This window comes from Geovibrio ferrireducens (assembly GCF_026226615.1).
Lineage (GTDB): Bacteria > Chrysiogenota > Deferribacteres > Deferribacterales > Geovibrionaceae > Geovibrio > Geovibrio ferrireducens.
This window is the reverse complement of record NZ_JAJAPB010000001.1, coordinates 229,905-345,247: the sequence shown is the minus strand read 5'-3', so window position 1 is coordinate 345,247 and position 115,343 is coordinate 229,905. Positions and strand designations below refer to the sequence as shown.

Below are 115,343 nucleotides of genomic sequence, written 5' to 3'. Positions count from 1 at the left end.
GGCAAAAGCCCTCTCAGGCAGCAGGCTGATTAAGGCCTACGAAGCGGAAGCCGAGAGCGCACAGTACCGCAGGCAGCAGGCCGCGGGCGGCTATCTGCCGCAGGTGACGCTGAGCGAAACATGGATGAATACTGACGAACCCTCAAGCGCTGCTTTTGCAAAAATGGCTCAGGGACGGTTTGACATGCAGTATTTCATGAACGAACTCGCAGACCCCTCAGACAGAGTAACAAACTACAGAACAAAGCTTGAGATAGTTCAGCCGATCCTCGCCGGAGGACAGATACACTACGGTGTGAAACAGGCGGACGCAGTGCACAGGGCATCGCTGGAAACTGCCGAGAGGGTGCGCCAGAACACAATATACAACTTTAACAAGGCCTTCTTCGGCCTCGCTCTGGCGGATAAGGCGCTCTCCACTGTGAAGGTCTCATACGGCAGAACCGAAAAATACTACGCCATGACAAAGGATTTCTATGATAACGGGCTGATAGTGATGAGCGACCTTCTGGTTGCCGAGACCTATCTTCTGATGAACGATCAGTCAGTGAAAGAGGCGGAAAAAAACCTTGCAGTCGCATCCAGCCAGCTCCAGAGGCTTCTTGATACTGACAGCGAAATAGCTGTTATATGGGAAGATCCGGGATTTGGCTTTGAGGAGAATGCGGATAAGTACATAGCACTGGCAGGAACCGAAAGACAGGATCTGAAAGCCATGGAGCAGTACGCAAAAACCGCGGACTATGAGCTTGAAAAATCAAAATCCGCATTCCTGCCGCAGGCGGCACTCTTTGCTGACTACCAGCGGAATGACGATGAGCTTTTCGGCAATAACGGAGAAGGGTACACCTTCGGTGCGCAGATAAGCCTCAACCTTTTCAGGGGCGGCTCGGACTACAATAAAATGAGGGCTGAAAAAGCGAACCAGCTTGCCATGCTCCACCGCATAGCCGACAAAAAGCTTGAGATAAAATCCGAGGTGAAGGAAGCCTACCACTCAGTGCTCGCAGCGGAAAAGCAGCTTGAAGCGGCTAAAAAACGTGTGCAGAGCGCATATTCCGCCCTTGAGATAACTGAAAACAGGTTCAAGGAAGGCCTCTCAAAGATTACTGAACTCCTTGACAGGGAAGTGGAACTGAGACAGGCAGAGCTTTCCCTCTACTTTTCGGAGTACAATCTGATTGTTGCCAAAGCCGGACTTCATTTCGCGGCAGGCATTCTGAAATAAAAACGGTGTAAAATTAAAAATGAGAGCATCACTTCTGTTTTCAGGTGCGCTCTTAATATCGTAAAATTTATATAAACTGAAATATAAAGATAAGGAGAATATAAAATGAAGAGAGCAGTCTTTCTTCTCGCGCTGCTGATAATGGCTGTTTCCTGCTCAGACAGGAAAACGGAGGAGGCGGCAAAACCCGAAGTCCGCAGTGTGAAAGCTCCGGTCGCGGAAGCACAGAAGGCAGAAGTACCATCGTCCAGAACATTTTCCGCCACTGTTTCAAGCGGGAAAACCGCCTTTGTGATCCCGAAGATTGTGGGCTATATAGAATCTGTAAACTTCTCTCCCGGCGATACTTTCAGGCAGGGGGAAGTCCTCGTGAGCATAAAAAGCGGCGAGCTTGAGGAGAAAAAGCGCTTTGCTGAAAGCTCCGTAGCGGAAGCTGAAACAGGGCTCAGGCAGGCAGAGGTTAATCTCACCCTTGCGGAGAAGACATTTCAGCGTTACTCCAACCTTGTAAAAAACAACAGCATAAGCAGACAGGAGTACGACCAGATAGAGGCGCAGCACAACCTCGCTAAGGAGCAGGTGCGTCAGGCTGCAACAAAAAAGCGTCAGGCCGAGGCGATGTATGCCGAAGTGAACACCTATCTTTCATACACTCAGATACGCGCACCCTTTGACGGCATAGTCCTGGAAAAGCTTGTGGATGCAGGCAACCTCGCCGCTCCCGGCAGCCCCATACTCCGAATAGGCTCTAAGGACACAGTGGTTTACGCATTCATAAACGAAAGCCTTTTCAACTCCCTCAAAACCGGGATGAAGGCAACCGTTGAGGCGGAATCGATCAATTTCACCTGTGAAAGTGAAATAACGGAAATCAGCCCTGATATAGACTCCGCAACCAGAAACTTCCGCATAAAGCTCAAAGGGAACAACAGCTTTGTAACCGGAATGTACGTAAAAGTGATACTCCCCACCGGAACGGGTGAGAAGATAGTTGTGCCCGCATCGGCAGTTGTTCAGCGCGGCCAGCTTTCAGTGATATTCGTTGTCAGGGACGGACACGCAGACATGCGCATAGTTAAAACAGGGCAGACATTCGCCGAGGGTGTGGAGATAATCAGCGGCCTCAATGAGGGGGAAACCTACGTTTCTGACAATGCCTCATCCCTCAGAACAGGCGACAGAATAGAGGCGCAGTGATGAAACCCCATGACATAACGGAAGAGAAACAGAATTTTGCCTCAAAGATGGCCTCCGCCTTCATCACAAGCAAGATTACGCCTCTTCTCATCATAGCCACACTCTTCATAGGTATCGCAGCGGTCGTTATGACCCCGAAGGAGGAGGAGCCTCAGATCACCGTTCCGATGATAGACATCATAGTCCCTTATCCCGGCGCTGATGCTAAAAACGTTGAGAAAACCATAACCGAGCCTCTGGAAGAGATAATCTGGGAGATTCCGGGTGTGGAATACGTTTACAGCACAGCTTCAAACGATATGGGCGTTGTGATTGTCCGTTTCAAAGTCGGAATGAATGAGGAAGAGAGCATCACCAACCTTAAAATGAAAATAGACAGCAATATGGACAGAATGCCTTACGGTGTTCTTCCCCCGCTGATAAAAAAGGAATCCATAGACGATGTCCCGCAGGTGGCGGTAACACTCTGGTCCGAAACTCTGGATGCGTTTGAGCTGCGCCGTGTGGCGGCTGAGGCGCAGAAATATCTCAAGGAGGTTCCGGACGTTTCCAGAACATCCATCCTCGGCGGGTATAAGCGCGTTCTGCGGATCGAGCCTGAGATGGACAGGCTCAAAGCTTACAGCCTTGATCTTTTCAGCCTGTTCAAAGCCCTTGAATCATCCAACAAGTCCCTGAACACAGGGGAAGTTGTGCAGAACAATGAAGTTCTCTACATAACAGCGGGCGGCTTCTTCAAAGACCCGGACGAAGTGCGCAGCGCCGTTGTGGGAGTGCATAACGGAAAGGCGGTTCTGCTCAAGGATGTGGCAAAAATCACAGACGGAGCGGAAATCCCCTCATCCTACACGCTCATGGGTTTTAATGAAAATACCTCATCCGACAGGTATCAGGCTGTTACAGTCTCCCTCTCCAAACGAAAAGGGAGCGACTCCGTGGTGGTTGCGGAAAATGTCCTGAACAAGCTTGAAGGGCTCAAGGGCTACATAATCCCCGAAGGGGTGAACATAACAGTAACCAGAAACTACGGCGAAACGGCATATGAAAAGGTTATGACCCTCCTTGAGCATCTTCTGGGTGCTATACTGGCTGTTATAATCGTTATGACCATAACAATGGGCTGGCGTGCCGGAACAGTGGTTTTTGTTGCGCTGCCCGTTACCTTCGCCCTGACTCTGTTTGTGTACTTCATGCTGGACTACACACTGAACAGGGTGACTCTTTTCGCCCTGATCTTCGTCACGGGGCTTGTGGTGGATGATGCGATCATTGTTGTGGAGAATATGGAGCGGCACTTCAAAATGTCCCGCAAAAACCTCCTGAAAAGGGCGGTCTACGCTGTGGGAGAGGTAGGCAACCCCACAATCCTCGCCACTGTCACCGTTATAGTAGCCCTTTACCCCATGGCGTTTGTCAGGGGACTTATGGGCCCGTACATGAAGCCCATGCCCATCGGCGCCTCACTCGCGATGATCTTCTCCCTCTTTGTGGCGCTGATAATTACCCCGTGGCTGGCGTACAAGCTTCTGGGAAGCGCAAAGCACAAGGAGGACGAAGAGGAACACAACGAAGAGGACTATATAAAAAGCACAAGGCTTTATAAGTTCTACAACCATATGCTGACACCCTTTATGAACAGCCTCGGCAAAAGGCTTATACTGGGCGCAGTTGTGCTTGCCCTGTTTGCGGGGGCGTTCATGTTTGTTCCCGCCAAGCTGGTTGTTATGAAGATGCTCCCGTTCGACAACAAGAACGAGATGCAGATAATAATAGACATGCCCGAAGGCACACCCCTTGAGCAGACCACACTTGTGGCAACGGAAATAGGCGCTTATCTCTCCACCGTGCAGGAGGTTGAGAACTACCAGATATATTCCGGCACTCACGCCCCCATAAACTTTAACGGGCTTGTGCGCCACTATTTCCACAGAAACGCCCCGAACATGGCGGATATTCAGGTGAACTTCGCAGATAAAAGCATGCGCAGTCTTCAAAGCCATGATCTGGCCAAGAAACTGCGCGGGCCTGTGCAGGAGATAGCCAACCGGTTCGGCGCAAATGTCAAAATGACAGAGGTTCCGCCCGGACCGCCTGTTCTCTCAACGCTTGTGGCGGAAGTTTACGGCCCTGACACACAGACGCGGGCAGAAATCGCCGATCAGGTGCTCAAGGTATTTCACGACACCGAAGGCGTGGTGGACATTGACACATACGAAGAGGCGGACATGCGCCAGCTCAGCTTCACTGTTGATAAGGAGAAGGCGGCTCTTGTGGGTGTTTCCTCAGAGATGGTTTCCCAGACTCTGTACATGGCGCTCAAAGGGATGCAGGCGGGAATCCTACACACAGGCACGGACAGGGAGGATGTGGGCATCATGGTTCAGCTTCCTCAGGCGGAAAAGAATGCCCTGAACAGCCTTCAGGACATACATCTTATCTCCATGAAAGGCGCTCCTGTTTCATTAAGTGAGCTTGTGAGCATGCATGAGACAACGAAGGAAAAAGCTATTTACCATAAAAACATGCAGCCAGTCACATACATAACCGCTGATGTGGCCGGGGTTGAGGAAAGTCCTGTCTACGCTATTCTGAAAATGAAGAAGCGGGTGGCGGAGATAACCCACAACGGCTCACCTGTGCGGCAGTACTGGACAAACTCACCTGAGTTCACGGACGTACCCTCCGTTAAGTGGGATGGCGAATGGCAGATAACCTACGAAGTCTTCCGGGATCTGGGTCTTGCCTTCGCGGCTGTGCTTGTGATCATGTACTTTGTGCTTGTGGGCTGGTTCAAATCGTTCATAACCCCTGTGATAATGATGATCCCCATACCACTGAGCCTTCTGGGGATAATCCCCGGCCACTGGCTGTTCGGCGAGTTTTTCACCGCAACAAGCATGATAGGCTTTATGGCGCTGGCGGGGATAATGGTGCGCAACGCCGTGCTTCTTATCGACTTCATAGACCACGGCACAGCAAACGGCAAATCACTGGAGGATGCGGTAATAGAATCCGGTGCAATAAGAACACGCCCTGTCGTCCTCACCACAGTGACGGTTATGGTTGGTGCGCTGTTCATGCTGCCTGACCCTATATTCTCAGGCCTCGGCGTTTCGCTTATTACGGGCGCATTCGTCTCCACAGTTCTTACGCTTCTGGTCATCCCGCTGGCGTATTACAGATACCACAGGCTCAGGGAGAGATTTCTGAGATAAAAACGCAGGTTTTGATGGGATTACGTCACTGCGAGGAGCAAAGCGACGCGGCAGTCCCAGATTCTTGGCTTTAGTCAAAAAACTACCGTTTCTTGGGCAGATGCCTGAGTAAACCAATTAATATAAAGGAGTATGAATATGTCAGTTAAGTATATTTTAAGACTTGTACCGGGAATAATGATACTTGCGAGCCTTGCCCTCGGCGTATGGGTAAATCAGTGGTGGCTTCTTCTTGCCGCCTTTGTGGGGCTGAACCTGCTCCAGTCGGCGTTCACTAAGTGGTGCCTCCTTGAGGACATCCTGATCAAAATGGGTATACCGAAGGAATAATTCGCATTTTTTAAAATGGTTCAACCTGAAAAAACCTTTCTTTAATGAAAAAGAAAGGTTTTCTCAGACTCTTTCCAAAGAAACCAAATCTCCGCTAGCGGTTTCTCTGTCTGCGCTGAGCAGGGCGGGGGCTTTTTCCTTCTTGCGCAAGAATCGGGTGGATGCGGTTCGTTTTTCGGTTTATTTTATTGTTATCATAAAAATGGAAGGCGGCGCATGAACCATGCTGACTATTACCGGATAGAAAAAGCCATACGCTTCATAGAGCAGAACGCGGGTGAACAGCCCTCGCTGGATGACATAGCCGCTCACCTCGGACTGAGCCCCTTCCACTTTCAGCGGATGTTCACCGACTGGGCAGGGATAAGCCCCAAGCGTTTTTTGCAGTGTCTCACCATCGAAGCGACGAAAAGGCTTCTGGATGAGTCCCGTTCGGTGCTTGAAGCCTCAATAGAGGCAGGGCTCAGCGGACCTTCCCGTCTGCATGATCTCTTTGTCAGTGTCGATGCCGTCACCCCCGGCGAATACAAGAGCATGGGGAGCGGTCTTGTGATAAGATACGGCTTTCAGCCCACCCCTTTCGGTATGTGCATGGCGGCTCTCACGGAGCGGGGGCTCTGCGCTCTGTCATTTCACGATGAAAGCAGTGCCGAAGCGGAAACGGAAGATCTGAAAATCCGCTGGCAGAATGCAAGGCTGATACGTAACGACGGCGCAGTTGAGGAAACAGTGCGAAGGATTTTCAAACCTGAGAAAGGGGAAGAGATAAGGGTTTTCATGAAGGGGACAAACTTCCAGATCAAGGTCTGGACGGCAGTTCTCCGTCTGCCTTACGGGGTTTTCACAAGCTATGGCGATCTGGCAGGGACGATAGGCTCGCCTGCCGCATCAAGGGCTGTTGGAACCGCGCTGGGGCAGAACCGCATAGGCTATATTATCCCCTGCCACAGGGTACTGAGGGAGACAGGCGCTGTCACCGGCTACCGCTGGGGCTCAGCACGCAAAAAAGCCATGATAGCCATGGAAGCCTGCGTGAAAGACAGATAAGCCGCGGATTCCTGTTTACACAGCCCTGAACCTGCCGTAATATCCGCTTATGAATATCATGAAATTCGATTTCACAATAAAAAACATAGCCATAGTAGTGGCGCTGGCGGTTGTAATCCTCCTTGTGATCAAGCTCCAGACCCTAGTGACCATATTTGCCATATCCTTTTTTCTGGCTTATCTTTTCGATCCGCTCATAAACTGGTTCGAAGGGAAAAGGGTTCCCCGCTGGCTGTCAATAATCCTGCTGTACACTGTTATAGCATTCATAAGCGTGCTGTTTTTCGGCTCCATAGTTCCGGTTATATATCAGGAGAGCGTTCATCTCGCAGATGCTCTGCCCGCCTACTCCGACAAGCTTTTCAGCCTTGTGGACAACCTCACCGACCGCTTCGGGATTGACATATCCTTTGAAGATATTAAGAAGCAGCTTCTCCCTAAGCTGGCAGGAATAGGCGGCTCAATACTGTCCTCAGCGGAAGGGGTCATGAAATCAGTGAATACTGTAGTGAGCCTGCTCCTGAACGTAGCTCTGATCCCTATCCTGACATTCTACTTCCTGAAGGATTTCAGCAGCATAAAAGACAAAATGTTCGACAAGTTCTCCGGAACATCAAGCATAGACTACCCTAAGCACTTCATGCACTTTAACTCGCTGCTGAGCAGGTATTTCAGAGGGCAGGTGCTTGTGGCTGTATTCTTAGGCATCTCCTACACCATAGTCCTCCTCATTGCCGGAGTTAAGCCCGCAATACTTCTGGGGCTTATCTCAGGCGTGCTGAGCATCGTGCCTTATCTCGGCTTTATGATAGGCTTTTCCGCCTCGCTGATGCTCTCCGTGGTGCAGTACGGAGACCTCCTCCATCCTGCCATGGTGGTGATCGGCTTCTCCATAGTTCAGGCTCTGGAGAGCAATTATGTCACCCCTAAAATAGTCGGTGAGTCTCTGGGGCTCCACCCCACTGCGGTAATATTTGCACTGATGGCTGGCGGTTCACTGATGGGAATAGGGGGGATGATCATTGCCCTGCCCGTTGCCTCTTTCGTCAAGGTAGTTGGGGATGAATATCTCAGCCGGATAAAAACAGAGAAAGCGGACAAACACCGCAAGGCATAAAAAAAGGTCTGCACCATAAGGCAGCAGACCGGAGATTTTTTCAGACTTATTCTTTGGAAATGCATATATGAGATTGCTTCACTTCGTTCGCAATGACAGTAGCTTACGTCACTAGCGTAAGTGATGCGGCAGTCTCAGATTCTTTATTACCGGTCTGCCCCCACTAAGGAAGCAGACCCTGAACTTTTTTCATTATTGAGAAAGCTGTTACGAAACAGGAGCCTACTGCTTGATCTGTTTCATTACCTCTTCCACAAAGTTTTCCTGCTTTTTTTCGATGCCTTCGCCCATCTGGAAACGGGTAAAGGAAACGATTTTTGCGCCTTTTCCGGCTACAAGCTGCTCGATGGAAACATCGGGGTTCTTAACGAAGGGCTGGTGAACAAGGCACACTTCTTTAAGGAGTTTTGCAACCTGACCCTTAACTATGTTGGGGATCATGTTTGCGGGTTTGCCCTGCTCAGCAAGCTTAGCGGAGAAGATCTCCTCTTCTTTTGCGATATAAGCGGGATCAACTGAGCTGGAGTCAAGGAATTTGGGGTTAGCAGCCGCAACGTGGAGGCAGATGTCTTTCGCAAGCTCAGCGTCTCCGCCTTCAAGCTCAACAACAACACCGATTTTTCCGCCCATGTGGATGTACGTGCCGATGCTGCCGCCTTCACATCTTTTGAAACGGCGTATGCTTATTTTCTCGCCGATTGTGGCTATTTTCTCGTTAAGGATTTCGGCAACAGTTTTGCCTTCGGCCTGAACCTGAAGAAGAGCGTCAACGTCAGCGGGGTTTTTATCTGTGATGACTTCGGCTATCTGTTTTGTGAAAGAGAGGAAATCAGCGTTTTTAGCAACAAAGTCAGTCTCGGAGTTTATTTCAACTATAACGCCGACATTGCCTTTAAGGCAGTCTGCAACAACGCCTTCGGCTGCGATTCTGCCCTCTTTTTTGGCTGCTGCGGAAAGGCCTTTCTTCCTGAGGAAGTCAATTGCCGCTTCCATGTCACCGTTGGTTTCTGAAAGAGCTTTTTTGCAGTCCATCATGCCTGCGCCGGTTTTTTCACGGAGTTCTTTTACAAGTGCTGCTGATATTTCTGCCATGATTATTAGTCCTCATCCTTTATTTCGGGTTTCACGGAAGCGAGCTCCTTTGCGAGTTCAGCTTCGTCAACGATTTCCTCAACGGGTACATCATCAGAGCCTGCGCTTCTGATTTCTTCGATGAGGTTGTCTTCTCTGAGCTGTCTGCCTTCAAGAACAGCATCGGCTATTCTGACAGCGATAAGCTGGCAGGCGCGGATGGCATCGTCGTTACCGGGGATGGGGAAGTCAACGAGGTCGGGGTCGCAGTTGGTGTCAACTATGGCAACAACGGGTATGCCGAGTTTGTGAGCTTCGCTGATTGCGTTCTGCTCAAGTTTGATGTCTATTACGAACATAACATCGGGGATATCAGTCATTTCTTTGATACCGCTGAGGTTTTTAGTAAGTTTTTCGAACTCTCTGCGAAGAACGGCCTGCTCCTTTTTGGTGAATCTGTTGATGTAGCCGCTCTCAAACATATCCTCAAGCTCTTTAAGCCTTGCGATACGTCCTTTGATTGTTTCGAAGTTGGTGAGCATGCCGCCCAGCCATCTCTGGTTAACATAGTAAGCGCCGCATTTTTCAGCCGCTTCCTTGATAGCTTCCTGAGCCTGTTTTTTAGTGCCCACGAAAAGGAACTTACTGCCCGTTTTGGAAGCGTCTCTTGTGAATTCGTATGCCTGGTTGAAGCACTGTACTGTTTTCTGGAGATCAAGTATGTAGATACCGTTTCTAGCGCCGAAAACATATTTGGACATTTTGGGGTTCCAGCGTTTTGTCTGGTGACCGAAGTGAACGCCTGCTTCAAGCAGGTTTTTCATTGAAATGTAGGACATTATAAGTCCCTCCTTTTTGTTTTTCCTCCGCCTGTTTTCCGGAAAGCACCTTGTTTAACAGGCACATGCCGCCGAAAAAGCTGATCAGGCGTGTGAAATGGACTTGATTCTTAACATTTGCAAAGGAAAAGATCAAGGATTAATGGGCTTTTCAGCGGTATTTATGTACAAATTTTTTTTAACTTGCCCCTTAACGCTTTACTAAGAAGTTAAAAAAACTTAAAACAGGCTTAAAAGCAAGTGACGGTTCTCAGAAACTGCGCACAAGGAGACCTGCAGAATGTTCCCTTATCTTTTCAAAATCGGCTTTTTCGAGCTCAGAATATACAGCCTGATGTACATCATCGGTCTGCTGCTCACCATATATTTCTCCCGCAGAAAGGCTGCCAAACTAGGCATAAAATCGGAGGAGATGGAGAACTTCATCCTCTTCACTTTCCTGTTCTCTCTGATAGGCGCAAGGATATATTATGTTCTTTTCCGCTGGGACTATTACGGCGGCAGCTTTTTTGAGATGATCGCAATCTGGCACGGCGGGCTTGCCATACACGGCGGACTGATAGCGGGCTTCATAGCCGCCATAGGCTTCTGTCTGTATAAAAAAATCAGCCCTTTCAAAATGGGCGACATCATTTTCCCCTGGCTTCTTCTCAGTCAGGGGCTGGGCAGGTTCGGCAACTTCGCCAACGGCGAGGCGCACGGCGTACCCACTCTTACGCCCCCTTCAATCATCTTCCGCGGGGAGAACGTTTTCCCTGAGTTCTGGGCACAGGTGCTGAAAACGGCAGGGCTGAACAACAACCCGGAAAGTGTCTCCCGCCTGAAGGAGATCGCCGCGCAGTCGCCGGACGGACTTGCCGTTGCCTTCATGGACAAAGTGTATTACATCAAAGAGTATTTCCCTTGGGGCATAAGCTTCACCAATAAATTCGGCGCGGCAGCATGGCGTGATTTCGGCACTCTGCCCGTTCATCCCACTTTCTTTTATGAAATGTTCCTCAACTTCATCGGCTTTGTTGTTCTGTTTATTATGTGGAGAAAGGACTCCAACATAGGCACAGGCAGAATCGTGGGCGGATACCTCATCGCATACGGAATAATACGTGCTGCTGTCACATTCTTCCGTGCGGATGACCTGATGCTCGGCATGCTCCGCGCTCCGCACCTTGTGAGTATTCTCATGGTGCTTGCGGGGATAGGCTTCATCATCAACGGGCATTTCAGGGCTAAAAAGCTCTGATTGCCTTTACAAAAGTGAAGGGGAGCATTAAACTTAATTAGTTTTTTCACAAAGCTTTTAAGAAATTTAATTCCCCCGGAGGAACATTTCATGAGTATCAGGACAACCGTTTTTGCGGCGGCAATATTTCTTTGCGCTTCTGCCGCGTCAGCTTATGATTATCCCATATCCGGCGGCAATCCGGAAAACTACGCTCCAGTGTTTAAAAAAATTGCAGCCGGGCAGTGTGACAATATGACGGCAGAGCTCTCCCTTCTGGCCGAAAAAGAAGGCATATCACAGGATTTCTACCTCGCCCTCTGCTTTTTTGACAGCGGACAGCTTGCCAAAGGATACGCAGCAGCAGGCAGGCTTACCGCAGCGGAGGATTTTGAGGAAGTTATCTACCTGATGAGCAGGGAAGAGAAAAAAGACCTCCACTGGCCGGATGTGTATTTAAACAAAGGCATAGCCTATTACGGAACAGGCGAGCTTGAATCAGCACTCAAATATTTCCTTAAATACAAAACAACAAAAGATCCTGACCCTAATGTAGACTACCGCATTGCAGACATATACATAAACACCGGTAACCTCGAAAAAGCTGAGGCTGCCCTTGAGGATGCGCGCGTTAAGGATGACCGCTACACATACCGCAGGGGTGTGCTTGAGCTGAAAAAAGGGAACACGCAGACAGCTTTCAAGAATTTCAGAAGTGTAACCAGCGGGCCCGGAACCGAGACATACAACAACACCAATTACATGATAGCCGAAATGTGCGCTGCTCAGAAACGCTTCGGATGCGCCGAAAAGGCATACGAAGCTATGGCAGCCACCTCACCGAACTTTGCCGGACAGAAGAAGCAGGAGCTTGAGAAACAGAAAAAGCTCTTCGGCGCTGTAATCGCAGTCGGTGAGCAGTATGACACCAACGTAACCTCGGTTGATGAGGACAAGGTGGACAGCTTCTCCGAGGAAGACAGTTTCAGAACATATATATTCGCAGACTTTAAGCTGAACTTCTATAATATTCTCTATGACAGAATAGAGACCGGGCTTCTCAACTACAAATCATGGAACCACAGCGTTTCCGAATACAACGCTCAGGCTCACAAGCTGTACGCCGGATTCATCAAAAGATACGACGACTTCGAGCTTACACTCCCTTATGTCAGCTACGCCCTCACTTACATGGACGGCGAAAAATACTCAGACACCTTAACCATGGAAGCCAGAGGCACATACTTCATGAACGACTGGCGGTTTTATGTGCCTGTTTCCGTTACTTTCAGGGACTATGACATAACAACCCCCGAAGACTACAACAGGGACGGAACTGAGTACAAAGGCGGTCTGGGAGTTTCCAGAATTTTCAGCAAAGTCCACATGGCAAGCGCAGAAGGCCACCTCAGCACTGAAAACACTGACGGAAAATACAGGGAAGTTACCGCCGGAGAACTTAAATTCACATACACAGGGCAGGTTATGAAGGACACCACCCTCCAGCTTGACTACGGCACTATATATTACGACTACAAAAACGGCGGGCGGGAAGACAGATACCACAGCGCATCTGCCACTGTCTTTTACAAATTTCTTGAGAGGCACTACCTCAACTTAGGCTACAGGTTCAGCCTTAACGATTCCAACGATAATATGAACGACTATAAAAAACACGTCTTTGACATGGGCGTGAGCTATTTCTATTAAGGAGCACAGGATGAAATCAACAGTCATATTACTTACGGTCTTTCTCCTTGCGCTGCCTGTTTATGCCGCGGAAAAAGCGGGAGAGATAAAACTCGTCAACGGAAAAGTGGAAGTGCTGAAAGAGCAGCAGGTGGTGGGCAAGGCAGCCAAAGCAGGTGCGGAGTTCCTCACCGATGACCTTATCCGCACCAAAAGAAAAAGCTACGCAGAGGTTTCCTTCGTAGACGGCTCCAGCATTAAGATTTACGAAAGAAGCAGACTGAAAATCAACGGCATTGAGCGCAATAAGGAATACAACGCAAATATACAGAAAGGGCGCGTACTCTTCGACATAGCAAAGGCCGAGGATGCCAGCGGTGATTTTAAGGTTAAGACCACAACATCGATCATAGGGGTGAAAGGAACCGGATTCCGCATCGATGTTCTGCCAGAACTCACCAGAGTTACGGTTAATGAGGGCGTGGTGGAAGTCAGCAGGCTTGATGTTCCCGGACAGGCGGTACGGCTTAACCCCGGTCAGTCAGTCCTTATCAGGCAGGACAGCGAGGAGATGAACGTAACCCGCGACCAGCCGGAGACCGACATAGACTATGAGGATGAAACCGATGGATTCACTGACAGGACAGCCCTTTCTGAAACGAGAACACCTCTGGTTCAGCAGCCTAACCTTTTGCTCAGCAATTTCCAGAACGGTACAAAAGACATTGACCAGATTTACGAAAAACCGCAGGACAGGGAAAACCTTGTGAATGCTCTCACAGGAAAAATAAAAATCCACATAGATTTTGAAAACTAGCATACGCAGTTCGAGGGGGGCATTCCGCCCCCTTTTTTAATTCAGGGTAAAATTCACTGGAACTTTCCCAAATAAAGACTAATATTAAAAACATTAATACCGATATATGCATTATTGCTTATTCGGAAGGATATTTATGTTTTATGATTACGGCGGAACCTTGGCGCTGATTGCGCTCAGGACTTTATTTCTCATAGCCGGGCTGTACGGAATGCTGGCGATGTTTTCCGAGATAATCTCGCGCAGGATTATCCGGCTGAAAATATCCTCGTATGTATTCTGCGGCTTCTCCGGCTTTGCCCTGATAAGCGGACTCATGCCTTTTGAGCCTGATTTCAATTCCCTTGCGTTTGTCCTCTCCGTCAGCCTTGCCTGTCTGGCATATACCCATTATTTCGGAGTGCGCATTCCGCACCTCATCGAAACCGCCGCAGACAGTGAACTGGCTCTTATTACCACATACATCAATGATTACGCCTCGCCGTTCATCCCCAAAAAGAAGCACCTTGAGCTTAATATACCATACTGCCGTGTGGAATATGACCGTGCGGAAAGGGTGATAGCAGTGACAGGCAGCGACAGATACGATGCCAGAGAGCTTTACCGCTTTGTGGAGGATGCTGTGAGAGGTGAGTACCGTATAATCAGCCGCAGACCGCCAATGGGGAACGCCAACAGTTTCAGCCTTATACTTGAACCGAAATCAGAATTACTCCGGAAATAAATAAGCCCTCCCGCATTGATTTCAGGAGGGCTCAGTGCTTAGTTCCTTACGCTTTGCCGGCTGAGCCGAGAACGTTTAGGTTTTTATGCTTGTAAAGCTCTATGAGCTCTGTTCTTGCGGGTTTAAGATATTTTCTGGGGTCAAACTCAGTGGGGTGCTTCGCGAGAGTCTCCCTTATCATTGCTGTAAACGCCAGTCTTCCGTCACTGTCTATGTTGATTTTGCATACTGCACTTTCGGCGGCTTTTCTGAGCTGTTCCTCAGGGATTCCCACCGCACCGTCCAGCTTGCCGCCGTAGTTATTTATTATCTCCACATATTTAGGCACAACAGAGGAAGCGCCGTGAAGAACTATGGGAAAGCCGGGAAGGCGTTTTTCGCACTCCTCAAGTATATCAAAACGGAGAGGGGGCACGGATTCGCCGGGTTTGACCTTGAATTTATAGGCTCCGTGTGATGTTCCTATGGATATGGCAAGGGAGTCAACGCCTGTTCTCTTAACAAACTCCTCCACCTCGTCAGGGTTGGTGTAGTGCGATTTTTCAGAGGAGACATCATCCTCGATACCTGCCAGAACGCCGAGCTCGCCTTCAACGGTTACATCAAACTGGTGCGCATATTCCACAACCTTTTTAGTAACGGCTATGTTCTCCTCAAAGGAGTGGTGGCTGCCGTCTATCATTACTGATGAAAAACCGAAGTCCACGCAGTCCTTGCATGTTTCAAAGGTGTCGCCGTGGTCAAGGTGAAGGGCGATGGGTATTTCGCAGCCCATCTCCTTGGCGAGGGCGGTTGCACCCATGGCCATATAGCGGAGCATGGTGGCGTTCGCATATTCCCTTGCTCCTTTGGAAACCTGAAGTATCAGGGGTGATTTGGTCTGCACGCAGGCGGTGACAATCGCCTGAAGCTGCTCAAGGTTGTTGAAGTTGTAGGCGGGCACGGCGTATTTGCCGTCCATAGCTTTTTTGAACATTTCCCTTGTGTTCACAAGGCCTAATTCTCTGTAAGAAACAGCCATTTATAAAACCTCCGTTACATTATATCTGTTAAGAAAACCGCCAATCAACTATCCCCTTCAGGCGGACTTCCTCGTGGCCGGTGTGTTAAAGGAACATGCTGAGGCTCATGCGGATTTCATCCATTTTGAGCCTTATGCCGTCCCTTGAGTCTGCGGCGCAGTTAGGTACTACCATGCCGTAAAACCTGAGCCCGTAATGGGAGAACACCTTCTTTGCCCATTCCACGGCGGGCTCGCCGTGACCGCGGTTCCCCGCGCCCTGAACAAATATGAAAAACAGTTTCTGCTCCGGGCGGAACTGCGGAACTCCCGCCCTTTTCTTGAGGCAAACCCATCTGTCTATGAAGGTTTTGCAGATGCCTGAGACAGCCGCATAATAATTAGGGGAGGAGAGAATGATAAGATCAGCCTCAAGGAGCTTAGGCAGAACGGCTTTGAGGTCATCCTCGGTTTCGCAGATTCCTTCGCCTGTGCGGCAGTTTTCGCAGCCGCCGCAGTTGGAAAATTTCAGTTCCCTCAGGGCAATTACTTCGCAGTCCTCGCCACTGTATTTTTCAGCAAGCTGTTCTGAAAGCCACGCACAGTTCCCGCCTGAGCGGGGGCTTCCGTTTATTATCAAAACTTTCATTATGTTCTCCAAGTTCATATTATCCGTTTTAGGCTGAACTCTGCAACATCTTTTAACAGCAAATAATCACCTTGACGAAGAGGCGCTGTAAAAGGATAATTCGTTTATGAAAGATATGCTTAAAAAAGTAGAAGAACTCGGCATAAAAGTGATAAATCCATCGGAAAAGGGTGATTTCACCTTTGACGGCAAAAAATACGATATGCCCGCCGAAACCGTCACCGTTTGGCTTGAAACAGTGTTTGCGGATAACGCAGGCCTTGTGGGGCTCACCTGCGGTGATTTCAGAGCCGTACTGCTTAAGGGTGTTTATAAGGACTTTGTAAGGCTCATAGAAGGCGAGCCGAACATAGAGCCCGCCCGGATGGTTAAGCTGGCTGAAACTGCTGTTAATGTTGAAAAGGGGCTTGAGATCCCCGTTCGCCTCGGTGTTTTTTATTCAGGTGACGATCAGCGCTTTGTTTTCAGCGCTGAGGAGATAAAACCGGCGGATAAGCACCTGTACGACAGGCGGATTCCGCAGGTTCCCGCTGCTTTGTCCTCTGTGGAGTACACACTTTCCCAGCATGAAGGCGTATCCGAAAAAACCCTTTACGGACGCGGCATGACGGGCGGATATTTTCCCGAAACACTTTCCCCCTTTGCCCTTTCACTGGCGAAGACTGTTCCTGATCTCTTTAACCCGCTGATGATAAGCGTTAATGTTAAATCCGCAAGTCCGTCCCTCGCATGTATATGCGGCAAACCGTTTATCAACACTTCAAACATCGAAAATATCTGCACCACAGCCGGCACAACGCAGGATTATTATCTGCTTAATTATGCCCCGTGGATTTATGTTAAGAACACCAGATCTTCCTTTAAGCAGCCTAACCTGAAAATTTTTGCCATTAATGATGAAGAGATAAAAGAGGGCATTGAGGATATAAAGTCAAAAGAGATCAACAGGGAGCTCCTTTTCTCTGACGATTTTACTGAATTTTTAGCTCTCTGCGCCATGACAATGCAGCTCGTCCAGATGAAAACATGGGAGAGCCTCACCGAAGGCTTCTCCATGCTCAAGGACTTTGAAACTCTGCTGCGGTTTGCCTACCTCACGCGGGATAAATCGCTCATCGGCTCCCCGCTTGAGATGCCTCCGTTTCTTGATCCGCTTTATCCGCCCATGAAAGCGGAGATAAGCCGGAGCTTCAAATCAGCGGATTTCGACTCCCTGTTTGCCGCTCTGCCCGCTGCAAAGCGTTTTCTGCTGAGCAAGGACAAGCTCCGCAAAACCGTGCGGACTCTGCATGCATGCCTTGATCTCAGGGACAGCCTGACAGAGGCGCTTTTCAGTGTTTCAGCCAGCCTGCACAGCCTTGTTCTTTCCTTCGGCAGTGAAATGACGGAGGGGAGGCTGATCAAAAACCCCATGGATGCGTTCGCCTTTGATCTCACAGATCTGAAAAATTTCTACAACGATGAATATTACGGAAACATACCAGTCACCCTCTGGTTCAAGAAGTGGCAGGGTGAACGCAGTGCTGCACAGTTTGTACCTTACGATATTTACGAGAAAGACATAGCGGACACTGCCTCCATAGTGAAAAAGATGCTTGCCAGAAAGCAGACTGAGATTGCGTGCCTGTCATTCTGCCATAAGGACTTCGAGGGCATTGGTTATGCCCCGGTGCGCCTTGATGACAGACTGACGGATATTGCCCTTGTGCGCAATCTTCCCCCCGCTCTGCTCCCCATGCTGGACGGATGCCGCGCAGTGGTCACAGACACCGCACCGCTCTTCTCATACCTCACCGAGTACTGCATACGCACTGAAACACCGCTCTACGCCGGAGTCCGCTTTGCCGGGCTTTACAGCGGCAGAAGGATAAAACTGCACGGAGATAAAATAGAAATAAAGGATTAGGCCTGCCTATGGAAGAAAACTTCGAAAACGTTTCGGACTGTCTGCACTCACCTAAGACCCTGCATGCGCTCAGGGAAACCGAAGATGACTTCAAAGACCGCATCAAAGGGATGATAGCGGGCAATATCATAGGCGACATGCTCGGACTCACCCAGATGTCAGGTCCCGGAATGCTTCTGCCTGTGCGCCCTGTTCAGCTTAAGGGAAAGTACCAGAAGGAGATAACAGGCGGCGGCTTATACGGACTGCCCGCAGGAAGCTGGACGGATGACACCTCCATGCTGACTGCCCTCGCGGAAAGCCTCCTTGAGAAAGGGTGCGTCAGCTCGGAAAACGAACGCAGACACTACATGAAATGGTTCACAGAAGGCGAGTACACTCCCGCCGGTGAAGCATTTGACATAGGCCGCACCACACGGGAAGCCCTCACCACCGGCATCCCCCCCGCTGACCGGGAATCAAACGGAAACGGTGCGCTGATGCGCTCCTCAGTCATAACCGCTTGGTATATCAACTCCACTGACAAAAACCTCATTGATGCCTCCGGGCTCTCCTGCTCAGTTACACACGCCCACCCCATCGCCAAATTCACAAACGTTATCTATAACCTGCTTCTCAAGAAACTTATCACAGGCTTTGAACCGGAACAGGCAGTGATGATGCTGCGGGATGAGTTTGAAGGCCTTATGGACGACCTGAAAGATATTTTTCTGGAGCCTGAAGTCTACCAGACAACCCCTTACTGCGTCACCACACTTGAGACTGCCGTCTGGCTGAATATGGAGTCGGCCTCGTTTGAGGAGGCGCTTCTGAAAGCTGTGAACATAGGAGGCGATGCGGACACCATAGGCGCTGTAACAGGCGCTCTGGCAGGTGCAATTTACGGAAGCGGGGCAATACCCGGAAGATGGATGCGCCATGCTGAAAATGTCATGGGCAGGTATGAAGGGCTGAAAGCCTTTTTATAGACCGCCAGCCTTACTCTGCGTTGCTTTTCCCTGAGAGTGAAACCAGGTTGAGCTTCACGGTGAGAACGGTTCTGGTCATGTTCTCGGTAAACTCTGCATCGGGCATGCCGTAGTGGCTCATTATTATGCGGAGTGCCTTGCGCTTTTCCGCATGGCTTTCCAGAATAACCGCCTCTGCCTCACCGCACACTGACGTAAACTTCGTTGTCCATCTGCATGCGGTTTCAGCTTTGACCAGCTCATTTTTCAGAATAAGCTGAAAGAAAACCTTTGGGTTTTTCCTGAGTAAATCTATTTTGCGCCCCTCTGACGCGCAGTGGAAATAAAGCGCGTCATCCTCATAACCGTAATTCACGGTTACAAGGTAAGGGTAGGGGGCATCAGCCAGAGCAAGGTGAATCACTTCACCCTGCTTCAGCAGATTTTCCAATAATTTATAATCTTTTATCTCTCTTTCAGACCTGCGCATCCGTCAGTTCTGTCTCCTCTTCTACGCATCCTGTGATTATGCCGCATGAGCGCTTTCTGCGTTCCATGCGTTTTTCAGGCATGTTTTCCTTGCATTTCACGCATGCCCTGTCAGGATCGAATTCAATGTTTCCGCCGTCAATAACAAGCTGGTTTCCGTTCACAAGAAATCCCGCCACCTTCACTCTGGCTTTTTCAACAAGCCTGCTGAAAGTGGGGCGTGAAACGTTCATAAGCACGGCGGCTTCCTCGTGGGAGAGTCCTTCATAATCCGCGAGCCTGATTGCTTCAAACTCGTCAAGTGTGATCCCTACAGTTTTCAGCTTCTTGGCCGGAACTCCCCTCGGTTTGAAATGACAAATTTCCGGCACAACACCTATGGTGCGGGGTTTTAATGGTCTGGGCATAGTACACGTCCTCCAATGAAAAAACTAACGATGATTGCACAAATTAAAAAACGTAATAGCTGTTATTACTACCGTTTCGGTATGTAAAATCATCATTTAGCGCATTTGTCAACAATTAAATAATTAGCTTCGTAACGAGGAGCCGCTTTTATATTTAATTACGAACAACATACAGCCCAAAATATTTTTAAAAATGGCTCAGATGTCTGACCATTTACATTTACTTATGCTTTACACTGGTGCGATTCATTCCACTATCAGTTTAAAACAAGCTGAACGCCGGTTTTATATCAGGCATCAAACCTGTCAACAAAGTTACTCAAACCTTGCAAACCTCTCTGGAGAGAACCTCATCTTCCTGTCCGGCAGCGATGCTCCGTCCTTAAACCTTCCCACAGCTATGAGCATGGGAACCACTTTTCCGGTGTTTATGCCGAAGGCTTCCTTTATCTTCGCCTCATCAAACCCGTCCATAGGATGAGTGACATAGCCGTTTCCTTCTGCTGCCAGCATAAAGTTCATGGCAAAAAGCCCGGCATTCTTCGCGGCAAAAATCTTCCTCCGCTCACTCTCAGGCAGGCCGTAGAAGCCACCTGCGGTTTTCTTGACCCCTTCGGCTGCTTTCTCATCTGCGTAGCCCTTTTCCACAAGGTCACGCACCACATCATCCAGGTTCTCCTCCACTGAGTCTGTATTGCCGATAACTATCAGCACTGCGGAGGCTTCCTCGACTTTGGGCTGGTTAAAAGCGCACTCCCGCAGAACCTTTTTGCGTTCCGGCGAACGAACAACCACAACCTCCCAAGGCTGTATGTTGTAAGAAGACGGAGCGAGAGCGGCAAGCTCAAGGAGCTCCGCAATCTCTTTATCCTGCATTCTGAAGGAGGGATCGAAAAAATTAACTGATCTGCGGGTAATAATGGTCTGAATGGCTTCCATGTTTCACCTCGTCATGGAGTATTATACCATTCTGATCCGATTCAGGCACGTAAAGTTCGCTCTATTCTTTTTCTCCGGTGTAGCCCTTGCAAACAACATATATCTCAAATGAGTTTTTTCTGGTTGCCTCCGGCCTTATCACCTTCACCATGCTGAAGAATTTGCGGACATCCTTCAAAAGCTCCTGAGTGTCCTCACCCTCAAAAAGCTTGAAGCAGAAGTTGCCGTTTTTCCTCAGCACTTTCTTTGTAAATGCAAAAATTATCTTCACAAGCTCGCAGCTGTTCACATGGTCAAGAAGCTTCGCTCCGGAAGTATTAGGAGCAGCGTCAGAAAGCACTGTGTCAAACTCAGGGCATATGGAAAGCACCCTGAGCAGAACCTCATTATCCGTCAGATCGCCTAAAACAAAGTGGAAGTTCGGATGCCCCATCCCCTCAACCTGAATGAGATCCACGCCTACCACAGGCTGTTTCTTCACTGTCTCCAGCACAACCTGACTCCAGCCGCCGGGAGCACAGCCAGCGTCCAGAATGCGGCTGTTGGGATTGTAGAGCGCGTACTTCTTATTAAGCTCCATAAGTTTGTACGCCGCGCGGGATTTGTAGCCTTCCTTCTTTGCTTTCCTGTAGAAAGCGTCTTTTCTGTCATACATTTATAAATTCTCCTGCTCTCAGGCAGTTTATTCCTTGCTCACGGGAACCACATCATAATGCTCTATGTGGAAATCCTCGCTGGGGTTTACCTCTATGGTCACACTCATCATAAGTTCTATTTCGTCCAGGCTTTCCTTTTCATCGTTGAGTATCAGATCAACCACATCGGGGTGCGCCTCAACCAGTATCTTTTTGTTCTTGAAATAGGGCGCTATACGGCGGATCTCCCGCAGTATGTCGTAGCACACGGTAAGCTTTGACTTCACTATTCCGCGCCCTTCGCAATAAGGGCAGGGTTCGCTGAGCGTCCTTGTGAGGCTTTCCTGCACACGCTTTCTGGTGACTTCCACAAGTCCGAGGGGCGATATATTCACCACGGAGCATTTAGCCCTGTCCCCCTTGAGTTCTGCCTCCAGAGAGACAAGAACCTTCTCCTTGTTCTCATCCCTGCTCATGTCTATAAAATCCACTATGATTATGCCGCCGATATTGCGCAGACGAAGCTGCCACGCTATCTCTTTCGCGGCTTCGAGGTTGGTTTTGAGTATAGTCTCCTCAAAGTTGCGCTTACCCACAAAACGCCCGGTGTTCACATCGATCACTGTGAGTGCTTCCGCCTGATCGATTACGATATATCCGCCGGATTTCAGCCAGACCTTTTTGTCCAGTATGCGGTTGATTTCTATCTCTATGTTGTAGTGATCAAAAACCGGAAGCTCGTGCTCGTACAGGGCAACCTCCACATGGAGATCGGGCATATATTCCCGCAGGAAGGTCTTCATTTTCAGGTAGTCCGCCTTGTTGTCTATGATGATGCGGCTGACCTTTTCATTAACCACGTCACGGAGGATGCGGAATATAAGGTCATGATCCTCATAAACGAGTGTAGGCGCAACACTGCGGCTCATGCGCTCCTGAATCTTCGTCCAGAGGCGCAGCAGGTACTCAAGGTCGCTCTTTATCTCCTCATAGCTGCGTTCCGCGGAAACAGTGCGGGCTATGAGCCCCATACCCTTGGGTTTTATCTCTTTCAGTATCTGGCGGAGGCGTTCACGCTCCTCGTCCTGCTCTATCTTGCGGGAAACACCCACATGCTCATAGCCGGGCATAAGCACAATGTAGCGGCCGGGAACGGTGATATGCGTGGTCAGGCGGGCGCCTTTCTGCCCTATGGCTTCCTTGGCAACCTGAACTATTATCTCCTGCCCTTCGCGCAGAAGATCCTGAATGGGGGGAAATTCCTGAACGCGGCGCTCCGTTTCGAGATCGTCAAACTCGATGGAACCGTCCACGCTTTTTTCGAAGAACGCCACCTTGTCCCCGTTTTCCACATAAATATCCGCAACGGGAAGGAAGGCGGCCTTGCTTAAGCCTATATCGACAAAGGCGGACTGAATGCCCGGAAGCACCTTTACCACCCTGCCTTTGTATATGTTGCCCGCAACATTTTTGCTGTGGGCACGTTCTATGAATATCTCCGCCGTGCTTCCGTTTTCCAGCACAGCCACACGGCATTCGTTTACCGTGGAATTTATTATTATCTCTCTGGACATAAATCAGCTCACCTTAAAGCCTGATTCTGCCCTCCAGAGCCTTCAGCAGTGTTACCTCGTCCGTATGCTCAAGATTAGAGCCGATGGGGACTCCGCTTGCTATTTTCGTCACGCTAACTTCGGGAAAACGCTTCAGGAGACGGGCAATGTAAATAGCCGTGGTTTCCCCTTCCACATCAGGGTTCGTGGCCATGATGACTTCCGTCACCTCGCCGCTCTCAAGCCTTTCCATAAGGGAGGCTATGCGCAGCTCATCCGGCCCTATTCCGTCCAGCGGTGAAATCTTCCCGCCCAGAACGTGGTAAAGCCCTCTGTAGCTCCCTGTGTTTTCTATGATGAAAATATCCTTCGGTTCCTCCACAACGCATATCTGAGAGCGCACACGGTAGCGATCCTCACAGACCGAGCAGACCGGAGCCTCGGATATACCGCCGCAGACTGAGCAAAAGACGGTTTTTTCCTTAAGGTATACAATGCTTTCCGCAAGACGCTTCACGTCCTCCTGCTTCATTTTAAGCACATGGAGGGCAAGGCGTCCCGCTGTTTTCCGCCCGATTCCGGGCAGACGGGAAAGCTCATTAAGGCAGTTTTCAAATACTCTGTTCTTTATCATGCCGCAATACGGGCAACAAACGCCTTAGAACATTCCGGGTAGATTAATACCCAGATTTCCCGTTATCTTGGAAAGTTTTTCCTGCATTTTTTCCTGTGCCTTGTTCATGCCTTCATTAACGGCAGCAACAATAAGATCCTGAAGCATTTCAATGTCTTCGGGGTCCACAACCTCTTTTTCGATCTTGATGCCCAGAACCTGATTCTTTCCGTTCACCTGAACGCTTACCATGCCGCCGCCCGCTGAGGCCTCCACAACCTCCTGCGCCGCCTCGGCCTGAGCTTCCTCGATCTTTTTCTGCATCTTCTGCGCCTGCTTCATCATCATCTGAATGTTCATGCGAAATTCTCCTTATGATTCTTAAATATATATTAGATTCTGTTACTTACGTTTTTATTGCGGGTTTCTCCGCTCCGCACGGCGCAGCCCCTTCCTTGGAGTTGTTAATTACTGCGTCATCCTGAGCAAAAGAGATTCTTCGGCGGAAGCCTCAGAATGACGGAGGCGGGGATCAACCCGCGCCCTGAACTGCATATTATAAGACTAAAACAGATTTTTTCAAAGATAATAATAAAAATGTTTCACGGGAAACAATTGGAGAGGATTTCCTACCCTTTTCCCTCAAGAACGACTGCAAAGGGAGCCTTGAGCCCTTCGGGGAGCATATTGAGGATGTCGGTGGCGGTTCCTCTGTAGTTTTTTTCATCCGGCGCGGAGAGGCTGACGGAGAGGGAGAGCTTTTTGCCTATGCCCTTGAGCTCCTCCAGCGTGCGGACGAGGGCGTAGGGGCGCTCGAAAATAACCGCTGTCTGCTTGGTGTTTTTCATGTGGTTGAAAAACTTGGCGCGCTCCTGCTTATCCTTCGGCGGAAAGCCTGCAAAAAGGAAGCTCTCTGCGTAAAACCCGCTGACGGAAAGGGCGGCGGTTATGGCTGAAACCGCATTCAGCGAACGCACCTCGACACCTGCGTTTATGCACATATCCACAAAGTCATAACCGGGATCAGCTATGCAGGGTGTGCCGGCATCGGAGAAGAGAACAACTGTCCCTGCGGAGGTTACGGTTTCTATAAGCTCCTTCTTCTCCGCATCTGTGGAATGTTCGTTCAGAAGCCTGTGTTCGTACCCCCGGCAGCCGACAGCGGCAAGGAAACGCAGAGTAGTTTTGCGCTCCTCGCCTATTATGAGATCCGCATTCTTAATTTCATCAAGCACATAGGCCGGAAGCTGTGAGTAATCGCCGCTGATAGGCGAAGCAAGTATTTTCAGAACCGCCATCAGCCTATTATCTCCGCTCCGCCGAGGTATGGGCGGAGAACATCTGGCACACGCACCCGTCCGTCCGGAAGCTGATAGTTCTCCAGCACGGCGAGGAATGTTCTGCCCACTGCAAGGCCTGAGCCGTTGAGCGTGTAGACGAAATCAAGCCTTTTGTCCCCCTGCTTGCGGAAGCGTATGTTTGCCCTGCGTGCCTGAAAATCAGTGAAGCAGCTGCATGAGGATATTTCACGGTAGCAGTTCTGACCGGGCAGCCAAACCTCAATGTCATAAGTTTTCGCAGATGCAAAGCCAATATCGCCCGTGGAAAGGGTCATTACTCTGTAGTGGATTCCCAGAAGCTGGAGAATATTCTCCGCATCGCGGAGCAGAAGCTCAAGCTCATGCCATCCGTCCTCCGGCCTGACAAGCTTCACAAGCTCTACCTTGTTGAACTGGTGCTGGCGGATAAGTCCGCGCACGTCTTTTCCGTGTGAACCTGCCTCCCGGCGGAAGCAGGGTGAATATGCGCAGTGTTTTATGGGCAGGGCTGATTCATCGAGAATTTCGCCCGCATAAAGGTTTGTCACGGGTACTTCCGCAGTGGGGATAAGGTACAGACCGTCACGCTCGCACTTGAACGCGTCCTCCTCAAACTTCGGAAGCTGACCTGTTCCGGTCATGGATGCGGCATTCACAAGGAAAGGTGTCATAACCTCCGTGTAGCCCCTTGAGGACTGGGTGTCCAGCATGAAGTTGATGAGCGCTCTCTCAAGCTTCGCTCCCATGCCTGTATAAGCGGAGAAACGGGCTCCGGCAACCTTCGTGCCGCGCTCGAAATCCACAAGCTTAAGGCTTTCCGCTATGTCCCAGTGCGCCTTTGCTTCAAAATCAAGGGAAGGCTTCGCCCCCCACTCACGGTAGAGAACATTGTCCTCCTCACTTTTGCCGACAGGGAGTGAATCATCCACAAGGTTCGGCAGCGTAAGCAGCATAGCCTTCTGCTTTTCCTGAATGGCATCAAGCTCTTTGTCCATTTCGGATATGCGCTCTGATACCTGCTTCATTTCCTTCTGTGCAGCTTCAACATCGCCGCCCTGTTTCTTTATAAGCGGGAATGACTTGGAAAAGTCGTTCTTTTTCTTTTTAAGCTCTTCGACCTCAAAAATAAGCTTCTTTCTTTCATCATCCAGCCTGATCAGGGTATCAAAGTCGAACTCTGCGCCCCTTTTGGCTGTTTTTTCCCTGACCAGTTCAGGATTGGCAGTTATATATTTAATATCAATCATCTAATTATTCTCCATAGTCCCAAGATTATCGGTTATTTTCGCCAGCAGTTTTGAAAGCTTCGAAGTTATGCCCGATGAATACTTGGTGTTCGGAAACTCCCTTATGAGCGCTCTGTAATATTTTATGGCTTCCGCCTCGTAACCGTCTTTATTTCCGTAATAATCACCGAGCATTGTCAGGCTCTCAGGGTAAACATCCGTATCGGGGTAGTTTTCCACAATATACTGGAGCCTTTTAACTGCGGGGCGTTCCTTGTCGGTACGGAGATAAAACTTCGCAATGAGAAGCTCACGCCTGCCCATAAGCCCTCTGAGCTCACGTATTTTGTCCGCAAGTTCATACTCCTTCGCGTAGCCGGGGTTCTCGTTCCTCAGCTCACTGAAAATACGCAGAGCCTCCTCGGCATTTTTTATATCCCTGTCCGGTGCGCCTATCTGCCTGTAATAGCAAAGCCCAAGCCTCAGCTTAGCCCTCGGAGCATCGGACGAATAAGGATATATGCGCAGGTAAGTCTCATAACTGGGGATGGCAAGTTCATAATCCTTGGAAAGGAAATGGCTATCAGCAAGGAAAATCTGTGCATTACCCGCCAGATCCGGGTCAGCGGCGTTTCTTATGGCAGCTTCAAACTGCTCAGCCGCGTCTTTATACTTTTTGCGCTCAAAATACTGCATGCCTTTTTTCATGCTTACTTCGGCGGGAATCTCTTTCGGGGGCTGTTTGGCACAGGAAACCGCAATAATCGTTGCCGTCAGTGCTATAATAAGTTTACGCATCAGCTTTACCTCTGCTGTTTTTGTGGGAAATTTATTTTAATTATTATTATTTCTGTTTCTCAGGGAAAACTTTCCGAAAAAAAGCTTCCGCTTCAAAACCCCTAAAGCGGCTTTATGACCTCGCACACTATATCGGGGTAGCTTATCTTCTCAATGCGGCAGACATAAGGGCCGTAACCGCTTATCGATTCCGAGTCGGTGAAGAGAACTTTTCCGTCCACCTCCGGAGCCTGAAACAGCGCTCTGCCCTCCATGAGAAAGGCGAATTCCTCATTGGGCTTTTCGGCAAAGCAGATGATGTCACTTTTCTTAAATTTTTTCAAGCGTTCACGGGTGTTTTTTATCTGCGCTTTCCTCAGCGCACCGATTCTTCCGCGCACTTTCCTGCCGTCCACCCGCATGCCCATTGCGGTGGCCTTTGTGCCTTCTTCGGGATAAAAGGGGAAGAAGCCAGCGTAGTCCGGTCTGTATTCCTTTACAAAGTCCAGAAGTTCCGCAAATTCCTCATCCGTTTCACCGGGGAAGCCCACTATCATTGTGGTGCGTATAAACGCATCGGGATCGATCTCCCTTATCATGCTGAAAACACGCTTTATATCATCAGGTGTTGATTTTCTGTTCATATCCTTAAGCACACGCTTATTTATATGCTGGACGGGGATGTCGTAGTAGCTGAGGATCTTCTCTGAGTTTTTCACAAGCTTCACAAGCTCTTCCGAAACTCCGTCAGGGTTGAGGTACATTATCCTCACATAGAACCTGCCCTCTATTTTATCTATCTCACGCAGGAGTTTGCAGAGCATCGGCTTTTTGTAGATGTCTGTTCCGTATTTTGTATTATCCTGCGAAACAAGGACAAATTCCTGAACCCCCTGTTCCTTAAGGGCTGTTATCTCATTAACTATATCCTCGATGCGCCTTCCGGTGAGGCTGCCGCGGATTGACGGAATAGTGCAGTATGTACAGCGGTTGTTGCACCCCTCGGATATTTTGATGTAGGCGCTGAAAGGCACTCCGGTGAGCACGCGCGCACCGCCGTAAAGAAAGTCACGCTCCTTTTTTGCAGGCTCAACACCCTCAAGGTAGGCTATGACATCACCCATTTTGCCTACGCCAGTGTGAAAATCTATCTCAGGCAGTTCTCCCGCCACATCGTTCTTGAATCTCTCCGTCATGCAGCCGGTAACTATCAGCTTAGCTGAGGATTTTTTTACCTCTGCCGCCTCAAGAACAGCCTCCACTGCCTCGTTCACCGCAGGTTCGATAAACCCGCAGGTGTTGATGATTATCGCGTCCGCCTCGGCCATCTCAAGTGTTATCTCGTGTCCGCCCTGTTGGAGCGAACCCATGAGATACTCAAGATCAACCTTGTTTTTTGAACATCCTAAACTTATGTAAGAAATCTTCATATTGTCCTTATAATATTGTATTTTTTAATGAGAAAGCCCTTTCTGTGCTAAAAAAAGAATCAGTATCCGTTCTCCTCAAACCACTTTCTGGCCGCCACGCAGTCGCCGTCTATAGCCTTTATGAGAGTTTCGACATCGGGAAACTTCTCTTCCGGGCGGACATATTTCAGCAGCTCTATTTCCGTGTCCTTTCCGTAAATATCTCTGCTGAAATCGAATATATGTGTTTCCACCTTCATCTGATCGGGGAAGCTGAATGTGGGTCTTCTGCCGATGTTGGTGACGGATTTATAACGCTCCCCGTCAATGACCGCCATGCTGATATAGATTCCCGCTTTTGGGATCAGTTCATTTCTGAAGTCTATATTTGCGGTGGGGTAGCCCAGCTGTCTGCCCACTTTGTTGCCATCCACAACCTTTCCCTCTATGAAAAACGGACGGCCGAGGAACTCTCCGGCCTTTTCCACATTCCCCTCAAGAAGGAAGTTACGGATATTTGTGCTGGAAACTGTAACTTTTCCGCAGGTAACTTTAGGAACACGGACAGCGGTAAAGCCGTATTTACTCCCCAGAGTAACAAGCAGGCTGTAGTCGCCGCTTCTTCCTCTGCCGAAGCGGTAATCATACCCGACAATAACCACGGCCGCGCGGAATTTCTTCACCAGAAACTCCCTGACAAAGACTTCCGGGTCAATGTCCGCGAACCTGCGGCTGAACTCCAGTATGAACATTGTTTCCACACCGGCCTCCGCAAAGGCTCTGATTTTGGATTCCTCTGTCATGATCAGCTTAAGGTCAGCGCCGAAAAACTTCATAGGGTGCGGCTGAAAGGTTACAACAGCAGGCACGAGCCCCTTGGTCTGCGCTATATTGCACAGTCTGTCAGTTATGGCTTTATGCCCCAGATGGAAACCGTCAAAGTTTCCCAGAACCACAGCGTGGGGTCTTTCGGTAAAAAGCGTGTCTATATTCCGGACTACCTGCATTGCGCCAAAATATTCCAAACGGAACAGATCCGCAAGAATTTTTCAGAAATATGACCTCTTTGTATTTGGCAGGCTAAACTAAACTGCACATTTGCCGAAAAAACGTGTATAGGTATGTTTGGTATTTTAGAAGTATAATTGTATTAACACTATCATTCGGCGGGTATATATGTTCCTTTCAAAAAAACACACAGTTTATGTCAAGAACAGGGATATAAGCTTTGAAGTCAAATCCGGCAAAAACCTTTTTGCTGCGCTGGAGGAGAACGGAATAAAGATTTCAAGCCTTTGCAGCGGCAACGGACAATGCGGCAAATGCAAAGTGAGGATAGAGAGCAAGAATATCAACAAACCCACACGCCTTGAACGGAGATCCCTCTCCGAACTCAGCATAAGCATGGGAATACGCCTTGCGTGTGAGTACGCTGTGAAAAGTGACATAGTAATAGACACGGACGAGCTGGCGAGAAGGGCAAACGAAGACCCGTGCGTTCTTTCCGTGCAGACACTTGCCACAATAGAATCAGTTTCGGGCGATGACGATGTTTACGGTGCAGACGATCTGCCGCCCATGCCTGAGCAAATGCAGGAAGAAAGCGCAGGGGAAACCGGACCCGAACCTGAAGAGGAAGAAGCCCAGGAAGAGCCGGAGCAGGACGAAAACGAGTTTAAATCAGTGCTGACCGGGGGCATGTTCCGCCCGCAGGAAGAGCCAGAATACGAAGAAGCAGAGGAAGAAGAAGAGGAACCCGAAGAAGAACCGGAAGAGGAGAGGGAGCCTGTCATAGTGAAATACACCGAGCCCGAACCTGAACCGGAGGAAATTCCGGAGGAGGAGAGGGATGTGGATTACAGCACCGACGGCATACTCCTCATTCAGGCGCCTAGAGGGATTACTTATTTTCATTATTCCGCAGGGATAGGCGGCATCTCCGCCAAGGATTTCATAGAGACTGACAGAACTCTGGCTGATCTTCTGCGCTGCGGCGAACTCAAACAGTTTCTGGATGCAAGCCTCCGCTACAGCGGATATGAAAGGGCTATACTTATCCTCAGTGAAAAACACTTTGAAGGCGAGAACGTTTTCGGGCTGATAAACTACTGCTCCTTTACGGACAACGGCCTGTTCTGCGAAGTGATACAGCCTTCCGGCTCACCGAAGGATATTCTCAAGTTCTTCCGCTTCCTTAACCAGACATCAGGGCGTAAGATGATAATACCCCTTGATGCGTTAGAGAAAATTTACTTTTTCAACAGCGGCACAATCATGGGGATAGACGCTTCCCTCAGGAGCGATTTCCTTTTTGAGCATATAAAAACAGGGGGGAAAAACCCTGTCACTAAAATATCAGACGATCTCATGAGCTATGAGAAGAAAAACCCTGATCTTCCGCCGGATGCAGTTTCCCTGTCCGTGCTGTTTAAAACCGCCGCTCTGCTTTACAGCAAGGGGCTGCTTTCCAGACAGTTCAGGCTGGCAGACAAGATGTCCCTCGTGGGGGACGGTCTTGAGGGAGGCCATCACATACGCCTCATAGCAAAGTTCTCCGGCCAGTCATTCAAAATAGACTCAGGCCACGGAATCCTGATACCGCAGGCAGCCTTTGATGATCTCTTCGTGTTGCGTAATTTCATACACTCTGCCATAAAATATGCTGAGAAGCGCTGCGGCAAGCCGGACACTGTGATATTTTACTCCCTGTTTCCGGTGAAGGAGCTGGCGGACAGCATGATCACCCTTGAGATGGTTCCCAAGCGGTATCACGAGGTGATACGCACATTCTCCGAGGATCCGACTCTTTTTGCCATTAATTTTTTCCACAAATCAACAGTTCTTTCATACATTGAAAGCACACTTAAGATGGGTGAGGATATTTCTCTGGATGATGAAATCTTTGAAGGAATATTCGAGAAGGTCAAGGCAGAATTTGAAGAAGAAGGATAAAGAAAAAGCCCCTGACCTTACGAAAGGAAAGGGGCTTGGTTTATATACGGTTTTAAAGTATTAATCTTTCATCGCTATGACTGTGTTCACGGCTTCCATGAGCTCCGCCGCGCGCACAGGCTTGTTCAGGTAGATAACCACGCCGCCGTCTGTGGCTTTCTTGTATGTCTTAAACGAGCCGAATGCGGTGATCATTATTGCTTTTGCGTTTTTATCTATCTGCTTGAGCCGCTCCAGAAATGCGAGCCCGTCCATTTCGGGCATGCGGAGGTCGGTCACCACTATGTCAAATTTATCCTCTTTGAGGAGCTCAATGGCCTTAAACGCGTCCTCGGCGGTGCTTACCTTATAGTTTTCCATCTCAAGCACTTCCGCATAGCCTATGCGTGTGTGCTCTTCATCGTCCACGACAAGAATTTTAATATCTTTCATGCTTTATCTCTCGTCATCGTATTTTATTATCTCACCGTACTGGTAAAGGGGGAACACTGTTGAGATAGCGCTCTTGTAGAGAAGCTGCTGCCTGCCTTCAAAGGATGTGAGTATTGTGTAGTTATCAAACCCTATGAGGGAGCCTCTTATCTTAACACCGTTGGTGAGGAAGCTTATTATAGGAGACTTTGACTTACGCACTTCGTTCAGGAAAATATCCTGCATAGGCGGGCGCGTATGTCTTGGGTGCTTGCCCTGATGGGTGTGGTAGTAAATCTTGCTGATAAAGTCAATATCCACTACCGTCTTGGCGGAGGCAACCGTTGCAATATCCCTCTTAGAAAGCAGAATCTTTATATCAGCATCGTCTATTATGAAGTGATACTGATCGAAATCCACAATCTTTCCCCTGAAGCGTTCCTTGTTGCGCATAATGAACATCAATGGAACGTTCTTATTCCTCGCATTGTGCATGAACACAAATTCAATCTGGGCATAAATAGACATTTTCCCTGCCTTCTAAACTCAAAGAGTAATAATATATCCCGTTTTCGGGCTTTATCGTTAATATACCAACACAAATCAATAATGTCAAAAATGTGTTGAACAAGCGTGATCTGCTTGGGAATAATCATATAGATATAAACATTAGACGGATATTTCAACAATAATAATTCATTTTACTGTATAATGTGTAAAAATGATCAGTAATTTACCACATAAGTTTTCAACACCGAAAACCTTAACAGACAAGGCTAAATATCACTTGTAAACAGTTTCAAGATACCCTATTATTACTTACTATTAAAATTACATTAATATATAAAGCAGGGGAGTCCATGAGGTTTAAAGTTGTCAGGGACGATATTTTCCCTTTCGTCCAGTATGCAAACAGCTACACCAGCCCGAAGAACCTGAATACGGTACTTCAGAATATTCTGATCGAAGCTGAAAGCGATACAGTAACCCTTCGTTCAACTAACATGCAGATCGGTTTTTCAGGCTCGCTCAAAGCAGCGGTAGAGGAGATAGGCTCCGCCACCGTCTCAGGCAAAAAACTGATGGATATTCTTAAGGAGCTTCCCGAAGGTGCCGTTGTCGATTTTTATCATGACGGTTCCAAGCTCAATATAAAATCGGGCAAGTCAAGCTTCCGTCTTTCCACCATAAGCCCTGAAATGTTCCCCACCATGTCCGAGATCACTCCGGAATATTTCATCAAGGTGAAGAGTGAGACTTTGCAGACCCTCCTCAAGAGGACGGCTTTCTGTATCTCAAACGATTCATCCAAGATAGAATACACGGGAGCACATTTCAGTGTTTACGGCAACAGGCTTGAGATTTCCTCCGCTGATTTCCAGAGGATAGCCACATCAAAGGCAGGCTTTGAAGAGGAATTTTCAGACGAGTTCACCATAAACATTCCCAAAAAGACGATTATGGAGCTCATGAAGATCCTTGACATAAACGAGTTTGTTGATGTCGAGACTGACAAGAAGCAGGTTCTTTTCAAGGTCGGGGACATAATCATCTACTCAAAGCTCATTGAAAAGTACATCAAAAGCATTACCAAACTCTTTGAGGTTGAATACCCGATTAAGGCTAAAATAAACACCAAAGCATTTGTTGAGGTTGTAAGAAGGGTATCCGCCATCACCAGCGAAATAACCCACGGTGTTGTTCTCTCCTTCAACAACGGCCACCTCTCGGTAAACAGCCTTGAAACCGAATACGGTCAGGGGCATGAGACTATGGATGACATAATCTACAACGGCGAGGACATGGACATCATCTTCAACGCCCGTCACATGCTTGAGATAGTTACTAACATACATTCCGAGTATTTCTCACTTGAAATGCAGGGAAGAAGAAGTCCGGCTGTTATCCTTCCTGAGGATGAGTCGTACAAATATCTGGTGGTTCCAATATCCATCGATAAGTTCTGATGCTGATAGAGAGTATCCGTTTACAGAATTTCAGATGCCATGCCGACTCAAAATTCACTTTTGACAAGGCGACATTCATAGAGGGCGAAAACGGCTCCGGCAAAACAAGCATTGTCGAAGCCGTTTATCTTCTCCTCAACCTCAAAAGCTTCAAGGAACCTTCACCCAAAAGCGTAACCTCATTCGGTAAGGAATTTCTGCGCATCGAGGCCGGTTATTCCTCGGCTGAGGAATCAGGCAGCATGATCTATTTTTTTGATGAGGCAAGGACTCTGAAAAAAAACGGTGTCTGTGTTCTGGATATTCCCGATTATCTAACCTCAAATCCTGTCTTCTGCTATTCGCCCGATACAAGCACCATCCTTGCGAAGGACCAGAAGGTGAGGCGGAACTACATTGACCGCCTGTGCTTCTACCGCGAGAGGGCCCATATTTTCGACCTCAGGTATATGAACAGACTCGTTGCCCAGAAAACCGCTGAGCTCCAGAAGCAGAGACCGGATAAAAACTACATCGAAACCGTTAACGAAAAACTCATAGAAGTCTGTGATAAAATATCTCTGAGGCGTAAGGCCGCAGCGGACATGATAAACGCAAGGCTCAGGAACATGTATGCTGATTTCGGCGGCGGTGATGAATTTTTCAGCCTTGATTATGTCACTAACGTTAAGGACAGGGAAATCATCGGCAAAGAGGCTGCATCGGGGAAGTGTCTCTACGGTGTGCACAGGGACAGGTTTTACAGCAGGAACACAGGGCGGATTTATGACAAATTTTCATCCTACGGTCAGAAAAAAACATTTGAGCTTCTTGTTCTAGCGGCAATTTTATTAGATGTTGAAGAAATGCTCAAAACTGATATAATAACCCTTTTAGATGATTTCGAAGCAGGATTGGATGAAAAACGTTCGGCTGCCTTCTTTGCCATATTCTCAGGCGAAAGGCAGGTTATTATGACAGGGGTAAAAAACCGTATATTTGATGATATACGAACAATAAGGCTGTGACCTGAAATCACGCGCCTTTTGATACATTGCGGGCAGTGCGCCCGTTTTTGCGGTTTTTGCCGCAGGTTTTTTGAAATAAATAGTCAGGTGAGCAATGCAGAATAATTACAGTGAAGACAGTATTAAGGTTCTGGAAGGGCTGGAAGCGGTCAGACAGAGACCGGGTATGTATATAGGCTCCACCGGTTCAAGGGGTCTCCATCACCTTGTTTACGAGGTTGTGGACAACTCCATCGATGAAGCCATGGCAGGCTACTGCGATACTATTACCGTCACACTGCATGTAGACGGCTCGGTTACTGTTGAAGACAACGGCAGGGGTATTCCGGTCGGTATACACCCTAAAGTGGGCAAACCCACAGTGGAAGTGGTTATGACAACTCTCCACGCGGGCGGCAAGTTCGACTCAGGTTCTTATTATGCCTCCGGCGGTCTTCACGGTGTGGGTGTTTCAGTAGTGAACGCACTCAGTGAATACCTCGAAGTCACCGTAAGGCGTGACGGCGGCACATTCTACCAGAAATACGAGATCGGCAAACCCGCCTGCGAGTTCGGCCGTATCGGAAACTCCGAAAGAACAGGGACTACAGTTACCTTCAAACCGGATATTAAAATTTTCGAAACCACCGAATACTCCTTTGACATCCTTTCCAGAAGGCTCAGAGAACTTGCATACCTTAACAGCGGAATCAAAATCAAAATCATAGACGAGCGTTTTGATCAGGAACAGGACTACCACGCGGAAGGCGGGATAGTCAGCTACCTTAAGTATCTGAACAAAAACAAGATAATGGTTCTGGAAGAGCCCATGTACTTCAAGGGCGAGTATGAAGGAATAACCGCAGAAGTAGCAATAACATACAACGATACATACAACGAAAGCATATACTCCTTCGTAAACAACATACACACGGAAGAGGGCGGAACCCATGAATCCGGTTTTAAATCCGGCTATACAAAGGTTTTCAACAGCTTCATATCCAAGCAGAATATCTCGAAAGAGAAGGAAAGCCTTACAGGGGATGATGTCCGTGAAGGGATGAGTGCCATTATCTCAGTGCGCATAAATGAACCTGTTTTCGAAGGGCAGACCAAAACAAAGCTTGGTTCATCCGCGGCTAAAACCGCTGTGGAATCAATCCTTGCAGGCAGCCTCGGCGACTATTTTGAGGAAAACCCCTCTGTAGTCAAAAAGATATACGAAAAAGCGCTTCAGGCTTTCCGCGCCAGGGAAGCAGCGAGAAAGGCGAAGGAACTTACACGCCGTAAGAACGCACTTGAGATCTCGACCCTCCCCGGAAAACTGGCGGATTGTCAGGAAAAAGACCCTCAGCACTCGGAGCTTTTCATAGTGGAAGGGGACTCTGCGGGCGGTTCAGCAAAACAGGGGCGTGACAGACGTCATCAGGCGATACTTCCTCTTAAGGGTAAAATCCTTAACGTTGAGAAGGCGCGCTATGACAAGCTCCTCTCAAACAACGAGATAAGGACGATAATAACAGCCCTCGGAACCAGTATAGGCAAGGATGACTTCAATGTTGAGAAGCTCCGTTACCACAAAATTATAATCATGACGGATGCCGATGTTGACGGCGCGCATATCTCCACACTGCTGCTCACTTTCTTCTTCCGCCATATGAAAGAGATAATAGAGCGCGGCTATCTTTATATCGCAAGCCCGCCACTCTATAAGGTGAAAAAGGGCAAGAACGAGCGCTACATCCAGAACGAAGAGGTCATGGCGGATTTCCTCCTTGATCTCGGTCTTGAGGATGTTGAGATAGAAAATGTCGAGAAGCACAGATACAAAGAGCTCCTGCTTAACCTCGGCAAGCTGAACAAGATGATCATCAAGTACGTCAAAAAAGGCTACACGAGAGAGCTTATCAAGTTCATGGCAATGTACCCGAACCTTGTTCCTCAGAACCTTGCGGACAAGGCTTTTGTTGATGAGTTCTATCAGGTGCTCAAAGACAGGGAGCTTCTCAAAGGCTACGTGAACACTGAAATCAACTATAACGAGGAATTCAGCAGATATAACATCAAGCTGGAGACATCGACACAGACTTATAAAATCAATACAGACCTCATCGGCTCGCCTGAGTTCAAAGAGCTGAGAAGGCTGGGCGTATACCTTAAGGAACTTGGGGATGCACCTCACAAAATCAGGCTGGGGGATGAACTCAGCACCTTCACATCCCTTACGGATCTTCTCTCCTTTGTCGAGGAGAGGGGTAAAAAAGGTCTTGGTATTCAGCGTTACAAAGGTCTCGGTGAAATGAACCCTGAACAGCTCTGGGAAACCACTGTGGACCCTGAAAGAAGAACCCTATACAAAGTCACAATCGAGGATGCGGAAGCAGCGGATGAGCTCTTCAGCCTCCTGATGGGTGATGTGGTTCTTCCGAGGCGTGAGTTTATCGAAACAAACGCGCTCAACGTAAGAAATCTGGACGTTTAGGTGAATGATGGAAAATAAAGGAATTATCAATCTTAATATTGAAGACTCCCTCAAGGACAGCTACCTCGACTACGCCATGAGCGTTATTGTCGGCCGTGCGCTGCCCGATGTCCGGGACGGTCTGAAACCCGTTCACAGACGTGCCCTTTTCGCCATGCACGAAATGGGGGTTTACTATAATAAGCCCTATAAAAAATCAGCCCGTATCGTGGGTGATGTTATAGGTAAGTACCACCCACACGGTGACTCTGCTGTTTATGACACAGTTGTACGTATGGCGCAGGACTTCTCACTCCGCTATCCCCTTGTGGACGGTCAGGGTAACTTCGGCTCCATAGACGGCGACCGCGCTGCGGCGATGAGGTATACCGAGGTAAGGCTTTCTAAAATAAGCGATGAGTTTGTCAGTGACCTTGATAAGGATACTGTGGATTTCACAGACAACTATGACGGCTCAATGCAGGAACCCACTGTTTTCCCCACAAGGATTCCCAACCTCCTTGTGAACGGAACAAGCGGTATCGCAGTAGGCATGGCGACCAATATTCCGCCCCACAACCTTAATGAGGCTGTGGACGCGCTTATGCTTATGATAGACAACCCTGAATACACCGAGGAAGATATTTTCTCCGTGATAAAAGGGCCCGACTTCCCCACCGCAGGAATGATCCTCGGCAGGGAGGACATATACAAGGCTTACAGAACAGGCAGAGGCTCCATAACAATAAGAGCCAAAACCCACATAGAAGAGACCAAAACCGGCAGAGAGGTGATAGTTGTCGATGAGCTGCCTTATCAGGTGAATAAGGCTCTTCTCATTGAGAAAATAGCCGAGCTTGTGCGTGATAAGATTATCACCGGTATTTCTGATCTCCGTGATGAGTCCGACCGTGAGGGAATCCGCGTGGTTATCGAGCTCAAACGTGAGCAGATGCCTGATGTGCTCCTCAACCAGCTCTACAAGTTCACTCAGATGCAGACTACCTTCGGAATGAACATGGTTGCCATCGTTGACGGCAGACCCCAGACCCTCACCCTCCAGAAAATACTGGAAGCCTTCATTGATCACAGGGTTGTTGTTGTTACCCGCAGAACCCGTTATCTTCTTGATAAGGCAGAGAAGCGCCTCCATATTCTGGAAGGTCTCATAAAGGCTGTGGAAAATATTGATGAAGTGATCAGGCTGATCAAAACATCAAAAGACACTCCCGAAGCCAAAATGAAACTGAAAGAAGCCTTCGCTTTCAGTGATGTTCAGAGTCAGGCCATTCTTGAAATGAGGCTGAGCAAGCTTACTGGTCTTGAGATCGAGAAGCTTCAGGGCGAGTATGAAGACACACTTAAAGACATCGAATACTACAAAAGCATTCTCGGTAACAGAAGCATCATGATGGGCGTTATCCGCGATGAGCTTACAGAAGTTAAAGATAAATACGGTGATGAAAGAAGAACCGAAATAGTGGCAGCCGCTGGCGAGTTCAATATGGAAGACCTTATCCCCGACAGCGAGACAGTGGTCACCATTACCCACAACGGCTACATAAAACGCACCCTCCTTGACAATTTCGTCGCACAGAAACGCGGCGGAAAAGGGAAAAGCGGCGCAAAAAGCAAAGGGGACGACTTCGCCGAAAGGATGCTTGTCACCACTAACCACGCCAAAGTATTCTTCTTCACTAACACAGGAAAAATCCACTTCCTCAAGGTGTATGACATACCGGAAGGCGCAAGGGACACCAAAGGCAGACATCTCAGCAACCTGCTCACCTTTGAAAAGGATGAGAACCTCGCCTCTGTTGTCACTCTCAGTGAGGCTGATAACGAGAAATACCTTTTCATGTCCACTAAGCAGGGTGTGGTTAAGAAAACCCCCGTTATGGACTTCAAAAGCGGCAGAAGCGGCATGATAGCCCTTAAGCTTCGTGAAGGCGATGAGATTATGGCCGCAGATGTCACCACTGACAATGACAGTATTTTCCTTGCCACCAGAAACGGCAAAACCATACAGTTCAGCTCACTCGATGTACGCGCAATGGGCAGGGCGGCAACAGGTGTCAGAGGAATATCCCTTGAGGATGAGGACGAAGTGGTTTCCATGGAAGTTCTCACGGGGCACCCCTATATCCTTAACGTAACCGAATGCGGCTACGGCAAATGTTCTCTGGTTGCGGACTACAGGCTCCAGACCAGAGGCGGCAAAGGGGTTAAACTCTGCAAAGTCAGCCCGAAAACAGGCCTTGTCTGCGGAGCGAAACAGGTTAACGAAGAGGATGATGTTATGCTGATTACCAAAGGCGGCAAAATAATCAGGCTCTCTGTTAAGGAAATACCTGTTATGGGCAGGGACACGCAGGGAGTTAAGCTCATGTCCACTGATGAGGACAGGATAATCTCCTTCGCCATAGTCAAAGAGGATGACGCAGAGGAAGAATAGAAGCAGTTTAGCTGAAAAGCTTTTCTTTAACCGGTAAGAATAGGTTTTCTCAGACTGTTCAAAGAAAGGATGTTCAGTTTTTTGAAGGGTTCGGGGAACTTTTTTTCGTTAAAAAATTTCCTGAAATGTTTTGTATAGAAAGTCTTTTAAAAACCACAATGCCGACAACCGGAGAACTGCATTAAGTAGTTCCGCCATGGGCAGCGAAGCCGTGTTTATCACGGCGCGAGCGTGTGTAAAAATTTCCAAAGATGGCAAATTTTTGCTATAAAGTATAGGAGTTAAATATGCCGACGAAGATTGACGGGAAAGAGCTGGCACAGAAGATCAGAAACGGTCTGAAAGAGAAGGCCGCAGAGTACAAAGACAAAACCGGACGTGTGCCCGGTCTTGCCGTTATCCTTGTGGGTGAAGACCCTGCAAGTCAGGTTTATGTCCGCATGAAGAACAAGGCCTGTGAGGAAGCAGGCTTTAAATCCATAGTGGACAGGATGCCCGATACCACTTCCACGGAAGAGCTTCTTGCCCGTGTGGATCAGTATAACAATGATGCCTCAATAAACGGGATTCTTGTTCAGCTTCCTCTGCCTAAGCAGATTGACGAAAAGAAAGTTCTGTACGCCATCAGGCCTGAGAAGGATGTTGACGGCTTTCACCCTGTAAACGTTGGTCTTCTTAACATAGGCGAGGATGCCCTTGCTCCCTGCACTCCTGCGGGTGTTATGGTTATGTTTGAGGAATACGGCATAGAGCTGAGCGGTAAGAATGTTGCGGTTCTGGGCAGAAGCAACATAGTGGGCAAACCTATGGCTGCACTGCTTATTAAGGCTAACGCCACCGTTACGGTGTGCCACTCCCGCACAAAAAATATTAAAGAGATCTGCCGCAGGTCAGATATAATAGTGGCTGCTATCGGCAAGGCAAACTTTGTCACTGCTGATATGGTCAGTGACGGAGCGGTCATAATAGATGTCGGCATAAACAGGGTCGAGGATAAGCTTGTGGGGGATGTGGATTATGATGCCGTTTACAGCAAGGCCTCATATATCACACCCGTACCCGGCGGAGTAGGACCCATGACTATAGCCATGCTTCTCAGCAACACACTGAAAGCGTTTGAGAAAACACTTTAATACGGTAAATGCGGAATGGATACGATAGTTGCACCTATAACTCCCGTCATCCGTTCCGCCGTCACTGTTCTGCGCATTTCCGGTGCTGACAGCCTCAGGGCTCTGGCGCTCCTGAAAAAGCAGGGCGGCGGCACTTTCTCCTCTTTGGAACCACGCATGGTTTACCACGCGCTGTATGATGACGGCAGTGTGCGGGACGATGTTGTCTTCTGGTATTTCAAATCTCCAAATTCATATACAGGCGAGGATGTTCTGGAAATATCATTCCACGGAAACCCGCTGATAGTCAGAAGTGCCGTAAGCTCCTTCATGTCGCTGGGAATAAGGTTCGCAGAACCCGGTGAGTTTACCCGCAGGGCATTTATAAACGGCAAAATGGATCTTTCGCAGGCTGAGGCTGTGGAGGAGATGATCTCTGCCAAGTCAGAAGCCGGACTGTTTTATTCATATAACCAGCTTAAGGGCGGTCTGAAAACGCAGATTCAGAACCTGAAGACTCTGTATGTTGATGTGCTGACTGTTGTTGAGGCATATATAGATTTTCCGGAGGAAGACCTCTCGGACAGGGAACTGCACTACATTACAACCAAGTATGAGCGTATAGAAGCGGAACTGAAAGAGCTTGTTAAAAGCTACTCAACGCTGAAAGCTGTGAACGATGCTGTGTATGTGTCCATTGCGGGCCGGCCTAATGTTGGCAAATCATCCATCCTCAACTGTCTGCTGAAAGAGAACAGGGCGATAGTCTCCGATATTCCGGGCACAACGAGGGATTTCATAGATGCGGATATGACTCTGGCTGGCCACCCGGTTAAAATTGTTGATACCGCAGGTATCCGCCGCACGGATGACTATGTGGAAAAGGCAGGGATAGAGCGTTCCCTTGAACGTGTGGAAAACTCGCACATAGTCATAGTTGTTCTGGATCTTTCCGCACCAATGACGGAAGAGGACAAACTTGTGCTGCGCAAAACTGCGGATTCAAAACGTATAGTTATCGGCAATAAGGCAGATATTAAAAGATACAGTCATATGACTGATATAGATATTTCGGTGAAAACGGGCATGAACGTCCATGAGTTTATGAATATTCTTGAAAACCTCATCTCCCAAGAGGATTCACAGATTCATGAGCATGCCATAGCAGTTAATGAGAGACAGAAGAACGGTTTTCAGCGGATGCTGGCCTCCCTTGAGGAGATAAGGATAATGGGGTGTGATGACCTCGATGCCCTTTCGTTCGAACTGCGTGACAGTCTGAACATCCTCTCCGAGATTACGGGCGAAACTTACACTGAGGAGATATTGTCGAATATTTTCAACAGCTTCTGCATCGGGAAATGATGTGTAATTGTGGAAAACCCGGCTGTTTCACGTGAAACAAATGTATTTTTAGGGCGAGTTGTTAAGGGTTTAGGAAATCTTCGTTCCTGAGTCTGAATTTTCAAGAGAATGTTATTAATCAAACAGGTGAGAAATGCTTGTTTATGACAAGTTTTACGATGTGATTGTGGTCGGAGCCGGACACGCCGGATGCGAAGCAGCGCTTGCCGCTGCACGTATGGGTGCGTCTGCGGCTCTTTTTACCATCAATGTTGACAATGTTGCGCATATGAGCTGTAACCCGGCAATCGGCGGCCTTGCAAAAGGTAATATCGTTAAAGATATTGACGCTCTCGGTGGCGAAATGGGGCGGAATATAGACGAAACCGGAATCCAGTTCCGTGTTCTCAACATGAAGAAGGGCCCCGCTGTACGCAGCAGCAGGGCACAGGCAGATAAGGATCTCTACAAGCAGCGCATGCAGCGTGTGATAATGGAACAGTCCGGGCTTGACCTTAAGCAGGGGATGGTTGAAGGCTTATCAATAGAGAACGGTGAGATCAAAGGGATAATCGCTGATACCGGAATGCTCTACAGAGCAAAGAAGGTTGTCCTGTGCACCGGAACCTTCCTCAAAGGGCTTATCCATATCGGCGACTGTAACTACCCCGCAGGACGAATGAACGAATTTGCATCTGTAGGCATGTCAGACTCACTCACAAAAGCCGGATTCAGGCTTGAACGCCTTAAAACAGGGACACCCGCACGACTTGATGTAAATACCATAGATTTCTCAAAGTTGGATACTCAGCACGGTGATGACTTTGCCAAGCCGTTCTCCTTTGAGACGAAAGAGATAACGCTTCCGCAGCTTCCCTGCTATGTAACTTATACAAACGAAAAGACCCATCAGATTATCAGAGACAACCTTCACCGTTCGCCCCTCTACGGCGGGGTGATAAAAGGCATAGGGCCCAGATACTGTCCGTCCATAGAGGACAAGGTTAAAAAGTTTCCTGAAAAAACCAGACACCAGATTTTTCTTGAACCGGAAGGGCTCAATTCGAGGGAATATTACGCCAACGGTTTTTCATCATCTCTCCCTATAGATGTGCAGATAGCTATGTACAGGTCTGTGGAGGGATTGGAGAATGTTGAATTTGTCCGTCCGGCATATGCTATTGAGTATGATTTTGTTCAGCCTACAGGGCTTTTCTCCACAATGGAGACTAAGCTTGTAAAAGGGCTCTACTTTGCAGGGCAGCTTAACGGAACCAGCGGGTATGAAGAGGCAGCAGCACAGGGGCTGATCGCCGGAATAAATGCCGCGCTTGCGCTGAACGGCAGTGAGCCTTTCATCGTGGGGCGTGAGCAGAGCTACATAGGCGTGATGATTGATGATCTGGTCAATAAGGGTGTGGATGAACCCTACCGCATGTTTACCTCAAGGGCAGAGTACAGGCTCCAGCTTCGTGAGGACAACGCTGAATACAGGCTTTCTGACAAAGGATTCGAGCTTGGACTGATCAGTAAAACCCGCTATGAGCGCTTCTGCACTGAAAGGCTTGCTAAAGAGGAAGAACTCACTCGTCTGAAAAACATCAGGATCACCCCCTCCGCAGAAGTGCTTAATGTTCTGGCAGAATATGGCGGCGTGCTGAAAAACCCTGTGAGCGCGTTTGAACTGCTTAAAAGACCTGAGTTTGATTACTCCACAATAGAAAAGCTCTGCGGAAGCAGCGTCAATGAGCGTGTGAGTGAGCAGGTTGAGATAAATGCTAAGTATGAAGGATATATACAGCGGCAGGAAACCGAGATTGAAAAATTCCGCAGGACGGAATCAGTCAGAATTCCTGACACTATAGACTACACATCAATCATCGGTTTGCGCAGAGAGTATATAGACAAGCTCAGCTCAATCCGCCCCGCTACACTTGGTCAGGCGGCGAGGATTCAGGGAATGACCCCTGCGGCGGTTGCTCTTCTCCATGTACACATCAGTAAAATTTGGAAAAGCGGCGGAAATGATGCTGAATAGTTATATAAATATTACTGATGAGCAGTCGGCAAAGCTTGAGAAGTTTTACGAACTTCATATGAGTGCCGGGCTTAATCTCACTGCCATTAAGGATAAGGATGAGTTTTACCTCAAACATTATCTGGACAGTGTTTATATCTTTTCCCTGAAAAATGTTTTACGTGAAACAATGGCGGACATCGGCAGCGGGGGCGGCTTTCCGGGGATTGTGACGGCAATTTTTTATCCTGAAGTGAGGATAACACTTGTGGAGAGCATAGCAAAAAAATGCAGATTTCTTGAACATGCTGCTTCGGAATTGGGTCTGAGTAATATTACTGTTATGAACTGCCGTGCCGAAGCTGTGCAGGGACAGTTTGACCTTATCACCGCTAGGGGTGTAGCCAAGGTGCAGGAAATCCTTAAATGGACAAAGAGCCTTGCCCGCAAAGACACTTTATGGCTATTATACAAGGGCGAAAGAGTTGAAGAAGAGATAAAGCAGGCGGAAAACCTGCTGAAAAAATATAAGTTGGGGTTTGAAAATGTCAGGGTTGAAGAACCATTTACGAGGACTTACACTATTATCGGCAGCAGTGGCTGTTTTACTGACGGTGTCCTGCGCTGCGCGTCCTCAGATGTCGGTTCCCGTTGAACCGTTCTCGGAAACTTTTTACGCAACCAAAGACCTTAATTTCAGAGATCTTGAAAAGCTTCAGACAATAAACAGCAACGCACCGCTTGAGAAGTCTGCGGCTGCGGGTCTGATAATGGGCAGACACTACATACGCAAGAACCAGTTTGATAAAGGGGTTAAGTTCCTTGAGCGCAATTACCGTGAGACATACCTCAGCAGATACATGCGCTTTTCAGGCATGCTCTGGCTGTTTGATGCTTATATCAAAACAGGGAAAGAGGACAAGGCGCTGGAATATTACACAATGATCAGCAACAGAAAGGATGAGGAACCTTTTCCTTCCATAATCAGGTCGTACTGTACTGCCGAAGGAATACGGGCAGGGGATGACCCCTTTGCCGACTGTGTGGACAGCAGGCTGAAACCTGTCCCCGCAGATAAGAAGGTTAAGGAACCGTCAGCCGAGACAAAAACAGAGGCTAAAGAGCCTGATCCCGCTCCGGCTCCAGAGATAATAAAGGAAGAAGCAAGGGCGAATAAGGTTTTCCTCGTCGGCGGAAGCCATATGGAATTTATGCAGGCTGCGATCGCCGCCGTTGCATACAAGCGCGCTCCGTTCAAGCTTGAGATGGGAGACGGCATAGGGTTCAACGCCGCCAAGGTTGATCCCTTCCACAGAACAGTGCAGGTTGACGGAAATACCTACAGGTTTGACATAAGCAAGGATGACATAGTGGCGGAAACAACCGGGTACGCAGTGCTTGAAAAGGCAGTGACGGTGATAGCCGTCTCTAATGAGTATGCGGTTCAGTCCGAACTGGCAGCGGCAGAACTTAAGGCGCAGAACATCCCTGTTCACGTCATGAACTTTGAGAAAGGAAATTTCCAGAACGAGATGAAGACAATAACCGCCAGATACAAGCAGGATACCCGCTATACTGTGGTTGTTTTCTCTCCTGAAATAAAACTTATAAAGGTTGTCCCCCTTGTAAGATACAGCGTGAAAAACCCCGAAAGAGTCAAACTTTTCATCGGAACAGACTCATTCGGAAAAAGATATATGACTGATGACTATTCAGGCTATTTCCGCAGGGCGATGATATTCACCCCTGCTTATCTGGCCGGAAATGCGAATGCTGCGGAGTTCCGCAGACTGTATATAGATCAGTACGGCGAGGAGCCTACGCTTTCCGCTTACATGGCTAATGATATGATAGCATTCCTGAAAGGAGAGCCTGTGAGCTCGTTCGCCACTGATGTAAGATACATGGACGGCGGCAAAGCGGTAAGGACGGTCAAGGGATTCAGGTTTATTTCAGCGGACAAGATAGAGCCGCTTGGGCGTTAAAATGATTTTCTGCGGCAGAAAGGTGAAGGCTGTAGTTGACCGGGCTTTCATGACCACGCCGGGCTATGCCGCAGATAAAACTCCGGCAGCTAAAAAGAGGAAAAGCTTACAGGGCATCTGCTGTTTTATTTGAATGCTAATTTTATATTTTAAGGCTATTATTGATAAACAGGTGCTTAAAGCACCGAAAGAGCCGGTTCCGGAAAGATGACGGGGGTTTGGCATGCCCCCGCTCAAACATGAATTTATATTGACAAAAAATAAGATAATGTAATAGATTTAAATACCTATGCGTTAGTTGCCGCTTTTCGTAACAACGTTTGGTTTTAATTTATTATCGGAGATTAAGATGAAAAGAGATAAGTCGGAATATGCCGTACAGGCGGTCAACAACGCCATAGATATTCTGGAGCTCCTCGGCGACGGTGAGCACGAACTCAGCATAAGCGATGTGGTTACCAAGCTCAACCTCACCAGAAGCAATGTAAACAAACTTCTGGCCACGCTTGAGATGTTCGGATATGTGGAATATAACCGCTACACAGGCAATTTCAGACTCGGTGTGAAAACCTTCCAGATCTCTCAGGCTTATATAAATAAGCTGAACATAATCGAAATCTCCATTCAGGTTCTCCAGCAGCTTAAACAGCAGACCGGGGAATCAGCCTATATCAGCGTAATGAGGGACGGCAATGTCGTTTACCTTAATGTAATAGAGACAGATCACGCGGTCAGGGTTCTTCCCAGAATAGGAAATGTGGGTCCTGCATATGCCACAGCCACAGGCAAGGCTCAGCTTGCATATTACGACCAGCGCGATATTGATAAGCTTTATCCGGGTGAAATGATAACCTTCACCAAAAACACAATAGGCTCAATGGACGCTCTCAAGGCAGATCTCAAACTTATTAAAGAGAGAGGCTACTCCTTGGACGACGAGGAATACGAACTCGGCGTAAGATGTGTGGGCGCTCCGGTGAGAGACTTCATGGGCAATGTTATAGCGGGGATCAGTGTTAGCGCTCCTGTTGAACGCATACCTATGGAGCGTGTTGAGGCCGAGGTTGCGCATATTGTTCAGGAAGCGGCGAAAGCGCTTTCTGTCAAATTCGGCTACAGGGGTTAACCCCGGCCGTAAAAAGCGCTCCGGCAGTTCCATTGCCGCTGTTCTGACTGCGGGCTTCATTGTCCCGCAGCGTTTCCCCGATTCTCAGGCGGTGTGATTATGTTGCCATCTGTCAGTGTTCTTTTTGTAGAAGACTCCGGGGTTGAAAAAAACAGAATTCTTGAAGCGCTCAAAAAACATTTCACAATAGAGATCCACGCACTCGCCGCAACGACCGACGAATTTCACGAACTCCTCACAGGCCGCCACTGGGATATGGTTGTGACGGAGGAATACCTCAGCAAAACCGATGCTTTTGAAATACTCGATATTATAAACGCCTCCGGACGGGAGATTCCGGTATTTGTCTTTTCTGCCTATTCCGATGTGCGCGGCGCTGTGGAGTGTGTCAGGCGTGGTGCGGCCGACTTCCGCACTAAGGACGACATAATAGGCCTTATGGACTCGGTTAAAACTTTGCTCAGCAGAAAAAAAGTGCTGAAAGAAAATGCGGAGGAATACGAAAAGGAGCTCCTTATAGACATTATAGAGGAGAGCCGCGATTTCATTTTCCTGATAGATGAAAAAACCCTTAAATTCAGATATGTAAACCGCGCAGTTATAGAGAAAACAGGCTACAGCTTCGGCGAGCTCCGGAATATGACCCCTGTGGATCTTGTGCGCAATCTCAGCGCTGAGGTTCTGAGGGAAAGGCTCTCAGGTGTTGCAGACGGCGAGCAGGACAGAATTGTGCTGTTCACTGAGATCATTTCCAAAACCGGGGAAATCCACCAGAGCGAGGCCACAGTTCAGCTTGTTTACAGAAAGAACGAGAGCCTTTTTTACGCACGGCTTGAAGATCTGAGCGAAAAGATACGCACCCACGAAAATGCCATGCGTATGATGCAGGTGGTGGAGTACAGCACCTCCGGCATATTTGTAACTGAGAAGGACGGAACAATAACATACGCTAATCCAAAGCTCCACAGGCAGACAGGTTTCAGCGAGAAAGACATAATAGGCAGCAATATAAATGTTATAAAAAGTGTTCTGGATGACAGCGGCGAGTATGAGCGCATCTGGTCCACGGTTCTCTCCGGGAGAAGATGGGCAGGCCGCACAAAGAGCAAAACGAGGGACGGAGGCGAAATAGAGGTTCTGTCGTTTGTTTCGCCTATCAGGAATTCAAAAGGGGAGATAACCAATCTTGCGTTCTTTGATGAGGACGCCACCCTTGCAAATGAGATGAAGATGCAGCTTATCCACGCCCAGAAGATGGAAACACTGGGAGAGCTTGCGGGGGGCATAGCCCATGATTTTAATAATGTGCTGACAGCAGTGGGGGGCTTTGCCGGGGTAATAAGCCGCAAGCTGAAAGACAGAAAGGATGTCAGCTACCTCGCGGATAAGCTGGTGGAGCTTGCAGAATCAGGCAGATCCCTCACTCAGGGGCTACTGGGATACAGCCGGAAGCAGGAGCAGGAATTCAGGATTATAGATGCAGACCGCACAGTGAGAAAAGTGACCGATATTATCTCTCTGGTTTTTCCGGAGGACATTGTAATAGATGTGGAGACGGAATGCGGAGGCGCCAGAATAAGAGCTATAGAATCACAGATTGAGCAGATTCTCCTTAACCTTGCAAACAATGCAAGGGATGCTATGCCGGACGGTGGGCTGCTCACAGTATCGGCCTCTAAAAGCCTTTCAGGAAAGAGCGTGCTGATCCGCATAGGGGATACCGGGACAGGGATGCCCGCTGATGTTCTGGCGAATATTTTCAAGCCCTTCTTTACCACTAAGAGCGAAGGAAAGGGGACGGGGCTTGGGCTTGCCATAGTCAAAGACCTCATGGACTCTCACGGGGCAAAGATCTTTTGTGAAAGCGTGCTGGGTCAGGGGACTGTTTTTACGCTGGAGTTTCCCCTTATTGACATAGATGAAATATCATTCGCCGCTGCAACAGCGGACAGTCTGGTGAAGCTCAGCGGCTCTGTTGTTGTGATTGATGATGATCCGGGAGTCAGGGAAGGCATAGAGACCATGCTCAGCGAGTTCGGGTACAGAGCAGTGTGTTTTGACGGTTATCCGTCCATGTATAATAAGCTGGAATATCTCGGAGAGGTCTCCATTGCGGTGATAGATATGGTGCTGGCGGATTCAGGCAGTGTGATGGCTGCTGAGGCTCTCCTTGAGAAATACGGAAACCTGCCGATAATCTACATGACAGGGTATGATGACGAATCCCTGAGAGGAAAGGGTATCATAACGGAAGGGAAAGCAATCATTAAAAAACCGGTTTTTGCGCATTCGCTTCTGAAGGCAATGGCAGAGGCTATGCAGGAAAAAAGTGTTAGCGACAGGTAATTTTACCCTGTCATTATGTTTGATAAATATTATTATGTAAGTTATGAAGGTTGAGATGAACAAATGGGCGGAAGATTTCCCTGAAGCAATGAAGGAAATCACGATACTTTGTGTTGAAGATGAATCAGATGCGAGGGATAAGCTTTCCGGCTTCCTCAGCAAGAACTTCGGCGTGGTCTACAGTGCGTCCGACGGAATAGAAGGGCTTGAGGTTTTCAAAACCGAGAAGCCGGACATTATTATAACCGATATTCAGATGCCGCTCATGAACGGGCTTGAAATGGCGGAAGAGATAAGGAAAGAGAACGCGGACGTACCTATTATAATAACCACCGGGTACGATGATGAGAAATATCTCGTCGGTTCCATAGACATAGGCGCAATGAAATACATAAAAAAGCCTGTGGACATCAAAAAGCTCAGAAGCCTGCTCAGCGAAGTTGCGCTCAATATTATTCAGCAGAAGGAAAAAGCCAAGAAAGACAGGCTGCTCCGCCTTGTTATGGAAAACTCTGCGGAGTTTTATCTCATTACTGACCTTGAAAAAATCTATTATATCAATACCGCATTCCTCCACTACATCGGCTATGAGGATATGGCGGAGATCGGCACAAAAACTTCCGCTCTGGAAAACGTTAATATTCTTAAGGATGGCAGCGGCTACTGCGGGGCAGATTTGCGAAACTGGCTGAAAAAGGCAGCGGCAGAAGGCCTTGACGAGGCAGTGCTCAAGATGCAGGGCGCAGGCAAACTTAAGAGTGAGGCCAAAAACTTCCTTGTGCGTATAAACAAAGTGGAGGAGGAAAGCTCTGTGCTTGTTTCCATGGTTGATATTTCCAATCTGGAAGCATCAACAGTAATGAGAGAAACACCTGCGATGGTTGATCCTCTTACGGGTGTTGTGAACAGGCAGAAGTTTGTTGAGGAACTTGACCGTGAGCTTTACAGGGTTCAGCGCTACACACGCCCTCTGTGCCTTATTTTATTTGATATAGACGGTTTCAGTGAAATAAACGAACGCTACGGAAGGCAGGTCGGCGACAGTATCATTAAGGAAATAGCCCATCTGGTTAAGCAGAATGTCCGCGTGGTGGACACCTTTGCCCGTTACGGCGGAGAGGAGTTTGTTGTTCTCGCTCCCGAAACTGATTTAAACGGCGGATTCGCCCTTGCGGATAAAATACGCGGCAAGATAGAGCGCCAGCAGTTTTCCCACGTGGGGAGAGTCACATGCAGCTTCGGCGTTACAGAGTATGTTCTCCTCCAGTCAAGGGATCTGCTTATTAAAACCGCCGATGATGCCCTCTACATGGCAAAAAGCAGAGGACGCAACAGGGTGGAGAAAGTCGCTTTCCTTTAGACATAACGCTTATTCCGGTGATTGATGAAAGTTTTCCGCCATGCAGTCATTTCCCCCGCACTGCCGGAAGAATATCTGGACATGAAAACTCTGGCTGTTCTGCATGATTCCAATTTTAAAGGCGAGAAACAGCCGGACGGAAGGGTTCTGTTCATCTCCGGGGATGCCTGCGGACTGGACAAGCTCGCTGCGCATTTTGCATCTCTCATAGAACATAAATTACAGGAAAACAGGGCGGACTATCCGGGCTATGCTGCGGTAAATACTGCAGTGATTGGCAGCGGCGGAATGATATGCGGCGGTGAGGCATACTTTATCACAGCATTTCATGTGGAGCGTTTTTCCACCGGAGAATGGCTGGCTGAGAAAGAGAATGAGCACGAAAGCGCCGCAGGTGTTGAATTCTTCGACTGAAATTTCTGTTGTTTCACATGAAACATTTTATATAATAGGTACTTAAAATCTCTTAACCAATGGCAGGTATTTCCTTTGTCAAATCAGATTTCAAAAGGTTTCAGACAGGCTCTTCCCATAGCTGCGGGTTATTTTCCTGTGGCAGTTTCGTTTGGGCTCACTGCGGTTTCAGCAGGGCTGGACGGCTGGCTTGCTGTCCTCATGTCTCTCATAGTCTTTGCGGGTGCGTCCCAGTTTGTCGGCGCAGGTATGTTCGGTATGGGGGTAGGGGGCTGGGAGATAGTTCTCACAACTTTTGTCCTTAACTTCCGCCATTTTCTGATGAGTTCATCCCTCTCCAGAAGGCTGCCGGAGGAGACTACCGGCGCTCAGTCCGCGCTGGCTTCGTTCGGTGTTACTGATGAAACATTCGCAGTGGCAAGTATGAGCGGCGGGGAGAGGATTGCGCCTTCATACCTTTACGGACTTAACTTCACAGCTTACAGCGCATGGGCAGCGGGAACTGTCGTGGGAGTAATGGCAGGGTCAGTCCTGAGCGATACCCTCAAGCAGAGCCTCACCTTCGGGCTTTATGCCTTATTCATAGGGCTGCTTGTGCCCGAACTCAAAAGAACAAGACCGGCGGTCACAGCCGCGCTCTGCTCAATGGCAGTCAGCGGAGCATTGTATTTTCAGCCGTTTTTTGAGATGGGTTCAGGGTGGATGATTGTCAGCGCAACTATGGCAGGGGCACTTGCAGCGGCCTGCCTGCACGGGGAAGAGAATGAGCAAGCTTAATATAATCATACTCATGGCACTGGTGACATACATACCCAGAATGCTGCCCATGGTCTTTCTGAAAAATATGCGTCTCGCGCCGTGGCTGAACAGGTTTCTCAGGTTCATCCCCTATGCATCGCTCGGCGCGCTTATATTCCCCGGAGCATTGTTTTCAGTCAATCCGCCCATCGCCGCAGCGGGCGGAATAGCTGTTTCCGCTGCTCTGGCATTTCTGGGCAGAAGCCTGATTGCTGTATTCGCCTCCGGTGTTGCGGCAGTTTATATTCTGCTTATTCTGCTTTAAATAAAACGGGGGACTTTTCCCATCGAAAAAGCCCCCCGCAAATACTCTGAATTATATACTTAATTTAGCAACAAAATGCCCGGAATTTAAACATCTTCACTGTCTGCTTCGCTCTGACCGCAGCATTTCTTATATTTTTTGCCGCTTCCGCATGGGCAGTCATCGTTTCTGCCGACTTTGGGAACCACTCTCCTGACAGGTTTCGCTTTTTCCTCTTTGGGCGCGGCAGAGAGTACGTCTCTGCGTTCTTCGGATATTTTAGCGGTTTTCTGCCTTTCCTGTTCCTTCTTTTCAAGATCCACGTCTTCCTGTTTCTGCCCCATTCTCACGTTGAAGAGAATGCGGCAGGTGTTGGAATATACTCTGTCCATGAGCCCTGCGAAGAGGTTGAAGGCCTCACGTTTATATTCGTTGAGCGGATCTTTCTGTCCGTAGCCTCTGAGGCGCACGCTGTCACGGAGGTGATCCATGCTGAGCAGGTGCTCCTTCCATTTGTCATCCAGCATGCTTATCATCAGGTAGCTGAAAAGGCCTCTGTAGTGTTCGCCGAATTCGGCCTTTTTGGCTTCAAATTTCTCTTTGATTTTCTGAGCGGCAGTATTGAGAAAATCCTCAGACTTTTTGACATCAGTGGATATGTCATCAATGGCGAAGGTTTCCTTCAGCGCCTTATTGAAGCCTTCAAGATCAGGCTTTTCGTGCGCCGATACAAATTCGTCATACAGAGAGTTGAGGGTATTGTTTATGGTTTCCCTGGCAACTTCCTCCACCTGCTCCTTATTGAGGATGCTGTTACGGAGGCCGTAGACAATCGTCCTCTGCTGGTTCATTACGTTATCGTAATCCAGCAGATACTTACGCACCTCAAAGTTCATTGCCTCAACTTTTTTCTGGGCATTCTCTATGGCTTTGGAAATTATATTATGCTCAATGGGCTCTCCGTCCTTCATGCCGAGTTTGTTCATAATGTAGGAGATTTTTTCGGAACCGAAGATGCGCATAAGGTCATCCTCAAGGCTGAGGAAGAATCTTGATGAACCCGCATCCCCCTGACGGCCGGCACGGCCTCTGAGCTGATTGTCTATCCTTCTGGATTCGTTTCGTTCAGTGCCGAGAATATGAAGACCGCCGAGATCAAGAACGCCTTCACCCAGCTTGATGTCCGTTCCTCGTCCCGCCATGTTGGTGGCGATGGTGACTGCGTTTTTCTGTCCGGCGAGGGCAACTATCTGCGCTTCGCGTTCGTGGTGCTTGGCGTTGAGGACTTCATGCTTAATCTTTCTTTTCTCAAGCATTTTGCTGACAAGCTCGGATTTTTCAATGGATGATGTGCCCACAAGAACGGGGCGGCCGAGTTTGTTCATCTCTTCTATTTCGGCTATGATAGCTTCGTACTTCTCGCGGGCGGTTTTGTAGATAACGTCAGCCCTGTCATTACGCACCATTTTGCGGTGAGTGGGTATGCTTACAACGCCGAGGTTGTATATCTGCATGAACTCGCCAGCTTCTGTGGCGGCTGTACCCGTCATACCCGCAAGCTTGGCGTACATGCGGAAATAGTTCTGGAAGGTGATGGAGGCCAGAGTCTGGTTCTCGTTCTCTATTACCACCTGCTCCTTGGCCTCTATTGCCTGGTGCTGCCCGTCGGAGTATCTTCTTCCGGGCATGAGCCTGCCGGTAAACTCATCAACAATGATAACCTTGCCGTTTTCCACAACATAATCTTTGTCACGCTTGAAAACTGCGTGAGCCTTAAGTGAGTTGTTTACATAGTGGAGAGTATCAACATTGGCGACATCAAAAAGGTTTTCCAGTCCGAGGGTTTTCTCGATTGAGTTTATGCCCGCATCCAGGAGCTGAACATCGCGTCTTTTCTCGTCAACTTTATAGGATGTCTCCGGGGCAAGCTGGCGGATTACCTCGTCAATTTTGTAGTAAACATTGGTGGATATGTCTGTGGGTCCGCTGATGATCAGGGGCGTTCTTGCTTCGTCTATAAGAATACTGTCCACTTCATCCACTATGGCGTAGTGAAGCTTTCTCTGGGACATGTCATTCACGGAGAGCTTCATGTTGTCACGCAGATAGTCAAACCCGAATTCGTTGTTGGTTCCGTAGGTTATGTCTGCGGCGTATGCGTCTTTTCTGGTGCATGGGGTGATTTTTGTGGTGAGTGCGTCTTCGTTCTCCCACTCCACAAGCGATGATGCCTCATGCTGTATGATACCCACACTGAGGCCGAGGGTGATGTAAATCGGGCTCATCCACTGCGCATCACGCCTTGCCAGATAGTCATTCACGGTGACAAGGTGCGCGCCCTTGCCCTCAAGTGCATTGAGATAAAGGGCGAGAGTAGCCACAAGGGTTTTACCCTCACCGGTTTTCATCTCTGATATTCTGCCTTTGTGCAGAGCGTAACCGCCTATGAGCTGAACATCGAAATGCCTCATGTTCATTCTGCGTTTGCTCACTTCTCTGACGGCGGCGAATGCCTCAGGAAGGAGATCGTCAATGCTTTCCCCGTTTTCCAGCCTTCTGCGGAACTCCGCAGTGGAGGTTTTAAGCTCCTCGATGGATTTTCTTTCGAAAACCGCCTCAAGAGAGTTTATTTTATCGACAACACCTGCTACCTTTTTCAGGTATCTCTGGTTAAAGTCGCCGAACAGTTTTTTCGCCAGTTCTTTAATCATCCTTTGACCTTCCTTTATTTTTCCGTTTTTGTAATCATCCAGTATATTACTCCCAGTACCGCTATTGATACCAGAACAAATCCGTATGTCATCGGATTGGATGTTTCGTGCTTAAGCGTTATGATGAGCAGGTCACGGATGAACGCGATGAGCGCCACACCGATGAAAATGCTTATCTTGAACTTGCCCCCTTTCAGCATCTGGATCTCCGTGTGGAGAAGCTCCACCAGAACCCAGATAATAAGCAGCGAGCCCAGAGCGGTAATAAGAACCTTGTCCGCGTTTTCCTCCAGCAGATGCAGTATCTCAATCCCGAAGAGCACAGCGGCGGCGGCCGTCATTATGATCAGTATGCCCACCATCAGCGTGTGCATGAGGAAGGAAAACTTCTCCGAAACGGAAACCACAAAGTTCTTTATACTGAATATAGATGTATATTCCCTGATTTTGTTTTCGCAGAAAGCGTAATTGACGGCATCAACATTTATATCCATAAATTTATGAACGCTTAAGAGAATATTTTTTCTGTACACGTCATCGTCCAGACTCTGAAAAATACGTTCGTGAATCCACAGGCGGATATAGCTCATCATGGCGTTTATCCATTCATAGTCTATTTCATATTTCTTCTGGAGATTGCCGAATTTTTCGAGGTATGCGAGGTATGCATTGTTCAGTCTGGCTTCAAAAAACCTGTCGTACCATGTTAAAAGAAACTCTCTGTGCTTTGCCAGCACAACAGGGTACACGCTGTCCGGCAGGCGGAACTTTTTTGTGAAGCTCTCAAAGACATCTCTTACAAAGTCTTCCTTATGTTTTTCCATAATCTCTTTGAGGGAGGCAATATTGCGCAGATCATCTTCTGCAACGTCGTAGCTTTTCTGAAGATTTTTATAGTATTTCATTTGCGGCTCCGCAGGGGAAAAACGGACTCAGGCAGCTTTTCCGATAAAGGAAAATAGTTATTTATTTTTCGGTAATGTATGATAAAATCCGTTAAAAATAAAGGGAAAACAGACTGTCCGCACCACTTATGACACTCTTATAACATGCTTGCCCGCATGCCTTAGGGAGGTTAACCCGAAATGAACCAAAACCGCATCGCGGAAATTACCAGAAAAACAAACGAAACGGATATTTACCTTAAGCTGAACATAGACGGTTCAGGCGAGAGCAAAATAACCACAGGCGTGGGCTTTCTCAACCACATGCTGGAGCTTTTCGCGCGTCACGGGGGCTTTGACCTCGAAGTGATCGCAAAAGGCGATACCAACGTGGACGACCATCACACGGTGGAGGACATAGGAATATGCCTCGGCGATGCGTTTAAGAAAGCTCTCGGCGATAAAAAAGGAATAAGGCGTTACGGTTTTTTCCTTCTCCCCATGGATGAAACCCTTATAGAATGCGCAATAGATTTCAGCGGGAGGACATACCTCAACTATGCCGCTGATATTCAGGCTGTGCGTGTGGGTAGTTTTGAGACCGAGCTTGTGGAGGAATTTTTCAAGGCCTTTGCTGACCGTGCCTCGGTAAACCTGCACATAATAAAGAGATTCGGCCGTAATACCCACCACATAATAGAAGGAATTTTCAAGGCTGTTGCCAGATCTATAAAAGATGCTGTTGTTGTTGAATCGGACAGAATAATGTCCACCAAGGGAACGTTAAGTGAGTAAAATCGCTGTCATAGACTATGAGGCGGGTAACCTCCGCAGTGTGCAGAAGGCGTTTGAAAGCCTCGGCTACGATGCGGTGGTCACCTCTGATGCGCAAATTATAAAATCCGCCCATAAAGTAGTTCTGCCCGGTGTCGGCGCATTCGGTGACTGTGTCGGCGGGCTTGAAAAAGCCGGGCTGAGGGAAACTGTTCTCGGAGTTATAGATTCCGGCAGACCGTTTTTAGGCATATGTGTGGGAATGCAGATGCTGTTTGATAAAAGCTATGAGTTCGGCGAGCATGACGGCCTAGGTATTTTCCGGGGTTCAGTGCAGAAGTTTCCGGGTGAAATAGTTAAACAGGGGATGAAGATTCCGCACATGGGCTGGAACAGCCTCAGCATAAAACAGAAGGAGCACCCTGTGCTGAAAGGTATAAATGACGGCGATATGGTGTACTTCGTGCATTCCTACTATGTGCAGTCGGAGGATTCATCCGTAATCGCAGCAGAGTGCGAATACGGCGTCACGTTCACCGCCGCCGCTGCGAGGGATAATATATTCGCAACCCAGTTTCACCCCGAAAAATCACAGGCGACGGGGCTCAGGCTGCTTAAAAATTTCGGGGAGTGGAAATGCTGATAATTCCGGCTATCGACCTTCTCGGCGGAAAGGCTGTCCGCCTCCGTCAGGGGGATATGGACGACTATAAGATATACTTTGACGACCCTGCTGAGGCCGCGGTTCAGTTCCGCGAACTGGGGATAAAACGGCTCCACATTGTGGATCTGGACGGAGCCAAAAAGGGTGAGATGACCAACTTTGAAACCATAAAGCGCATAATAAAAAAAGCGGATATGGAGATAGAGGTCGGCGGCGGAATCCGCAATATGGACAGGATAAAAGCATACTTTGACATAGGCGTGAAATACGCAATTCTGGGCACTGTTGTGATAAAAGATCCGGAGTTTGTGAAAAAAGCCGCTGAAACTTATCCGGACAGGATTATACTGGGAGTAGATGCCAAGGACGGCTATGTTGCCACCGAAGGCTGGTACGAAACCAGCGAGACAAAGGCGGAGGATGTGCTGAAAACCTACGCAGGCTACAGCATAGAAAGCGTAATCTATACGGACATCAGCCGTGACGGCATGCTTCAGGGGCTTAACATAGAAGCCACAGCCGCCCTTGCGGACAAAAGCCCGTGGGGTGTCATAGCCTCCGGCGGGCTGAAAGATATAAGTGATGTCAGGGCCCTGTACGGGCTTAAACATCCGAACATAAAGGGAACCATAGCCGGAAAAGCCTTTTATGAGGGTACGATAGACTTAAAAGAAGCCGCCTCCATAGCGGGGTGATTTCAATAAAATGTTCAGGGCGGCATGATGCGCGTCACTGAAACTTTAACTAATGAGGCTCTGGGGTACTGACTAACATGATCCACAACATTCTTTACTTTATCGCTACCGGTTTCTATTCGGGCAGAAGTCCATACGCACCGGGCACAGCAGGCACGCTGGCCGGCGTAGGTCTGGTTGTTCTTACAGGGTGGTTTTCCCTGTTCTACCAGATAATGTTATTTATCATTCTGTTCGCGGCGGGTGTTCTGGCCGCCGAATACCATGAGAGAACCACAGGGGAGAAAGACGCTCCTGAAGTGGTAATAGACGAAATAGCCGCCTATTACTTTCTCATGCTGTTTTTTCAGAACTCGCTCAACAACCTTTTCTGGGCGTTTGTGCTGTTCCGCATATTTGATATAGTGAAACCGCACCCCATCGGAAAGCTTGAAGAGATCGGCGGCGGAATTGCCGTTATGCTGGATGACATAGGAGCGGCGGTTTACTCCATAGGCGCGCTCCTTGTGCTCAAAGGTCTGCTGTGGATAATACTGTAACAGCGGCCGTGTTCGCCATCGGAAGCGAACTGCTTGAAGGGAGCATTACCGACACCAATTCGGCGTGGATAGGCTCCCGTCTTGTTAAGCACGGAATAAATGTGGAGGATGTCCGCCTTCTGCCCGACAATATGGACAGAATGGCGGAACTCTTTCTGGAAGCAGCGGAAAAGTATGATCTGATCATCACCACCGGCGGTCTTGGTCCCACATTTGATGACCTTACGGCTGAGGTGGTCAGCCGTGTTGCCGGAAAAAACTACATTCTGAACGAAGAGCAGCTTGAGCACATAAAAAAACGTCTCGCCAAGTTCGGCATAAACCTCAAGGAAAACCACTTTCATCAGGCGAAGCTCCCCGAAGGGTGCAGAACCTTCTTTAACCGCATGGGGACAGCCTTCGGGTTCTCCGTTCAATGCGGAGGCGCAAGAATAATCTCCATGCCGGGCATTCCCTATGAGATGAAGCCCATGTTCGATGAGCAGGTTCTGCCGTGGCTGCATGAGCTTTTCCCTCTCAGGGAGCGCCATATCCGCGATCTGCGCATAGCGGGCAAGCCGGAGTCCGAGGTTGATGATGTTATCCGCGAACTGGGTATACCGGACGGGATAGACTGCATAATCAATGTCGGCAAAGGGGACATACTGGTAAAGGTGCGCGGCTTTGATGAGGAAGCTGTGCAGAACTTTGCAGAAGCGGTGAGAAAACCGTTTGAGAATAACTTTATCGGCTACGGGGACGAAACCTTCCCGGCGCGTCTGGTGCGCATGCTTAAGGAGAAGGGGCTCACTGCGGGCTTCGCTGAAAGCTGCACAGGGGGCATGCTGGGTGCTGAGATTACCTCTGTTTCCGGAAGCTCTGCTGTTTTCAAGGGCTCAGTAGTGTCATATTCCAATGATGTTAAGATAAATCTCCTCGGTGTTCCGGCGGATGTCATAGAGGCGCACGGCGCTGTGAGCGCGGAATGCGCCCTTGCCATGGCTGAGGGTGCAAAAAAGCTGCTCGGAACGGACTGCGCAGCCGCTGTTACAGGCATAGCAGGGCCTGACGGCGGAACGGATGAAAAGCCTGTGGGCACTGTGTTCATAGCTGTGAGTGTGAACGGAAAAACAGAGGTGAAGGGCTACGGCTTCTCCGGCGACAGACCGGCGATCAGGGAGCGCAGCGTTAAGACCGCCTTTGCATGGCTGATAGATTTGCTGAAATAAGGTTATGAACTTGTTAAAAATATAAATTAAGGAGCCTGTAAAAAGGCATACAAACAACTCCATGGATGGAGTTGCGCCGTGCGCAGCGGAGCCATGCTTTGCAGGGCGCGAGCGTTAATCTGAATCTGACAGGATGTGCAGATTCGGATTGTGCGCCGTAAATTAAGTTATGAACTTGTAAAAATATAAATTAAGGAGCCTGTAAAATATGGATGCAGAGAAAAGGAAAGCCCTAGACCTTGCCATGGGTAAAATAGAGAAAGATTTCGGCAAAGGGGCGGTTATGCGTCTCGGTGACCGTGCAGTTGAAAAGCTTCCTGTTATCTCCACGGGCGTTCTGTCCATAGATATAGCCCTCGGAGTCGGGGGAATACCCAGAGGCCGTATAGTTGAGATATACGGCAGCGAATCATCCGGTAAAACAACAATCGCTCTCCACACAATAGCCGAAGCTCAGAGAGCGGGCGGAATAGCCGCATTCATAGATGCGGAGCATGCCCTTGACCCTGTTTATGCGAAGGCGATCGGCGTTGATACGGACAACCTCATTGTCAGCCAGCCGGACAGCGGCGAGGCAGCCCTTGAAATATGTGAAACCCTTGTGCGCTCCGGCGCTATTGACATAATAGTTGTGGACTCCGTCGCGGCGCTCACTCCCAGAGCGGAGATAGAGGGCGAAATGGGCGATTCACACATGGGTCTCCAGGCAAGGCTTATGAGTCAGGCGCTGAGAAAACTTGCCGGTATCGTTAACAAATCAAAGACATCACTCATTTTCATAAACCAGACACGCTCCAAAATAGGCGTTGTTTACGGCAACCCGGAAACAACAACGGGCGGTAACGCACTTAAATTTTACGCCTCTGTCCGTATGGAAATTAAGAAAAGCTCCGCACTTAAGGAGAAGGATGAGCAGGTAGGCAACCAGGGTACGGCGAAGATTGTTAAAAACAAAGTCGCTCCCCCATTCAAAGTGGCGGAGTTTGACATACTCTACGGAGAAGGCGTTTCCAAAATCGGCGTGCTTATAGACCTCGGCGCCAAGCTTGATATAATCAACAAGGCGGGCGCATGGTTCAGCTACGGAGATACCAAGCTGGGTCAGGGCAAGGAGAACGCAAGGGCGTTTCTGACCGCTAACCCTGAGGTGGCTAAGGAGATTGACTCCAAAGTCAGGACGCACTACGGAATCGCCGTTGCCGCCGAAAAAGAAGAAGGGTAGAATTTAGATAAGTTTTCTGCATAGGGATTTTTGAAAATCCTCCTCGCCCCTCCTTTGAAAAAGGAGGGAGTTTGGCTGACGCAGTCATCCTGAACAGAGTGAAGGATCTCTGGTTTGGATACTGAGAGATTCTTCGCTTCCGCTCAGAATGACGGTTCGGGGTTTGCAGTGACGATAATACAACAGTTCCAATGAGGGAGTTGTCGATGACACTGACGCAGTCATCCTGAACAGAGTGAAGGATCTCATGGTTGGATGCTGAGAGATTCTTCGTTTCCGCTCAGAATGACTCTTAGGGGTTCGCAGTGACGATATACAACAGTTCCATGGAAGGAACTGCGCCGTGCGCAGCGAAGCCGCATGTATGCGGCGCGAGCGTGTACGAAAAAAACACAGGAGGTTGTTTTTTTCGTTATCAAATCGGAGGTCAGAATCGTGGACATTAATGCTATTCTCCAGAGAACAGTCGCAATGGGAGCATCAGACCTCCATCTCAAGGTAGGCAGACCGCCGACGGTAAGGCTGCACGGTTTGCTGGAATCCATTCAGGGTTTGCCTAAGCTGAACGCTGAGGACACCCTCAAAATAGCCACTGATGTAATGCCTCAGAGTGCGAAGCAGCGCTTCAAAGAAGGGAAGGAGGCGGATTTCGCCTATGCAGTCCCCAAGGTGGGGCGGTTCAGGGTGAACGCATTCCTCCAGCGCGGCGTAATCAGCATGGTTTTCAGGGCGATCCCCATTGATATTCCCGACATTGAAAAGCTTAACCTCCCTGAAGTCATAAAAACAATCGCACTGGAGAACAGAGGCCTTGTTCTCGTTACAGGTATAACCGGCAGCGGGAAATCAACCACTCTGGCGGCCATGATAGACTATGTAAACACTCACAAATACGTGAATGTAATCACCGTTGAAGACCCCATAGAGTTCATGCATGTGGACAAAAACTCCATCATCGCCCAAAGGGAAGTCGGTGCTGATACCAACTCATTCTCCGAGGCTCTCAAGCGCGCTCTGAGGCAGGACCCGGATGTCATACTTGTGGGCGAGATGCGCGACCTTGAAACCATAGAGACCGCAATGCACGCTGCAGAGACCGGACACCTTGTGATGTCCACTCTTCACACTCTGGACGCACCCGAAACCATAAACAGGATAATCTCCGTTTTCCCGCCCCACCAGCAGGAACAGATAAGGATTCAGCTTGCAGGCATAATAAAAGCCGTTATCTCCCAGAGGCTTGTCCCCACATCAGACGGTCACGGAAGGGTGGCTGCAATTGAGGTTATGGTTTCCAATGCCACAATCAGGGAATGCATTGTGGATAAAATGAAAACCCGCCAGATAACAGATTTCATAGAGCAGGGGCGCTCGGTCTACGGCTCGCAGAGCTTTGACCAGTCTCTCATTGACCATGTCCGCTCAGGCCGCGTCACCTTTGAGGAGGCTATGAAATGGGCGAAAAAACCGGATGACTTCGCGCTCAAAATGCGCGGTATATCGTCCTCCAGCGACAACGAGGAAAACGAGTGGAAACTCGGAGGAATGCTCAATAAAGAAGAAGAGGAATAGATCACCCCTTGATTATGCTTTCAGAATTCTTTCCATGCGTGACTACTCGGAGTACAGCATGCGGGAGAAGCTTATTGCAAAGTTCAGCCGGGAAGAGGCTGAGCAAACCATAGAACGGCTGAAAGAGCTGGGCTATATCGATGACCTGCGCTACGCTGAAAATTTTGTCGTGTCAAAACTTCTCTCCGGCTTCGGGGTCTATGCCGTTATAAGAAAGCTCCGTGAAAAGGGTGTGGACGTTAACCGGGGCTATGTTCTCTCCGTTGCGGACAAGCGGGAAATAGACACCGCAGGCCTGATGGAAAACGCGCTGAAAAAGTATCTTGCAAAAACAGGGGATGAGGATAGAATATCTGTCCGTTCTAAGTGTCTCGGATTTATGATGAGACGGGGCTTTGATATATACGAAGCGGAAAAATATTTAGAGAGGTTTATGGATGAAAGTGATATTTCTTAAAGACGTCAAAGGCGTCGCAAAGAAAGGCGACATAAAGGAAGCAAAGGACGGCTACGCCAAAAACTTCCTCTTTAAACAGAATCTTGCTGTTGAAGCAACCGAGGCGAACCTGACCAAACTTGCCCAGCAGAAGGCGAACGATGCCGCTAAGGAACAGAAAAGAAAAGACGATGCCAAGGCTCTGGCTGAAAAACTGAAAAAAGTCGGCATAAAAATGAGCAAAAAATGCGGTGAGACAGGCAAGCTCTACGGCGCGATCACTTCAAGTGATATAGCCGAGGCTCTCAAGGCGGAAGGGCTTGAGGTTGACAAGCGTGATATAGACCTCCAAGACCCCATAAAAGAAACAGGCGTACATACCGTTAAGGTAAACATATATATGGACATCAAATCCGAGATCAGGGTCGAGGTTCATGGCGAATGATATAAAGCGTGTCCCGCCGCACAGTCTTGATGCGGAGCAGGCGGTTATTGCCTCGCTCCTCATAGATGACAAGGCGGCGGATAAGGTTCTGCACATGCTTACAGCGGGGGATTTTTATTCCCCGATCCATCAGTATATATATTCCGTTGTCTATAAGCTCCACGAGGGCGGAAAGCCTGTGGATATAATATCTCTGGCGAATTACGCAAACGACCGGAACGAACTTCCGAGAGCGGGCGGGGTGGAATACATCTCCTCTCTTGTGGAGATAATCCCCAACTCCGCCAATGCCGAGTATTACGCAAATATAGTTAAGGACAAATCCACCCTGCGCCAGCTCATTAGTGTTGCGGTGGAGATGACTGAGGACTGCTACACCCGCACGGATGATGTTGCCGAGGTTGTGGAGGCCGCGGAAAAGAAGATTTTCTCCCTTGCCGAACAGAAGCTCAAGGCGGATGTTCTACCCATCGGCGAGCATATGCACCGCACGTTTGAGGTGCTGGAGAAACTCTATCACCGCAAGGAAGATACAACCGGAATCCCCACAGGCTTCATAGATCTGGATCAGATGACCAACGGCTTTCAGCGCTCTGACCTTATAATTATCGCAGGCCGTCCGGGTATGGGTAAAACAGCCTTCACGCTTAACGTTGCCCTCAACAGTTCAAAATCCGTCAGGGAAGGGAAGGAGAAGTTCAACGTAGCCTTCTTCTCCCTTGAGATGTCGTCTCAGCAGCTTGTTCAGCGTCTTCTCTCAGGTGAGGCGGGTGTAAACTCAAACAAGCTCCGTTCCGGTAAGTTTTCATATGATGAATGGACAAGGCTCACCGCCGCAGCGGGGGAGCTCAGCGATCTGGGGCTTTTTCTGGATGACACTCCGGCTATAACCGCAATGGAGCTCCGCGCGAAGTGCCGCAGGCTGAAAAGGGAAAATGGGCTTGATCTTGTTATTGTGGATTACCTTCAGCTTATGGGCTCCCACAAGACGGAAAGCAGGGAACAGCAGATCGCGGATATTTCCAGATCGCTCAAGGCGCTGGCAAAGGAGATGGACATTCCCATAATCGCCCTTTCTCAGCTTAACAGGGGTGTGGAAAGCAGGATAGACAAACGCCCGCTTATCTCCGACCTTCGTGAATCAGGTGCGATAGAGCAGGATGCGGATATTATTATCTTCCTTTACAGGGACGACTTCTACAATAAAGAGAAGAAGACCGGCATAACTGAAATAATCATCGCGAAACACAGAAACGGTTCCACCGGAACAGTGAGCCTTGAGTTCGTGGGAGAATACATGAAGTTCAGGGATGTTGTTCAGGGGTATGTATAAAAAATCATACATTTTTTCTGATCTGTTGTACATTGTGTACATGATTTGATCAGAAAGCCCGCTAAATCAAGGGATCCAGCCTTTGGCACAGTTATTGCTCTATTTCCTGTGTCACTGGAGGACACACAAATGTTTCAGACTACACTCAATAACAGAATTACATTTGAAGGCATAGGGCTTCACTCAGGGGAGACCATTCAGGTTGTTGTAAACCCTTCATATTCCGAGACGGGCGTTATGTTCCGCCGTGCTGATATTCAGGGCTCCTCATATACCAAAGCCAGTCCTTATACTGTGACCTCCACACAGCTTGCCACAAGCATAAACTGCGGCAAGGGGAGCATCTCCACCATTGAGCACCTTATGGGCGCTCTTTACGGTCTCGGTGTGGACAATGCCCTTGTTGATGTTTACGGAACAGAAGTGCCCATACTTGACGGAAGCGCATACCCCTTTGTCGGCATGATAAGGGAAGCGGGTGTCAAGGAACTTAACATAAAAAGGAAATACCTTAAGTTTAAGAAGAAAATCATCATCGAAAAAGGCGATAAATGGATAGAGCTTATCCCCTCGCGCTTCTTCAAGGTGACTTTCGGCATCTCATTTGATGATAACTTCGTGCAGGAGCAGAAGGCATACTTCAACTTCTCCGACGGCGGCTTCATTGAAGATGTTTCAAAAGCCAGAACCTTCGGCTTCAAAAAAGATGTTGACGCTCTCCATGCCATGGGGCTTGCAAAAGGCGGCAGCCTCGAAAACGCGGTTGTTGTGGACGGCAGCGGTGTTCTGAACCCTGAAGGACTCAGATACACAGATGAGTTCGTGCGCCACAAAATCCTCGACCTTCTGGGAGACATCTCCCTGATAGGCTACAGGTTCTACGGCCACGTAAGGGCTTACAAATCAGGCCACATGCTCAACAACATTTTCGCAAGAACATTACTTGAATCTACGAACTGCTATTCCATTATAGAACAGCCGGAAACTCCGGCCTTCGGTTCACTGCTTGAACTGAAACCTCAGGGGATTTAAGAGATCGTACCCGAAAGCAGCTTATAACCGGCTGCTTTCGGGGAGAGTCTCGCACTTTACCGCGCAAATCCGTACATCCTGTCGGATTTGCGCACACGCTCGCGGCTTGCGAAGCAAGCCTTCGCTACACACGGTGCGCTCCCATCCTTGGGAGCGTTTTTGTTTGTTGATAAAGTTCTTTTAAAAACAAAAAAGCATATATTTGCATAAATCCTTCCCAGCCCTCCTTTGTAAAAGGAGGGTGTTTTGCTATTAACTGCAATAACTTCCCCCTTTGGCAAAGGGGGACCAGAGGGGGAAGTTACAGATATGAACAAGCGTGTTACTATGTTTGCCATCTGTTCGGTGCTCCCGTCTGTCTTGACAATCCAAAATTTGCCGTCCCTGGGGGCATTTGTGCTTTCAGCGTCACTGCGAGGAGCGTAAGCGACGCGGCAGTCCCATTCATTTCATCTGCCGGAGTCATAACCGCATCAGGCTGATATTCCTTTCCTGCATAATCACAAAACGCCATTTTCATCACAGCTTAAATCCTTTATGCGTATAGCTTAAAAAACCACTTGACAGTGCGGAGCTCAACTCTTATTCTTTATTTAGCACTCTTTAAGGTTGAGTGCTAACAATACTGACAGGATATTGATAAAACAGGTAAAGCTTGAAATGCTGAACGAAAGGGAAGAGTCGGTACTCAGAATTATCGTTGAGGAATACATAAAGACCAGCGAGCCCGTCGGTTCCCGCTATATTTCCAAAAGCGGGCCGCTGCAGCTGAGTGCCGCATCCATACGCAACATAATGAGCGACCTTGAAGAGAAGGGGTATCTCACCCAGCCGCATACTTCCGCCGGGCGAATCCCCTCCGACAACGGTTATCGCTATTACATAGACAAGCTGGTGGTTTTCGGCTCACCGGACAATGACATAATCTCCTCACTTCAGGAAGGCTGCCAAACCACCAGCGTTAACAGCTTCTTACAGCATTTCAGCCGCAAAATGGGCACACTGACCAACGCGGTGGGCTTCGTTGTTGCGCCCAAGCTGAACACAATGCATCTGAAACACATAGAATTTTTACAGTTTAACGCATACACGGTTCTGGCGGTGATTGTCACCAAATCCGGCATTGTGCATAACCTCATGCTGGAAATGGAAAAGCCGGTGGAGAAAAACGACCTCACAAGGGTGAGCAACTACCTGAACCAGCACTTCGGCGATAAATCGCTGGGCGAGATAAAGACACACATTCTCAGCGAGATGCAGGACAGAAAGGAGCACCTCGACAAGCTTTTTGAAAGGGCGTACACCCTCGGCGAGAGGGTTTTTTCCGTTGAGAACTTCGGGCATGAGATATATCTGGAAGGGACTTCAAACGTTCTGGACATGCCGGAGTTCAGGGATGTCCAGAAAATAAAAGAGATATACAGAATGTTTGAGGAAAAGCACTTCATCAGCGAAATACTGGACAAGTGCATGACTGAGAGCGGAGTGCAGATCTTCGTGGGCTCAGAAATAGGCAAGGAGGAGATAAACGAACTCGGACTTGTCTCCAAAACCTATTCCAGAGGCGGCAAAGTGGTGGGCAGCCTCGGCATAATCGGCCCGAAAAGAATGAGCTATCCGAAGGTTGTCTCCATTGTGGACTGCACATCCGAGATAATAACCAAAATGCTCAACAGGCTCTCTGAATAAGTAATAAACGACAATGAGGATATAGATGAATTCGGACGAGAAAAAAACTTTGGATGAACAGGCGGCGGAAAACTGTGCTGCGGAGGAACCTGCGGCGGAGAAGAGCGAGCTTGAGCTTCTGAAGGAAGAGAACGAAACTCTCAGAAAACAGGCAGAGGAAGCGAAAGGGGATGCCCTCAGAGCAATTGCGGATGCCGATAACTTCCGCAAGCGCATGGCGAAAGAGGCGGAGGACAGAATAAAATTCGCGGGCACGAAAATACTGGAAAGCCTGCTCCCCGTGCTGGACAACCTCGAAATGGCTCTTATGCACGCTGAGGGGGACAACCCTCTGAAACAGGGTGTGGAACTCACTTTGAAACAGATGCTTGAGACTCTGAGCAAAAACGGGCTTGAAAAGATAGCGCTGGAAACCGGAGCAGAGTTTGATCCCGCATTCCACGAGGCGCTCATGCTGGATAATACGGATGAATACGGAAACAACTGCGTTACCATGATTCTCCAGAATGGCTACACCCTCAACGGCAGAGTGATACGCCCCGTTAAGGTAAAGGTAAATAAGAAGTAGACCATTTTGCACACCAACCGGAATCTGACAGGATGTCCGGATTCCGGTGATAAGGACGCATTAAAAAAGTAAAAGATATATCAGGAGGCATTTATATGAGCAAAGTAATCGGTATAGACCTCGGCACGACAAACTCGGTCGTGGCCATAATGGAAGGCGGTCAGCCGAAAGTTATCGCAAATGCGGAGGGCATGAACACAACTCCCTCTGTTGTTGCATTCACAGATTCAGACAGGCTTGTGGGTCTGCTTGCGAAAAGACAGGCGATCACAAACCCCGAAAACACGGTTTTCAGCATTAAAAGGCTTATCGGACGCAAGGTTGACGCTCCTCAGGTTGCAAAGGCGAAAACAGTTCTCCCTTACAGCATTGTCCCTTCTGACAATGGTGATGCGTGGGTTCAGGTTAAGGATAAAAAATTCGCTCCGCCCGAAATCTCCGCTATGATACTCCAGAAGCTTAAGAAAACAGCAGAGGACTACCTCGGCGAAACCGTAACGGATGCTGTTGTAACTGTTCCTGCCTACTTTAACGATGCTCAGCGTCAGGCGACAAAGGATGCGGGCAAAATTGCGGGGCTTAACGTTCTCCGTATAATAAACGAACCCACAGCGGCGGCTCTCGCTTACGGTCTGGATAAGAAACACGATGAAAAAATCGCGGTCTATGACCTCGGCGGCGGTACTTTCGATGTGTCTATCCTTGAACTCGGTGACGGCGTTTTCGAAGTTAAATCAACCAACGGTGATACATTCCTCGGCGGTGACGACTTTGACATGCGCATAGTGGAATTCCTCATCGACCAGTTCAAAAAAGAAAACGGAATCGACCTCAGAAACGATAAAATGGCGCTCCAGAGGCTTAAAGAAGCCGCTGAAAAAGCCAAGCATGAGCTTTCAAGCTCAACAGAAACGGAGATCAACCTTCCGTTCATCACCGCAGACCAGACAGGCCCCAAGCACCTTGTGGTGAAAATGAACAGAAGCAAGCTGGAATCCCTCGTTATGGATCTGGTTGATAACTCCCTTGAGCCCTGCCGCAAAGCCCTTGCGGATGCCGGTCTCAAAGCATCTGACATTGACGAGGTTATCCTTGTCGGCGGTATGACGAGAATGCCCCTTGTTCAGCAGAAGGTTAAAGCCTTCTTCGGCAAAGAGCCCCACAAAGGCATCAACCCCGATGAGGTGGTTGCTGTCGGTGCGGCTATTCAGGGTGCGGTTCTCAAAGGCGATGTGAAGGATGTTCTTCTTCTTGACGTAACACCCCTTTCACTCGGCATTGAAACCCTCGGCGGCGTGATGACAAAAATCATCCCCAGAAACACCACAATCCCCACAAGGAAAAGTCAGGTGTTCACAACGGCGGCGGATAACCAGACCTCAGTTACCATCAGCGTCTTCCAGGGTGAGCGTGAAATGGCTGCGGACAACAAATCCATCGGGCGTTTCGACCTTGTGGGTCTTCCTTCCGCTCCCAGAGGGCTCCCTCAGATCGAGGTTACATTCGACCTTGACGCAAACGGTATACTGAACGTTGCCGCTAAGGATCAGGGAACAGGCAAGGAACAGTCCATCAGGATAACACCCAGCAGCGGTCTTTCCGATGAAGAAGTTGACCGCATGGTTAAGGATGCTGAACTCAACGCTGATGCTGATAAGAAGAAAAAAGAGCTCGTGGAAATCCGCAATCAGGCTGACACTCTTATCTACAGCACAGAAAAATCCCTCGCCGACCACGGGGATAAGCTTGACGAAGCAACCAAAAACAACATAGAATCCGCCAAGGAAGAGCTTAAAGCAGTTCAGGGCGGTGAAGATGTTGAGGCCATAAAAGCCGCTGTGGAAAAACTCACCGAAGCTTCTCACAAGCTCGCGGAAGTTATCTACAACGCTGCCCAGCAGCAGAATGCACAGGGTGACGCAGGCGCACACCAGCACGCAGAAGAGCCCTCAGCATCCGCAAAAGATGAAAACGTAGTCGATGCGGACTTCGAAGAAGTAAAAGACGATAAGAAATAACATAACTTATAAGAAGGGAGCCGTAAAAGGCTCCCTTTAACTTCCTTCCTAAATAACAGCCTTTTTACGGGGATAAGTCATTGAGCAGAGATTATTATGAGATCCTTGGCGTAAATAAGAACGCCTCGGAAGCAGAAATCAAAAAAGCCTACCGCAAACTGGCGATGGATTACCATCCCGACCGCAATCCCGGCAACAAGGAAGCCGAAGAAAAATTCAGAGAACTCTCAGAAGCATACGAAGTACTGAGCGATCCGCAGAAGAGAGCGCAGTTTGACCAGTACGGCCGTGTTTTCGACAACAACGGATTCTCCGGAGGTTCCGGCGGGTTCAGCGGCGCAGGAGCGGAAACCATTTTCGAGGAGTTCTTCGGCGATGTATTCGGCGACTTTTTCGGCTCCGCAGGACGCTCACGGAAGAAAAGCCGCCCCACCAGAGGGGGGGACATCAAACTCCGCCATGAAATAGAATTTGAACAGGCCGTTTTCGGCTGTGATATAGAAGTAAGCGTACCCCGTATTGTGGAATGCACCAAATGCGGCGGAACAGGCGCGGAGGACGGCGGCATAGAGACATGCGCCACATGCCGCGGAACAGGCGTTATCCAGAACAGGCAGGGGCTTTTCGCCATAACCACCACATGCTCATCATGCGGCGGAACAGGCAAGGTCATTAAAAATGTCTGCAAGGAATGCAAAGGCGAAGGCGCAAAGCGCATCCATAAAAAACTCAGCGTAAAAGTTCCCGCAGGAATCGAAGACGGCATGACAATCAGAATCAGCGGCGAAGGCAACCACGGACGTAACGGCGGCCCGGCGGGCGACCTTTATATTGCGGTAACTGTCAGGGAGCATAAATTCTTCCGCCGTGACGGACGGGACATCTATCTGGAACTTCCCTTATCCGCCGTGGATGCAATGCTGGGTAAAACCATCGAAATTCCCACACTGGAAGGCAAAGACGAAATAAAAATCAAGCCCGGCTCCCAGCCCGGAGATGTCATAACCCTCAAAGGAAAAGGCATCGCCGATGTTCAGGGCTACGGCGTGGGGAACCAGTACATAGAACTCAAGGTTATCATCCCCACCAAACTCACTAAAAAACAGAAAGACTTGCTGGCAAAATTCGAGGCGGATTCCAACGAAGACACCTACAAAACCGACAGATCCCTGTTTGATAAAATAAAGGATTTTTTCGGGTAAAAATTTGGTTTTTTGGGAAGAGTTTGAGAAACCGTTTTTTCCCATAAAAAAAGGGTTTCTCATGAGTTTTTTATCATAAAGTAAGAGTATTATAGCTTTACGGGGAAACTTTTTATAAAAAGCTTTCCCCACACCCCTTCAAAAATTTTAAACTGCTTCGCAAAGATTCAGCAGTGAGGTATTTATATGTCCAAACTCAGTGCGGCAAGGCTCAAGGTAAAGAATGACAGTCTGGTGGATGAGTTCAACGCATCTATTCATTTCGACAAGCGTTTGTATCGTCATGACATAAAGGGTAGCATAGCTCATGCTGAGATGCTTGCTTCATGCGGTATACTCACTGCGGAAGAGGCTGGGGCGATTAAGGGCGGTCTTCTTACTGTTCTTGGAGAGATAGAGTCCGGCGGTTTTGTTTTCCGTACTGAGGATGAGGACATCCACATGGCGGTTGAAAAGCGCATGACGGAGATAGTGGGCAGTGTGGGCGGAAAGCTTCATACAGCGCGCAGCAGGAACGATCAGGTTGCTGTGGATGTGCGCATGTATCTCCGAGAGGAGATTGAGGTTATTGCGGGCTACATGGCGGAGCTTGTGAAGACGCTGACAGATAAGGCGGAGAAGCATCTGGGCGTGCTTATGCCCGGTTACACTCATTTGCAGACGGCTCAGCCTGTGCTTGTTTCCCACTGGCTTATGGCGTATGTGCAGATGTTCCGCAGGGATCACGGCAGGCTGGCGGACTGTGCGGAGAGGATGAATTTTTCCCCGCTGGGTTCAGGAGCCCTTGCCGGAACGACATTTGCGATAAACCGTGACATGACAGCGGCGAGCCTTGGGTTTACCGCACCGACAGAGAACAGCCTTGATTCGGTGAGCGACCGTGATTTTGCTCTGGAGTTTCTTTCTGCTGCGGCCATATGCCAGATGCACCTTTCAAGATTCTCAGAAGAACTGATAATTTTCTCCACATCGGAGTTTGCGTTCATAGATTTAAGTGACGACTTCTGCACGGGCAGCAGCATAATGCCTCAGAAGAAAAACCCGGATATGCCTGAGCTGATCAGGGGTAAGACCGGGCGTATGTACGGCAACCTTTTGAGCCTGCTCACCACGATGAAGGGTCTGCCCCTTGCATATAACAAAGATATGCAGGAGGATAAGGAGCCGCTTTTCGACTCGGTGGACACGCTTAAGGCTTCACTGCGCATATTCATCCCCATGATAGAGAAGATGGGCATAAATGCGGAAAAGATGACAAAGGCTGCGAAGCTGGGCTTCTCCACCGCCACTGATCTGGCTGATTACCTTGTGCGCAAGGGGATGCCTTTCAGGGAGGCGCACCATGTGGTGGGTTCCGCTGTGGCTTTTGCACTGGATAAGAGGGCTGACATAAGCGAACTGACGCTGGCGGAGCTTAAATCCTTTTCCGAAAAGATAGATGATGATATATATTCGTACATCACCCCTGAAGCGTCCGTAAGCAGCAGAAAGGCAAAGGGCGGCACTGCCGGGGAATCCGTAAAGGCGCAGATAGAAAGCGCGAGGAAGTTTCTGGATGAGGTTTTATAAGTATATCCTGACACTTATTGCTGTTCTGGCTCTGTTTACAGGCTGCGGCAAGAAGACCGACCCTGTTGTGCTCACGGAGGCTGTTCCGGCTCCGGGTGAAAATCTGCGTATTTTCAACAATGACGAGGGCGTGGTTATCCGTAATGCGGACAAGCGTTTTGCCGTTAAGGTGCAGAGGGCTGTTTTTGATCCTGCCTGCGGCTGTCTGACGGATTATGCGGATATAACTGAGATTCCGCCGTCCACGGCTTTTGTGGATGATAATGTGACTGCGGATGTGCGTTATGTTTACAGCATTGTGGCTCTGCATCCGGTTTACAATAACAGATCCCAGCCTGTGAAAAAGGCTGTTATATATGCCAAGCCGGTTAAAATAACCGATGTGCAGATAAAGGAACTCGCAGGCGACAGGTTCGCCTTCCTCCTTAAGGCGGACAGACCTTATGAGCGCTTTGAGGTGTTTATTGACGGCGGGCTTGAACTCCGCACCTCAAGGGAAAGCTTCGAGGTGAACATGGAGGGGAAGGAGAACCGCACTGTTACCATGTATCCCTTTGACAAATACGGCAACGCAGGTGAGGAGAAGATTGTCCGCCTCGCTGTGAAGCAGGTTGTGCCCAGAGCGCCCTTCGGTTTCAGAAATGTTTACGGAAACGGAACGCTTACCCTCTCGTGGGGTGAGCCTGAAGGAGCCTGGCTGTATAATGTTTATATAATGAAGGGCGGCACTTACTCTTTCCTTGCTAAGGTTGATGTGCCTTTCTTTATGTATTCTGTGGGGCAGAACACCGCAGATTGCCTTAAGTTTGCTGTTTCATCAGCAACAGACGGCAATGAATCCGACAGAACGGAGTACGAGGCTTGCTGGCCTTGATTTAATAATCCTGAATTTCCCTCCATGGAAATTCAGGATACACGCTCGCGGCAGGATAAACCTGCCTTCGCTCCGCACGGCGGAACTCCCTCCGTGGAGTTTGATGAGATTGCTTCACTTCGTTCGCAATGACAGTCAACAGTGTCACTGCGAGGAGCAAAGCGACGCGGCAGTCTCATTGCACAATCCTGAATTTTCCTTCCATGGAAATTCAGGATACACGCTCGCGGCTTGCGGAGATTAAAGGGGCAGAGCTGTTCTAACCTTACAGCGTTGTTTTTCCTGCTTGAAAAACGGACATGCGCTATATATAATTTGTGACTTTTCCCTGCTCTTTCGGTAAAAGCAGGTTGTTTTGGAAAAAGTAAAAAAAGATTTCTCATACAGGTCGGTGTTTTTATGTTTACTATTCTTATTTCTGTCAGTGCATCAGCCCTTCTTGCCGTAGGGATGTATTTCCTCACCTACAATATCTGGTGGTCGCTTACTGTGGCTGTGGTCGGAATTATTGCGGTCAACTTCTTTACGGGGAGATATTTTCTCAATAAGCTCAAGGAGCTTTTCGGTAATGTGGAAAAGGATCTCCGCGCCGGAAGATATGAGAAGGCTATCGAGCGCCTGAAAGAAGGGTACAAGTATTCCAACTGGCAGTTCTTCGTGAAAGAGCAGATCAACGCCCAGATAGGAATAATCCTTTACTCCACCAAGAGGCTTGATGAGGCTCTCTCTTATCTTGAGAAGGGCTTTGATAAAAACTGGCTCTCCATGAGCATGCTTGCCGCTTCGCAGTACAGGGCTAAGGAAACCGAAAAGGCGCTTAAAACTCTTGAAGCTGCTGTAAAAGGAGCACCGAAAGAGGGGTTTGTGTACAGCTTCTACGCATGGATGCTCAGCGGAAACGGCAACGACTCAAAAGCAATTGAAGTGCTGAACAAGGGTGTTAAGAAATGCCCTATGGATGAGAAGCTTGAGGCTAACATGGAGGCTATGAAGAACGGCAAGAAGATAAAAATGGAGAGATACGGCAACGTATGGCTTCAGCTTCAGCTTACCAAGGTTCCCGAAGGAGCCAAGCCTTACCAGCAGTTCATCGCCAACCAGCGCATTAAGAGAAGGTAATAATTGAGAGACATTCAGAACGAAAAAGATGCCCGCAATATCAGCATTGATAAGGTGGGTATCAAAGGGATAGTTTATCCCGTTATTCTTGATGATAAAAAGAAGGGGCGTCAGCACACCAACGCCTCTATAAGCATGTATGTTCAGCTTCCGCAGGACTTTAAGGGAACCCACATGTCCCGCTTTGTGGAAATTCTCAATGACCACAGAGAGAATATGGGTATATCCACTGTCTGGACAATACTGGAGGAGATGAAGCAGCGCCTCGGCTCAAGCGAATCTCACATCGAGCTTTTCTTCAAATATTTCATAGAGAAGGAGGCTCCGGTATCGGGGCTTACCTCCATGATGGACTACACCTGCGAATACAACGCCACACTCACAGATACGGAGCGGGATTTTGTTCTCTGCGTTAAGGTTCCGGTGATGACCCTCTGCCCTTGCTCCAAGGAGATAAGCGAGTTCGGGGCGCACAATCAGCGCAGCATAATAACTATCAAGGTGCGTTTTAAGAAAATGCTCTGGATAGAGGAGCTTGTGGAGATAGCGGAATCATCCGCATCATCCCCGGTTTATCCGCTGCTTAAGCGTGAGGACGAGAAGTACGTTACGGAACATTCCTACATGAACCCGGCGTTTGTTGAGGATGTGGTGCGCAACGCCGCAGAAAAGCTCATGGCGGAAAGCAGAGTGACATGGTTTGAGGTCTCCAGCGAAAACTACGAGAGCATACATAACCACAGCGCTTATGCCGTTATAGTGCGTGACAAGCGCACCATGTAGACAATTTCCTCATAAACAGCTATAGTTAATCCATGAAGCTTTTTTTACGGATTCTTCTCGGTCTTGCCATTATAATTACCGCTCTTCTTTTTGCGGATTCCATGAGGGAGCAGCCGCTGATGGGGCAGTTTCTGAGCGAATACATTGTACCGCTCAAAAACAGGCTGACAGTGTTCGGCTCCGCGGAGGAGGACAACTCAACACCGCAGGGAGAGAACCTTGCTTATCCTTCCTCTGAAAATTTCACATCCTTCCCCGAAGATGAACCAGTAATACAGTCTGAGCCCGGCGGGAGAGAATCACCGCTGACAGAAGCACTCCGCAGGGGGGATCTCGGCGAGGTGAGCAGGCTTGTTCAGAGCGGTGAAAATATCAACAGCACAGACATCCTCGGCAATACCCCTCTTGTTTATGCCATAACAGGGGGCAATGTGCGGGCGGCGGAGCTGATGCTTATTCACGGTGCGGACCCCGACATAAAAGACTATGAAGGCAGAACGCCGACTCACAAGGCAGCCAGAAGAAACAGGGAGCAGATAATACGCCTGCTCATAGAAAGGGGAGCTGATGTGAACGCGGCGGACAACGAAGGCGTAACTCCGCTTATGCTCGCTGTGAGATACGGTTTTCACGGAGTAATAATCGACCTGATTAAGGGCGGCGCTGATGTGAATGCAGCGGACGGAAACGGCTTTACACCGCTTATGTATGCCGCGCAGTACGGAAATATTGACGGTGCTGCTGCGCTGATCGCCTCCTCGTCAGATACTATGAAGGCGGATGCTTACGGGCGGTCAGCCCTTGATCTGGCAAAGGAATACGGGCACGAAAACATAGCAAACCTGCTTGTTAGGAACATGCAGTAGGCTAAAAACCTGCGGTCAGCCCTTTCCATGTCTCAAACACTGCGATAAATCCCAGCACTACCTTCATCCCTGTTCCTATAAACCTGCCGGTGAAAGTGGCTATGCCCCGTTTAAGCGCTGTTTTGTGGTCGGAGAATTTGAAATATTCGTACAGATAAGTTCCGAGAAATGCGCCGAGGAAGGTTCCGGGAACAGCGCCTACGCCCAGCAGAATGCCCGCACCGAACAGCCCGCCGATGAGTGAGCCTATGACAGAGGCGAAGAAGCTCATGTTGGACACGCCGTATTTTTTCCCCACGAAGTATGATGCGGCAAGCTCAACAGCCTCGCCTGCGGCCACAAGCAGAAGAACGGAGTAAAACACATTCCAGTCCATATGCCCGGATAATGCCCAGAAGAGGGGGATGAAGAGCGCTGCGATATTCCCCGGCAGCCCAAGGAGATTAAGAAGTACAAAGACTGTCTGCACCCCGGCAGAAGCGAGGGCTAAAAGCTCATACTCAGGGCTCACAGCACTATTTTCCTGATGACGGTCTCCCTCGGCAGATACATAGCCTCAACGCAGAAGTTTTCCCGGCAGAAGGCGGAGTATTTATCAAGAAGCTCATATGAGTTGTTTTCATGGCTCACATGGGCGAAAATCACCTTTTTCAGCCTGTTCCGGCTGAGGTGTCCCACGGTATTCAGCGCATCCTTGTTGGAGAGATGCCCCTTGTGGGAGATTATGCGCCGTTTAAGGTATTCAGGGTATGACCCCTCCGCCAGGAGCCTTTCCTCATAGTTTGATTCCAGTATGACCGATTCCGCCTCACCAAGATGTTCCAGAATATATGTTCCCGCAACGCCGAGGTCGGTTGCCATGGCGATCTTTTTGCTGCCGAAGTCAAAGCGGAAGGCGAACGGCTCGTGCCCGTCATGGGTGATGGAGAAAGGGGTCACGGAAAAATCCTCAAGCTCATAGAGGAAGTCAGGGTCGATTATCATAAAGCGGCTTACGTCAAACCCCTTTCTTTCAAGTTCGCCCGCTGTCCCCTCACTGGTGTAGACAGTGGGCTTAAGCTTGTTTATGAAGGGTTTCAGCCCTTTTATATGATCGTTATGCTCATGGGTGAGGAAAAGGCTGATGCGTTTGCCGGAGAGCTCTGTCTCACTGAGGGCATCAACAACATTTTTATACGCCGTGCCTGCATCAATGAAAACCAGATTATCCCCGTTCTCTATGCAGCAGCAGTTGCCGGAACTGCCGGAGGCAGCGACATTCAGAACAGGCATCAGATGATCCCCTCATATTTTCTGGTGAACTGGTACGCCTCAAGCATGAATATAGTGATAAGGGCGGGAACAATGAACCACACATGATCACGCCCGGCAAGAACATAGACCCAGAAGAAGGTTACAAGCAGACGGACGGGGAGGCTCCCGGATGGTTTTGCAAGTCCGCGCACTCCGAAAGTGTTCAGCCCGAAGGTCTCTCGCCCTGCGAAAAGCAGGAGATACGCCGCCAGTATAAGCAGGATGATGAAGCCTGTCTGTATATAAATATCCTCACTGGCGAGGAAATACAGCAGAAAAGGGTAGGCGGCAACGAAGAGGAACACGCCCGTTATGATAAGGAGCGGCTTTATCAGCGCAGTTGATAAAAAACGGGTGACAGGGCGGCCGAAGGAGATCTCCTGCTCTACATAACCCCTTGAAAACAGAACAAAAACAGCGGCAAAGACAGTGCTTGTCCCGTCAATGTAGCCGAAGGAGAAAGAGAGAAGGAGCGCCCAGAAGGGCAGGCGTGAGAATATGAAAGCCAATGTGAACAGCGGCTTGCGGGCAAAGTAATAAAGCAGGCTCCGCATTATTTCTCCGATATTTTTTTCAGTCTGGCAAGGGTGTTCAGCGCCTCGACAGGGGTCATATTGTTTATATCCATACTTCTTAATTCGTCCAATGCAGGGCTGTCCTCAAATATAAGCATCTGCTGAACAACTTTTTCCTGCCTTATTTTGCTCTGGGAGAGCTTCGGTGTTCCGTCAGTGCCGAATTCATTCTTCTCAAGCTTTGAGAGAACCTCGTAACCTCTGTCTATCACATAACCGGGGAGTCCCGCAAGCTTGGCGACGTGTATTCCGTAGCTTCTGTCCGCAGTGCCTCTTATGACCCTGCGCATGAAGATGACTTCATCGTTCCATTCCCGCACCTCTGTGGTGAGGTTCACCGCCCCGCGAAGAGAGGAGGGGATGTCCGTAAGCTCATGATAATGCGTGGCAAATAGAGTCTTCGCCTTCACTTTTTCCAATATGTATTCAGCGACTGACCATGCTATGGAGATACCGTCAAAGGTGGATGTACCTCTGCCTATTTCATCAAGTATGATCAGTGATTTGTCAGTGGCGTTGTGGAGAATGTTGGCTGTTTCCGTCATCTCCACCATGAAGGTGGATTCGCCGCCGGCGAGGTTGTCGCTTGCGCCCACACGGGTGAACACCCTGTCCAGAAGGGGGATCTTCGCCTCCGCAGCGGGGACAAAGGAACCCACATGCGCCATCAGCGCCACAAGGGCGGTCATGCGGAGGTATGTGCTTTTGCCCGCCATGTTAGGCCCCGTTATGACTGCCATACGTGAGTCATCAGAATTAAGGTACAGATCATTGGGCACATAATTGTCCGTGATGTTTTTCTCCACAACGGGGTGGCGGCCTTCCCTTATGTCCATCTCTTCAAAACTGCCTATCTGCGGGCGGGTGTACCTGTTTTTTACGGCGGCCTCCGCCAGTGAGGAGAGGCAGTCAATCTCTGAGACGGTTTCCGCAGCGGTGCGTATCATATCACTGTAATTTGCCAGAGTGTCACGCACCTGAGTGAAGAGGGCGTATTCCAGTTCACCCAGACGCTCCTCGGCATAGACCAGCTTGGTTTCAAGCTCCTTAAGCTCAGGAATGGTGAATCGTTCGGCATTGACCAGCGTCTGCTTGCGGTCGTAATATTCCGGCACACGCTCAAGATTGGATTTGGAGATTTCTATATAGTAGCCGAAAACCTTGTTGTATTTCACCTTAAGGGTGCTTATGCCGGTTTTTTTCTTCTCTTCGGTTTCGATGCGCAGAAGGTGGGTGCGGCTGTCTTTGCGGAGAGCCTTGAGCTCGTCCACGTTTTTATCGTACCCTTCGCGGATTATGCCCCCCTCCTTAATGTTCATGGGCGGTTCATCCACTATGGCGGCATCGATTACGCTGTATATCCCTTCAAGGGCGTTAAACTCCTCACCGGTTTCCGTCAGGTGCGGGTTGCCGGATGAAATGAGCATCTCTTTTATCTTCGGGAATGAAACCACGGAGTTTTTCAGCCACACAAGGTCTCTGGGGCTGCACCTGCCTGCGAGGAGGCGGGCGGTGATGCGCTCCATGTCGTACACTGTTGAGAGTGACTCAAACAGGGCATTGCGCAGTTCGCTCTGGGTGGAGAGATACTCCACTATTTCCAGACGGCGGAGAATGCTCTCCTTGCTGCGCAGGGGATAGCGGAGCCAGTTTTTCAGGAGGCGTGCACCCATTGATGTCCGGCAGAAGTTCAGGACTGAAAAAAGGGTGTTCCGCTCGCTTCCGTCCTGAGAGTTTTCCACAAGCTCAAGGGTTTTCACCGCTATGGAGTCAAGATGAAGCCTGTTCTCCGGAGCGAGGGTGACAGGATATTTCAGCTTAACATCAAGCATCAGATTTTTAGTGTATGTGAGCAGGAGGGCAATCGCCTTGAGCCAGCCTTCCCCGTCAATTCCGAGTGATTTTTCGCTGGCTGCGCTGTAGTGTTCCAGCACTCTGCGTCTTGCCGTTTCCGCTCCGAATGATGCGTCTATGACAGAGACAGGGCGGCTGAGGCCTTCCTGCTCCTTATTACTTATCACTTCGGCGGGCTTCCACCTGCCTATGATGTCGTTAATGTCTGATGGGGAGCATTTTTCAAGGAAGATCTGCCCGGTTGATATATCCGCTGCTGCGGCGAATACCTCTGACTTCTCAGCCCAGAGCACGGCAACAAAGTTGTTCGAGGCGGAGTTAAGCCCTTCGTCCTCAAGGATTGTGCCGGGGGTGACCACACGCACAACGCCTCTTTTCACTATCCCTTTGGCGCTTGCCGGATCTTCAAGCTGCTCGCAGATCGCAACATTCTTTCCCGCTTTTATGAGTTTCAGAAGGTAAGGCTGGTAGGAGTGGTAAGGGATTCCGCACATGGGTACGCCGTCACCTCTGCTGGTGAGGGCTATGCCCATTATTTTCGAGGCGGTCTGAGCGTCCTCAAAGAACATTTCATAAAAGTCGCCCATACGGAAAAACAGTATGGTTTCAGGATAGCTGTCCTTTATTTCGCCGTACTGCCTCATCATGGGGGTGGTTTTCTGCGGTGTTTCCAAGGCTTAGTCCTTAAGTTTATAAATAAGTAAGAGTGCCCGCCGAAGCGCATTCGGCGCATATGTCGCTGTAGCTTATGTGCTCTGCCGCGCAGTCAGTGCATCTGTAAGCAGGATGAGTTTTGAAATAAGATATAAATAGCTCATCCTTAAGTATTTCCGCATGTGCAGCGGCAAGCGCGGCGGGGAAGCTGTGCCCGGCGGCGCAGATGGAGATAATGCTTTTTGCCTTGTCCGCCTCGTTTTTTCGGGCGTGATAACGGGCTGCATATATATAGAAAGACACGTTGGCGGAGCCTGAGTTTATCTTTTTCATCACTGAGTTGAACAATGAGCCTATATCGGAGTGCGCATAATGGAACTCCTCAAGGATACTCATGTGTTCAGGGCATTTTGGGAGCTCGTTTTTAATAATCTCCTCGCAGAGTGAAAGCCCTTTGGAGCGTTTCCCCTCAAGGAACAGGAGGTTAGCCTTTTCTGCCTTTGCCTCAAAGAATGACGGATCACAGTTTTCGGCGTTGGTGAGGAGTTTTATGGCGTATGACCTGTCCTCTGCAATGTCCTTGGATGCGGCAAACCAGCATCTGGCGGCTTTTTTGAGGTACACAGGGTTCAGCCCGGCGCATTTTTTGTACAACTCCGCAGCTTCCTTAAGGTGGCCTGATTTCTCAAGGGCGTATGCACGGAAGGGGAGCAGCGGAATATTTTTCTTTTTGGTGAAGAAGAAGCCTGCGTCCACTGTCTCAGTGAGGAGAAGGGCGCTTTTATAGTCCTCAGCGGCTATGGCATCCTTTATGAGCTCACGCACGGCTGTTTCGTGCATCAGCTTTGAGAGATCCTTTTTTTCAAGAATGCTTTTGTGAATCCGCTCCGCTTTGGCATGCTCGCCTTTGTCTCTCAGGAGGCTCCCGGTAACAATGTAGGCATCCGCCGCCTCTACGTCTGAGGAAGCCAGAGCCTTAAGGCTGGCTAAGGCCGCATCAGTGTCACCGTCAGCGAGTTTCAGCAGGGCTTCCGCCCTGAGAGCATGCAGATCAGTACTTTTCATCAGATCCCCTTGGAGGAGTTATCGTTAAACGGCAGGCTGCGGAGTCTTTTTATTTCGTCCTCTCCGGTTTTCACCTTCTTTTTCAGCTTCCTGATTTCGCCTGTGAGCTTTATTCTGTCGAAGAAGTAAAGCATGGAGGAGAGCACAAGGCCGACCACCATTGATGCGATGATTACAAGAAAAAGCGGCATCTTCACCGCCGGGGAGTTGAAAAAGTAGGTGACTTCCACCTGCTGAACATTCATTACCGCAAAAATAACTACCACTGCTATTATGATCAGTTTGATTGTGTTGCTGATTATTTTCATCATTCCGCCTCGCTTCTGAAGCCCTCAAGCAGGTTAGCGTAAGTGACTTCTATATGTTCGGATATTACCTTCATCTCCCCTACAACGGGCATGAAGTTTGTGTCCCCGACCCAGCGGGGAACTATGTGAAAATGCAGGTGCGCATCTATGCCCGCCCCTGCGGCCTTGCCTATGTTGAAGCCTGTGTTGAACCCGGCGGGATTCATGGCTTTTTTCAGCACTCTCATGGCAAGCTGGGAAAGCTGCATTATCTCAAGCATCTCCTCATCATCCAGATCCTGAAAGTCCCCAGTGTGCTTATAGGGGGCTACCATGAGGTGACCGTTGTTGTAAGGGAAAAGGTTCATAATTACAAACGCTTTTTTCCCTCTGTGGAGTATGAGGTTCTCCCTGTCGGCATCTGCCGAGGGTTTTTCGCAGAAGATGCAGCCCTCACTTTTTCCCAGTCCGCTTATGTATGACATGCGCCATGGCGCCCACATTCTTTCTTTCTGTTCTTCAGCCACTTAACAAACCTCCGCAGATTTAAAGACTTCGCCCAGAGAACCGCTGATCACCAGATCCGCCATTGAATCATAGGGTGTGGGCATTCTGTTTATTATAACAACTTTTGCACCAGCCGACTTCGCATATCCGGGAAGCATGGCCGCAGGCATCACAGAGAGGGATGAACCCGCCACTATGAACAGGTCGCAGTTCATGGAATCTTTCACGGCATTGTCCATCACGGCGGGGGGAAGCATCTCTCCGAAGAAGATTACGTTCGGCCGCATAACTCCGCCGCATGCGGGGCATCTGGGCGGGTTTTCCCCTTTGGAGAATATGCGGAAGACTCTGACAGTGGCCATCTCCTCTTCACAGCGCATGCAGCGTGAGGTCATAAGCGAGCCGTGGAGCTCATGCACTTTGTCTGAGCCTGCTTTTTGGTGGAGCCCGTCAATGTTCTGGGTGATTACGCTCAGCATTCTTCCCTCCGCACCGCGCTTTGCGATGAAGGCGTGGGCAGTGTTGGGGAGCGCATTTCTGAAAACATCAAACAAAGGCGCAAAGAATGTATAAAACTTTTCGGGATTAGCGGTGAAGGAATCGATATTGAGGTAGTCTTCGGACGCGAGGTTAGCCCAGAGCCCTTTTCCCGGCGTGCGGTAATCGGGTATTCCGCTTTCCGTGCTTATGCCTGCGCCGGAAAAGAAGACCGTTCTCTCTGACCGGCTTAAAAGGGTTTTGAGCTCAGCTATGCAGTCCATCTGTTTTTATATCAAATATCCTGAACACAGGCAATTATATGTTTTCCCGCGGGTTCAGCTTTTCAGGCTTTCGTATTCTTTTCCAGAGTCTCGGCGCACTCGCACTCCCCAACAACAGGGAAGCGGACGCGGAATATTGTTCCCTGCCCCTGAACTGATTCGAAGGAGATTGTCCCGCCGTAATTCTCTATAAGCTGCTTCACTATTGTGAGGCCGAGGCCTGTTCCGTTGTGCTTGGTGGTGAAATATTCCGTGAAGAGGTGCTGCTTGGCCTCCTGCGGGATCCCTTCACCGTTGTCTATAAAGTCAAACTCAACAAATTCCCCGTCGAGCCGGGCAGTCAGTGTCACCTTTCCGCCTTGTTTGTGCTCAACTGCTTCCACTGCGTTGCGGAGGATGTTGATGAATATCTGCTCTATGTGCACCGGGGTAGCCTTTATGCAGCCGAGGTTTTTGTCTGTTATGGTCTCAAAGGGGACATCAGCCCATTTCAGCAGAGTGCGCTCAACATAAAGGGCAATTCGCTCTATGAAGTCCGCAACGTCTATGCATTCCAGCTTGTCGTTCCCCACGCGGGAGAATTTCAGGGTCTGGTCTATTATGTCCCTTATGCGTTCGGCATCCTTGAGGATTTTGTCGGTGTAGGCCTTGGTTTCCGGATGCTTCATCGTCATAATGTCCGCGTTGATCATTATGGAGTTAAGGGGGTTTTTTATCTCGTGGCTTATGGATGCGGTGAGGGTTCCCATCGTCATCAGCCTGTCGTTGTGGAGCATGTTCTTATGCATGGAGCTTATGGTGCTGAAAGCCTTGCGGAGCGAGTACACCATGTAGTTGAAAAGGATGGACATGCGCCCGAATTCATCATTGGAGGTTATCTGTGTTCTTATGTCGAGGTTGTTGCCCGCAACAGCCTGCATACCGTTTTCCAGTATGCGCACAGGGCGTATGACAAGTATGTATATGAGAAAGAAGAGCACTATGAAAAGCAGAATATCCGCAGTGTAGAGGAAGAGGCGCACCTCAAATACCTCACGGCTGAGAAGCTCTTTAAGGCGTGAGAGGTCTATGTTTATGTTCAGCGTGCCTATCACATCCCCTTCGGAAGGATTATGGCAGGACTGGCATTTCTCCTCATTCATCAGTGGCTTGCTGAATGAGAGATACTTTTTCCCCGCATAGGTGAGCTCAGTGAACCCCTCCTTGCTGTTGTGGTTGTTCTTTATGAGATCAAGATAGTCACTGCTGTAGAATTTGTTGAGATCCTGCAATATGCAGGATATTTGTCCGTTACGGTTGAGGATGTGGATTCCCAGAATGTTGGCATCCTTTTGAAGGTTCAGTATAAGTTCTTTGATCGCTCCTTTGTTCTCCATCATCATATAGTTGTCCAGTGAACTGTCAATAAGGAACGGGATGCTGGTTATATAGTCGCTGGCGATTGTTTTTGCCTTTTTTTCTATATTAGAGGCCAGCATGCTGCTCACCGTGAAGCTCACAAGGGAGAGCAGGGCAAAAAAGAGCAGGGTTATCTTAAACTGTAGTTTGACGTAGGGTTTTTTATGTGATTCCATAGGTGAGAGATTACACCTTTTCACTGTGATTTCCAAGTGCAAAAGCCTTGCAGGCGGGCGCATAAAGCTATAAAATAAAGCAAAAAAAGGATAATCAGATGGCTGAGATAGTTAGGTTCGGAGTTTCCCTTGATAAGGATCTTCTCACAGAGTTCGACCGCAAAATAGCCGAAGAAGGATATGAAACCAGATCAAAGGCCGTGGGTGATCTGCTTAAGGAATATGTGATAGAAAAGGAATTTGCATCCGGCGGCACAGTGGCGGGCGCAGTCACCATTCTGTATGACCACCATAACAGGGATCTTCTCTCTTCCCTCATGGATATTCAGCATGATTATCACGATTCCGTGATCTCCATCCAGCATATCCACCTTGATCATGATAACTGCCTTGAGATTCTGGCGGTAAGAGGCAACAGCGACTCCATCAAGAAGCTGTACACTTCCCTAAAGATCATGAAAGGGATCAAACACACCAGCATCAACATTACCGGAACGAAGTAACAGACATACATCTCTGAGAAAGCGTTGCTTTCCCCGAACCCATTCAGGAACTCACCTATTTAAACATGTTAAAAAATGAAATACAAAAGCCGCCGGGTCAGCGGCGGCTTTTGGGTTTTCTGTTTATTTGATTTGCTTTGCTTGTCTAAAATTTTCTGGTGACGAGCTTCACACCCTTAGCTGCGCATTCGCAGGTTTCCGCTGAGATTGTTTCCGCGGTCTGCTCAAAATGGAAGTTCTGCACCGCGAACTCATCCCTTACTGTGAAGTTTGCCTTTGCGGTTATTGTGCCGCTGTGGTGTCTGGGATTTATTGACACTGTTTTATCGGCGCTCTTAGGCTGTTCGTATTTAAAGGGTGTTTCATTGAACACAGGGCTTGTTCTTATCACAAGACAGCTGTCCAGTATGGTGAATTTCACTTCAGGATAGCCGTATCTGCCCGCAAGCATGGTGTTGTATATCTCCTCCGGGCATGCAGGTACTGATGCCTTGAAGAGCCCTGCCAGCATGGAGGCTATTTCCGTGTCGGACTTCTGCTCACCCGGCGTGTCCACAACTTTACGCACTTTTGATACGCGCCCGCCTATCTTAACGAACGAGCCGTCAACCTCAAGCGCAGCTTTTGCGGGGAGAAACACATTTGCCCTTGCTGATGTTCCGTCATTAAAGAGGTCAACAGCCACAACAGTTTCCGCTGAGCGGAGGGCGTTGTTCAGCTTGTCTGCGGTGTCGCCCGTGTAGGTGTTGTTGAAACCCACAAGGAACAGGTTCTTTATGTTTTTCGCTTCCAGATCTTTTATCAGCTCATCAGCGGAATATCCGCCTGCGAAAAGTTCCTGAGCATAGAGCCCGTAAATGTTTGTTTTGTCATTGGCCACCATGAAGCAGCTCATTTTCTCTTTGCCTATGAAATCAGCAAAGGCGAGAACAGCTTCCGGCTGCGGGCAGGCTGAGGTGTATTCATTGCCCACTATTATGCCCACTCTTTTGCCTTCGTTTATATAATCCCTGATGTCGCAGAAGGCCTCGGCATTATCTGTCCTGATTTTTTCAAATATCCCGCCGAAATCGCCGCTGTCAGCCAGAAGGGATTTGTTTGTGAAAACATCGTACTCGTACCTTTTAAGACCAACGGTGATGAGCTTGCAGCCATTGTGGATGACGGAGTTCATCATTCTCCATTTAAGACCCACTGCCTCACGGCGGAGATCCGCGCCTATCACGAATATAACATCACAGTTTTTGAGGTCATCCGCTCTGCCTATGTTGGCGAAGGTTCCGAACTTCTCTTTGTATTTTTTCATAAAGACGGGCTTGGTGAAATCCGCCTCTGTGACAATTTTTTTGGAGCCGACGGCAGCCATGAGCGCTTTGTATGCCGCTATTGCCTCGCTTGTGAGGCGCGAGCCCATGAGCATGGCTGTGTTTTCCGGTTTGCATCCCGCCAGTCTGTCCTTAAGGACGGTCATGACCTCTTCCCATGATTTGGGTGCGGCCTCGCCGTTCGATTTTACAAGAGGCGTTTTTATCCTTGAGGGGTTTTCTATGTAGTTGAACCCGAAGCGGCTCTGACTTGAGATCTGAGCCCCTTCAACAGATTTGCCCCTCTCTATTTTGCCGTCAAGAACGCCGTAGACAATATCTCCCTCACTTGCAGAGAAGGGGGAGGCGGTTACGGTTTCAGTGAGATCCCACACGCGCGCCTGATTGTGGAACTGTGTGTCGAGCAGAGCACCCACCGGACAGCGGTCTATGCAGGTTCCGCAGAAGTCGCAGTTCAGCGTATCGCCTTCAGAGGGCACTACATGGTTATAGAATCCTCTGTCCTCCATTTTGAGCGCACTGCACCCTGTCATTTCGTGGCAGGATTTTATGCACCTTTCGCAGAGAACGCAGAGGTTTGAGTTATAAACAATTTTGTTCCAGTTCGCCTTGGGATCCTTCGGTTTTTCGGATGATACTTTTTCGGTCATCATGCCGAACTCATACGCAGTGTCCTGAAGCATGCATTCGCCGGCCTTGTCGCACACGGGGCAGTCAAGGGGGTGCTTGATCAGGATGAAGTCGAGCATCTGCTTCCTGTGAGTCCAGATATATTCATTGTCGGTCTCAACTTTCATTCCGTCCATGGCGTAGGTGACGCAGGCTGCCTGAAGCCTTTTTGCGCCGTCCACCTGAACAAGGCAGAGTCTGCATGCGCCTATGGGGGTAATCTCCTTAAGGTAGCAGAGGGTGGGTATATGCACACCGTTCCTGTTTGCCACATCCAGTATGGATTCGCCCTTTTCAAAGCTGTATGTATTTCCGTTTATGATTATTGCTGCCATCGGTTACTCCCCTTTCCCTTTATTTTCAAGGGCTACCATAGCCATGCGCACGCATCTCAGACAGCGGGTCGCCTCGTCGTATGCCTGTTTATCGGTATAGGGTTTTTCAACCTCTTCGTAGTTGCTCTTTCTTTCCTCGCCTGTGAGCTTGTGCTGGTGCACACGCTTTATTGTGGGGCATTCCTGATCCTTCACGTCCTCTTTTTTGTCGAAGACCTTGTTCTTCTGGAGATCAAGCTGGAGTATCTCCTCCGGCGTGAGGTAGGGCTTTCCTTCGGTGAGGTAGCGGTCGATCATTATGCTTGACCAGCGCGCGGCGCCTATAGCCTTAACAACAGTCATGGGGCCCCACTCGCAGTCTCCGGCGGAGAAAATCTGCGGGTCGCTGGTGACGTAAAGGTCATCAGCAACCTTGAAGGTGCTCCACTTGGTTACATCAAGCCCGTCCTCCTCTTTGAGGAAGGTGAGGTCTGTGAACTGACCGATAGCGGGGATAATGACATCGCAGTCTATTATAAATTCCGAGTCCTGAACGGGCTGCGGTCTGCGTCTGCCGGATTCATCGGGCTCGCCGAGTTCCATACGCACACACTCAACACCAGTGACCACATTGTCTTTAGCGATTATTTTTGTGGGGTTGCAGAGGAAGTGGAAGTTGATCCCCTCCTCCATGGCATCTACTATTTCATAGTCTTCCGCGGGCATTTCATCCCTTGAGCGGCGGTAGACAAGGTTGACATCCGCAGCGCCTTCACGCAGGGCAACGCGTACGCAGTCTATGGCGGTGTTACCTCCGCCCACAACAACGATCTTTTTGCCTTTAACTCCGGTGTCCTTGCCTGTGGCCTGTTCGCGGAGGAAGAGTATGCCCGATTCATGAATGCCGGAATAGCCTTCCTTTTCGCCTTCTATACCCATATCCCTGCTTTTCCATGCGCCGATGGTAAGCAGCACTGCATCGTAGTTCTTTTTAAGATACTGGAGGGTGAGGTCATCGCCGAGTTTGCGGCCGTACTCTATCTCCACTCCGAGGGACTGTATTATATCAACCTCTCTGCGGAGAAGGTGTCTCGGCTCTCTGTAATCGGGGATTCCGAGGGCAACCATGCCGCCCGGTTCCTGCATCCATTCATATATTTTGCACTCATACCCCATGAGGGCGAGGTAGTACGCCGCTGTGAGCCCTGCGGGGCCTGCGCCGACTATGCCTATCTTTTTGCCCTTTTCCGGAGCCTTGGGGGGGAGGATGGGCGCTTTTTCCTGATAATATTCATAATCCCACGGAGCGCGTTTAAGCACCATTATGCTAACGGGGTCTTTATCAACAAGCCCTCTGCGGCAGTTGAGCTCACAGGGGTGCGGACATACTCTGCCGCATACTCCGGGGAGCGGCATCGTTTCGCGGATGATTGAAAGCGCGTCAAGATAACGGTGATCCTTAATCTGCTCAATGAATTCGGGGATCTGCACATTAGCCGGGCAGCCTGCGGTGCAGGGTGCGGTTATGTGTTTATAATACGCTGTTTCGGCGGGGACAACACTTGCCCTGACCTGATCAGCGAAATTTTCTATGAAGCGCATAACGGGTATGGAGGCTGTGGGCGCGACAGTACACTTAGCGGAGAGGTGGATGGACTGTGCAATTTCGTAAGCCTTATCAAGCTCTGTCTTATCGGTGCTGCCGGAGCGGATCTTCATAAGCTGCTCCGCCAGAAGCCTTGTGCCCACCCTGCCGGGGAAACATCGTCCGCAGCAGCCCTGCGAGCTTATCTCATTCATATAGTTGGCAAGAATGGCAAGAATATCTGCCTTTTCATCAAAAACAAGGAATCCGTCCCAGTTAACAAGGGCTTTCAGGGGCTTTCCGTCATATGCGTCAGAGGTTTTGAACGGTGACTCGCTCCACTCTGATGCGGGTTTGCCTCTGTTGTCGAATTTGGCGTTTTTCCAGAACCCGTAGCAAACTTGTGGCATTACACTCTCCACGGCGAAATTATAAATGGACAATCGTATACTGTATACAATTTCGTATAACACAATTATAATACTATGTCTAGAATTTTGTGCTCACCTGAACCTGTGATGATTTCAGAATATTATCAATGATGTTGAAGTGCCTTCAATTTGGGATTATAATAGTTTTGCGTGAAATTATATAGGTGTTTTAGTTGCGGAGGATCTTATGTCCGGAATGGTGTTCATAGGCGTTGTGGCGCTGATTTTGGCGCTTTTCATTTATTATTACAACAGGCTCGTTTCCCTGAGAAATCTCAGCGAGGCTTCATGGAGCGATATTGATGTTCAGCTTAAGAAGCGCTGGGATCTCATACCCAATCTGGTGGAGACTGTTAAGGGGTACGCAAGCCACGAAAAAGACACGCTGGAAAATGTGACGAAAGCCCGCAACATGGCGATGAGCGCAGGAAGTGTGGAGGCTCATGCAAAGGCTGAGAACATGCTCACAGGAGCGCTGAAAAGCCTTTTTGCCCTCTCTGAAAGCTACCCGGAGCTTAAGGCGAACGTAAACTTCCTTGAGCTTCAGAACAGCATAAACAGTATAGAGAATGATATTCAGCTTGCCAGAAGATATTACAATGCAGTGGTGCGGGATCTGAACACCATGTGCGAGAGCTTCCCTTCTCTCATAGTTGCGGGCATGTTCCGCTTTACCAAGAAGCAGTATTTTGAGATGGATTCGGCGCAGAGGGAAAATGTTCAGGTAAAATTCTAAGCGGATAAGCTTATGCGTTTTATTTCTGCTTTGCTGATTTTTGCTTTTTCTGTTCTGCCCGCCTTCGGGGAGGACTTTGTAATAAAGAAGCACGATGTGAATATAAACGTGCTTGAAACCTCCGTGCTGGAGGTTACGGAAACATACCTCATCAGCTTCCGTCAGTCCAGAAGAGGAATAATCCTCGAACTGCCCAGAATCTACGAGGCAGGGAGCATCAAAGGCGCTGCGAAGCGCCCCAACATCTTCGGCGGCCGTTACCGGATTCTAATTGATGATATACAGACAAAAAGTGCGGAGATAAAAGTCTCCGACAGCGGAGCCTACCGTGAAATCCGCCTCGGTTCGCCGGATCAGTACATAAAGGGTGAGAAGGAATACGTTGTCACCTACAGGGTGTTCGGGGCGGTGAATTTTTTCGGCCGGACAAGTGAAATCTACTGGAACATACACGGAAACTTCTGGGATGTTCCCGCTGAGAGTGTGACTTTCAGTGTGCGTCTCCCCTCGGAGCTGCCGCTGGGGGATGAAGAGATTTTCGCTTACACCGGCTACTACGGCGAGGCAGGAACCGACGCCTCATATTCCTACGACGGCCGCACTCTCAGCGGCAGGACGGAAAGAACCCTCAAGCCGCGGGAGAGTCTGAGCATCGGCATCCTCCTGCCGGGAAATTATCTTAAATACGGTACACCCTCGCTGAGGCTGCGCCTCTTCGCCGTGAACAACGCTTATCTTATAGCTCCGCTTCTGTATATACCTCTCCTTATTTTTATATGGTACAAAAGAGGGCGTAACGCCGCATCTGTCATAGTCACGCTCTATGAGCCGCCGTCAGGGGTAAGCCCTGCCGTGGCCGGGGTTCTGGCAGATGACAGGATAGACAACCGGGATCTCGTTTCCGTTTTTCTGAAATGGGCGGCGGACCAAGTAATAAGGATAGAGGAAGCCGAGGACTACAGCTCGTTTCTCGGTAAAAGCGATTATATTTTTGTTAAGTTAGGCGATCTGCCCGAAGGTGCACCTGCCTATGAGCAGACACTTTTCACGGGGATGTTCCCTGCCGGTATAAAAAACCGCAGACTGTCAGATCTTAAGGATGTATATTACAAGACCATGCTTATAGCCCGTGAGCAGCTTGACAGAGATGTGACCATGATGGGGCTGTATGAAGGCGGGACAAGGAAAATTGGCGGGTTCATGAAGGGCGTGAGCATTCTCTTTGTATTCGCGGGCACGTTCCTCACTGCCTTTTCCGGGGAGGTTGGCTGGTTTGTTTCCTGCGCTCTTATGGGATTTGCCACATTCTTCTTCGGGCGGGCTATACCGAAACGCACCGCAAAAGGGCAGGGGCTCTATAACAAGCTGGCCGGGTTCAGGGAGTTTGTGGAGCGGGCGGAGAAGGACAGGCTGGAAAGGATGCTTGAAAAAAATCCCGAATACTTTAATCTTACAGTGCCCTATGCTGTTGCTTTCGGAATGCTGAAAGAGTGGGCGGGCAAGTTTGAGGGGCTTCTCAGGGAGCCGCCCGACTGGTACGTCTCCCGCAGCGGCAGAGGGTTTACAATGTACGGCTTTGCCGATTCCCTTAATTCAGGCATATCCGCAATGGGCAGAACCATGACATCGCAGCCAGCGCCGAAAGGCGGAGCAGGGGGCGGCGGAAGCGGTTTCTCCGGCGGCGGAGGCTTTTCGGGGGGCGGTTTCGGAGGCGGCGGAGGACGAAGCTGGTGAAAACAGCACTTTTTACATCAAACCTCACAGGGGAATATCTGCTGGATGCTCTGGACGAACTGGGTTGTTATCCGCAGGTGTACACATACCCTCCGGGCTTTCAGAAGACAGCCCTTTCCAGAGACTTCACCAAATACAGAGGACTTTTTCCCGTAACCTTTATATCTGCAAACAAATACGGCGAGGCGGAAGCCGCGCTGGACAATGATACCGCTGCTGTCTGTGTGGACTGGACCAAGGACTTTTTCATGGAGTCAGATGTAAAGGCTGTGTTTGCCCATCCCTCTCTTCTGCCCCTTTACAGAGGCTACAGCGCAGTGACGGAACAGTTTCTGCGGGGTGTCGCAGTTTCCGGTGCGAGCTTTTATATCGCATCAGACAGGGTGGACGGAGGAGATGTTCTCTTTTCGGAGGAGATAAGGATCGGTTTCGGGGAATATCCGGAAGATTTTCTGAGAAAATATGCAGCGATCTGCGCCCGCTTCGTAAAGGAATTTGCGGAGAAAGGATTCGGCGGCTTCAATGCCGTTCCGCAGGATGAACGTGAGTCATTTTACCTTCCCCGCAAGCGAAGGCGTGAAGGAGTCATAGATTTCAACCGCGATGCATACAGCATATACAACCATATCAGGGGGTTCTCCCGCCCTTACTTCGGGGCATATTTCATGAGAAACGGCAGACAGATAACCGTCTGGCGGGCTGTTACCGAAAAGTGGCAGGGGGAATACGGCAGACCGGGGGAGCTGGTTGATTTCACCCCTTACGGAGCGGAAATTGCTTGCGGTTCAGGTACTGTGATAATAGAGGAAGCGGAATGTGAAGGCAGGTTTTTCCGCCGGGGCGAGGTGCACGAACTTTATTATGCGGTTGACTAAGACACTATAGGATATTATACATATTTCCATGCATGAAGTCAGTATCGCCCAGAGTCTTATGGATGTGGTTTTCGAAACAGCCAGAAAAAGCGGCGCTAAGAAAATAAATAAAGTTTTTGTGAAAATAGGCAGGTTACAGGCTGTGGAGAGCTCCTCCCTGATGTTTGCCTTTGATGCCCTCAAGGACGGCACAATGGCCGAAGAAGGGGAGCTTATAGTTGAAAATGTGCCCCTCACCGGAAAATGCATGGACTGCGGCAATGAAAACACCTTTGAGCAGATTTTCATGCAGTGTCCCAAATGCGGCTCCCACGCAGTGAAAATCCTCACCGGGGAAGAACTGCAAATCACCGAGATTGAAGTGGACTGACCTTCCAGAGGGTCTTAAAGAATATAAGAAGGTGGCTGATGACCAAGCTTGATGTGAATAAAAGGATTCTCTCGAAAAACGAGGAACTGGCGGAAGCCCTCAAGGAAGGCTTTGACAGGGACAGAACCCTTGTCCTTAACTTTGTCTCCTCTCCCGGCAGCGGGAAAACCACCCTCCTTTCCAAAATCCTTGTGGAGATCCAGAGGGAATACTCCGTCGGCGTTATAGAGGGCGACCTCCAGACAGACTTTGACGCGGAACGCATCAGGGCAGCCGGTATCCCCGCTGTTCAGGTGAATACAAACGGCTCATGCCACCTCGAAGCACTCGACATAGAAAAGGCAATGGTTGCATTCGGCAAGCTTGACCTTCTCATTATAGAAAACGTGGGCAACCTCGTCTGCCCCTCCTCATACGAATTGGGCGAAGATGCAAAGGTCTGCATGCTCAGCGTAACCGAAGGGGAGGACAAGCCAGCCAAATACCCCTCTATGTTCCACGTTTCCTCAGCGTTCATCATCAACAAGACAGACCTTCTCCCATATGTGGATTTCGATGTGCAGAAATGCCGTGATTTCGCCCTCGGCGTGAACCCCACGCTGGACATCTTCGAGACCTCCTGCAAAACAGGACACGGGCTTGATGAGTTCATCGGCTGGATCAAAGCGAAAATCCGCAGAAAAAAGGGGGAGTAAATAGTCACCGTCGGCATGGATGAGGTGGGCAGGGGATGCTTCGCCGGGCCGGTTGTGGCCTGTGCCGTTATCATGCCCGAAGGCTACGCTGATCCCCGCATCATCGACTCTAAAAAAATAGCCGAGAAAAAACGCGAGGTAATAGCCGAAAGCATAAGGCGCAACGCCGTTGATTATGCATTCGGTGTTGTCTGCAATCAGGTCATAGACCGGATCAACATACTCCGCGCCACCAAACAGGCCATGCACATGGCACTCTCACGTCTGAAAACCCCTTATGACAATATAATAGTGGACGCAGTCAGGCTCAATGTCAGTGTACCCATAGAAAACCCATTCAAGGCGGAGGACAGCCATATGTGCGTGGCAGCCGCCTCCATACTGGCAAAGGTTTACCGTGACTCCATGATGAAAAAACTCCACATGACATACCCCGAATACGGCTGGTATTCCAACAAAGGTTACGGGGCAAAGGTTCACCTTGACGCTCTCAAAAAATACGGCGCAACAGAACTGCACCGGATGAGTTTCCTGAAAAATGCGGATATTAAAAGGTAAATCAGGCGAGGACAAAGCGGCGGCGTTCCTCAGAAAAAAAGGTTACGCCGTGATTAAGCGGAACTACCGCGCCAAAACAGGCGAGATAGACATAATCGCCGAAAAAGACGGCACTCTGGTGTTTGTCGAAGTCAAAACCCGCTCCACAGATGCCTTTGGAGAAGGATACCAGTCAGTAACACACGCCAAACAGGATAAAATTATACGCACTGCCGAGTTCTATCTCATGGAAAATAATATGGAAAAACTCTGCCGCTTCGATGTGATTTCCATAGACAACTCTGAAATAACACACATAATAAACGCATTCGGTGCGTAAGAACTGTGGAATAAACAATAATTATTGGAGTGTTTGGGTGAAGAGTGTTATATTCAACTTGAGATGATGCGTAGGTTATATATCAGTACCGTATCTTCTTGAGTACTATTAATTTTTACCGTTAGCATACCTAACTGTTATGAAAAACATCAAAATTGACTTCGTTTAAAATGTGTCATAAACTCTCTTAATAAATACGAAAAGGAATAATTTAATGGCCAGAGCTGATCTTTTGGTTTTTTTAGTAGAGTCTATTGCTAAAGGTGATAAATTAACATATAGAAAAACAGTTGAGGCTATAATTGCAGAAGAGCGCCAGAAACAGCATAATGTTTTGGCTAATAAGCTTGAAAGAATCATTCATTCAACACCGCCTGAGCGCAGTGCGATCAACGGAGCGCATGTTGAACAAAAATCAAATAACTTAGTCCAAGAAATTCTTCCAAAGAAAAAATTTGCTGATCTTATTCTTAATGATAAAATATTAGAAATATGTGAGGCTTTTGTTAATGAACATCACAGGGCAGCACTTCTAAGAACTTACAATTTAGAACCACGCAATCGTATTCTTCTTGTAGGTCCTCCAGGGAACGGTAAAACGAGCCTGGCCGAAGCTATTGCTGAAGCGTTAGCCATTCCATTATTTGTAGTTAGATACGAATCTTTAATAGGTTCTTATCTAGGAGAAACAGCTGGAAGGTTAAGTAAGCTGTTTGATTTTGCTTCCACAAATAGATGTGTACTTTTTTTTGATGAATTTGAAACACTTGCTAAAGAAAGAGGTGATACTCATGAAACAGGTGAGATTAAGAGAGTGGTGAGTTCTCTTTTATTGCAAATTGATAGATTACCGAGCCATGTTGTAGTCATTGGTGCTACTAACCATCCTGAATTGCTAGATCGAGCTGTGTGGAGAAGGTTTCAAGTAAGGCTAAATCTCGGTATGCCAACAAGAGACAATATCACACAATGGTTTATTAGATTTCAAGCAAGGGTTGGAGTAGAGTTAGGCTATGCTCCAGAAACACTTGCCAAATCGTTGTTTGGTAAAAACTTTGCAGAAATTGAAGAGTTTGGGCAATCAGTTTATAGGCAATATGTGTTGAATATGCCTAACACAAAGATGAAAGATATTATCTCAAAAACTTTGAAAACTTGGAGAGAAATAACAACAGAAGTTAAACAAGAAAATATGGGAGGATAAATATCATGCCTGAACGTCCACTTCTCTTTTTTCCATCCCCATCGAGAGCGTCTAGAGAAAAGCGCCCATCTGGTTTTTCAAAAATTTCTATTCCTTCTGCTTCTTTTCAATTTCAACGTTTTCAGCCGAAATTAAAAGTCCTAGTTAATGCATTTGAAAAACAAAGGATTCAAATACGGTCAAGTATTACAGGTGTGGAACCAGAGTTTGTCTTGGTTATTGAAACAATAGGAGACATCTCTAATTTCCATAATGCTGTTGCGAAGATAGAAGGTTTTGAGTGGTTGTCTGAGTTTGCACTTGATAATATTGAGCCAGATGATATTTTTTTCGACCAAGCTGATAAAACTAAGCCTTTGTCCGGTAAAGTATATATGGTTTTTTCAAATCTCAGTGGAATGCAGCAGCTTATTTCTCTTTGGGAAAGATATTCAAAAAATTATGAAAGCTCATTTGAACACGGACTTGCTCCATTTAAATCTCTTTTTACACATGTTAAAGATATCCGTTTATGGAACTATATTGATAGATTAGAGAATGCTGGATTCATTTCATATTGGGAGGGACACTTAGATTTTCATAAAGGAAAAGATTGCTTTGTGGAAGTCGAACTGTGGTTTAGGCAAAATAGTGATAAAAGAAACGGTATTGAAAAACGTTTTAAAGAAATGTTAAGTTCATTGAGTGCTTCTGTTGTTGATTCCTGTGTAATCTCAGAGATTTCTTATCATGCTTTATTAATTAAAGTGAATTATAATGTAATTGTAAATATGGTGAATTCTCCTGAATACATTGAATTTGTTAAATGTGATGATGTCATGCTGTTTAGGCCAACTGGGCAGATGTTGATTATAAATGAGACTATTGAAGAAGTTGCTGATGTCTCTTCACCCCATGAACTTGCTTCCGAAGAAGAGCCAGTCATTGGGCTTTTAGATGGTTTACCTTTATCGAATCATAATTTGTTAAAAGATCGCTTGGTGCTAGATGATCCTTATGGTTTTGAAGATAATATTGAAGCCAAAGACAGAATTCATGGCACAAGTATGGCTTCGCAAATTCTTTATGGAGATTATAGTCTTAATAAGGTTCCACTTAAATGGAAATTGTATGTACGACCGATATTATTCCCTCAAACTGATTTTCATGGGAAATCAATTGAGTCTATTCCTGAAAATATTTTATTAGTGGATTTGATTCACGCTTCTGTCAAGAGGATGCTTGACGGTGATGGAGAGTTTTCTGCACAAGCTCCTTCTGTCAAAGTCATAAATTTATCGTTAGGAATTAGAAATACTAACTTTAATAATACCATGAGTCCTCTTGCTAAACTATTAGACTGGTTAAGTTATAAATATAATGTATTATTTATTGTCAGTGCAGGCAACTGCGAAAATTCTTTTGATTTAGGGATAAGCTATTCAGAATTCAGCAATCTAGATGAAAAACAGCAAGTTAAGCAAGTGATAAGTCGAATATACGCGACTGAGCACGATAGAAAAATAATATCTCCTGCTGAATCAATAAACTCAATCACAGTTGGGGCACAGCACGATGATAAATGCTTTTCGTATACAGCTGGCAATCGTGTTGACATATGCAATCAGCCATTAGCCAGTACTATTTCTCGGTTGGGTTTAGGTTATCGCAGATCAGTTAAGCCTGATCTTATTCATGCTGGTGGACGACAACTTTACACAGAACCAATAATTGGATCTGAAACGTTGCTTAAGCTGAATAATATAAGTAAAGAGCCCGGTATCTATTCTGCATCACCGGGAGGAATGTGTTATTCGAGGGGAACAAGTAATGCGACTGCTTTGACAAGTCATAATGCGGGTATTTGCCTTCAAACTTTAGAGGCATTAACTGAGAGAGGTTTTGATGAATATGGAGAAAAACTTGTACCTATTCTAAAGGCAATGTTAATCCACGGTTGTTCTTGGGGTGATTTAGGTAATATAATAAGAGAAGCAATTAAAGATAATATTAGTAGCAAAAGAGTTAAGCCTATCATATCGAAGTGGCTTGGCTACGGGGTTCCTGATATAAAAAGAGTTATAGAATGCACAGAGCAGAGAGCGACTGTTATTGGTTTTGGCGAATTAGACACTGATGAAGCCGATCTTTTTGATCTTCCTTTACCACCGTCATTAGCATCTGTTAAAATACCTCGAAAACTGACAATTACTCTTGCGTGGATATCAGGTATTGAAGCCCAAAATCAAAAATATCGTCAAGCAAGTTTGTGGTTTGAATCGCCAAGAGAATCTTTTGTAAAAGGACGTCAAGAAGCTGATTGGCGTAGTGTCAGGAATGGTACTATTCAACATGAAATATTCGAAGGAAACGATGCTGATCCTTACATAGATGGTGAGAAAATACGAGTAAAAATCAATTGCAGAGGGGATGCAGGGAAATTGTCAGATAAAGTTAAATATGGTCTTTTGGTTACTTTAGAAGTTAAAGAAGGAGTAAATGTGCCGCTTTACACGGAAATAAAAGACAGAATACAAATAGGAACCTCTGTTCAGATTAACATGTGAAAAGTGTGATAATTTGTGAGGATTAAGCATCAGATTATTGATAAGAAGAAATTAAGTATATAAGTAAAGTTAAGTGAAGACGGGGCTTTTTTCCTGTGGAAAAAGGGTTCTTTCATAGCAGATAGAGTTTAAAATCTAAAAGGTAGCGTAATGGAAGATTTCATAAGCGATATTTTTGATGAGATGCGGGAGACTCAGGCGAGGTTTTCGGCCGAGTCTATGCCCGTGCTGATAGGCATATCCACTGAGATAGTGAAGTGTTTTGAGAACGGCGGGAAGGTGCTGATTTTCGGCAACGGCGGTTCTGCTGCGGATTCCCAGCATATAGCTGCGGAGTTTACCAACCGTTTCAAGATGGAGCGTCCGCCTCTGCCTGCCATTGCGCTGACGACTGATACGTCCGCCCTGACGGCGATAGGCAATGACTACAGCTTTGAAGAGGTTTTCGACAAGCAGCTTAAGGCACTTGGCAACACCAACGACATAGCGTGGGGGATTTCCACCAGCGGCAACTCGCCCAACGTTCTGGCTGCCCTTCGCACTGCGGGAAGGCAGGGGATGACCACCATCGGCTTTACCGGCAAGGACGGCGGTCTGATGCGCGGTCTGTGCGATCATCTGCTTATCTCCCCTTCGGAGTGCACTCCGAGGATTCAGGAGATACACATCGCCGCTGCGCACATCATCTGCGAACTGGTGGATGAGATAATGTTCGGCAGATTTGGCTAGACCGTTCATCAAGCGGAATATTATTAAATGAGAAAGCGAAAGAACAGTAAATAATAATGGACTTCACTTCAATAACGGGCGGTTTATGGGGCGCAGGCGCCGCATACCGTCTCAGAAAAAATTTCAGCGGGGGCAGGGTGCTTGTCATCGCCCCCGACAGAAACCGTTTTGATCTTCTTTTATCCGAGCTGATTTTCTTTTTCGGAGCGGATAAAGTCGCGCCTTTTCCGGAATACACACAGGAACCCTTTGAGGAAGCCAGAGTTCTTACCGATGTCCTCTCCATGCGTGTCAGCACACTGCACAGGCTTATGAGCGGCTTTGAGGGTGTTGTTGTAACCACCCCGAAATCCCTTGCCAGGGCTCTTCCCCCTGCGGATGTTTTTGCGGCGTCAGTAATAAACCTGAAAAAGAAGGGCAGGGCGGACAGGGAGGAACTGCGGTACGCGCTGGAATATTCCGGTTATGTAAACGTTGAGCTTGTTTCCGGTCAGGGTGAGTACACAATCAGGGGCGACATAGCGGAGGTTTTTACTCCGCAGATGGAAAACCCTGTGAGAATAGAATTTTTTGATGACGAAATAGACCGCATGGATGTTTTCGAGTCATTCAGCCGCAGAACAGAGAGGAAGCTGGAGGAGCTTACTATTCTTCCGGCTGGTGAGGCGCTTTTTGATGAGGATGATCTGGCTGCGGTGAAGATTCCCCATGTGAGCGAGAAGGCGAAAAGCTTCGGCAAGTTTGCCGGATGCCACTGGTTCAGCCCTTTTATATACAGAAGCATGGCAAGCCTTTTTGACTATCTCGGTGCTGGGACGCAGGTTGTGACCCTTGAGCGGGATCTGGCGGATGCATTCATAGAGATAGACAATACAGTCAGGGATAAGCAGGATCACTACGGTCTTCCGGCGGGGAGCGAGAAAAACTTCATAAACGCAGAAACAGCGGAAAGGCTCCTCAGTGCCCGTGATCTCCACCTCTTTGAGGAGTCTGTGGATGCGGACAGTGAAGACGGCGGGCTCATCAGCTCGGCGGCGCGGTTTACCCATGAGAAGAAGAACCTCTACCAGTCGGTGACGGATGCCGCGGCGAAGATAAAGGATCTGCTGGATGACAGATACGGTGTGCTGGTCTGCATAGAGAGCCGCAAGCTCAAGAGCCTGTTTCTGGACTTCATGCGGGATCATGAAATAGCGGTTACGGAAATATCCTCATATCTCAAACTCCCTGCCCACGGAATAGGGCTTTACGGGGAGAAGGTGAGCGGCGGCTTTATCGACCCAAGGGGGAAGGTGGCTGTTGTAACCGATGAGGACATCTTCGGAACGGTTAAGAAAAAGGTCAGAAAAGCGAAGAAAGAGGTATATGCCACAAGCCTGAATGACCTTGAGCCGGATGATTACGTTGTCCATGTGGATTACGGAATAGGTATATACAGAGGCCTTGTCCATAAGGAGATAGGCGGTGTTGCCGGTGATTTCCTCGTTCTTGAGTACGAAAACGGGGAGATACTCTACGTTCCGCTGGATAAAATAGGCCATATTCAGAAATATATAGGTGCGGAAGGCAGAGCACCGAGGGTGCACAGCCTCCAGACCAGTACGTGGAAAAAGCTGAAAGTTCAGGCGAGCGCAAGGGCTAAGAAGCTGGCAATAGACCTGCTGAAACTGTACGCAGACAGAAAGGTGAAAACAGGTTTTGCATTCCGGGATGACGGAGTGCTTCTGGAGCAGTTTGAACAGGGCTTTGAGTATGACGAAACGGACGATCAGCTTTCTGCCATACATGATGTTTATCAGGGTATGGAGGACGAGAAGCCGATGGAGCGCCTTGTCTGCGGTGATGTGGGTTTCGGGAAAACAGAGGTGGCTATGCGCGCCGCCTGCAAGGCCGTTGCCTGCGGCAAGCAGGTGGGTGTTCTTGTTCCCACCACGGTTCTTGCCCGCCAGCATTATGTAAACTTCAAGAAACGCTTTGCTGATATGCCTGTGAATGTGGACTATATCAGCAGATACAAAACAGCCTCTGAAATAAAAAAGACCCTTCGCAAACTTGCGGCCGGTGAGGTGGATATAATAATCGGCACTCACAGGCTGCTTTCCAGGGATGTGGAGTTCCGTGATCTGGGGCTTCTTGTGATAGACGAGGAGCAGCGCTTCGGTGTCGCCCATAAGGAAAAGATAACCGCTCTCAAGAGCAACATAGATATAATCTACCTCTCTGCCACGCCCATCCCCCGCACATTGCAGCTTTCCATGTCCGGCATACGGGATATAAGCGTAATAGAAACACCGCCGGAGGAGAGGCTGCCGATTATAACCCGTGTCATCAAGACCGATGATGAGATCAAAAACGCCCTGCTTAAGGAGCTTGAGAGGGGCGGGCAGGTGTATTTTCTCCATAACAGGGTTGAGGATATAGAATCCGTTGCGGAATCCGTGCGGAAGCTTGTGCCCCATGCGAGGCTTGGAATCGCTCACGGGCAGATGACCGCAGACGGTATGGAGAGTGTGCTCTACAGCTTTTATCAGGGCGAGCTTGATGTGCTTGTCTGCACTACTATTGTGGAAAACGGAATAGATATAGCCAATGCCAACACTATTATCATAAATAATGCCGCCCACTTCGGCCTTGCGCAGGTTTACCAGCTTAAGGGGCGTGTGGGGCGCTCACGCAGAAGGGGCTACTGCTACATGCTTGTACCGAGTATGACAAGCCTCAATGAAATAGCCCGCAAAAGGCTTAAGATTATTCAGCAGCTCTCTGACCTCGGCAGCGGGGTGAAGATAGCCTTCTATGACCTCCAGCTTAGGGGGGCAGGCGATCTTCTCGGTGCTGATCAGTCGGGCTTCATGGTGAAGATAGGCTATGAGCTCTTCCTCCAGATGATAGAGGAGGCGGTGAAGGAGCTTAAGGGTGAGCTTAACAACTCCCGCGAGACGGAAGTGGCCTCTGCTCTGCCTTACTTCATTTCTGCCGAATATGTGGAGGATGTTTCGCTCAGGTTCGACTACTACAGGCGTTTCTCCAAGATACAGTCAGAGAAGGAGATGCGGGGTCTTCTGGATGACCTTATGCAGGTTTACGGGGATGTAAGGCCGGAGACGGAAAATCTCGGCTGGATAATGCTTATGAAAAATCTGGCAGGAAAAGCATATGCGGAAAAACTCGCCATACATACAGGGCGTGTCCGCATAACTTTTGATAAGGACACCCCCCTTTCCCCGGCAAAGCTTGTTCAGGTGCTGGGCGAGGCGAAGGCGGTTTACAAGTTCGAAAACGAAAACAGCTTAGTGCTTTATTTTGAGAAAAAAGACGATTTCCTGCAAAAAACATGCGAAATTCTTTCTGAACTGGTTGAGGTCTGAAACTGTCAGAAACATTGCACAGCCGTTTTGTGTTGCCCTGCGGGTATTAATATTGTAACTTAAGCGGATGATGAAAAAGACAGCTATATTACTAATTTTAACGGCATTTCTTTTCGGCTGCGGCGATAACGGCAAAAAAACATCTGCCGACAAGCGCCCGAAGGCTGAAAAACGCACAATTCTTAAGATAAACGGTGCGGAGATAGATAACTCCGAGCTTCTGGACTATGCCTATTTCACCGTGCTGGAGATGGACCCGCTCACTGTGGAGAATCAGGACGTGAAAGACCGCATAGTGCGCAATTTCATAATCCACAGGCTGCTTCTGGACGAGGCGAAAAAGCGCGGACTTGACATAGGCGATGAGAGAAGCGCTAAGATTGCCGGATATATCGATAAGATGGAAGAGGGCAGAGCGGCCGAGAACGGAGACAACGAAACTGATGAGGTGCTGAAAAACCGCCTGAAAAAACAGATGGTTGAGAATGTGCTGGTTCAGAAGATGCTTACTCAGGTGGCTGACACCAATGTTCAGGTTACTGATGATGAGCTTAAAGCCTATTATGAAGAAAATAAGACCCGCTTTAACGGGAAAAGAACAGCTAATGTCTTCATGATACTCACCATAGAAGAGGAGAAGGCGAAAGAGGCCATGGCGCAGCTTAAAAAGGGTGTGCCATTTGCTGAGGTGGCGGAGGAATACTCCATATCCGATGAGAAGAAAAACGGCGGGAACCTCGGCTGGATCTCCATGGATGACTATCCGGAAGTTTTTGCGGAAGCCTTCAGGCTGAGAGCGGGGGAAACCAGCGGTATAATCAAGTCGGAGTACGGTTTTCACATCTTCCGCACAGTTGCCTACAGGGACGGCGAAAATAAAAGATTTGATCAGGTAAAATCAGAAATATACGCAAGACTCTATTCACAGAAACAGGAAGAAAGCGTAAGGAACTTTATAGATGAAATTTATGGTAAAGCTGAGATCATTAATGTTGCTCCTGCTTCTTTTGAGCCTCTCACAGCAGGTTCAGGCGCAGGTAATTGACAGGGTTTACGCCCGCGTCGGGGATGACGTTATAACCAAATTCGATGTCGAATCCCTCAATCCGGAAAGAACAAAGGCAATTTACGCCATAGCAGACGAGAATGAGAAAAACCGCGTTCTCGCGGAGTACACCAAGAAGACACTGGACTTTCTTGTGGATCAGTATGTGGTGCTTAACTCAGCCCGCCGTGAAGGTGTCCGCGTGAGTGATCAGGAAGTGGACAATGCGGTGAAGGATGTTCTGGAGAAAAACAGCATCACGGAGCAGCAGCTTCTTGATGTTCTCGCCAGAGAAAACCGCACAATGGCGCAGTATAAATGGCAGATAAAGATGGACATCCTCTCCACCAGAGTCCGCAGCAGGGTTCTTGCGCCGAAGGTGGTTGTTACTAACGACGAAATCAGCAAATACATAAAAGAAAACGCCGAAAAGCTTGACCTGAGCGACCAGCTTGAACTGAGAATGCTTAAGCTTGAAAACCGCCTTGCACTTGACAAGGCTCTGGAATTTTACAGAAAGAACGGCTCATTTGTCGAAACTGTTGCCAAATTCGGCGATGATGATGACGGCGGCTACCTCGGCTGGTTTGAGTATGACTCGCTGGATTCCAGCCTTCAGGATCTCCTTAAAGGCAAACACAAAGGGGATTTGACCGGTGTTCAGGCTTTCGGCGGCGAGTACAGAGTGCTCTATGTGGAAAATTTCAAAGACAAGTACGAAGGTACAGCAGAGATAAGACAGTCCGTTTCAGCCAGAATTTCAGATGAAAAAATAAAAACCATCTATGATAAATGGCTTAAGGACAGCAAGCAGCGCATCCTTGTGCAGTATATGTATTAGGGGCTTATGCGGCTGGACAAGTTTCTCAAAACCATGAACCTGATGAAGCGCAGAACCGTTGCCAACGAAGCGGCAGGGGAAGGCTTCATCACGGTTAACGGACGCACCGCCAAACCCGCTTACACACTGAAAGCGGGCGATGTGCTGGAGCTTGATATGTGGAACTTTTATAAAAAGATTAAGGTTATACAGGTTCCCGAAAAGAATAGCATTCCCAAAAAAGACCTTCCCCTCTATATCGAAACCCTTGAATACCGCGCAAAAACAGCGGACGACTTCTCTGACTTCGAGGATGATGAGGAACTGTAGCGGCTCCGGAAACGGAGCCTGGTTATTGCCGGCTTAGTTATTTATATTCGGTTATTTCAGGAAACTTTTTGGAACAAAGTTTCCCGAACCCTTCAAAAACTCACTTTTGTGATTTCTGTTTCAGATATTAGAAATTCTACCTCAGCACATAGACAGTTTTCGGCTTACTGAATATCTCCGCGGCTTTTCCGAGGGCATCCTTATCCACGGCTTTGATGTCTTCTATATATTTCGTCAGGTATCCGCTGCCGAGCCCTGCGTTCTGGAAGAAGCTGGCGTACCATGCCTGTTTGCTGTTGGTTTCCGTCTCTATCAGAAGTCTGCCGAGCATATAGTTTTTGACCTTGGTCAGCTCTTCATCCGTAAGCGAGTCAAGGAAGCTTTTGTTTATCTCTTCCATTGTTTTTACAGCTTCCGGCACATTGGCGTATTCGAGTCCTATGTGGCCTACGAATCTGGACTTGCAGAGCCTTGAGGGGTAAAAAGCGCCCACTGAGTATGCGTAGCCTCTGTTTTTGCGCATTTCGGTGAAATAGCGTGAACTCATCCCGCCGCCCAATATATCTGCCATGACCTTCACCGCCGCATACATAGGGTCAGCCGCTTCGGGTGCTTCATAACCGACATAGAGCTTGGCCTGTTGTGTTCTGGGGTCACGGTCTTCCCTGTATATTTCTTCCTTCTGCTCAGGGTATGCGCAGTCTGTTCCGAATTCAGCGCCCGCGGGGAGGTCTGCGAAGATCGCCTTAAGCTTTTCCGCCTGCTCCGGGGTTATTCTGCCCGCAACGGTTACTATGGTGCTTTTCCCTTGTAACAGAACAGGGTAGAATTTCTTGATGTCATCAAGGGTTAGCTTCTCAACACCTTCCGTTTCCCCTTCGATGGTGAGCGCGTAAGGCGTGCCTTCGTAGGAGAGCTTCATAAAGTTGCGGAACGAGAGTGAGGAGGGATCGTCCTGAATGGCTTTGATCTCCTCAAGCTGGATTGCCTTTTCCCTTTCGAACACATCCTCTCTGAACTCAGGGGAGTGGAGGAAGGGGCGGAAAAGGGCTATGGCCTTGTCCAGATATTCGGCAGTGGAGGAGAAGGCTATCTCGAAGGAGTCAGTGCCCTGACCAGCGCCTATGCTGCCGCCGTAAAACTCCATCTCACGGAGCATTTCGCTCCCCTTGACCCATACGGAGGATGTGAGGGCGCCCACGCCGTTGTTTGTTTTGTTTTCCCTGAATAATCCGCCTTTTATAAAAACCGATACTGAAACCGTTTCGGTATACGGGCGTTCGATGACTGTGAATGTCACTCCGTTTTCAAGCGTCATTGTATCTCCTGCGGAGGCTGAAAGGCTTATCAGAAAGAGAACCGATGCTGCCAGCAGTTTTCTCATAATATTTTAACGTGTCTGCCCTCAGTTTTCAGCCTGCCTTCTGCGATCAGGCGCACAGCTTCGGGATACGCCCTGTGCTCCTGTTCAAGGATGCGGGCGGAGAGTGTTTCCGCTGTGTCGTCATCCGTGACGGGCACGCATTTCTGGAGGATGATGGCTCCGTTGTCCATCTTCTCATCCACAAAATGCACGGTGCATCCGGCGAATTTGACTCCGTAGTCAAGAGCCTGTTTCTGTGCGTCCAGTCCGGGGAAGGCGGGAAGAAGCGAGGGGTGAATATTTATTATCCTGTTTCTGTACTGCTCAACAAAATAAGGGGAGATGATCCTCATGAACCCAGCGAGGCAGACGAGATCAACCCCTGCTTCGTTCAGATGCTTCACTATCTCACGGTCGTAAGCTTCCCGGCCGTCAAAGTCCTTATGGTTGAGATAAACGGTTTTAAGCCCGCACTCAGCGGCATAGGCCAGCCCTTGGGCATCCGCCTTATTGCTGATTACCACGGCTATTTCGGCGTTGTTGATCTCGCCCTTGTCTATTGCGGCCTTGATAGCCTTGAAGTTGCTGCCTCTGCCGGAGAGCAGTATCCCTATTTTCATCAGAAATCTATTCCTTTTATTTCAACTGATTTTGCGCCTTCGGCTATTCTGCCTATTATGAAGGCTTTCTCGCCGAGTTCCTCCGCGCGGGCTCTGAGCTTTTCCGCCTCGTCAGCGGAGATTACCGCTATGAAGCCTATGCCCATGTTGAAAACTCTGTAAAGCTCACGGTTCTCTATACTGACCTTCGAGGTTATGATGTCGAAAATTTCGGGTCTCGTGAAGCTGCCCTTATCCACCAAGGCTTTCAGCCCTTCGGGGAGAACTCTTGGTATGTTTTCATAGAAGCCGCCGCCTGTTATATGCGCCATAGCCTTTATGCCGAAGCCTTCGGCAAGGAGAGCGAGAACTGTTTTAACATATATCTTTGTAGGTGCAAGGAGAAGCTCATAAAGGGGCTTGCCGTTCACTTCGTCCTTCACATCCATTTTAAGTTCGTCAAAAAATATTTTGCGGGCAAGGGAGTAGCCGTTGCTGTGCAGACCTGTTGACCCGAAGCCGATTATGGCATCTCCGGCTGCAACCCTGCTGCCGTCCACCATTTTTGCCTTGTCGAGTATGCCCACACAGAAACCTGCGAGGTCGAACTCGCCTTCCTTGTAAAAGCCGGGCATCTCCGCAGTTTCGCCGCCTATGAGCGCTGTGCCGGACTGTCTGCATCCGTCAGCTATGCCCTTTACCACTTCCGCCATATCCTCCGGCGCGAGTTTGCCTGTTGCCAGATAATCAAGGAAGAAGAGGGGCTTGGCTCCGGTTACCACAAGATCGTTCACACTCATTGCAACAAGGTCAACGCCTACTGTGTCCAGCTTGCCGGAATCAAAGGCTATTTTCAGCTTGGTTCCCACACCATCGGTCGCTGCAACAAGCACAGGGTCGGTCATTCCCGCCGCGTCTTTCAGGCTGAAAAAACCGGCAAAGCCGCCGAGGCTGCCGATCACTCCTTCGGTGTAGGTGGATTCGGCCATGGATTTTATGAGGGTTATGAACCTGTTCCCCTCGTCTATATTAACTCCGCTGCTTCTGTAGTCGATCTGTGACACTTATTCTCCTCTCTTAAGGCGCTCTATTTCTTCCCTTATAACCATTTCTGCGATTTCGGGAAGCACTTCTCTCAGCACTTCCTCCATTTTTTCCGCAAGCACTTCCTGGATTGCCGCTTTAAGCATTCCGCTGTCCAGCGAGCGGTAGACTATTTCCTTTATCTCATCCTGAGCAAGCCCTGCCGCAGGCTGTGCGGTCTGTTGGGGCGTTTCTTCGGCTGCGGGTTCTTCCGCCCTTTCCTCAAGCGGGGCGAACTGTTCCGCCGGGAACTCCTCAAATGCTGCGGGTTCGGTCTCAGGCTCATCTGCTGTTATAAATACCGGTTCCTCTGCTTCCTGAATGAGCAGTTCTTCCTCAAACACGGGCTCTTCAACTGCGGACAGCATTTCCGGCTCAGGCAGCGGCTCTTCCGCGGGGATAAAATCTTCCCCGGCAGTTTCCTCCTCCGCCTTTTCCTCTTCCCTGATGATAAGAGGCTCTGTTTCCGCTTCCGGTTCGGAAGCTGTTTCAAGCTCGGTTTCATCAACCTGCATGAGCTCAGAGAAGTCTGTCTCGATGGGCAGGTTTTCCAGCGCATCAATGCTGAGATCCGCCTCTTTCTCCTCCTCAATGATTTCGCCGTCCACAGGCATGCCTGCTTCTGCAAAACCTTCCGGGAGAATATCGAGGGCTGTTTCTTCGGTTTCGGCTGTTTCCGCGGGCTCTGCGTCCTCCTGCGGAATCTCTTCCTCCGCAGGCTGTTCATCCGCTGCGGGCTTGCCGTCTATTATTTCCTCTTCGCTTATGTGCATCAGCCCGGCGAAGATGTCGCCGTCATCCGTTTTTTCCTCTTCGATGACATATTCAGGAGCAGACTCGGACTGAGGCTCCTCCTCCGGTTCGAATGCGGCAGGTACTCCTTCCTCATCTGTCATTGTGAGCCCTGCAAAGGGGTCTGCTTCCGTTTCCTCTTCCTCTTCAATAATATATTCGGGGGCAGGTTCAGCCTCTTCCCCAAGCTCTTCCAGAAGGTCACTGAAATCTTCGGCAGGGGTTTCCGGAATCGTCTCCACTTCGTCGCGGATTATTTCAGCTTCGGGTATATCCGCGGTTTCCAGATCCTTGAGGAAGGAATCCAGATCCTCCTCCTGCTCATCAGCCTGCACCGCTTCTTCGGCAGGAGCTGTAACATCTTCCGGGAGATCTTCTGTTTCCGCCTGAGCTTCTTCGGTTTCTGTAATATCGGCTATGTCTGCGAGACCGCCAATATCCCCAAGGAGGTTTCCGAGTTCCGCCTTTTCCTCTTCCGATACCGCCTCAGAGGGCTCCGCATCGTCAAACGGGAAGCTGTCTTCGCTGTCCTCTTCGCCGTATATGTCTGACGGGGTTGCTTCGGTCTCCGGTTCCTCATCGGCGAAGATGTCTCCTGCCGCGGGGATCTCTTCCTCCGCCGCTGCTTCCGGCTCTGAAAATTCAGATGTTTCGGAAGGTTCCGCTGCCTCTTCTGCCTGACTCTCTGACGCGCTCAGGTCTATGAATGCGGCTTCCTCCTCCTGCACATCCGGCACAGGAGGGATTATCTCCGTCTCTTCTTCCGCTATAACCTGTTCGGGCATTGCAGGAACAGAAACGGGTACATCAGCGGACGGCGCTTTCGGTGCTGCACTGAGACCGTAGTTTATTTTAAGCTCTATGGCCTGTGAATCGAACGGTTTGAAAAGGTAATCATCCGCGCCGGATTTGGCAAGGTCAGTATCATCAAACTGATCAAAGGCTCCGGTAAGGAGTATTATCCATGATGAGGGAGCAAACGAGCGGATCTTGGCGATGAAGTCACCGAGGATTATGCTCTCCAGCTTATTATCGAGCAGGATAACGTCAGCAGGGGCGTTTTTCAGCCTCATCACAGCATCATCCGCTGAGAAGGTTTTTTCCGTGATAAACCTGTCCTTATCAAGGCAGATGTCAATTACCCTGTGAATGGTAACGCTGTCGTCAATCAGTAAGACTTTTTTCATGGAATCCCTCACCGAGCGGTACTGTACTGCGCGTAATCAGCCCTCTTACGCTAAACTAACACCAAATAACGGCAAAATCAAATAATTAGTCTTTTCCGAGCCTGCCGTACTGTTAATGAATCGTACAACAGGCAGAAAACCTTAGCTCTGAGCACCGCATGGGTTCTCAGGCGGGTAGCCCAGTTTCTTGACCAGCCTCTCATAAACCGCAGGGGGGACAAACTTGGAAACATCCCCGCCGAGGCTTGCTATCTCACGCACCATGCTGGAGCTGAGGAATATAAACTGCTGTGAAGGCATGAGAAATACGGTATCGAGCTTCGGGTCCAGCTTGCGGTTCATCAGTGCAAGCTGAAGCTCATATTCATAATCAGAGACTGCGCGCAGCCCTCTGATCACTATCTGGCTGTCCATTCGCTGCATGAAATTTACCAGAAGGCATGAGAAGGGAACGACTCGTATGTTTTTGATGTCCTGCGTGGCGATTTTTGCCATATCCGTTCTTTCCTCAACGGAGAAGAGGGTGCTTTTCTTTTCGCTTTTCGCAACGGCGAGTATGACCTCGTCGAAAAGCATGGAGCTTCTTTTGAGAATGTCGAGATGCCCCATCGTCATGGGGTCAAAGGTTCCGGGATAAACTGCTCTTTTCATATCTGCATCCGTTTTAAGTAGTATATTGCCGTTTCTCCGTACTTCTTTTCCTTCAGAACCTTGAAATGCTCAGGCTCCGCAGGGAAAGCAGTGCGGGTGCTTTCCTCAAAGATAAGTGTCCCCTCAGGTTTCAGTACGCCGCTTTCGTGTATCAGGCTCATGATTTCCTGCGGGTCGAAAAGACCGTAGGGGGGGTCTATGAATATTATGTCAAAGGCTTTGTTAAGCCGGGGAATCTCTTTTCTGATGTCGCCTTTGATGATGCGCGGGTTCAGGTTAAGCGCGAGGGCGTTTTTTTTGATTATGTCTGTTGAAAGGTCTATGAGAACGGCGGATGCGGCTCCCCTGCTCAGGGCTTCAAATCCGAAAGCACCTGTTCCGGCGCACAAATCCAGCACTTCCGCCCCTTCGGTTTCATCAAAAAGGGAGGAGAAAACAGCCTGCCTTACCTTATCCGTTGTGGGTCTGACGGATGAGTTCTTCGGCGTATGAAGCTGCATTCCTTTCAGGGTTCCTGCCGTTATTCTCAAAAATATTCTCCTTTGCCTTCATGCAGATTTCGCGGAAATCCGCTGATGAACCTTCGTCGGTAATGATTTTATCAGGGAAATGTTTTCTTGCAAGCGCCTTGTAACCGCCGAGTTTCTGTATCTCCGTTCCGTTTGCGTGTATTTCGCCGTGATTATGTATATATATCAGTATGATAAGTGTCTTTACAATATCCCCGAACGCCGGATGGTAAAATCCGCCTTTTATGGAATTTTCAAGGCTGTCCGTATATTGCAGCCCTGTGCGGATTACATTTGTTCCTGCGGAAGTGAGTGAGGCATATGCGTATGCCGTGCGGAGAAGCATCTCCGGAGGGGGAGGTTGGATGTATGCTCCGGCTGAATATAAATCCGCAAGCTCGGTATCCGCCAGAACAACAGTGGGGTAGATGCGGGCGTATGAGGGCTTCAAGGCGGCTAGAGTGTCCGCAGTGCGGATAACATCCGCCGCTGTTTCGCCGTACATCCCGGTCATCATCTGCACACCAGTGACGAAGCGCTCCTGAACCGCCCTCACCGCTTCAATGCACCCTTCGGAGTCATAGGGGCGTTTATTCAGCCGCAGAACCTCATCCGAGAGCGACTGAACCCCAAGTTCCACAGTGCGCACCCCCCATGATTCCGCCTCGTCCAGAACATCTTTCCCCACACAGTCCGGGCTTGTGGAAAAACGGAGGGTGCGGAAGCCTTTTGAGTGCGCAAGGGAGTAAAGGGCTGTTCTGTCTTTTTCCGGAAGGCAGGTAAAACTGCCGCCGTAAAACGCAAGCTCATCCCATGTATCTGAGTATGTGAGATATTCTTCGATCTGGCGTGCTGCGTTTTCAATGAGACCGCTGCCGCCCGTTCCTGTTATTTTATGCTGATTGCAGTAGACACACCTGTTACGGCATCCCGCAAAGGGGATGAAGACAGGGAGAATTTTTTTATGAGACGTGCGCAAGGCGGTTCAGTGCCTTGGTGGCGGCGACTTTTTCGGCGCTTTTTTTGCTTTTGCCTTCGCCTGTTTCCTGGAGGATTCCCTCTATGGTAAGCTCCACTACGAAGGTTTTGTTATGCTCCGGCCCCACCTCTTTGAGCACGGTGTATTCGGGCAGAACACCGTAAACCTTCTGGGTGAGCTTCTGGAGCTCGCTTTTGGAGTCTATGAAGCTGTTTGTGGAAATATCCTCGTCAATGCGTTTGCCGAAGAGGTGGATTATTGTTCTCCTTGCCTCTTCATATCCGCCGTCACGGTAAATAGCAGCCACCAGAGATTCGAATATATCGCAAAGCAGTGAATCCTTAAACATTCCGCCGCTGGCCTTCTCCCCTTTGCCGAGGAGAACAAATCTGCCGAGGCCGATTTCGTGGGCTATGATGCTCAGGAAGCCTTCACTGACAAAGTAGCCCCTGAGTTTTGAGAGGGTTCCCTCATCGTAATCCCTGTATTTTTCGAGAAGATATTCTGTTATGACAAGCTGCAAAACCGCGTCGCCAAGGAATTCCAGACGTTCGTAGTTGGTTTTTGACCTTTTTTCATGGGAATAAGAGCGGTGGGTGAGAGCTTCAAGAAGGAGACTCCTGTTCGCAAAGTGATACGACAGGAGTCTCTCAAGATTTTCGTATTTGATATGTTCGCCGTGACTACTCATACTTTTTCAGCAGAATGGTTGCGTTTGTGCCTCCGAAGCCGAAAGAGTTGCTGAGGCCGTAGCGAATGTCAATTTTTTCGGCCTTGTTGGGTACGTAGTCAAGGTCGCAGTCAGGGTCGGGCGTGTCAAGGTTGATTGTGGGGGGAACCATGCCGTTTTTGATGGAAAGGGCAAGGATTGCTCCCTCAACGCTGCCTGCCGCACCGAGGAGGTGACCTGTCATCGATTTTGTGGAGCTCACTTTGAGTTTTGCCGCATGTTCGCCGAAAACTCCTTTGATTGCTCTTGTTTCGATGGCGTCGTTATATGGAGTGGATGTTCCGTGGGCGTTTATATAGTCCACTTCTTCGGGAGCAATGCCCGCATCCTTAATAGCCATTCTCATTGTTCTCATAGCGCCGTCACCGGATTCATCGGGTGCTGTCATGTGGTATGCATCCCCTGTGAGGCCGTAGCCGACAACTTCGGCGTAGATTTTCGCGCCGCGGGCTTTTGCGTGTTCAAGCTCCTCAAGGATAAGTATGCCGGAGCCTTCGCCCATTACAAAGCCGTTTCTGTCTTTGTCAAAGGGTCTGCTGGCTTTTTCGGGTTCCTCGTTCCTTTTTGCGAGGGCTTTCATGTTGGAGAAGCCGCCCACTGCGAGCTCGGTTATGGATGCTTCCGCACCGCCGGCAACCATGCAGTCCGCATCGCCGCGCGCAATGATTTTAAATGCGTCGCCAATGGCGTGTGTTCCTGTGGCGCATGCCGTAACTATGCTTAAGTTGGGGCCTTTAAGTCCGTAGCGTATGGAAACGGCTCCGCTGCCCATGTTTATGATGGAAGCAGGGATGAAGAAGGGGGAGATCTTTTTGATTCCGCCTGCTAAGTAAGCCGCTTTTGTGTCTTCTGTTGATTTGAAGCCGCCGATGCCGGAACCTATGATAACGCCGAAGCGCTCTTTATCGATGGTTTCAAGGTTCATGCCTGAATCCCTGAACGCTATTTCTGCTGCGGCAAGTGCGAAAACTATGAACTCATCGTATCTCTTGATGTCTTTTTTATCGACAAGCTCTTCGGGATTGAAGTCTTTTACTTCACCGGCAATTTTGACCGGAAATTCGGAAGTATCAAACTTAGAGATATACCCGATTCCGCTTTTACCGGCTATGAGGTTTGTCCAGTTTTCATCGTTTCCGACGCCTACCGGTGTCACAAGACCGATTCCGGTGATAACAACCCTTCTTTTCACAGGTTCCTCCTGTACGTGGTTACTCTTGTTTTTGTGGTGTGTGGAAACACTGCCCGCAGTTGTGGTTCTGCGGGAAGTGCGTATTCTTTCTTAATTACTGAGCAGATTCGATGTAGCTGATGGCATCGCCGACAGTTTTGATTTTCTCAGCTTCCTCATCGGGAATTTCAAGGTCGAATTCTTCTTCAAAAGCCATGATGAGCTCTACTGTGTCGAGAGAGTCTGCATCGAGGTCATCGATGAAGGAAGCTTCGGGTTTTACGTCTGCTTCGTCAACGTTAAGCTGTTTAACGATGATGTCTTTTACTTTTGCTGCGATATCCATTCAAAATCCTCCTGGAGTTTCTTTCTTTTTTTTACGGCGGTGTTTATATGTACATTCCGCCGTTAACATGAATGGTCTGTCCTGTTATGTAGTCCGAGCCGGAACCTGCGAGGAACAATGCCGTATCCGCCACATCCTTCCCTGAGCCGAAAGCGGCCAGAGGGATCATGGAGATCATCTTCTGCTGAATCTCTTCGCTGAGTCCGTCGGTCATATCAGTTGTTATAAATCCGGGCGCTATTGCGTTCACCCTTATTCCTCTGGAGGCAAATTCCAGAGCGGCGGTTTTGGTAAGGCCTATAAGCCCCGCCTTGCTCGCCACATAGTTCGCCTGACCGGCGTTGCCCATAAAGCCCACTATGCTTGACACGTTTATTATCTTGCCGTAGCGCTTTTTCATCATGCCTTTTACTGCAAAACGTGTGCAGAGGAAAGCACTTTTAAGGTTAACGTCCATAACTGTCTGCCAGTCTTCGGTTTTCATTCTCATAAGAAGGCCGTCTTTCGTTATGCCCGCATTATTCACAAGCACATCAACTGTGGAGCCTGTTACTTCCTCCACCTTGTCAAACATCGCCTTGACTTCTTCCTCATCCGCAACATTCGCCTTAACGGCAAAAGCGCGGCCGCCCGCATCAAGTATCGCCTTCACGACTTCTTCCGC

106 protein-coding genes (2 of these 106 cut by a window edge) are annotated in these 115,343 nt (G+C 48.8%); 64 read left to right on the top strand and 42 right to left on the bottom strand.

Annotated features, from left to right (window positions below):
- The 6 genes from OSQ85_RS01565 to OSQ85_RS01540 all read left to right on the top strand — a co-directional run.
- Positions 1–1,228, top strand: partial view of a TolC family protein gene (locus OSQ85_RS01565; RefSeq protein ID WP_265820892.1) — the 3' portion only. The gene continues 101 nt to the left of window position 1, outside the view; the window shows 1,228 of its 1,329 coding nt (coding positions 102–1,329); its start codon lies off the left edge, out of view; the stop codon is at positions 1,226–1,228.
- A 105-nt stretch (positions 1,229–1,333) separates the two neighbouring features.
- Positions 1,334–2,425 (top strand): efflux RND transporter periplasmic adaptor subunit, encoded by a 1,092-nt coding sequence (locus tag OSQ85_RS01560; RefSeq protein ID WP_265820891.1) that lies wholly within the window; start codon positions 1,334–1,336, stop codon positions 2,423–2,425.
- Positions 2,425–5,640, top strand: a complete 3,216-nt coding sequence (locus OSQ85_RS01555; protein WP_265820890.1) for an efflux RND transporter permease subunit — start codon at positions 2,425–2,427, stop codon at positions 5,638–5,640. Before OSQ85_RS01560 ends, OSQ85_RS01555 begins: the two co-directional genes overlap by 1 nt.
- Before the next feature lie 138 nt (positions 5,641–5,778).
- Positions 5,779–5,970, top strand: coding sequence for a YgaP family membrane protein (locus OSQ85_RS01550; RefSeq protein WP_265820889.1), 192 nt, complete (start codon positions 5,779–5,781; stop codon positions 5,968–5,970).
- Positions 5,971–6,186: 216 nt separating this feature from the next.
- Positions 6,187–7,017: a bifunctional transcriptional activator/DNA repair enzyme AdaA gene (locus OSQ85_RS01545; RefSeq protein ID WP_265820888.1), complete on the top strand. Its 831-nt coding sequence runs from the start codon at positions 6,187–6,189 to the stop codon at positions 7,015–7,017.
- A 58-nt stretch (positions 7,018–7,075) separates the two neighbouring features.
- A complete protein-coding gene (locus OSQ85_RS01540; protein ID WP_265820887.1) occupies positions 7,076–8,134 on the top strand; it encodes an AI-2E family transporter in 1,059 nt (352 codons plus the stop codon).
- A gap of 222 nt (positions 8,135–8,356) precedes the next feature.
- On the opposite strand, the gene tsf is transcribed toward OSQ85_RS01540, so the two are convergent.
- A complete protein-coding gene (gene tsf / locus OSQ85_RS01535; protein WP_265820886.1) occupies positions 8,357–9,226 on the bottom strand; it encodes a translation elongation factor Ts in 870 nt (289 codons plus the stop codon).
- Positions 9,227–9,231: 5 nt separating this feature from the next.
- Positions 9,232–10,044 (bottom strand): 30S ribosomal protein S2, encoded by an 813-nt coding sequence (rpsB, locus tag OSQ85_RS01530; protein ID WP_265820885.1) that lies wholly within the window; start codon positions 10,042–10,044, stop codon positions 9,232–9,234.
- A gap of 280 nt (positions 10,045–10,324) precedes the next feature.
- Between rpsB and lgt the strand changes: the two genes are divergently transcribed.
- The 4 genes from lgt (at position 10,325) to OSQ85_RS01510 (ending at position 14,493) form a co-directional block, all read left to right on the top strand.
- The gene (gene lgt, locus OSQ85_RS01525) at positions 10,325–11,284 is read left to right on the top strand and encodes a prolipoprotein diacylglyceryl transferase (protein WP_265820884.1); all 960 of its coding nucleotides are present in this window, start codon (positions 10,325–10,327) and stop codon (positions 11,282–11,284) included.
- 90 nt (positions 11,285–11,374) lie between these two features.
- Complete coding sequence (locus OSQ85_RS01520) at positions 11,375–12,973, top strand: outer membrane beta-barrel protein (protein ID WP_265820883.1); 1,599 nt, start codon at positions 11,375–11,377, stop codon at positions 12,971–12,973.
- 10 nt (positions 12,974–12,983) lie between these two features.
- Positions 12,984–13,769, top strand: a complete 786-nt coding sequence (locus tag OSQ85_RS01515) for a FecR family protein (protein ID WP_265820882.1) — start codon at positions 12,984–12,986, stop codon at positions 13,767–13,769.
- A gap of 136 nt (positions 13,770–13,905) precedes the next feature.
- A complete protein-coding gene (locus OSQ85_RS01510) occupies positions 13,906–14,493 on the top strand; it encodes a hypothetical protein (RefSeq protein ID WP_265820881.1) in 588 nt (195 codons plus the stop codon).
- Positions 14,494–14,539: 46 nt separating this feature from the next.
- Here OSQ85_RS01510 and OSQ85_RS01505 read toward each other — a convergent pair whose 3' ends face one another.
- Both OSQ85_RS01505 and OSQ85_RS01500 read right to left on the bottom strand, forming a co-directional pair.
- Positions 14,540–15,514: a class II fructose-bisphosphate aldolase gene (locus OSQ85_RS01505; protein ID WP_265820880.1), complete on the bottom strand. Its 975-nt coding sequence runs from the start codon at positions 15,512–15,514 to the stop codon at positions 14,540–14,542.
- 85 nt (positions 15,515–15,599) lie between these two features.
- On the bottom strand, positions 15,600–16,142 hold the full coding sequence (locus OSQ85_RS01500) for a flavodoxin family protein (RefSeq protein ID WP_265820879.1): 543 nt from the start codon (positions 16,140–16,142) through the stop codon (positions 15,600–15,602).
- A gap of 106 nt (positions 16,143–16,248) precedes the next feature.
- On the opposite strand from OSQ85_RS01500, the gene OSQ85_RS01495 reads away from it, so the two are divergent.
- Both OSQ85_RS01495 and OSQ85_RS01490 read left to right on the top strand, forming a co-directional pair.
- Positions 16,249–18,048: a hypothetical protein gene (locus tag OSQ85_RS01495; protein ID WP_265820878.1), complete on the top strand. Its 1,800-nt coding sequence runs from the start codon at positions 16,249–16,251 to the stop codon at positions 18,046–18,048.
- A gap of 8 nt (positions 18,049–18,056) precedes the next feature.
- Complete coding sequence (locus tag OSQ85_RS01490; protein ID WP_265820877.1) at positions 18,057–19,016, top strand: ADP-ribosylglycohydrolase family protein; 960 nt, start codon at positions 18,057–18,059, stop codon at positions 19,014–19,016.
- A 10-nt stretch (positions 19,017–19,026) separates the two neighbouring features.
- On the opposite strand, the gene OSQ85_RS01485 is transcribed toward OSQ85_RS01490, so the two are convergent.
- The 7 genes from OSQ85_RS01485 to OSQ85_RS01455 all read right to left on the bottom strand — a co-directional run bounded on the left by OSQ85_RS01485 (position 19,027) and on the right by OSQ85_RS01455 (position 23,991).
- Positions 19,027–19,485, bottom strand: coding sequence for a pyridoxamine 5'-phosphate oxidase family protein (locus tag OSQ85_RS01485; RefSeq protein WP_265820876.1), 459 nt, complete (start codon positions 19,483–19,485; stop codon positions 19,027–19,029).
- Complete coding sequence (locus OSQ85_RS01480; protein ID WP_265820875.1) at positions 19,472–19,891, bottom strand: DUF134 domain-containing protein; 420 nt, start codon at positions 19,889–19,891, stop codon at positions 19,472–19,474. Before OSQ85_RS01480 ends, OSQ85_RS01485 begins: the two co-directional genes overlap by 14 nt.
- A 315-nt stretch (positions 19,892–20,206) precedes the next feature.
- Positions 20,207–20,830 (bottom strand): nitroreductase family protein, encoded by a 624-nt coding sequence (locus tag OSQ85_RS01475; protein WP_265820874.1) that lies wholly within the window; start codon positions 20,828–20,830, stop codon positions 20,207–20,209.
- Between the two features lie 61 nt (positions 20,831–20,891).
- Positions 20,892–21,485, bottom strand: a complete 594-nt coding sequence (locus OSQ85_RS01470; protein WP_265820873.1) for an RlmE family RNA methyltransferase — start codon at positions 21,483–21,485, stop codon at positions 20,892–20,894.
- A 27-nt stretch (positions 21,486–21,512) separates the two neighbouring features.
- Positions 21,513–23,039, bottom strand: coding sequence for an Rne/Rng family ribonuclease (locus tag OSQ85_RS01465; RefSeq protein ID WP_265820872.1), 1,527 nt, complete (start codon positions 23,037–23,039; stop codon positions 21,513–21,515).
- Between the two features lie 13 nt (positions 23,040–23,052).
- Entirely contained in the window at positions 23,053–23,652 is a 600-nt protein-coding gene (gene recR / locus OSQ85_RS01460; RefSeq protein ID WP_265820871.1) for a recombination mediator RecR, read from the bottom strand.
- A gap of 24 nt (positions 23,653–23,676) precedes the next feature.
- A complete protein-coding gene (locus OSQ85_RS01455) occupies positions 23,677–23,991 on the bottom strand; it encodes a YbaB/EbfC family nucleoid-associated protein (protein ID WP_265820870.1) in 315 nt (104 codons plus the stop codon).
- Between the two features lie 156 nt (positions 23,992–24,147).
- Here OSQ85_RS01455 and cas5 point away from each other — a divergent pair, with 156 nt between their 5' ends.
- Positions 24,148–24,348, top strand: a complete 201-nt coding sequence (gene cas5 / locus OSQ85_RS14105) for a CRISPR-associated protein Cas5 (RefSeq protein WP_407649282.1) — start codon at positions 24,148–24,150, stop codon at positions 24,346–24,348.
- Here the strand turns inward: cas5 and rsmI are convergent.
- The 5 genes from rsmI to ribF all read right to left on the bottom strand — a co-directional run bounded on the left by rsmI (position 24,261) and on the right by ribF (position 29,387).
- Complete coding sequence (rsmI, locus tag OSQ85_RS01450; RefSeq protein WP_265820869.1) at positions 24,261–24,929, bottom strand: 16S rRNA (cytidine(1402)-2'-O)-methyltransferase; 669 nt, start codon at positions 24,927–24,929, stop codon at positions 24,261–24,263. The two genes, cas5 and rsmI, sit on opposite strands and share 88 nt — an antisense overlap.
- Positions 24,929–26,197, bottom strand: coding sequence for a serine--tRNA ligase (gene serS / locus OSQ85_RS01445; protein ID WP_265820868.1), 1,269 nt, complete (start codon positions 26,195–26,197; stop codon positions 24,929–24,931). The genes rsmI and serS overlap by 1 nt, the downstream gene beginning before the upstream one ends.
- Positions 26,198–26,974, bottom strand: a complete 777-nt coding sequence (locus tag OSQ85_RS01440; protein ID WP_265820867.1) for an outer membrane protein assembly factor BamD — start codon at positions 26,972–26,974, stop codon at positions 26,198–26,200.
- A 101-nt stretch (positions 26,975–27,075) separates the two neighbouring features.
- Entirely contained in the window at positions 27,076–28,383 is a 1,308-nt protein-coding gene (gene rimO / locus OSQ85_RS01435) for a 30S ribosomal protein S12 methylthiotransferase RimO (protein ID WP_265820866.1), read from the bottom strand.
- Positions 28,384–28,442: 59 nt separating this feature from the next.
- Entirely contained in the window at positions 28,443–29,387 is a 945-nt protein-coding gene (ribF, locus tag OSQ85_RS01430) for a riboflavin biosynthesis protein RibF (protein WP_265820865.1), read from the bottom strand.
- A gap of 151 nt (positions 29,388–29,538) precedes the next feature.
- On the opposite strand from ribF, the gene OSQ85_RS01425 reads away from it, so the two are divergent.
- The gene (locus OSQ85_RS01425; RefSeq protein ID WP_265820864.1) at positions 29,539–31,314 is read left to right on the top strand and encodes a 2Fe-2S iron-sulfur cluster binding domain-containing protein; all 1,776 of its coding nucleotides are present in this window, start codon (positions 29,539–29,541) and stop codon (positions 31,312–31,314) included.
- 60 nt (positions 31,315–31,374) lie between these two features.
- Here the strand turns inward: OSQ85_RS01425 and OSQ85_RS01420 are convergent, their stop codons facing one another.
- Both OSQ85_RS01420 and hfq read right to left on the bottom strand, forming a co-directional pair.
- On the bottom strand, positions 31,375–31,746 hold the full coding sequence (locus OSQ85_RS01420; protein ID WP_265820863.1) for a response regulator: 372 nt from the start codon (positions 31,744–31,746) through the stop codon (positions 31,375–31,377).
- A 3-nt stretch (positions 31,747–31,749) separates the two neighbouring features.
- Positions 31,750–32,253: an RNA chaperone Hfq gene (hfq, locus tag OSQ85_RS14100; protein ID WP_128465263.1), complete on the bottom strand. Its 504-nt coding sequence runs from the start codon at positions 32,251–32,253 to the stop codon at positions 31,750–31,752.
- A 332-nt stretch (positions 32,254–32,585) separates the two neighbouring features.
- Between hfq and dnaN the strand changes: the two genes are divergently transcribed.
- From dnaN to OSQ85_RS01340, 15 genes are all read left to right on the top strand, one after another.
- A complete protein-coding gene (gene dnaN / locus OSQ85_RS01410; RefSeq protein WP_265820862.1) occupies positions 32,586–33,692 on the top strand; it encodes a DNA polymerase III subunit beta in 1,107 nt (368 codons plus the stop codon).
- Complete coding sequence (gene recF, locus OSQ85_RS01405) at positions 33,692–34,699, top strand: DNA replication/repair protein RecF (protein ID WP_265820861.1); 1,008 nt, start codon at positions 33,692–33,694, stop codon at positions 34,697–34,699. The genes dnaN and recF overlap by 1 nt, the downstream gene beginning before the upstream one ends.
- A gap of 94 nt (positions 34,700–34,793) precedes the next feature.
- Positions 34,794–37,160: a DNA topoisomerase (ATP-hydrolyzing) subunit B gene (gene gyrB / locus OSQ85_RS01400; RefSeq protein WP_265820860.1), complete on the top strand. Its 2,367-nt coding sequence runs from the start codon at positions 34,794–34,796 to the stop codon at positions 37,158–37,160.
- Positions 37,161–37,164: 4 nt separating this feature from the next.
- Positions 37,165–39,594: a DNA gyrase subunit A gene (gene gyrA, locus OSQ85_RS01395; protein ID WP_265820859.1), complete on the top strand. Its 2,430-nt coding sequence runs from the start codon at positions 37,165–37,167 to the stop codon at positions 39,592–39,594.
- 287 nt (positions 39,595–39,881) lie between these two features.
- Positions 39,882–40,727 carry a bifunctional methylenetetrahydrofolate dehydrogenase/methenyltetrahydrofolate cyclohydrolase FolD gene (folD, locus tag OSQ85_RS01390; RefSeq protein WP_265820858.1) on the top strand — a complete coding sequence of 282 codons (846 nt, stop codon included), beginning with the start codon at positions 39,882–39,884 and terminating at the stop codon, positions 40,725–40,727.
- Positions 40,728–40,742: 15 nt separating this feature from the next.
- A complete protein-coding gene (mnmE, locus tag OSQ85_RS01385; protein WP_265820857.1) occupies positions 40,743–42,071 on the top strand; it encodes a tRNA uridine-5-carboxymethylaminomethyl(34) synthesis GTPase MnmE in 1,329 nt (442 codons plus the stop codon).
- A 133-nt stretch (positions 42,072–42,204) separates the two neighbouring features.
- Positions 42,205–44,088 (top strand): tRNA uridine-5-carboxymethylaminomethyl(34) synthesis enzyme MnmG, encoded by a 1,884-nt coding sequence (mnmG, locus tag OSQ85_RS01380; RefSeq protein WP_265820856.1) that lies wholly within the window; start codon positions 42,205–42,207, stop codon positions 44,086–44,088.
- Positions 44,075–44,722 (top strand): 16S rRNA (guanine(527)-N(7))-methyltransferase RsmG, encoded by a 648-nt coding sequence (rsmG, locus tag OSQ85_RS01375; RefSeq protein ID WP_265820855.1) that lies wholly within the window; start codon positions 44,075–44,077, stop codon positions 44,720–44,722. Before mnmG ends, rsmG begins: the two co-directional genes overlap by 14 nt.
- Positions 44,706–46,052, top strand: coding sequence for a hypothetical protein (locus OSQ85_RS01370; protein WP_265820854.1), 1,347 nt, complete (start codon positions 44,706–44,708; stop codon positions 46,050–46,052). Before rsmG ends, OSQ85_RS01370 begins: the two co-directional genes overlap by 17 nt.
- 349 nt (positions 46,053–46,401) lie before the next feature.
- Positions 46,402–47,178, top strand: a complete 777-nt coding sequence (locus OSQ85_RS01365) for an IclR family transcriptional regulator (protein ID WP_265820853.1) — start codon at positions 46,402–46,404, stop codon at positions 47,176–47,178.
- A 99-nt stretch (positions 47,179–47,277) separates the two neighbouring features.
- Positions 47,278–49,524 carry a PAS domain S-box protein gene (locus OSQ85_RS01360; protein WP_265820852.1) on the top strand — a complete coding sequence of 749 codons (2,247 nt, stop codon included), beginning with the start codon at positions 47,278–47,280 and terminating at the stop codon, positions 49,522–49,524.
- An 88-nt stretch (positions 49,525–49,612) separates the two neighbouring features.
- Positions 49,613–50,884 carry a GGDEF domain-containing response regulator gene (locus tag OSQ85_RS01355; RefSeq protein WP_265820851.1) on the top strand — a complete coding sequence of 424 codons (1,272 nt, stop codon included), beginning with the start codon at positions 49,613–49,615 and terminating at the stop codon, positions 50,882–50,884.
- Positions 50,885–50,908: 24 nt separating this feature from the next.
- Positions 50,909–51,298, top strand: a complete 390-nt coding sequence (locus tag OSQ85_RS01350) for a hypothetical protein (RefSeq protein ID WP_265820850.1) — start codon at positions 50,909–50,911, stop codon at positions 51,296–51,298.
- Between the two features lie 75 nt (positions 51,299–51,373).
- A complete protein-coding gene (locus OSQ85_RS01345; protein ID WP_265820849.1) occupies positions 51,374–52,075 on the top strand; it encodes an AzlC family ABC transporter permease in 702 nt (233 codons plus the stop codon).
- A complete protein-coding gene (locus OSQ85_RS01340; RefSeq protein WP_265820848.1) occupies positions 52,062–52,361 on the top strand; it encodes an AzlD domain-containing protein in 300 nt (99 codons plus the stop codon). Before OSQ85_RS01345 ends, OSQ85_RS01340 begins: the two co-directional genes overlap by 14 nt.
- An 86-nt stretch (positions 52,362–52,447) precedes the next feature.
- On the opposite strand, the gene secA is transcribed toward OSQ85_RS01340, so the two are convergent.
- Together secA and OSQ85_RS01330 are read right to left on the bottom strand one after the other, a co-directional pair.
- A complete protein-coding gene (gene secA / locus OSQ85_RS01335; protein ID WP_265820847.1) occupies positions 52,448–55,051 on the bottom strand; it encodes a preprotein translocase subunit SecA in 2,604 nt (867 codons plus the stop codon).
- 14 nt (positions 55,052–55,065) lie between these two features.
- Positions 55,066–55,956 (bottom strand): phosphate-starvation-inducible PsiE family protein, encoded by an 891-nt coding sequence (locus OSQ85_RS01330; protein ID WP_265820846.1) that lies wholly within the window; start codon positions 55,954–55,956, stop codon positions 55,066–55,068.
- 180 nt (positions 55,957–56,136) lie between these two features.
- On the opposite strand from OSQ85_RS01330, the gene hisB reads away from it, so the two are divergent.
- The 20 genes from hisB (at position 56,137) to OSQ85_RS01230 (ending at position 76,543) form a co-directional block, all read left to right on the top strand.
- Positions 56,137–56,730 carry an imidazoleglycerol-phosphate dehydratase HisB gene (gene hisB / locus OSQ85_RS01325; protein WP_265820844.1) on the top strand — a complete coding sequence of 198 codons (594 nt, stop codon included), beginning with the start codon at positions 56,137–56,139 and terminating at the stop codon, positions 56,728–56,730.
- Positions 56,723–57,352, top strand: coding sequence for an imidazole glycerol phosphate synthase subunit HisH (gene hisH / locus OSQ85_RS01320; protein WP_265820842.1), 630 nt, complete (start codon positions 56,723–56,725; stop codon positions 57,350–57,352). The genes hisB and hisH overlap by 8 nt, the downstream gene beginning before the upstream one ends.
- Positions 57,346–58,068, top strand: coding sequence for a 1-(5-phosphoribosyl)-5-[(5-phosphoribosylamino)methylideneamino]imidazole-4-carboxamide isomerase (gene hisA, locus OSQ85_RS01315; RefSeq protein ID WP_265820841.1), 723 nt, complete (start codon positions 57,346–57,348; stop codon positions 58,066–58,068). The genes hisH and hisA overlap by 7 nt, the downstream gene beginning before the upstream one ends.
- A 77-nt stretch (positions 58,069–58,145) precedes the next feature.
- Complete coding sequence (locus OSQ85_RS01310) at positions 58,146–58,607, top strand: phosphatidylglycerophosphatase A family protein (protein WP_265820840.1); 462 nt, start codon at positions 58,146–58,148, stop codon at positions 58,605–58,607.
- The gene (locus OSQ85_RS01305) at positions 58,592–59,815 is read left to right on the top strand and encodes a CinA family nicotinamide mononucleotide deamidase-related protein (RefSeq protein WP_265820838.1); all 1,224 of its coding nucleotides are present in this window, start codon (positions 58,592–58,594) and stop codon (positions 59,813–59,815) included. The genes OSQ85_RS01310 and OSQ85_RS01305 overlap by 16 nt, the downstream gene beginning before the upstream one ends.
- A gap of 208 nt (positions 59,816–60,023) precedes the next feature.
- Positions 60,024–61,037, top strand: coding sequence for a recombinase RecA (gene recA, locus OSQ85_RS01300; protein WP_265820837.1), 1,014 nt, complete (start codon positions 60,024–60,026; stop codon positions 61,035–61,037).
- Positions 61,038–61,472: 435 nt separating this feature from the next.
- On the top strand, positions 61,473–62,609 hold the full coding sequence (locus tag OSQ85_RS01295; RefSeq protein ID WP_265820836.1) for a type IV pilus twitching motility protein PilT: 1,137 nt from the start codon (positions 61,473–61,475) through the stop codon (positions 62,607–62,609).
- Positions 62,509–63,066 carry a regulatory protein RecX gene (locus tag OSQ85_RS01290; protein WP_407649279.1) on the top strand — a complete coding sequence of 186 codons (558 nt, stop codon included), beginning with the start codon at positions 62,509–62,511 and terminating at the stop codon, positions 63,064–63,066. Before OSQ85_RS01295 ends, OSQ85_RS01290 begins: the two co-directional genes overlap by 101 nt.
- Positions 63,047–63,490 carry a 50S ribosomal protein L9 gene (rplI, locus tag OSQ85_RS01285; RefSeq protein WP_265820834.1) on the top strand — a complete coding sequence of 148 codons (444 nt, stop codon included), beginning with the start codon at positions 63,047–63,049 and terminating at the stop codon, positions 63,488–63,490. Before OSQ85_RS01290 ends, rplI begins: the two co-directional genes overlap by 20 nt.
- Positions 63,480–64,823, top strand: a complete 1,344-nt coding sequence (gene dnaB / locus OSQ85_RS01280) for a replicative DNA helicase (RefSeq protein WP_265820833.1) — start codon at positions 63,480–63,482, stop codon at positions 64,821–64,823. The genes rplI and dnaB overlap by 11 nt, the downstream gene beginning before the upstream one ends.
- A gap of 129 nt (positions 64,824–64,952) precedes the next feature.
- On the top strand, positions 64,953–65,855 hold the full coding sequence (lpxC, locus tag OSQ85_RS01275) for a UDP-3-O-acyl-N-acetylglucosamine deacetylase (protein ID WP_265820832.1): 903 nt from the start codon (positions 64,953–64,955) through the stop codon (positions 65,853–65,855).
- A 636-nt stretch (positions 65,856–66,491) separates the two neighbouring features.
- Positions 66,492–67,544 (top strand): heat-inducible transcriptional repressor HrcA, encoded by a 1,053-nt coding sequence (gene hrcA / locus OSQ85_RS01270; RefSeq protein WP_265820831.1) that lies wholly within the window; start codon positions 66,492–66,494, stop codon positions 67,542–67,544.
- Between the two features lie 25 nt (positions 67,545–67,569).
- Entirely contained in the window at positions 67,570–68,112 is a 543-nt protein-coding gene (grpE, locus tag OSQ85_RS01265) for a nucleotide exchange factor GrpE (RefSeq protein ID WP_265820830.1), read from the top strand.
- Between the two features lie 95 nt (positions 68,113–68,207).
- Entirely contained in the window at positions 68,208–70,130 is a 1,923-nt protein-coding gene (gene dnaK, locus OSQ85_RS01260) for a molecular chaperone DnaK (protein ID WP_265820829.1), read from the top strand.
- 80 nt (positions 70,131–70,210) lie between these two features.
- Positions 70,211–71,332, top strand: coding sequence for a molecular chaperone DnaJ (gene dnaJ, locus OSQ85_RS01255; protein ID WP_265820828.1), 1,122 nt, complete (start codon positions 70,211–70,213; stop codon positions 71,330–71,332).
- Positions 71,333–71,512: 180 nt separating this feature from the next.
- A complete protein-coding gene (gene argH, locus OSQ85_RS01250; protein ID WP_407649291.1) occupies positions 71,513–72,901 on the top strand; it encodes an argininosuccinate lyase in 1,389 nt (462 codons plus the stop codon).
- Positions 72,888–73,775 carry a hypothetical protein gene (locus OSQ85_RS01245; RefSeq protein WP_265820826.1) on the top strand — a complete coding sequence of 296 codons (888 nt, stop codon included), beginning with the start codon at positions 72,888–72,890 and terminating at the stop codon, positions 73,773–73,775. Before argH ends, OSQ85_RS01245 begins: the two co-directional genes overlap by 14 nt.
- A gap of 399 nt (positions 73,776–74,174) precedes the next feature.
- Entirely contained in the window at positions 74,175–74,894 is a 720-nt protein-coding gene (locus tag OSQ85_RS01240) for a tetratricopeptide repeat protein (protein ID WP_265820825.1), read from the top strand.
- A gap of 3 nt (positions 74,895–74,897) precedes the next feature.
- Positions 74,898–75,677, top strand: a complete 780-nt coding sequence (gene folE2, locus OSQ85_RS01235; RefSeq protein ID WP_265820824.1) for a GTP cyclohydrolase FolE2 — start codon at positions 74,898–74,900, stop codon at positions 75,675–75,677.
- Between the two features lie 32 nt (positions 75,678–75,709).
- The gene (locus OSQ85_RS01230; RefSeq protein ID WP_265820823.1) at positions 75,710–76,543 is read left to right on the top strand and encodes an ankyrin repeat domain-containing protein; all 834 of its coding nucleotides are present in this window, start codon (positions 75,710–75,712) and stop codon (positions 76,541–76,543) included.
- 1 nt (position 76,544) lies between these two features.
- Here the strand turns inward: OSQ85_RS01230 and OSQ85_RS01225 are convergent, their stop codons facing one another.
- The 9 genes from OSQ85_RS01225 to OSQ85_RS01185 all read right to left on the bottom strand — a co-directional run bounded on the left by OSQ85_RS01225 (position 76,545) and on the right by OSQ85_RS01185 (position 85,113).
- Complete coding sequence (locus OSQ85_RS01225; protein ID WP_265820822.1) at positions 76,545–77,054, bottom strand: DUF456 domain-containing protein; 510 nt, start codon at positions 77,052–77,054, stop codon at positions 76,545–76,547.
- The gene (locus tag OSQ85_RS01220; protein WP_265820821.1) at positions 77,051–77,815 is read right to left on the bottom strand and encodes an MBL fold metallo-hydrolase; all 765 of its coding nucleotides are present in this window, start codon (positions 77,813–77,815) and stop codon (positions 77,051–77,053) included. The genes OSQ85_RS01225 and OSQ85_RS01220 overlap by 4 nt, the downstream gene beginning before the upstream one ends.
- The gene (locus OSQ85_RS01215) at positions 77,815–78,390 is read right to left on the bottom strand and encodes a hypothetical protein (protein WP_265820820.1); all 576 of its coding nucleotides are present in this window, start codon (positions 78,388–78,390) and stop codon (positions 77,815–77,817) included. The genes OSQ85_RS01220 and OSQ85_RS01215 overlap by 1 nt, the downstream gene beginning before the upstream one ends.
- Entirely contained in the window at positions 78,390–80,939 is a 2,550-nt protein-coding gene (gene mutS / locus OSQ85_RS01210) for a DNA mismatch repair protein MutS (RefSeq protein WP_265820819.1), read from the bottom strand. The genes OSQ85_RS01215 and mutS overlap by 1 nt, the downstream gene beginning before the upstream one ends.
- Positions 80,940–80,955: 16 nt before the next feature.
- Positions 80,956–81,984 carry a tetratricopeptide repeat protein gene (locus tag OSQ85_RS01205; RefSeq protein ID WP_265820818.1) on the bottom strand — a complete coding sequence of 343 codons (1,029 nt, stop codon included), beginning with the start codon at positions 81,982–81,984 and terminating at the stop codon, positions 80,956–80,958.
- On the bottom strand, positions 81,984–82,295 hold the full coding sequence (locus OSQ85_RS01200) for a LapA family protein (protein WP_265820817.1): 312 nt from the start codon (positions 82,293–82,295) through the stop codon (positions 81,984–81,986). The genes OSQ85_RS01205 and OSQ85_RS01200 overlap by 1 nt, the downstream gene beginning before the upstream one ends.
- Positions 82,292–82,774, bottom strand: a complete 483-nt coding sequence (locus OSQ85_RS01195) for an HIT family protein (protein WP_407649289.1) — start codon at positions 82,772–82,774, stop codon at positions 82,292–82,294. Before OSQ85_RS01195 ends, OSQ85_RS01200 begins: the two co-directional genes overlap by 4 nt.
- A 24-nt stretch (positions 82,775–82,798) precedes the next feature.
- Positions 82,799–83,539, bottom strand: a complete 741-nt coding sequence (locus tag OSQ85_RS01190) for an SIR2 family NAD-dependent protein deacylase (RefSeq protein ID WP_265820815.1) — start codon at positions 83,537–83,539, stop codon at positions 82,799–82,801.
- A 62-nt stretch (positions 83,540–83,601) separates the two neighbouring features.
- On the bottom strand, positions 83,602–85,113 hold the full coding sequence (locus OSQ85_RS01185; RefSeq protein ID WP_265820814.1) for a sensor histidine kinase: 1,512 nt from the start codon (positions 85,111–85,113) through the stop codon (positions 83,602–83,604).
- A gap of 98 nt (positions 85,114–85,211) precedes the next feature.
- Here OSQ85_RS01185 and nikR point away from each other — a divergent pair, with 98 nt between their 5' ends.
- Positions 85,212–85,616, top strand: a complete 405-nt coding sequence (gene nikR / locus OSQ85_RS01180; protein ID WP_265820813.1) for a nickel-responsive transcriptional regulator NikR — start codon at positions 85,212–85,214, stop codon at positions 85,614–85,616.
- 145 nt (positions 85,617–85,761) lie between these two features.
- Here the strand turns inward: nikR and OSQ85_RS01175 are convergent, their stop codons facing one another.
- On the bottom strand, positions 85,762–87,945 hold the full coding sequence (locus OSQ85_RS01175) for a molybdopterin-dependent oxidoreductase (RefSeq protein WP_265820812.1): 2,184 nt from the start codon (positions 87,943–87,945) through the stop codon (positions 85,762–85,764).
- Positions 87,946–87,948: 3 nt separating this feature from the next.
- Positions 87,949–89,919, bottom strand: a complete 1,971-nt coding sequence (locus tag OSQ85_RS01170; protein WP_265820811.1) for an FAD-dependent oxidoreductase — start codon at positions 89,917–89,919, stop codon at positions 87,949–87,951.
- Between the two features lie 208 nt (positions 89,920–90,127).
- On the opposite strand from OSQ85_RS01170, the gene OSQ85_RS01165 reads away from it, so the two are divergent.
- The 14 genes from OSQ85_RS01165 (at position 90,128) to OSQ85_RS01100 (ending at position 105,269) form a co-directional block, all read left to right on the top strand.
- Complete coding sequence (locus tag OSQ85_RS01165) at positions 90,128–90,676, top strand: LemA family protein (RefSeq protein ID WP_265820810.1); 549 nt, start codon at positions 90,128–90,130, stop codon at positions 90,674–90,676.
- A gap of 12 nt (positions 90,677–90,688) precedes the next feature.
- Positions 90,689–92,410 (top strand): DUF2207 domain-containing protein, encoded by a 1,722-nt coding sequence (locus tag OSQ85_RS01160; protein WP_265820809.1) that lies wholly within the window; start codon positions 90,689–90,691, stop codon positions 92,408–92,410.
- Positions 92,407–93,285 (top strand): formyltransferase family protein, encoded by an 879-nt coding sequence (locus OSQ85_RS01155; RefSeq protein ID WP_265820807.1) that lies wholly within the window; start codon positions 92,407–92,409, stop codon positions 93,283–93,285. Before OSQ85_RS01160 ends, OSQ85_RS01155 begins: the two co-directional genes overlap by 4 nt.
- 28 nt (positions 93,286–93,313) lie before the next feature.
- Positions 93,314–93,655 carry a hydrogenase maturation nickel metallochaperone HypA gene (gene hypA, locus OSQ85_RS01150; protein WP_265820805.1) on the top strand — a complete coding sequence of 114 codons (342 nt, stop codon included), beginning with the start codon at positions 93,314–93,316 and terminating at the stop codon, positions 93,653–93,655.
- Between the two features lie 38 nt (positions 93,656–93,693).
- A complete protein-coding gene (gene hypB / locus OSQ85_RS01145; protein WP_265820804.1) occupies positions 93,694–94,350 on the top strand; it encodes a hydrogenase nickel incorporation protein HypB in 657 nt (218 codons plus the stop codon).
- A gap of 15 nt (positions 94,351–94,365) precedes the next feature.
- The gene (locus OSQ85_RS01140) at positions 94,366–94,908 is read left to right on the top strand and encodes a ribonuclease HII (RefSeq protein ID WP_265820803.1); all 543 of its coding nucleotides are present in this window, start codon (positions 94,366–94,368) and stop codon (positions 94,906–94,908) included.
- On the top strand, positions 94,889–95,227 hold the full coding sequence (locus OSQ85_RS01135; protein WP_265820802.1) for a YraN family protein: 339 nt from the start codon (positions 94,889–94,891) through the stop codon (positions 95,225–95,227). The genes OSQ85_RS01140 and OSQ85_RS01135 overlap by 20 nt, the downstream gene beginning before the upstream one ends.
- 214 nt (positions 95,228–95,441) lie before the next feature.
- Positions 95,442–96,431, top strand: coding sequence for an AAA family ATPase (locus OSQ85_RS01130; protein ID WP_265820800.1), 990 nt, complete (start codon positions 95,442–95,444; stop codon positions 96,429–96,431).
- 5 nt (positions 96,432–96,436) lie between these two features.
- Entirely contained in the window at positions 96,437–98,977 is a 2,541-nt protein-coding gene (locus OSQ85_RS01125) for a S8 family peptidase (protein WP_265820799.1), read from the top strand.
- Between the two features lie 150 nt (positions 98,978–99,127).
- Positions 99,128–99,706: a D-sedoheptulose-7-phosphate isomerase gene (locus tag OSQ85_RS01120; RefSeq protein ID WP_265820798.1), complete on the top strand. Its 579-nt coding sequence runs from the start codon at positions 99,128–99,130 to the stop codon at positions 99,704–99,706.
- Positions 99,707–99,762: 56 nt separating this feature from the next.
- A complete protein-coding gene (gene mfd, locus OSQ85_RS01115; protein ID WP_265820797.1) occupies positions 99,763–103,074 on the top strand; it encodes a transcription-repair coupling factor in 3,312 nt (1,103 codons plus the stop codon).
- Positions 103,075–103,141: 67 nt separating this feature from the next.
- Positions 103,142–104,119 (top strand): peptidyl-prolyl cis-trans isomerase, encoded by a 978-nt coding sequence (locus OSQ85_RS01110; protein ID WP_265820796.1) that lies wholly within the window; start codon positions 103,142–103,144, stop codon positions 104,117–104,119.
- Complete coding sequence (locus OSQ85_RS01105) at positions 104,064–104,960, top strand: SurA N-terminal domain-containing protein (protein WP_265820795.1); 897 nt, start codon at positions 104,064–104,066, stop codon at positions 104,958–104,960. The genes OSQ85_RS01110 and OSQ85_RS01105 overlap by 56 nt, the downstream gene beginning before the upstream one ends.
- Before the next feature lie 6 nt (positions 104,961–104,966).
- Positions 104,967–105,269: an RNA-binding S4 domain-containing protein gene (locus OSQ85_RS01100; protein ID WP_265820794.1), complete on the top strand. Its 303-nt coding sequence runs from the start codon at positions 104,967–104,969 to the stop codon at positions 105,267–105,269.
- Positions 105,270–105,405: 136 nt separating this feature from the next.
- Here the strand turns inward: OSQ85_RS01100 and OSQ85_RS01095 are convergent, their stop codons facing one another.
- The 11 genes from OSQ85_RS01095 to fabG all read right to left on the bottom strand — a co-directional run.
- On the bottom strand, positions 105,406–106,653 hold the full coding sequence (locus OSQ85_RS01095; protein ID WP_265820793.1) for a M16 family metallopeptidase: 1,248 nt from the start codon (positions 106,651–106,653) through the stop codon (positions 105,406–105,408).
- Entirely contained in the window at positions 106,650–107,252 is a 603-nt protein-coding gene (purN, locus tag OSQ85_RS01090) for a phosphoribosylglycinamide formyltransferase (protein WP_265820792.1), read from the bottom strand. Before purN ends, OSQ85_RS01095 begins: the two co-directional genes overlap by 4 nt.
- Positions 107,252–108,286 (bottom strand): phosphoribosylformylglycinamidine cyclo-ligase, encoded by a 1,035-nt coding sequence (gene purM / locus OSQ85_RS01085; protein ID WP_407649288.1) that lies wholly within the window; start codon positions 108,284–108,286, stop codon positions 107,252–107,254. The genes purN and purM overlap by 1 nt, the downstream gene beginning before the upstream one ends.
- Before the next feature lie 9 nt (positions 108,287–108,295).
- Complete coding sequence (locus OSQ85_RS01080) at positions 108,296–110,293, bottom strand: response regulator transcription factor (RefSeq protein ID WP_265820790.1); 1,998 nt, start codon at positions 110,291–110,293, stop codon at positions 108,296–108,298.
- A gap of 141 nt (positions 110,294–110,434) precedes the next feature.
- Positions 110,435–110,944: a pantetheine-phosphate adenylyltransferase gene (gene coaD, locus OSQ85_RS01075; RefSeq protein ID WP_265820789.1), complete on the bottom strand. Its 510-nt coding sequence runs from the start codon at positions 110,942–110,944 to the stop codon at positions 110,435–110,437.
- On the bottom strand, positions 110,941–111,474 hold the full coding sequence (gene rsmD / locus OSQ85_RS01070; RefSeq protein ID WP_265820788.1) for a 16S rRNA (guanine(966)-N(2))-methyltransferase RsmD: 534 nt from the start codon (positions 111,472–111,474) through the stop codon (positions 110,941–110,943). The genes coaD and rsmD overlap by 4 nt, the downstream gene beginning before the upstream one ends.
- Positions 111,395–112,432, bottom strand: coding sequence for a radical SAM protein (locus tag OSQ85_RS01065; protein WP_265820787.1), 1,038 nt, complete (start codon positions 112,430–112,432; stop codon positions 111,395–111,397). The genes rsmD and OSQ85_RS01065 overlap by 80 nt, the downstream gene beginning before the upstream one ends.
- The gene (gene rnc, locus OSQ85_RS01060; protein ID WP_265820786.1) at positions 112,416–113,123 is read right to left on the bottom strand and encodes a ribonuclease III; all 708 of its coding nucleotides are present in this window, start codon (positions 113,121–113,123) and stop codon (positions 112,416–112,418) included. Before rnc ends, OSQ85_RS01065 begins: the two co-directional genes overlap by 17 nt.
- Positions 113,116–114,354 (bottom strand): beta-ketoacyl-ACP synthase II, encoded by a 1,239-nt coding sequence (gene fabF, locus OSQ85_RS01055; RefSeq protein ID WP_265820785.1) that lies wholly within the window; start codon positions 114,352–114,354, stop codon positions 113,116–113,118. The genes rnc and fabF overlap by 8 nt, the downstream gene beginning before the upstream one ends.
- A 94-nt stretch (positions 114,355–114,448) precedes the next feature.
- Positions 114,449–114,679: an acyl carrier protein gene (locus OSQ85_RS01050; RefSeq protein ID WP_265820784.1), complete on the bottom strand. Its 231-nt coding sequence runs from the start codon at positions 114,677–114,679 to the stop codon at positions 114,449–114,451.
- Positions 114,680–114,722: 43 nt separating this feature from the next.
- Positions 114,723–115,343, bottom strand: partial view of a 3-oxoacyl-[acyl-carrier-protein] reductase gene (fabG, locus tag OSQ85_RS01045; protein ID WP_265820783.1) — the 3' portion only. 123 nt of this gene lie beyond the right edge of the window; the window shows 621 of its 744 coding nt (coding positions 124–744); the start codon falls outside the window, past its right edge — the gene reads right to left on this strand; its stop codon occupies positions 114,723–114,725.

Bases quoted from the DNA above. Each gene is read 5' to 3' on its own strand.
- lpxC (WP_265820832.1), top strand. From the start codon at position 64,953: ATGTTTCAGACTACACTCAATAACAGAATTACATTTGAAGGCATAGGG.
- OSQ85_RS01545 (WP_265820888.1), top strand. From the start codon at position 6,187: ATGAACCATGCTGACTATTACCGGATAGAAAAAGCCATACGCTTCATA.
- OSQ85_RS01160 (WP_265820809.1), top strand. From the start codon at position 90,689: ATGCGTTTTATTTCTGCTTTGCTGATTTTTGCTTTTTCTGTTCTGCCC.
- rnc (WP_265820786.1), bottom strand. From the start codon at position 113,123: ATGAGTAGTCACGGCGAACATATCAAATACGAAAATCTTGAGAGACTC.
- OSQ85_RS01220 (WP_265820821.1), bottom strand. From the start codon at position 77,815: ATGCCTGTTCTGAATGTCGCTGCCTCCGGCAGTTCCGGCAACTGCTGC.
- OSQ85_RS01310 (WP_265820840.1), top strand. From the start codon at position 58,146: ATGATCCACAACATTCTTTACTTTATCGCTACCGGTTTCTATTCGGGC.
- OSQ85_RS01440 (WP_265820867.1), bottom strand. From the start codon at position 26,974: ATGCGTAAACTTATTATAGCACTGACGGCAACGATTATTGCGGTTTCC.
- OSQ85_RS01205 (WP_265820818.1), bottom strand. From the start codon at position 81,984: ATGAAAAGTACTGATCTGCATGCTCTCAGGGCGGAAGCCCTGCTGAAA.
- dnaK (WP_265820829.1), top strand. From the start codon at position 68,208: ATGAGCAAAGTAATCGGTATAGACCTCGGCACGACAAACTCGGTCGTG.
- OSQ85_RS01550 (WP_265820889.1), top strand. From the start codon at position 5,779: ATGTCAGTTAAGTATATTTTAAGACTTGTACCGGGAATAATGATACTT.
- rplI (WP_265820834.1), top strand. From the start codon at position 63,047: ATGAAAGTGATATTTCTTAAAGACGTCAAAGGCGTCGCAAAGAAAGGC.
- OSQ85_RS01515 (WP_265820882.1), top strand. From the start codon at position 12,984: ATGAAATCAACAGTCATATTACTTACGGTCTTTCTCCTTGCGCTGCCT.
- mnmG (WP_265820856.1), top strand. From the start codon at position 42,205: ATGCTTGTTTATGACAAGTTTTACGATGTGATTGTGGTCGGAGCCGGA.
- OSQ85_RS01350 (WP_265820850.1), top strand. From the start codon at position 50,909: ATGAAAGTTTTCCGCCATGCAGTCATTTCCCCCGCACTGCCGGAAGAA.
- OSQ85_RS01560 (WP_265820891.1), top strand. From the start codon at position 1,334: ATGAAGAGAGCAGTCTTTCTTCTCGCGCTGCTGATAATGGCTGTTTCC.
- recR (WP_265820871.1), bottom strand. From the start codon at position 23,652: ATGATAAAGAACAGAGTATTTGAAAACTGCCTTAATGAGCTTTCCCGT.
- OSQ85_RS01370 (WP_265820854.1), top strand. From the start codon at position 44,706: ATGTCGGTTCCCGTTGAACCGTTCTCGGAAACTTTTTACGCAACCAAA.
- recA (WP_265820837.1), top strand. From the start codon at position 60,024: ATGGATGCAGAGAAAAGGAAAGCCCTAGACCTTGCCATGGGTAAAATA.
- OSQ85_RS01125 (WP_265820799.1), top strand. From the start codon at position 96,437: ATGCCTGAACGTCCACTTCTCTTTTTTCCATCCCCATCGAGAGCGTCT.
- OSQ85_RS01130 (WP_265820800.1), top strand. From the start codon at position 95,442: ATGGCCAGAGCTGATCTTTTGGTTTTTTTAGTAGAGTCTATTGCTAAA.
- OSQ85_RS01490 (WP_265820877.1), top strand. From the start codon at position 18,057: ATGGAAGAAAACTTCGAAAACGTTTCGGACTGTCTGCACTCACCTAAG.
- hisB (WP_265820844.1), top strand. From the start codon at position 56,137: ATGAACCAAAACCGCATCGCGGAAATTACCAGAAAAACAAACGAAACG.
- OSQ85_RS01240 (WP_265820825.1), top strand. From the start codon at position 74,175: ATGTTTACTATTCTTATTTCTGTCAGTGCATCAGCCCTTCTTGCCGTA.
- OSQ85_RS01230 (WP_265820823.1), top strand. From the start codon at position 75,710: ATGAAGCTTTTTTTACGGATTCTTCTCGGTCTTGCCATTATAATTACC.
- OSQ85_RS01105 (WP_265820795.1), top strand. From the start codon at position 104,064: ATGTTGCTCCTGCTTCTTTTGAGCCTCTCACAGCAGGTTCAGGCGCAG.
- tsf (WP_265820886.1), bottom strand. From the start codon at position 9,226: ATGGCAGAAATATCAGCAGCACTTGTAAAAGAACTCCGTGAAAAAACC.
- OSQ85_RS01195 (WP_407649289.1), bottom strand. From the start codon at position 82,774: ATGTGGGCGCCATGGCGCATGTCATACATAAGCGGACTGGGAAAAAGT.
- mnmE (WP_265820857.1), top strand. From the start codon at position 40,743: ATGGATACGATAGTTGCACCTATAACTCCCGTCATCCGTTCCGCCGTC.
- hfq (WP_128465263.1), bottom strand. From the start codon at position 32,253: ATGTCTATTTATGCCCAGATTGAATTTGTGTTCATGCACAATGCGAGG.
- recF (WP_265820861.1), top strand. From the start codon at position 33,692: ATGCTGATAGAGAGTATCCGTTTACAGAATTTCAGATGCCATGCCGAC.
- hypA (WP_265820805.1), top strand. From the start codon at position 93,314: ATGCATGAAGTCAGTATCGCCCAGAGTCTTATGGATGTGGTTTTCGAA.
- serS (WP_265820868.1), bottom strand. From the start codon at position 26,197: ATGATTGATATTAAATATATAACTGCCAATCCTGAACTGGTCAGGGAA.
- coaD (WP_265820789.1), bottom strand. From the start codon at position 110,944: ATGAAAAGAGCAGTTTATCCCGGAACCTTTGACCCCATGACGATGGGG.
- rsmG (WP_265820855.1), top strand. From the start codon at position 44,075: ATGATGCTGAATAGTTATATAAATATTACTGATGAGCAGTCGGCAAAG.
- rsmI (WP_265820869.1), bottom strand. From the start codon at position 24,929: ATGGCGGTTCTGAAAATACTTGCTTCGCCTATCAGCGGCGATTACTCA.
- OSQ85_RS01425 (WP_265820864.1), top strand. From the start codon at position 29,539: ATGTTCCTTTCAAAAAAACACACAGTTTATGTCAAGAACAGGGATATA.
- hisA (WP_265820841.1), top strand. From the start codon at position 57,346: ATGCTGATAATTCCGGCTATCGACCTTCTCGGCGGAAAGGCTGTCCGC.
- OSQ85_RS01485 (WP_265820876.1), bottom strand. From the start codon at position 19,485: ATGCGCAGGTCTGAAAGAGAGATAAAAGATTATAAATTATTGGAAAAT.
- mfd (WP_265820797.1), top strand. From the start codon at position 99,763: ATGGACTTCACTTCAATAACGGGCGGTTTATGGGGCGCAGGCGCCGCA.
- grpE (WP_265820830.1), top strand. From the start codon at position 67,570: ATGAATTCGGACGAGAAAAAAACTTTGGATGAACAGGCGGCGGAAAAC.
- OSQ85_RS01340 (WP_265820848.1), top strand. From the start codon at position 52,062: ATGAGCAAGCTTAATATAATCATACTCATGGCACTGGTGACATACATA.
- OSQ85_RS01510 (WP_265820881.1), top strand. From the start codon at position 13,906: ATGTTTTATGATTACGGCGGAACCTTGGCGCTGATTGCGCTCAGGACT.
- OSQ85_RS01290 (WP_407649279.1), top strand. From the start codon at position 62,509: ATGACTTCGCGCTCAAAATGCGCGGTATATCGTCCTCCAGCGACAACG.
- OSQ85_RS01185 (WP_265820814.1), bottom strand. From the start codon at position 85,113: ATGGAATCACATAAAAAACCCTACGTCAAACTACAGTTTAAGATAACC.
- OSQ85_RS01365 (WP_265820853.1), top strand. From the start codon at position 46,402: ATGAAAAGAGATAAGTCGGAATATGCCGTACAGGCGGTCAACAACGCC.
- OSQ85_RS01110 (WP_265820796.1), top strand. From the start codon at position 103,142: ATGATGAAAAAGACAGCTATATTACTAATTTTAACGGCATTTCTTTTC.
- OSQ85_RS01360 (WP_265820852.1), top strand. From the start codon at position 47,278: ATGTTGCCATCTGTCAGTGTTCTTTTTGTAGAAGACTCCGGGGTTGAA.
- OSQ85_RS01165 (WP_265820810.1), top strand. From the start codon at position 90,128: ATGTCCGGAATGGTGTTCATAGGCGTTGTGGCGCTGATTTTGGCGCTT.
- OSQ85_RS01215 (WP_265820820.1), bottom strand. From the start codon at position 78,390: ATGCGGAGCCTGCTTTATTACTTTGCCCGCAAGCCGCTGTTCACATTG.
- OSQ85_RS01470 (WP_265820873.1), bottom strand. From the start codon at position 21,485: ATGTATGACAGAAAAGACGCTTTCTACAGGAAAGCAAAGAAGGAAGGC.
- OSQ85_RS01170 (WP_265820811.1), bottom strand. From the start codon at position 89,919: ATGCCACAAGTTTGCTACGGGTTCTGGAAAAACGCCAAATTCGACAAC.
- folD (WP_265820858.1), top strand. From the start codon at position 39,882: ATGCCGACGAAGATTGACGGGAAAGAGCTGGCACAGAAGATCAGAAAC.
- OSQ85_RS01100 (WP_265820794.1), top strand. From the start codon at position 104,967: ATGCGGCTGGACAAGTTTCTCAAAACCATGAACCTGATGAAGCGCAGA.
- OSQ85_RS01480 (WP_265820875.1), bottom strand. From the start codon at position 19,891: ATGCCCAGACCATTAAAACCCCGCACCATAGGTGTTGTGCCGGAAATT.
- cas5 (WP_407649282.1), top strand. From the start codon at position 24,148: ATGACGGAGGCGGGGATCAACCCGCGCCCTGAACTGCATATTATAAGA.
- OSQ85_RS01420 (WP_265820863.1), bottom strand. From the start codon at position 31,746: ATGAAAGATATTAAAATTCTTGTCGTGGACGATGAAGAGCACACACGC.
- lgt (WP_265820884.1), top strand. From the start codon at position 10,325: ATGTTCCCTTATCTTTTCAAAATCGGCTTTTTCGAGCTCAGAATATAC.
- OSQ85_RS01465 (WP_265820872.1), bottom strand. From the start codon at position 23,039: ATGTCCAGAGAGATAATAATAAATTCCACGGTAAACGAATGCCGTGTG.
- OSQ85_RS01120 (WP_265820798.1), top strand. From the start codon at position 99,128: ATGGAAGATTTCATAAGCGATATTTTTGATGAGATGCGGGAGACTCAG.
- secA (WP_265820847.1), bottom strand. From the start codon at position 55,051: ATGATTAAAGAACTGGCGAAAAAACTGTTCGGCGACTTTAACCAGAGA.
- OSQ85_RS01050 (WP_265820784.1), bottom strand. From the start codon at position 114,679: ATGGATATCGCAGCAAAAGTAAAAGACATCATCGTTAAACAGCTTAAC.
- OSQ85_RS01095 (WP_265820793.1), bottom strand. From the start codon at position 106,653: ATGAGAAAACTGCTGGCAGCATCGGTTCTCTTTCTGATAAGCCTTTCA.
- rimO (WP_265820866.1), bottom strand. From the start codon at position 28,383: ATGAAGATTTCTTACATAAGTTTAGGATGTTCAAAAAACAAGGTTGAT.
- OSQ85_RS01500 (WP_265820879.1), bottom strand. From the start codon at position 16,142: ATGAAAGTTTTGATAATAAACGGAAGCCCCCGCTCAGGCGGGAACTGT.
- OSQ85_RS01135 (WP_265820802.1), top strand. From the start codon at position 94,889: ATGCGGATATTAAAAGGTAAATCAGGCGAGGACAAAGCGGCGGCGTTC.
- OSQ85_RS01455 (WP_265820870.1), bottom strand. From the start codon at position 23,991: ATGAACATTCAGATGATGATGAAGCAGGCGCAGAAGATGCAGAAAAAG.
- OSQ85_RS01505 (WP_265820880.1), bottom strand. From the start codon at position 15,514: ATGGCTGTTTCTTACAGAGAATTAGGCCTTGTGAACACAAGGGAAATG.
- OSQ85_RS01190 (WP_265820815.1), bottom strand. From the start codon at position 83,539: ATGGACTGCATAGCTGAGCTCAAAACCCTTTTAAGCCGGTCAGAGAGA.
- gyrA (WP_265820859.1), top strand. From the start codon at position 37,165: ATGATGGAAAATAAAGGAATTATCAATCTTAATATTGAAGACTCCCTC.
- OSQ85_RS01520 (WP_265820883.1), top strand. From the start codon at position 11,375: ATGAGTATCAGGACAACCGTTTTTGCGGCGGCAATATTTCTTTGCGCT.
- nikR (WP_265820813.1), top strand. From the start codon at position 85,212: ATGGCTGAGATAGTTAGGTTCGGAGTTTCCCTTGATAAGGATCTTCTC.
- hypB (WP_265820804.1), top strand. From the start codon at position 93,694: ATGACCAAGCTTGATGTGAATAAAAGGATTCTCTCGAAAAACGAGGAA.
- OSQ85_RS01200 (WP_265820817.1), bottom strand. From the start codon at position 82,295: ATGATGAAAATAATCAGCAACACAATCAAACTGATCATAATAGCAGTG.
- OSQ85_RS01330 (WP_265820846.1), bottom strand. From the start codon at position 55,956: ATGAAATACTATAAAAATCTTCAGAAAAGCTACGACGTTGCAGAAGAT.
- OSQ85_RS01540 (WP_265820887.1), top strand. From the start codon at position 7,076: ATGAAATTCGATTTCACAATAAAAAACATAGCCATAGTAGTGGCGCTG.
- OSQ85_RS01475 (WP_265820874.1), bottom strand. From the start codon at position 20,830: ATGGAAGCCATTCAGACCATTATTACCCGCAGATCAGTTAATTTTTTC.
- OSQ85_RS01080 (WP_265820790.1), bottom strand. From the start codon at position 110,293: ATGAAAAAAGTCTTACTGATTGACGACAGCGTTACCATTCACAGGGTA.
- purN (WP_265820792.1), bottom strand. From the start codon at position 107,252: ATGAAAATAGGGATACTGCTCTCCGGCAGAGGCAGCAACTTCAAGGCT.
- OSQ85_RS01245 (WP_265820826.1), top strand. From the start codon at position 72,888: ATGAGGTTTTATAAGTATATCCTGACACTTATTGCTGTTCTGGCTCTG.
- gyrB (WP_265820860.1), top strand. From the start codon at position 34,794: ATGCAGAATAATTACAGTGAAGACAGTATTAAGGTTCTGGAAGGGCTG.
- rpsB (WP_265820885.1), bottom strand. From the start codon at position 10,044: ATGTCCTACATTTCAATGAAAAACCTGCTTGAAGCAGGCGTTCACTTC.
- OSQ85_RS01555 (WP_265820890.1), top strand. From the start codon at position 2,425: ATGAAACCCCATGACATAACGGAAGAGAAACAGAATTTTGCCTCAAAG.
- OSQ85_RS01355 (WP_265820851.1), top strand. From the start codon at position 49,613: ATGAAGGAAATCACGATACTTTGTGTTGAAGATGAATCAGATGCGAGG.
- OSQ85_RS01175 (WP_265820812.1), bottom strand. From the start codon at position 87,945: ATGGCAGCAATAATCATAAACGGAAATACATACAGCTTTGAAAAGGGC.
- OSQ85_RS01495 (WP_265820878.1), top strand. From the start codon at position 16,249: ATGAAAGATATGCTTAAAAAAGTAGAAGAACTCGGCATAAAAGTGATA.
- OSQ85_RS01140 (WP_265820803.1), top strand. From the start codon at position 94,366: ATGGATGAGGTGGGCAGGGGATGCTTCGCCGGGCCGGTTGTGGCCTGT.
- dnaB (WP_265820833.1), top strand. From the start codon at position 63,480: ATGGCGAATGATATAAAGCGTGTCCCGCCGCACAGTCTTGATGCGGAG.
- dnaN (WP_265820862.1), top strand. From the start codon at position 32,586: ATGAGGTTTAAAGTTGTCAGGGACGATATTTTCCCTTTCGTCCAGTAT.